The 115,343-nt window shown below is 71.9% G+C and carries 95 protein-coding genes and 1 pseudogene (1 of these 96 only partly in view); 53 read left to right on the forward strand and 43 right to left on the reverse strand.

The genetic code is table 11. The annotated features are described in order from the left end of the window. Nucleotides 1–390: 390 nt before the first annotated feature. From AB0389_RS12300 to AB0389_RS12310, 3 genes are read right to left on the reverse strand one after another with little or no spacing between them, the layout of a single operon-like run. Nucleotides 391–1,158, reverse strand: a complete 768-nt coding sequence (locus AB0389_RS12300; protein ID WP_366395291.1) for a glycosyltransferase family A protein — start codon at nt 1,156–1,158, stop codon at nt 391–393. After that, a complete protein-coding gene (locus tag AB0389_RS12305; RefSeq protein WP_366395292.1) occupies nt 1,158–1,949 on the reverse strand; it encodes a glycosyltransferase in 792 nt (263 codons plus the stop codon). Before AB0389_RS12305 ends, AB0389_RS12300 begins: the two co-directional genes overlap by 1 nt. A gap of 25 nt (nt 1,950–1,974) precedes the next feature. After that, on the reverse strand, nt 1,975–3,105 hold the full coding sequence (locus tag AB0389_RS12310) for a glycosyltransferase (RefSeq protein WP_366395293.1): 1,131 nt from the start codon (nt 3,103–3,105) through the stop codon (nt 1,975–1,977). Nucleotides 3,106–3,386: 281 nt separating this feature from the next. Between AB0389_RS12310 and AB0389_RS12315 the strand changes: the two genes are divergently transcribed. The 6 genes from AB0389_RS12315 to solA all read left to right on the forward strand — a co-directional run bounded on the left by AB0389_RS12315 (nt 3,387) and on the right by solA (nt 12,297). Then, nucleotides 3,387–4,550 carry a glycosyltransferase gene (locus tag AB0389_RS12315; RefSeq protein WP_366395294.1) on the forward strand — a complete coding sequence of 388 codons (1,164 nt, stop codon included), beginning with the start codon at nt 3,387–3,389 and terminating at the stop codon, nt 4,548–4,550. 200 nt (nt 4,551–4,750) lie between these two features. After that, nucleotides 4,751–5,278, forward strand: coding sequence for a hypothetical protein (locus tag AB0389_RS12320; RefSeq protein ID WP_366395295.1), 528 nt, complete (start codon nt 4,751–4,753; stop codon nt 5,276–5,278). 152 nt (nt 5,279–5,430) lie between these two features. After that, complete coding sequence (locus AB0389_RS12325) at nt 5,431–6,768, forward strand: aromatic ring-hydroxylating dioxygenase subunit alpha (protein ID WP_366395296.1); 1,338 nt, start codon at nt 5,431–5,433, stop codon at nt 6,766–6,768. After that, entirely contained in the window at nt 6,755–8,275 is a 1,521-nt protein-coding gene (locus AB0389_RS12330) for a glutamine synthetase family protein (RefSeq protein ID WP_366395297.1), read from the forward strand. Before AB0389_RS12325 ends, AB0389_RS12330 begins: the two co-directional genes overlap by 14 nt. 81 nt (nt 8,276–8,356) lie before the next feature. Further along, complete coding sequence (locus AB0389_RS12335; protein ID WP_366395298.1) at nt 8,357–9,808, forward strand: aldehyde dehydrogenase family protein; 1,452 nt, start codon at nt 8,357–8,359, stop codon at nt 9,806–9,808. Next, entirely contained in the window at nt 9,805–12,297 is a 2,493-nt protein-coding gene (gene solA / locus AB0389_RS12340) for an N-methyl-L-tryptophan oxidase (RefSeq protein WP_366395299.1), read from the forward strand. The genes AB0389_RS12335 and solA overlap by 4 nt, the downstream gene beginning before the upstream one ends. A gap of 29 nt (nt 12,298–12,326) precedes the next feature. On the opposite strand, the gene AB0389_RS12345 is transcribed toward solA, so the two are convergent. Continuing rightward, nucleotides 12,327–13,049 (reverse strand): GntR family transcriptional regulator, encoded by a 723-nt coding sequence (locus tag AB0389_RS12345; protein WP_366395300.1) that lies wholly within the window; start codon nt 13,047–13,049, stop codon nt 12,327–12,329. Nucleotides 13,050–13,225: 176 nt separating this feature from the next. Here AB0389_RS12345 and AB0389_RS12350 point away from each other — a divergent pair, with 176 nt between their 5' ends. From AB0389_RS12350 to AB0389_RS12420, 15 genes are all read left to right on the forward strand, one after another. Next, nucleotides 13,226–15,169 carry a primary-amine oxidase gene (locus AB0389_RS12350; protein WP_366395301.1) on the forward strand — a complete coding sequence of 648 codons (1,944 nt, stop codon included), beginning with the start codon at nt 13,226–13,228 and terminating at the stop codon, nt 15,167–15,169. A 180-nt stretch (nt 15,170–15,349) separates the two neighbouring features. Then, on the forward strand, nt 15,350–17,017 hold the full coding sequence (locus tag AB0389_RS12355) for an ABC transporter substrate-binding protein (RefSeq protein WP_366395302.1): 1,668 nt from the start codon (nt 15,350–15,352) through the stop codon (nt 17,015–17,017). Beyond that, nucleotides 17,010–17,891 (forward strand): ABC transporter permease, encoded by an 882-nt coding sequence (locus AB0389_RS12360; protein ID WP_366395303.1) that lies wholly within the window; start codon nt 17,010–17,012, stop codon nt 17,889–17,891. The genes AB0389_RS12355 and AB0389_RS12360 overlap by 8 nt, the downstream gene beginning before the upstream one ends. Before the next feature lie 71 nt (nt 17,892–17,962). After that, a complete protein-coding gene (locus AB0389_RS12365) occupies nt 17,963–18,973 on the forward strand; it encodes an ABC transporter permease (RefSeq protein ID WP_366395304.1) in 1,011 nt (336 codons plus the stop codon). Nucleotides 18,974–18,978: 5 nt separating this feature from the next. Continuing rightward, nucleotides 18,979–19,668, forward strand: coding sequence for an alpha/beta hydrolase (locus AB0389_RS12370; protein WP_366395305.1), 690 nt, complete (start codon nt 18,979–18,981; stop codon nt 19,666–19,668). Then, nucleotides 19,665–20,744 carry an ABC transporter ATP-binding protein gene (locus AB0389_RS12375; protein WP_366395306.1) on the forward strand — a complete coding sequence of 360 codons (1,080 nt, stop codon included), beginning with the start codon at nt 19,665–19,667 and terminating at the stop codon, nt 20,742–20,744. Before AB0389_RS12370 ends, AB0389_RS12375 begins: the two co-directional genes overlap by 4 nt. Then, nucleotides 20,741–21,796: an oligopeptide/dipeptide ABC transporter ATP-binding protein gene (locus AB0389_RS12380; RefSeq protein WP_366395307.1), complete on the forward strand. Its 1,056-nt coding sequence runs from the start codon at nt 20,741–20,743 to the stop codon at nt 21,794–21,796. The genes AB0389_RS12375 and AB0389_RS12380 overlap by 4 nt, the downstream gene beginning before the upstream one ends. A gap of 6 nt (nt 21,797–21,802) precedes the next feature. Beyond that, nucleotides 21,803–22,567, forward strand: coding sequence for an amidohydrolase family protein (locus tag AB0389_RS12385; RefSeq protein ID WP_366395308.1), 765 nt, complete (start codon nt 21,803–21,805; stop codon nt 22,565–22,567). After that, nucleotides 22,564–23,067, forward strand: a complete 504-nt coding sequence (locus AB0389_RS12390) for a cytidine deaminase (protein ID WP_366395309.1) — start codon at nt 22,564–22,566, stop codon at nt 23,065–23,067. The genes AB0389_RS12385 and AB0389_RS12390 overlap by 4 nt, the downstream gene beginning before the upstream one ends. Nucleotides 23,068–23,096: 29 nt before the next feature. Further along, nucleotides 23,097–23,981, forward strand: coding sequence for a creatininase family protein (locus AB0389_RS12395; RefSeq protein WP_366395310.1), 885 nt, complete (start codon nt 23,097–23,099; stop codon nt 23,979–23,981). Beyond that, entirely contained in the window at nt 23,978–24,610 is a 633-nt protein-coding gene (locus AB0389_RS12400) for a cyclase family protein (RefSeq protein WP_366395311.1), read from the forward strand. The genes AB0389_RS12395 and AB0389_RS12400 overlap by 4 nt, the downstream gene beginning before the upstream one ends. Nucleotides 24,611–24,612: 2 nt before the next feature. Continuing rightward, complete coding sequence (locus AB0389_RS12405) at nt 24,613–26,115, forward strand: gamma-glutamyltransferase (RefSeq protein ID WP_366395312.1); 1,503 nt, start codon at nt 24,613–24,615, stop codon at nt 26,113–26,115. Nucleotides 26,116–26,619: 504 nt separating this feature from the next. After that, on the forward strand, nt 26,620–29,124 hold the full coding sequence (locus tag AB0389_RS12410) for a glycoside hydrolase family 2 TIM barrel-domain containing protein (RefSeq protein ID WP_366395313.1): 2,505 nt from the start codon (nt 26,620–26,622) through the stop codon (nt 29,122–29,124). A 41-nt stretch (nt 29,125–29,165) separates the two neighbouring features. Continuing rightward, nucleotides 29,166–30,680, forward strand: coding sequence for a family 43 glycosylhydrolase (locus AB0389_RS12415; RefSeq protein WP_366395314.1), 1,515 nt, complete (start codon nt 29,166–29,168; stop codon nt 30,678–30,680). Between the two features lie 95 nt (nt 30,681–30,775). Further along, nucleotides 30,776–33,187 (forward strand): glycoside hydrolase family 3 N-terminal domain-containing protein, encoded by a 2,412-nt coding sequence (locus tag AB0389_RS12420; RefSeq protein ID WP_366395315.1) that lies wholly within the window; start codon nt 30,776–30,778, stop codon nt 33,185–33,187. Nucleotides 33,188–33,242: 55 nt separating this feature from the next. Here the strand turns inward: AB0389_RS12420 and AB0389_RS12425 are convergent, their stop codons facing one another. After that, nucleotides 33,243–34,220, reverse strand: a complete 978-nt coding sequence (locus AB0389_RS12425; protein ID WP_366395316.1) for a LacI family DNA-binding transcriptional regulator — start codon at nt 34,218–34,220, stop codon at nt 33,243–33,245. A 122-nt stretch (nt 34,221–34,342) separates the two neighbouring features. Between AB0389_RS12425 and AB0389_RS12430 the strand changes: the two genes are divergently transcribed. Together AB0389_RS12430 and AB0389_RS12435 are read left to right on the forward strand one after the other, a co-directional pair. Then, nucleotides 34,343–34,906 carry a GNAT family N-acetyltransferase gene (locus tag AB0389_RS12430; RefSeq protein ID WP_366395317.1) on the forward strand — a complete coding sequence of 188 codons (564 nt, stop codon included), beginning with the start codon at nt 34,343–34,345 and terminating at the stop codon, nt 34,904–34,906. Nucleotides 34,907–35,034: 128 nt separating this feature from the next. Then, nucleotides 35,035–35,895 carry a methylenetetrahydrofolate reductase gene (locus AB0389_RS12435; RefSeq protein WP_366395318.1) on the forward strand — a complete coding sequence of 287 codons (861 nt, stop codon included), beginning with the start codon at nt 35,035–35,037 and terminating at the stop codon, nt 35,893–35,895. A gap of 7 nt (nt 35,896–35,902) precedes the next feature. Here the strand turns inward: AB0389_RS12435 and AB0389_RS12440 are convergent, their stop codons facing one another. Beyond that, on the reverse strand, nt 35,903–37,117 hold the full coding sequence (locus tag AB0389_RS12440) for a sensor histidine kinase (protein ID WP_366395319.1): 1,215 nt from the start codon (nt 37,115–37,117) through the stop codon (nt 35,903–35,905). A gap of 115 nt (nt 37,118–37,232) precedes the next feature. On the opposite strand from AB0389_RS12440, the gene AB0389_RS12445 reads away from it, so the two are divergent. After that, nucleotides 37,233–37,889: a TetR/AcrR family transcriptional regulator gene (locus AB0389_RS12445; protein ID WP_366395320.1), complete on the forward strand. Its 657-nt coding sequence runs from the start codon at nt 37,233–37,235 to the stop codon at nt 37,887–37,889. A gap of 11 nt (nt 37,890–37,900) precedes the next feature. Here AB0389_RS12445 and AB0389_RS12450 read toward each other — a convergent pair whose 3' ends face one another. Both AB0389_RS12450 and AB0389_RS12455 read right to left on the reverse strand, forming a co-directional pair. After that, nucleotides 37,901–39,064 carry a winged helix DNA-binding domain-containing protein gene (locus AB0389_RS12450; protein WP_366395321.1) on the reverse strand — a complete coding sequence of 388 codons (1,164 nt, stop codon included), beginning with the start codon at nt 39,062–39,064 and terminating at the stop codon, nt 37,901–37,903. A gap of 133 nt (nt 39,065–39,197) precedes the next feature. Next, nucleotides 39,198–39,776 (reverse strand): DinB family protein, encoded by a 579-nt coding sequence (locus AB0389_RS12455; RefSeq protein ID WP_366395322.1) that lies wholly within the window; start codon nt 39,774–39,776, stop codon nt 39,198–39,200. 128 nt (nt 39,777–39,904) lie between these two features. Between AB0389_RS12455 and AB0389_RS12460 the strand changes: the two genes are divergently transcribed. From AB0389_RS12460 to AB0389_RS12480, 5 genes are all read left to right on the forward strand, one after another. Further along, nucleotides 39,905–40,885 carry a WYL domain-containing protein gene (locus tag AB0389_RS12460; RefSeq protein WP_366395323.1) on the forward strand — a complete coding sequence of 327 codons (981 nt, stop codon included), beginning with the start codon at nt 39,905–39,907 and terminating at the stop codon, nt 40,883–40,885. Nucleotides 40,886–41,369: 484 nt separating this feature from the next. Continuing rightward, the gene (locus AB0389_RS12465) at nt 41,370–42,911 is read left to right on the forward strand and encodes a DUF4331 domain-containing protein (RefSeq protein ID WP_366395324.1); all 1,542 of its coding nucleotides are present in this window, start codon (nt 41,370–41,372) and stop codon (nt 42,909–42,911) included. A 226-nt stretch (nt 42,912–43,137) separates the two neighbouring features. Next, complete coding sequence (locus AB0389_RS12470) at nt 43,138–44,580, forward strand: tetratricopeptide repeat protein (RefSeq protein WP_366395325.1); 1,443 nt, start codon at nt 43,138–43,140, stop codon at nt 44,578–44,580. Further along, a complete protein-coding gene (locus AB0389_RS12475; RefSeq protein WP_366395326.1) occupies nt 44,577–46,334 on the forward strand; it encodes a nickel transporter in 1,758 nt (585 codons plus the stop codon). The genes AB0389_RS12470 and AB0389_RS12475 overlap by 4 nt, the downstream gene beginning before the upstream one ends. 75 nt (nt 46,335–46,409) lie before the next feature. Beyond that, a complete protein-coding gene (locus AB0389_RS12480) occupies nt 46,410–47,522 on the forward strand; it encodes a hypothetical protein (RefSeq protein ID WP_366395327.1) in 1,113 nt (370 codons plus the stop codon). Between the two features lie 11 nt (nt 47,523–47,533). On the opposite strand, the gene AB0389_RS12485 is transcribed toward AB0389_RS12480, so the two are convergent. The 8 genes from AB0389_RS12485 to AB0389_RS12520 all read right to left on the reverse strand — a co-directional run bounded on the left by AB0389_RS12485 (nt 47,534) and on the right by AB0389_RS12520 (nt 54,700). Next, on the reverse strand, nt 47,534–48,208 hold the full coding sequence (locus tag AB0389_RS12485; RefSeq protein WP_366395328.1) for a TetR/AcrR family transcriptional regulator: 675 nt from the start codon (nt 48,206–48,208) through the stop codon (nt 47,534–47,536). 71 nt (nt 48,209–48,279) lie between these two features. Next, nucleotides 48,280–49,656, reverse strand: a complete 1,377-nt coding sequence (locus AB0389_RS12490; RefSeq protein ID WP_366395329.1) for a nucleobase:cation symporter-2 family protein — start codon at nt 49,654–49,656, stop codon at nt 48,280–48,282. Nucleotides 49,657–49,702: 46 nt separating this feature from the next. After that, entirely contained in the window at nt 49,703–50,170 is a 468-nt protein-coding gene (locus AB0389_RS12495) for a MazG nucleotide pyrophosphohydrolase domain-containing protein (RefSeq protein WP_366395330.1), read from the reverse strand. Continuing rightward, nucleotides 50,167–50,448, reverse strand: coding sequence for a ferredoxin (locus AB0389_RS12500; protein WP_366395331.1), 282 nt, complete (start codon nt 50,446–50,448; stop codon nt 50,167–50,169). Before AB0389_RS12500 ends, AB0389_RS12495 begins: the two co-directional genes overlap by 4 nt. A gap of 7 nt (nt 50,449–50,455) precedes the next feature. After that, nucleotides 50,456–51,658, reverse strand: a complete 1,203-nt coding sequence (locus AB0389_RS12505) for a cytochrome P450 (RefSeq protein ID WP_366395332.1) — start codon at nt 51,656–51,658, stop codon at nt 50,456–50,458. A 20-nt stretch (nt 51,659–51,678) separates the two neighbouring features. Further along, nucleotides 51,679–52,425: a class I SAM-dependent methyltransferase gene (locus AB0389_RS12510; protein ID WP_366395333.1), complete on the reverse strand. Its 747-nt coding sequence runs from the start codon at nt 52,423–52,425 to the stop codon at nt 51,679–51,681. 23 nt (nt 52,426–52,448) lie between these two features. After that, nucleotides 52,449–53,654, reverse strand: a complete 1,206-nt coding sequence (locus AB0389_RS12515) for a YcaO-like family protein (protein WP_366395334.1) — start codon at nt 53,652–53,654, stop codon at nt 52,449–52,451. Further along, nucleotides 53,651–54,700 (reverse strand): HEXXH motif-containing putative peptide modification protein, encoded by a 1,050-nt coding sequence (locus AB0389_RS12520; protein WP_366395335.1) that lies wholly within the window; start codon nt 54,698–54,700, stop codon nt 53,651–53,653. Before AB0389_RS12520 ends, AB0389_RS12515 begins: the two co-directional genes overlap by 4 nt. Before the next feature lie 773 nt (nt 54,701–55,473). Here AB0389_RS12520 and AB0389_RS12525 point away from each other — a divergent pair. Next, a complete protein-coding gene (locus AB0389_RS12525; protein ID WP_366395336.1) occupies nt 55,474–56,505 on the forward strand; it encodes a LacI family DNA-binding transcriptional regulator in 1,032 nt (343 codons plus the stop codon). 1 nt (nt 56,506) lies between these two features. On the opposite strand, the gene AB0389_RS12530 is transcribed toward AB0389_RS12525, so the two are convergent. After that, the gene (locus AB0389_RS12530; protein WP_366395337.1) at nt 56,507–57,328 is read right to left on the reverse strand and encodes an alpha/beta hydrolase; all 822 of its coding nucleotides are present in this window, start codon (nt 57,326–57,328) and stop codon (nt 56,507–56,509) included. 331 nt (nt 57,329–57,659) lie between these two features. Between AB0389_RS12530 and AB0389_RS12535 the strand changes: the two genes are divergently transcribed. Both AB0389_RS12535 and AB0389_RS12540 read left to right on the forward strand, forming a co-directional pair. Beyond that, nucleotides 57,660–62,234: a Tat pathway signal protein gene (locus tag AB0389_RS12535; RefSeq protein WP_366395338.1), complete on the forward strand. Its 4,575-nt coding sequence runs from the start codon at nt 57,660–57,662 to the stop codon at nt 62,232–62,234. Between the two features lie 175 nt (nt 62,235–62,409). Beyond that, the gene (locus tag AB0389_RS12540; protein WP_366395339.1) at nt 62,410–64,128 is read left to right on the forward strand and encodes a rhamnogalacturonan lyase B N-terminal domain-containing protein; all 1,719 of its coding nucleotides are present in this window, start codon (nt 62,410–62,412) and stop codon (nt 64,126–64,128) included. A gap of 82 nt (nt 64,129–64,210) precedes the next feature. On the opposite strand, the gene AB0389_RS12545 is transcribed toward AB0389_RS12540, so the two are convergent. The 10 genes and pseudogenes from AB0389_RS12545 to AB0389_RS12590 all read right to left on the reverse strand — a co-directional run bounded on the left by AB0389_RS12545 (nt 64,211) and on the right by AB0389_RS12590 (nt 75,100). Further along, a complete protein-coding gene (locus AB0389_RS12545) occupies nt 64,211–65,044 on the reverse strand; it encodes a rhamnogalacturonan acetylesterase (protein WP_366395340.1) in 834 nt (277 codons plus the stop codon). Nucleotides 65,045–65,141: 97 nt separating this feature from the next. Continuing rightward, on the reverse strand, nt 65,142–66,500 hold the full coding sequence (locus AB0389_RS12550; protein ID WP_366395341.1) for a sugar ABC transporter substrate-binding protein: 1,359 nt from the start codon (nt 66,498–66,500) through the stop codon (nt 65,142–65,144). 58 nt (nt 66,501–66,558) lie between these two features. After that, nucleotides 66,559–67,515: pseudogene (locus AB0389_RS12555) on the reverse strand (pectinesterase family protein); the annotation flags it as partial. 234 nt (nt 67,516–67,749) lie between these two features. Beyond that, nucleotides 67,750–68,667: a PmoA family protein gene (locus tag AB0389_RS12560; RefSeq protein ID WP_366395342.1), complete on the reverse strand. Its 918-nt coding sequence runs from the start codon at nt 68,665–68,667 to the stop codon at nt 67,750–67,752. Next, entirely contained in the window at nt 68,664–69,842 is a 1,179-nt protein-coding gene (locus AB0389_RS12565) for a Gfo/Idh/MocA family oxidoreductase (protein WP_366395343.1), read from the reverse strand. Before AB0389_RS12565 ends, AB0389_RS12560 begins: the two co-directional genes overlap by 4 nt. Next, nucleotides 69,839–70,750: a carbohydrate ABC transporter permease gene (locus AB0389_RS12570; RefSeq protein ID WP_366395344.1), complete on the reverse strand. Its 912-nt coding sequence runs from the start codon at nt 70,748–70,750 to the stop codon at nt 69,839–69,841. Before AB0389_RS12570 ends, AB0389_RS12565 begins: the two co-directional genes overlap by 4 nt. After that, nucleotides 70,747–71,712 carry a sugar ABC transporter permease gene (locus tag AB0389_RS12575; RefSeq protein WP_366395345.1) on the reverse strand — a complete coding sequence of 322 codons (966 nt, stop codon included), beginning with the start codon at nt 71,710–71,712 and terminating at the stop codon, nt 70,747–70,749. The genes AB0389_RS12570 and AB0389_RS12575 overlap by 4 nt, the downstream gene beginning before the upstream one ends. A gap of 109 nt (nt 71,713–71,821) precedes the next feature. After that, nucleotides 71,822–73,552 carry an L-arabinonate dehydratase gene (gene araD, locus AB0389_RS12580; RefSeq protein ID WP_366395346.1) on the reverse strand — a complete coding sequence of 577 codons (1,731 nt, stop codon included), beginning with the start codon at nt 73,550–73,552 and terminating at the stop codon, nt 71,822–71,824. Beyond that, nucleotides 73,549–74,460 carry a dihydrodipicolinate synthase family protein gene (locus AB0389_RS12585; RefSeq protein ID WP_366395347.1) on the reverse strand — a complete coding sequence of 304 codons (912 nt, stop codon included), beginning with the start codon at nt 74,458–74,460 and terminating at the stop codon, nt 73,549–73,551. Before AB0389_RS12585 ends, araD begins: the two co-directional genes overlap by 4 nt. Further along, the gene (locus AB0389_RS12590; RefSeq protein WP_366395348.1) at nt 74,447–75,100 is read right to left on the reverse strand and encodes a GntR family transcriptional regulator; all 654 of its coding nucleotides are present in this window, start codon (nt 75,098–75,100) and stop codon (nt 74,447–74,449) included. The genes AB0389_RS12585 and AB0389_RS12590 overlap by 14 nt, the downstream gene beginning before the upstream one ends. Nucleotides 75,101–75,346: 246 nt before the next feature. On the opposite strand from AB0389_RS12590, the gene AB0389_RS12595 reads away from it, so the two are divergent. The 7 genes from AB0389_RS12595 to AB0389_RS12625 all read left to right on the forward strand — a co-directional run bounded on the left by AB0389_RS12595 (nt 75,347) and on the right by AB0389_RS12625 (nt 83,941). After that, nucleotides 75,347–76,630, forward strand: coding sequence for an extracellular solute-binding protein (locus AB0389_RS12595; RefSeq protein WP_366395349.1), 1,284 nt, complete (start codon nt 75,347–75,349; stop codon nt 76,628–76,630). After that, entirely contained in the window at nt 76,630–77,622 is a 993-nt protein-coding gene (locus AB0389_RS12600; protein ID WP_366395350.1) for a sugar ABC transporter permease, read from the forward strand. Before AB0389_RS12595 ends, AB0389_RS12600 begins: the two co-directional genes overlap by 1 nt. Nucleotides 77,623–77,642: 20 nt before the next feature. Then, nucleotides 77,643–78,524 carry a carbohydrate ABC transporter permease gene (locus AB0389_RS12605; protein WP_366395436.1) on the forward strand — a complete coding sequence of 294 codons (882 nt, stop codon included), beginning with the start codon at nt 77,643–77,645 and terminating at the stop codon, nt 78,522–78,524. A gap of 7 nt (nt 78,525–78,531) precedes the next feature. Next, complete coding sequence (locus AB0389_RS12610; RefSeq protein WP_366395351.1) at nt 78,532–79,170, forward strand: hypothetical protein; 639 nt, start codon at nt 78,532–78,534, stop codon at nt 79,168–79,170. Nucleotides 79,171–79,263: 93 nt separating this feature from the next. Continuing rightward, the gene (locus AB0389_RS12615; protein ID WP_366395352.1) at nt 79,264–82,011 is read left to right on the forward strand and encodes a Tat pathway signal sequence domain protein; all 2,748 of its coding nucleotides are present in this window, start codon (nt 79,264–79,266) and stop codon (nt 82,009–82,011) included. 26 nt (nt 82,012–82,037) lie between these two features. Further along, on the forward strand, nt 82,038–83,102 hold the full coding sequence (locus AB0389_RS12620; RefSeq protein WP_366395353.1) for a rhamnogalacturonan acetylesterase: 1,065 nt from the start codon (nt 82,038–82,040) through the stop codon (nt 83,100–83,102). A gap of 179 nt (nt 83,103–83,281) precedes the next feature. Next, nucleotides 83,282–83,941 carry a SnoaL-like polyketide cyclase gene (locus AB0389_RS12625; protein ID WP_366395354.1) on the forward strand — a complete coding sequence of 220 codons (660 nt, stop codon included), beginning with the start codon at nt 83,282–83,284 and terminating at the stop codon, nt 83,939–83,941. A gap of 89 nt (nt 83,942–84,030) precedes the next feature. Here AB0389_RS12625 and AB0389_RS12630 read toward each other — a convergent pair whose 3' ends face one another. The 3 genes from AB0389_RS12630 to AB0389_RS12640 all read right to left on the reverse strand — a co-directional run bounded on the left by AB0389_RS12630 (nt 84,031) and on the right by AB0389_RS12640 (nt 88,558). Continuing rightward, the gene (locus AB0389_RS12630) at nt 84,031–85,902 is read right to left on the reverse strand and encodes a rhamnogalacturonan lyase (RefSeq protein WP_366395355.1); all 1,872 of its coding nucleotides are present in this window, start codon (nt 85,900–85,902) and stop codon (nt 84,031–84,033) included. Between the two features lie 142 nt (nt 85,903–86,044). Then, nucleotides 86,045–87,463 (reverse strand): RICIN domain-containing protein, encoded by a 1,419-nt coding sequence (locus AB0389_RS12635; protein WP_366395356.1) that lies wholly within the window; start codon nt 87,461–87,463, stop codon nt 86,045–86,047. A 15-nt stretch (nt 87,464–87,478) separates the two neighbouring features. After that, a complete protein-coding gene (locus AB0389_RS12640) occupies nt 87,479–88,558 on the reverse strand; it encodes a glycoside hydrolase family 43 protein (RefSeq protein ID WP_366395357.1) in 1,080 nt (359 codons plus the stop codon). A gap of 273 nt (nt 88,559–88,831) precedes the next feature. Between AB0389_RS12640 and AB0389_RS12645 the strand changes: the two genes are divergently transcribed. Further along, nucleotides 88,832–89,980 (forward strand): substrate-binding domain-containing protein, encoded by a 1,149-nt coding sequence (locus tag AB0389_RS12645; RefSeq protein ID WP_366395358.1) that lies wholly within the window; start codon nt 88,832–88,834, stop codon nt 89,978–89,980. 119 nt (nt 89,981–90,099) lie between these two features. Next, entirely contained in the window at nt 90,100–92,025 is a 1,926-nt protein-coding gene (locus AB0389_RS12650; protein WP_366395359.1) for a DUF2264 domain-containing protein, read from the forward strand. Here the strand turns inward: AB0389_RS12650 and AB0389_RS12655 are convergent. Next, complete coding sequence (locus tag AB0389_RS12655) at nt 92,004–92,618, reverse strand: N-acetylmuramoyl-L-alanine amidase (protein WP_366395360.1); 615 nt, start codon at nt 92,616–92,618, stop codon at nt 92,004–92,006. The two genes, AB0389_RS12650 and AB0389_RS12655, sit on opposite strands and share 22 nt — an antisense overlap. Before the next feature lie 97 nt (nt 92,619–92,715). Between AB0389_RS12655 and AB0389_RS12660 the strand changes: the two genes are divergently transcribed. The 3 genes from AB0389_RS12660 to AB0389_RS12670 all read left to right on the forward strand — a co-directional run bounded on the left by AB0389_RS12660 (nt 92,716) and on the right by AB0389_RS12670 (nt 95,307). Then, nucleotides 92,716–93,345, forward strand: a complete 630-nt coding sequence (locus AB0389_RS12660; protein WP_366395361.1) for a winged helix-turn-helix domain-containing protein — start codon at nt 92,716–92,718, stop codon at nt 93,343–93,345. 62 nt (nt 93,346–93,407) lie between these two features. Next, nucleotides 93,408–94,697, forward strand: a complete 1,290-nt coding sequence (locus AB0389_RS12665; protein ID WP_366395437.1) for an MFS transporter — start codon at nt 93,408–93,410, stop codon at nt 94,695–94,697. A gap of 31 nt (nt 94,698–94,728) precedes the next feature. After that, nucleotides 94,729–95,307 (forward strand): GNAT family N-acetyltransferase, encoded by a 579-nt coding sequence (locus AB0389_RS12670; RefSeq protein ID WP_366395362.1) that lies wholly within the window; start codon nt 94,729–94,731, stop codon nt 95,305–95,307. A 12-nt stretch (nt 95,308–95,319) separates the two neighbouring features. On the opposite strand, the gene AB0389_RS12675 is transcribed toward AB0389_RS12670, so the two are convergent. Further along, nucleotides 95,320–96,255: a DUF3152 domain-containing protein gene (locus tag AB0389_RS12675; protein WP_366395363.1), complete on the reverse strand. Its 936-nt coding sequence runs from the start codon at nt 96,253–96,255 to the stop codon at nt 95,320–95,322. A 173-nt stretch (nt 96,256–96,428) separates the two neighbouring features. Here AB0389_RS12675 and AB0389_RS12680 point away from each other — a divergent pair, with 173 nt between their 5' ends. Genes AB0389_RS12680 through AB0389_RS12690 form a run of 3 tightly spaced genes read left to right on the forward strand, consistent with a single transcriptional unit; the run spans nt 96,429 to nt 99,348 of the window. Continuing rightward, nucleotides 96,429–97,112, forward strand: a complete 684-nt coding sequence (locus AB0389_RS12680; RefSeq protein ID WP_366395364.1) for a response regulator transcription factor — start codon at nt 96,429–96,431, stop codon at nt 97,110–97,112. After that, nucleotides 97,109–98,623 (forward strand): ATP-binding protein, encoded by a 1,515-nt coding sequence (locus tag AB0389_RS12685; RefSeq protein WP_366395365.1) that lies wholly within the window; start codon nt 97,109–97,111, stop codon nt 98,621–98,623. The genes AB0389_RS12680 and AB0389_RS12685 overlap by 4 nt, the downstream gene beginning before the upstream one ends. Beyond that, nucleotides 98,620–99,348: a hypothetical protein gene (locus AB0389_RS12690; protein WP_366395366.1), complete on the forward strand. Its 729-nt coding sequence runs from the start codon at nt 98,620–98,622 to the stop codon at nt 99,346–99,348. The genes AB0389_RS12685 and AB0389_RS12690 overlap by 4 nt, the downstream gene beginning before the upstream one ends. A gap of 10 nt (nt 99,349–99,358) precedes the next feature. Here the strand turns inward: AB0389_RS12690 and AB0389_RS12695 are convergent, their stop codons facing one another. From AB0389_RS12695 to AB0389_RS12710, 4 genes are all read right to left on the reverse strand, one after another. After that, complete coding sequence (locus tag AB0389_RS12695) at nt 99,359–100,009, reverse strand: DUF305 domain-containing protein (RefSeq protein ID WP_366395367.1); 651 nt, start codon at nt 100,007–100,009, stop codon at nt 99,359–99,361. Between the two features lie 110 nt (nt 100,010–100,119). Next, nucleotides 100,120–100,536, reverse strand: coding sequence for a DUF6153 family protein (locus tag AB0389_RS12700; protein WP_366395368.1), 417 nt, complete (start codon nt 100,534–100,536; stop codon nt 100,120–100,122). A gap of 106 nt (nt 100,537–100,642) precedes the next feature. Beyond that, nucleotides 100,643–101,698, reverse strand: coding sequence for an iron chelate uptake ABC transporter family permease subunit (locus AB0389_RS12705; protein ID WP_366395369.1), 1,056 nt, complete (start codon nt 101,696–101,698; stop codon nt 100,643–100,645). Further along, nucleotides 101,695–102,735, reverse strand: coding sequence for an iron chelate uptake ABC transporter family permease subunit (locus AB0389_RS12710; protein ID WP_366395370.1), 1,041 nt, complete (start codon nt 102,733–102,735; stop codon nt 101,695–101,697). Before AB0389_RS12710 ends, AB0389_RS12705 begins: the two co-directional genes overlap by 4 nt. A gap of 55 nt (nt 102,736–102,790) precedes the next feature. Here AB0389_RS12710 and AB0389_RS12715 point away from each other — a divergent pair, with 55 nt between their 5' ends. Then, nucleotides 102,791–103,858: an iron-siderophore ABC transporter substrate-binding protein gene (locus AB0389_RS12715; RefSeq protein ID WP_366395371.1), complete on the forward strand. Its 1,068-nt coding sequence runs from the start codon at nt 102,791–102,793 to the stop codon at nt 103,856–103,858. Between the two features lie 85 nt (nt 103,859–103,943). On the opposite strand, the gene AB0389_RS12720 is transcribed toward AB0389_RS12715, so the two are convergent. Further along, a complete protein-coding gene (locus AB0389_RS12720) occupies nt 103,944–104,537 on the reverse strand; it encodes a TMEM165/GDT1 family protein (RefSeq protein ID WP_366395372.1) in 594 nt (197 codons plus the stop codon). A 390-nt stretch (nt 104,538–104,927) separates the two neighbouring features. Here AB0389_RS12720 and AB0389_RS12725 point away from each other — a divergent pair, with 390 nt between their 5' ends. Further along, nucleotides 104,928–105,572, forward strand: a complete 645-nt coding sequence (locus tag AB0389_RS12725) for a hypothetical protein (protein WP_366395373.1) — start codon at nt 104,928–104,930, stop codon at nt 105,570–105,572. 122 nt (nt 105,573–105,694) lie between these two features. On the opposite strand, the gene AB0389_RS12730 is transcribed toward AB0389_RS12725, so the two are convergent. Continuing rightward, on the reverse strand, nt 105,695–106,561 hold the full coding sequence (locus tag AB0389_RS12730; RefSeq protein WP_366395374.1) for a PRC and DUF2382 domain-containing protein: 867 nt from the start codon (nt 106,559–106,561) through the stop codon (nt 105,695–105,697). 342 nt (nt 106,562–106,903) lie between these two features. Between AB0389_RS12730 and AB0389_RS12735 the strand changes: the two genes are divergently transcribed. After that, complete coding sequence (locus AB0389_RS12735; protein ID WP_366395375.1) at nt 106,904–107,584, forward strand: winged helix-turn-helix domain-containing protein; 681 nt, start codon at nt 106,904–106,906, stop codon at nt 107,582–107,584. Further along, nucleotides 107,581–108,318 (forward strand): SRPBCC domain-containing protein, encoded by a 738-nt coding sequence (locus tag AB0389_RS12740; RefSeq protein WP_366395376.1) that lies wholly within the window; start codon nt 107,581–107,583, stop codon nt 108,316–108,318. The genes AB0389_RS12735 and AB0389_RS12740 overlap by 4 nt, the downstream gene beginning before the upstream one ends. Nucleotides 108,319–108,339: 21 nt before the next feature. On the opposite strand, the gene AB0389_RS12745 is transcribed toward AB0389_RS12740, so the two are convergent. The 3 genes from AB0389_RS12745 to AB0389_RS12755 form a co-directional block, all read right to left on the reverse strand. Next, nucleotides 108,340–109,404 (reverse strand): PHP domain-containing protein, encoded by a 1,065-nt coding sequence (locus AB0389_RS12745; RefSeq protein ID WP_366395377.1) that lies wholly within the window; start codon nt 109,402–109,404, stop codon nt 108,340–108,342. 242 nt (nt 109,405–109,646) lie between these two features. Further along, the gene (locus AB0389_RS12750) at nt 109,647–110,342 is read right to left on the reverse strand and encodes an LAETG motif-containing sortase-dependent surface protein (RefSeq protein ID WP_366395378.1); all 696 of its coding nucleotides are present in this window, start codon (nt 110,340–110,342) and stop codon (nt 109,647–109,649) included. Nucleotides 110,343–110,773: 431 nt separating this feature from the next. Further along, nucleotides 110,774–112,000 carry an aromatic acid exporter family protein gene (locus AB0389_RS12755; RefSeq protein ID WP_366395379.1) on the reverse strand — a complete coding sequence of 409 codons (1,227 nt, stop codon included), beginning with the start codon at nt 111,998–112,000 and terminating at the stop codon, nt 110,774–110,776. A gap of 201 nt (nt 112,001–112,201) precedes the next feature. On the opposite strand from AB0389_RS12755, the gene AB0389_RS12760 reads away from it, so the two are divergent. Further along, nucleotides 112,202–112,420: a hypothetical protein gene (locus AB0389_RS12760; protein ID WP_366395380.1), complete on the forward strand. Its 219-nt coding sequence runs from the start codon at nt 112,202–112,204 to the stop codon at nt 112,418–112,420. Here AB0389_RS12760 and AB0389_RS12765 read toward each other — a convergent pair. Beyond that, nucleotides 112,401–112,937 (reverse strand): GNAT family N-acetyltransferase, encoded by a 537-nt coding sequence (locus AB0389_RS12765; protein WP_366395438.1) that lies wholly within the window; start codon nt 112,935–112,937, stop codon nt 112,401–112,403. The genes AB0389_RS12760 and AB0389_RS12765 overlap by 20 nt on opposite strands. A gap of 213 nt (nt 112,938–113,150) precedes the next feature. On the opposite strand from AB0389_RS12765, the gene AB0389_RS12770 reads away from it, so the two are divergent. After that, nucleotides 113,151–113,912 (forward strand): DUF4118 domain-containing protein, encoded by a 762-nt coding sequence (locus AB0389_RS12770; RefSeq protein WP_366395381.1) that lies wholly within the window; start codon nt 113,151–113,153, stop codon nt 113,910–113,912. A 154-nt stretch (nt 113,913–114,066) separates the two neighbouring features. Here AB0389_RS12770 and AB0389_RS12775 read toward each other — a convergent pair whose 3' ends face one another. After that, nucleotides 114,067–115,343: the 3' portion of a DUF2252 domain-containing protein gene (locus AB0389_RS12775; protein WP_366395382.1), read on the reverse strand. 52 nt of this gene lie beyond the right edge of the window; 1,277 of the gene's 1,329 nt are visible here — the last part of the coding sequence; its start codon lies beyond the right edge, outside the window; its stop codon occupies nt 114,067–114,069.

Here is a 115,343-nt window from a genome sequence, read left to right on the forward strand (position 1 = left end):
CGGCTCGCGGCTCGCGGCTCGCGGCTCGCGGCTCGCGGCTCGCGGCTCGCGGCTCGCGGCTCGCGGCTCGCGGCTCGCGGCTCGCGGCTCGCGGCCAGGATTTCCCTATCGTGATTCAAGCCGCGCTGCAACCATTCCGTGTAGAGAGTGCTCACTGGACGGATACACCGTACCGGGCGACGCCGCCGGCGGTCCTTCTCGGCGGTCGTCGTGTGCCGACGGTCGGACCAGAGTCTCAGCCGAGCGGAAGGGATGTCTTGCGGGTGCTTCTGCCAAACCCCCCTCCGCCATCATCCTGCCGCTCCAGCATGCCTCCGTGCCGGCTGGCGATCCGGCCCGAGGAGGTTTTCTGTCACCCGGTGAGCAGACGCGACCCGCGGTGCGACGCCGTCAGACCTCCACCCACTGGGTGAAGTTGAGAAGGACCTTGGTGGGCATGCGGTCGTGGTTCACCGTGAGCCGCCCGGAGCGCAGATTCTCCTCGGCCCGGCGGATGTTCTGCTGCCACATGTCGTACCAGCTCAGCGGACTTCCGGTGTGCTGGACCTTGTCGGCCTGCGGATTACGAATGGCGAACGGGGCCTGCTGGGGTGCTCGGACGACGCGCATTCCGCGGGCCTTGGCCCGGCCCATCAGGTCGAGGTCCTGGCAGCCCATCGGAAGCAGCCGCTCGTCGTACCCGCCGAGCGCGTCGAAGCGCGCGCGGGGCAGTCCGATGCGGCCGTACGACCCGTTGCCCCAGTCCGTTCTGCCGTCCGGGTTGGGACTCAGGCCCCAGATCAGCAGGTCGGGTTCTGCTGTCCAGTGGGTGCGCCAGGTGGGGATGGTGTCGCCGATGTAGTTGTCGGCGTCGAGGTTGATGAGGTGGTTGCCGGTGGCGGCGAGGTGGGCGAGGTTTTTTGCTTTGGAGGCGTGGAAGTGGGGTTGGGTTCGTTGGTGGAGGTAGCGGAGTGTGCCGTTGTCGATGTGGTGCTGGAACTGGCGTATCCAGGTGTCGAGTTCGTCGTCGGAGTGGTAGTTGACGAGGACGATTTCGCTGTTTCCGTCTTCGGTGACGCGCCGGAGGTTGTCGGGGAGTGTGTCGCGGAGTTGCCAGAGGCGGTTCTTGCATGTCGTGCAGTAGGAGATCCTCCCCGGTGGGGACGGTGTGACCGGCATCAGAACGCGGCCTCCTCGCTGAAGTTCAGCAGCACCTTCACCGGCGACCGGCCGGGGTTGGCGACGAGTCTGCCGAGGCGGAGGTTTTCCTCCGATCGCTGTTTGTTCAGGTTCCTCGCGTCCCACCACTCCAGGGCGATCCCCGAGTACCGCATGGTCTCCACGTGACTGTTGCGGATCGCGGCGTTCCCGGACTGCGGGCGGCGAACGGCGGGCAGCCCGGCGGCTGCGGCCCGGTCGATCAGGTCCTGGTCCTCGTGTGCCGACGGCAGGAGCTGCTCGTCGTACCCGCCGAGCGCGAGGAACCGGGCTCGCGGCAGTCCGATCCGTCCGTACGTCCCGTTGCCGCTGTCGGGGCGCAGCCGCGCCGTCTCTTCGGCGGAGCGTTGCGGGCGGTCCCTGCTGGGGCTGAAACCGTGGATCAGCAGGTCGGGTTCTGCTGTCCAGTGGGTGCGCCAGGTGGGGATGGTGTCGCCGATGTAGTTGTCGGCGTCGAGGTTGATGAGGTGGTTGCCGGTGGCGGCGAGGTGGGCGAGGTTTTTTGCTTTGGAGGCGTGGAAGTGGGGTTGGGTTCGTTGGTGGAGGTAGCGGAGTGTGCCGTTGTCGATGTGGTGCTGGAACTGGCGTATCCAGGTGTCGAGTTCGTCGTCGGAGTGGTAGTTGACGAGGACGATTTCGCTGTTTCCGTCTTCGGTGACGCGCCGGAGGTTGTCGGGGAGTATGTCGCGGAGTTGCCAGAGGCGGTTCTTGCACGTCGTGCAGTAGGAGAACCTTCCCGTGGATTCCGGCATCGTGTCTCCTTACGCGTCCCGCGGCTCAGCGGTACATGAACTGTTCGGCCAGGCCCCGGGGAACGGCCCCGTCCTGGTGGGCCAGCTGCGCCAGGCGCTCTCCCACCCGGTCGAGCGAGTCGGTCCAGGGGCGCGTCGCCCGGTCCGGAACCGGGCCGGCCTTGAGCGTCCGGCCGATCTGCTCCGCCAGGTCCCCCGGTGCGGTGCTGTGCACCAGTTCGCAGGCGTGGTGGGCTGCGAACTGCTCGATCCGGGCCCGCTGATCGTCGAAGTTCCGCTGTGCGGGATGGGCGAGAACCCTGGCGCCTCCCGCCGTGGCCTCGTGCAACGAGCCGTAGCCACCGCGGCAGATCACCAGGTCCGCCGCGGACAGGATGTCCGGCAGGTTCCGCGCTCCGCGCAGCACGGTGAGGCGATGCGGGAATCCCACGGGGATCTTCACCCAGGGGCGGAACATCGGGCCGAGCACCAGCATGACCGACAGCCCTGCTTCGGCCACCTGTGACAGCGCGGCCAGACTGTGGTCGAAGTGCTCGCGCGCCTCGTTCCCGTTGCCGCGTCCCCCGCCGGACATCACCACCACCATCCGCTCCTCGGAGGTGACGCCCAGCTTCTCCCGGGTCTCCGCCGGATCGGCCGCCGCGGTCCGGAAGACGGGTCCCGTCCAGACCGCGGGGATTCCGGCCGCTTCGAGCCGCTCGCTGAACTCCGGGTGCGCGGCCGGGGTGTCGGGAACGAAGACGAGGTCCATCCGCGGCAGCGGGCAGTCCGGCAGGGCCAGGTAGTCGGCGAGGTCCCGGCGCGGCCTCAGGCAGATCGCCTGGCGGGCGCCGAGCAGCGCCGCCGCCCGTTCGACCGTCGGCCACACCAGCGTGTCGTGAACGACCACCCTGGGGCGCAGGCCCACCAGCGCCGCGTGGGTCATCGCCGTGATGGCGGTCAGCATGTCGGGGTGGGCGGGTTCGGCGCGGTACCGTCCTGCCCGTCCCATCGACGGCACCTCGATCACCGGCACTTCGCCGCAGACCTCGTCCACGGCGGAGCCGGAACCGAGGATGACCGGGTCCAGCGCGGGTTGCCCCGCCCGCAGATGGCGGGCCAGCGCGGTCTGCCGGGCCAGGTGACCGGCTCCGACGCCGTTGATGGCGTGCAGCACGATACGGGCTGCCGCTCGCGGTTCCCGTGGCGCGGAAACACCGTCCGCTTCCGGCCCGGGCGAAGATGAGATGCCGACCATGGCCGCCAGCATGGCAGAAAGTCCGGCAGCCGGACCATAACTCTCAGTCGTTGTACGGATACTGGCCGTTCCATGGGGAGGATTCGGCCATACGGGCAGACGATGCGTTGAACCCGCCCGAGAACGGGCAGCGTTGACGCGGAGTATGGCAACTGATCACGGTCGGCGTCTTCACGGCCGGGGCGCCGGAGGGCCGTTCTGTGTCATCGCTCGTACCGTACCTCCTGGCCGGCGTGCCGTTCGTCGTCTTCTCCTGCTTCGTGCGGGCCGTGAACATGGTTCACCGGCGGGTGGGCCGGCGCTACCGGCCTGTCACGGCCTCCTGCCACCGGTCGCTCGCCGTCGTCTCACCCGTCTACCGCGAGGACCCGCTGCTCTTCCGGCGGGCGCTGGAATCGTGGCTGGCCGACGATGTGTCCGAAGTCGTCTGTGTCATCCACGAGGACGACCTCGCCTGCCTCGACGTGGCACGCGACCTTCCCGTCCGCGTCCTGACCACCGACCGGGCGGACAAGCGTGAGGCGCTGCGGCAGGGGTGGTGCGTCGTCTCCGCCGATCTGGTCGCACTGGTCGATTCCGACGTCGTCTGGGCGCCCGGTGTGGCCGCCGCGGTCCGTGCCCCGTTCGCCGACCCCGAGGTGGGCGGTGTGGCGACCGCCCAGAGCGCCCTCGACCCGCACACTCTCTGGGAGTTCGCGGGGGACCGCTTCAGGGGGGAGGGCCGGCTCCCCGCGTTCACGGCCGCGGGCCGGGCCCAGATGTGCCTCATCGGGCGCACCGCGGTCTACCGGCGATCCGTGCTCGTGGAGGCGGCCGACGCCTTCGTGAACGAGACCTTCCTCGGCCGCCGGTGCGTCGTCGGGGACGACACGCGGCTCACCGAGCTGACGCTGCGCGCCGGCTACCGCACCGTCTTCCAGAGCAACGCCAGGGTGTGGTCACGGTATCCGGGAACCGGCCGGGAGTTCCTCGGCCAGCGGCTGCGGAACGCCCGCAACTTCTGGCGGGTGAGGCTCACGGCCCTGGTCACGGGCTGGGTCTGGCGGCATCCCTACCTGGCCTTCGGCACGCTCGCCGATGTCGTCGCCCGCAGCGGGTTCTGGCTGTGCGAGATCTACCTCGTCGTGCTGGTCGCCAACGGGCACGTGCTCGTGCCGGCGGTCGCGGCCGGGTGGTGCGTCCAGCGCCGCGCCCGTATGGCCCGCGGGTTCGTTCGCCGGCGGGCCCTTCCGCGCTGGTACGTGCCTGCCCAGCTCGCCGTCGACCTCGGTCTGAAGAACCTCGACCTTGCCGGCCTGCTCACCATGCGACGCCAGACGTGGCTCACCCGCCGGGCGCCTGTGGGCGGCCGTCCCCCTCAGTGAGGAGGAAGCACCGCAGGCGCCCGTGCCTGTCCATCGGCCGCAGCCGTTACCGATGGGCAACAGACACCGGTTCGCGCTGAAACATGTAACACGCAGCTTTGTCCGTGTCCGTGGGGCGTCGTCCCGCGCGAGTGACATCAGGAGGGTTGTGAGTACGTCGTGCGACGCCGTCCTTTCCCCGACCGCCCGGTGCCGGCGCCGTGCATGACGCGTTGTGGGTGACCGGGCTGGCGGGCGGAGTGCTGTGCCTCGCCGGTCACGCGGCCTCTCCCGTACGGCAGTGGGTGCCGCACGCCGTCGCGCTGGTGGCCATGCTGGCCATGGCTCCCGGAGTGGGGAGCCGGCGCGCGCTGCTGGCGGGGGCCGGTGCGCTCGGCGTCGCCCTTCTTTGGCAGACGCGCGCGGGGTGCGGGTTCCGCGGGCCCGCGGAGTCGGTGAACCTGGCGGCGATGGCGGTGCTGACGGCGGTCGCCGCGGGCATGGAGGGGAGCCACCACGGTACGGACGGCCCCGAGGGCGCCGCGCCGGCCGCGCTGACGCCGTGGGCGGTGTTGTTTCTCGTCGTGTGCTGGGGAGTGGCACGCGCCGGCGCGATGCTCGTCCGGCAGGCGTGGCCGCCCCGGTTCCCCGAACGCGGGCCACGTCCGGGGCGGCGCGCGCTGCTGCTGGGGGAGACGGGCAGCGTGCTCATGGTGACCACCATGGCGGCCATGACCGGTCTGCCATGACCGGTCTGCCGTGACCGGTCCGCGGTGACGGAGTCCTGAGCGCGGCCGGAGAGGCCGCGGAGGGGCGGCCGGGAAACAGCCCCTGTTGCTTTGGATCTCGATATGTAAGTATTGGATCCAATCACTCATTGATCGTATGCATGGGGAGAGCGATGCTCAGACGCGAGGACAACGAGCGCGTGACGCGCACGGGCCCCGGCACACCCCTCGGGCAGCTCATGCGCGCCTACTGGCAGCCGGTCGCCCTCGTCTCGGAGATGTCCGGGGAGCGGCCGGTCAAGGCGATCCGGATCATGAGTGAGGACCTCGTCCTCTTCCGGCGCGACGACGCCCCCGACGAGTGGGCCCTGGTCGGCCGGTACTGCGCGCACCGGGGCGTCGACCTCTCCTACGGACGCCGCGAGAACGGCGGACTGCGCTGCCTCTACCACGGGTGGCTGTACGGGCCCGACGGCCAGTGCCTGGAGCAGCCCGCCGAACCCGAGCACAGCAACTTCGCCGCCAAGGTGCGCATCCCGAGCTACCCCTGCGAGGAACGCAACGGCATCGTCTTCGCCTACCTCGGCACCGGCGACCCGCCGCCCTTCCCGGCGTACGACTGCTTCCGCGCTCCCGAGGCGTACACCTTCGCCTTCAAGGGCCGGTGGGAGTGCAACTGGCTCCAGGGGGTGGAAGGCGGGATCGACCCGAGCCATGTCTCCTTCCTGCACCGCTTCGTCGGCGAGGATCCGCGCGAGGTGTACGGGCAGCAGTTCAGCGAGGAGGTCGAGGGCACCGGGAAGAGGCTCTCGGAGCTGGTCGGGGCCGGCTTCCGGCCGGACATCGAGGTGGAGAGCGCCGAGCACGGCCTGCGGGTCTTCGCGCTGCGCGAACTCACCGACGACGTCCGGCACGTACGCGTCACCAACCTGGTGTTCCCCAACGCCTTCGTGGTGCCCTTCGGCAACGGCAAGGCCTTCTGCCAGTGGCACGTCCCGGTCGATGACGAGAACCACTACTGGTTCATGATCCTCTACGACTTCGAGGAGGTCACCGACACGGAGACGCTGCTGGCCCAGCGCCTGGGCGAGGTCTCGCTGCCCGACTACCGGCCGCTGCGCAACCGTACGAACGACTGGGGCTTCGACCCCAAGGAACAGCGCGAACTCACGTACACCGGCATGGGACTGGACATCAATGTCCACGACCAGTGGGCCGTGGAGAGCATGGGACCGGTTCAGGACCGGACCGTCGAGCGGCTCGGCGTCTCCGACCGGGCCGTCACCGCCAACCGCAGACTGCTGCTGAAGGCGATCACCTCCTTCGAGAACGGCAATCCCGTCCCCGGCCTGCCGCTCGACGCGCGGTCGGCAGGGGAACTGACCGGCCCCCTCGCCATCGACACCATCACCCCGGCGGACGGCTGGGAAGCGGCCTGGCGGCAGCGGGAGTCCGAGCGGCGCGCGCGGTCCCCGTGGGCCGGGCGGGAGGTGCGGCGTGCGCAGCGCTGACGCGCGGCCCCGGGCCGAGGGCGGCGACGGGCCGAGCGCCCGCCCGCTGACCTCCGCAGAATCGGGCGGCTTCGTCGAACGGCACGGCCTCTGGGACGAGCGGCAGTACGTCGCCGCCGGCCATGCCCGCCGTGTGATCGACGAACTCGGCCTGGACCGGGTGCGGTTCTCCTTCGCCGACCAGCACGGGGTGCTGCGCGGCAAGACACTGACCCGGGAGGCGGTGCCCGGCGCGCTGCGCTCCGGGGTCACCGCACCCTCCTCGCTGCTGCTGAAGGACACCTCGGGGCAGACCGTCCTGCCCGTCTTCTCGGGCGGCGACCCGCTGGTCCCCGGGCGTTTCGCCGGCGCGGGCGACATCGTCCTGGTGCCGGACATGACGACGTTCCGGGTCCTGCCGTGGGCCGAGCGGACCGGCTGGATCCTGTGCGACGTCTACCACCCGGACGGCACACCGGCGGCGTTCTGCCCGCGCGGTCTGCTCCGCCGCAGGCTGGACGCGCTGGCGCGGACGGGGTACGAGCTCACCGTCGGTGTGGAGCTGGAGTTCCACGTGTACCGCCCGGCGGCCCCGGGGCCCGCGCCGGCGGGCGTGGGACGGCCGGGCGCACCCGCCCCGGCGCCCGAGGTGGAGCCGGTGAGCAGCGGTGCGCAACTGCTGCACGAAGAAGGACTCGACCGGCTCGAAGAGCTGGTCGCTCTGCTCCACAGCGGGCTCACCGGGCTCGATCTGCCGCTGCGCTCCCTGGAGCTGGAGTTCGGGCCCAGCCAGCTGGAGCTGACCCTGGACGCGCGGGACGCGGCGCGGGCCGCCGACGACGCGCTCCTCGTACGGGCCGCGGTACGGCAGATCTGCCGCAGGAACGGCTACCACGCGACGTTCATGTCCCGTCCTGCCGGTGCGGAGACCGCGTCGACCGGATGGCATCTGCACCAGTCGCTGCGCTCCCGGACGACCGGTGAGGCCGTCTTCGACCCGGCGGACGGCGAGGCGCTGTCCCCGGTGGGCCGGCACTACCTCGCCGGGCTCCTGGCACACGCGCCCGCCGCCACCGTCTTCACCACGCCCACCGTCAACGGCTACAAGCGGTACCTGCCGATGTCCCTGGCCCCCGACCGGGTGGTGTGGGGCATCGACAACAAGGGCGCCATGGTGCGGGTCGTCGGCGCCCAGGGCGGGGGCGGCACCCGGCTGGAGAACAGATCCGGCGAGCCCGCGGCCAATCCGTACCTCTACATCGCCTCGCAGGTGGTCAGCGGCATGGACGGGATGGCCAGGCGGCTCGACCCCGGCCCGCCGGTCACCGACCCGTACGCCGCCGAGGCCCCCCGACTGCCCGGCTCGCTCGGCGCGGCGCTGGACGCGCTCGACGCGGACCCGGTCTTCGCCGAGGCCCTCGGCCGGGACGTCGTCTCCTGGCTCACCACGATCAAACGCGCGGAGTTCGCCCGCTATCTGGCGTACGTCTCGGACTGGGAGCAGCGCGAGTACTTCGACCTCGTCTGACGGCGCTCAGGCCGGCCCGCCCCGGCCGGCCGACGACCGCACCCCGGCCCCCGCGGCCGGCCGACACCTACGGAAGACGCCATGACCACGTTCAACGCCCAGCCCTCGGCACGGGAACCCTTTCTCGTCGACGGCCGGTGGATCGCCCCCGGCGACCGCACCATCTTCCCGGTCCTCGACCCCTCCTCGGGAACCGTCCTGACCCGGGTCGCGCAGGCCACGCCCGAGGACGTGGACACCGCCGTCGCCGCGGCCGTACGGGCGCACGAGGACGGCCGCTGGCGCGGCCTGCCGCCCGCCGAGCGGAGCCGGGTGCTGCACCGGATCGCGGAGCTGATCGAGGAGCACGCCGAGGAGCTGGCGGTGCTGGAGACCCGCGACAACGGCAAGCCGATCGAACGCTCGCGCGCCGACACGGCGATGAGCGCCCGGACCTTCCGTCACTTCGCGGGCGCTCCCACCCGGCTGACCGGCACGGTCGTCCCCCTCGACGCGGGCCACCACGTCTACACGGTGCCCGAGCCGGCCGGTGTGGCCGCGCTGATCCTGCCCTGGAACTTCCCCATCATGACGGGCTGCTTCAAACTCGCCCCCGCGCTCGCCGCGGGCTGCACCGTCGTCGTCAAACCCGCCGAGCAGACCCCGCTGACCATGCTGCGCGTCGCCGCCCTGTGCGCGGAGGCCGGCCTGCCCGCGGGCGTGCTCAACGTGCTCACCGGCGACGGCGAGGTGGGCGCCGCGCTCACCACGCACCCGGATGTCGCCAAGGTGTCCTTCACCGGCTCCACCGAGGTCGGCCGGCTGGTGATGAGCGCCGCCGCCCCCACCGTCAAGCGCCTCACCCTGGAACTCGGCGGCAAGAGCCCGCACATCGTCTTCGCGGACGCCGACCTGGACGCCGCCGTCACCACCGCGATCCGCGCCGCCTTCGGCCACTCCGGGCAGATGTGTACGGCCGGCAGCCGGCTGCTGGTCCAGCGCTCCGTGCTCGCCGAGATGGAGGAACGTCTCGCCGAGGCGGTGCGCAAGGTCCCCGTCGGCAACGGCCTGGACGGCGGGATCACCGTCGGCCCACTGGTCTCGGAGGAGCAGCGCACCCAGGTCCTGTCGTACATCGAGGCCGGTGTCGCCGACGGCGCGACGCTCGTGACCGGCGGCCAAGTCCCGGACCGTCCTGGCTACTTCGTCGAGCCCGCGCTCTTCACGAACGTCACCAACAGCATGCGGATCGCCCGGGAGGAGATCTTCGGCCCGGTCCTGGGTGTGATCCCCTTCGAGGACGAGGAGGAGGCCGTCGCCATCGGCAACGACACCTCCTACGGGCTCGCCGCCGGAGTGTGGACCCGAGACCTGTCCCGCGCCCATCGCACGGCCGCGCGGCTGCGCGCCGGAACGGTGTGGATCAACACGTACAACATCTTCGACCCGGCGCTGCCCTTCGGCGGGTTCGGGGACTCGGGACTGGGCCGGGACCTGGGCGACGACGCCCTGTTCTCCTACTGCGAGCGCAAGGCGGTGGTCGTCGCACTATGAGTACCCACACCGCGGTTCCCCTCCCCGCGCCACCGCACCGGACGGCCGCCCTCGACGTGGCCGCACTGCGCGCCGCCACCCCCGGCACGCTCCACGCCCACCACATGAACGCCGCCGGCGCGGCACTGCCCAGCCGGGCGACGCTGGCCGCCGTCACCGAACACCTGCGGATCGAGTCGCTGCTCGGCGGCTACGAGGCGGCCGAGGCGCTGACCGGGCGCACCGAGCGGGTCTACCGCTCGGCGGCCCGGCTGCTCGGCGCGGCTCCGGAGGACATCGCCCTGGTGGAGAGCGCCTCCACCGCGTGGCAGCGGGCGATGGGCGCGCTGCGGCTCAGGGCGGGGGACCGGGTCCTGGCCTCGTCCTCCACGTACGTCAGCTCGGCCCTGCACCTGCTGGAGCTGCGGGAGTCGCACGGCATCGTGCTGGAGGTGCTGCCCGCCGACGGAAACGGGCAGCTCGACCTCGGCGCGCTGGAGAGGGCGCTGCGCGAACCGGCGGCCCTCGTCACCCTCGCCCATGTGCCCACCTCCTCCGGACTGGTGGAACCGGTCGCCGAGGCCGGCGCGCTGGCAGCCCGGGCGGGGGTGCCGCTGCTGCTGGACGCGACACAGTCGCTCGGGCACCTCCCGGTCGATGTCCGGGAGACGCGCTGCGGCATCGTCGTCGCCACCGGCCGGAAGTTCCTGCGCGGGCCGCGCGGCACGGGACTGCTGTACGTCGCCCCCGAGGTGCGGGAGCGGGCCAGACCGGACGCTCCCGACGTACGGGGCGCCCAGTGGTCGGCGGCCTACCGCTACGAGGTGGTGCCGGGCGCGCGGCGCTACGAGACCTGGGAGGCGTCCCACGCGCTGCGGCTGGGCCTCGGCACGGCCCTGGACGAGGCGCTCGACCTCGGTGTCGAACGGATCCGGGACCATGTGGCCGCGCTGGCCGGACGGCTGCGGGCCGCGCTGCCCGCCGTACCGGGCATCCGGCTCACCGATCCGCCGGCGGCGGCCTCGGGCATCGTCACCTTCCTGCGCGAGGGCGAGGACCCGCGCGAGACGGTACGGGACCTGCGCGTCAGCGGATTCCGGCTGTCGACGGTGCCCGCCTCGCACGGCCAGTGGGACCTGGGCAGGCGCGGTCTGGAGCGGGTCGCCCGGGCCTCCCTGCACGTCTACAACACCGAGGACGACGTGGACGCGCTCATCGCCGCCCTGACCGCACGGGAACGGCGCCGAAGGCCGGAGACAGCGGCCCCGGCCGCCGCTCGCGAGGCCGTACCGGCGCCCGTATCCGCACCAGTACCCGCGCCCGTATCCGTAGCGCCGCCCACACCCGCGCCCGAGCCCACCCGCGCCCCCGAGGGCAACGCGCGGGACCGGGCCGACGTGATCGTGATCGGGGCCGGGATCCACGGCTCCTCCGCCGCCTGGCACCTGGCGGCGCGCGGCGCGCGCGTGATTCACCTCGACCGGTTCCCCGCCGGCCACACCCGCGGCTCTTCGCACGGCCGGACGCGGATGATCCGGCGCGCCTACCCGGCCCAGGTCTGGGACGGCCTCGTCGACACCGCGTACGGAGCCTGGGAGGAACTCGAACGGGCCGCCGGGCAGCGGCTGGTGACGACCACCGGGGGCCTGTACGCCCGCGCCGCCGGTGCCCCCGGCACGCTGCGCGGTCCCGGCTGCGAGAACGTGGACCACGTCCGTGCCGGGGAACTCTTTCCCGGGCTGAGCCTGTGCGAGGGATTCACCGCGGTCCACGACCCGGCCGCCGGTGTCATCGACGCCGAGGGCGCGCTGACCGCGCTGACCGCGCTGGGCCGCGCGCACGGTGTGGACCGGCGCGACGGTTGCGCGGTGCTCGGCTGGCGCCGCGACGGCGACGGCGTGCGCGTCGAGACGGAGCGCGGCGTCCTGCGCGCGGACCGGCTGGTCGTCTGCGCGGGCCCGTGGACCGGGGAGCTGCTGCCCGCCTTCGCCGCGCCACTGCGGGTGGTGCGGATCGTCAACGTGCACCTCGGCTCCTCCCGGCGGCATCTGCTGGAACCGCCGCTGCTGGGCGCGTTCTCCGTCGAGGTCCCGGACATCGGCCTGCTGTACGGCATCCCCGCCCTCGGCGGCGCCGGAGTCAAGATCGGCCTGGACGACGGGCCGCCGGAGGATCCCTCGGCGCCCGCCGGGCCCGTCACCGAGGCCGAGCGCGACCGGCTGCTCGGGCTGGCCGCCCGGTTCCTCCCGGCGGCCGACGGGCCGGTCGAGGAGACGGTCACCTGCCGCTACACGATGGCGCCCGGCAACCGGTTCGCCGTCGGCCTGCTGCCGGGTGAGGACAGGGTGTCCGTGGCGGCGGCCTGCTCCGGTCACGGCTTCAAGTTCGGGCCCGCGCTGGGGGCCGCGCTCGCGGACCTGGCCGAGGGCAAGCAGCGGCCGGACCTGGACTTCCTGTCCCCGGCCGCGATGGGCATCGCCGACGGGCCGGGACCGGGAGCCGGGGCATGAGCCCCGGGTCCCGGCGGGACAGCGGCTTCTCAGCCCCGGAAGACGGTGGCCGACCGCTGCTCGTACCAGCGGGCCAACTGCTCGCCCGCGCTGGTCACATGGGCCTTCATCTCACTGCGCGCCCGCTCGGCGTCCTCCGCGGCGAGCGCCTCGACGATGCGCTCGTGCTCGCGGATGTTGTCCTCGCGGTGGCGCGGGTTGTCGTGCAGGACGAGGGCGGAGACATTGCGCGGGAACGCCTCGTTGACGTCCTTGATGGCGCGGGCGAGGCGCTGGTTGCCGGCGACGGTGTGGATCAGGGTGTGGAAGCAGTCGTTCGCGGCGGTGGACGGCGAGGTGCTCTCGCCCGGCGGGGTGCCGCCGCTGACCGTGCGCACCGTCTCGTTGGCCTCGCGCAGCTCCCGCAGGATGTCAGAGGTGATCGCGCGGACCGCCCGTACGCAGGCGAGCCCTTCGAGTTCGGCGCGGACCTCGTAGGCCTCACGGACCTCCCAGGGGGAGGGGACGCGGACCACGGCGCCGCGGTTGGGCAGCACCTCGATCAGACCGCCCGCCTGGAGCTGGCGCAGGGCCTCCCGTACGGGGGTGCGGCTCACGCCGAGCGTGCCGGCGAGTTCGGCCTGGCGCAGCTGGGCCCCGATGGGGATCTCGCCGGAAAGGATCCGCGCGCGGATCGCGGCGGCGGTGTCGTCGACGAGCGCCTTGCCCTTTCCTGCGGTGGAGTCCGCATCGGGGGTCGGGGCGGTGTCCATGAGGTCTCCGTGTGGTCGGGAGGGCGAAGGCCGGCGGTGGCCGGGGCGGGGCGGTCGCGGAGCGGATGCCCGGGACGGACCACGTACAGCTTTATGTATCCATTCTATAGCAATCAGGATCCAAAAATTCAGATCTGTGCATGTGGCCGGATCTGTGCATGTGAGCGGAGCGCACCATGAAGAACTCCCCCGGAAGTGTCAGCACCCGTGTCCCCGCCCGGCGGGAACGTACCCATCCCCTCGACCCGCTGTCTCCCGCGGAGATCGACGCGGCGGTCGCCGTGGCGCGGGCCGACGGACGGCTCGGCGAGCGCACCAGGTTCTGGGGCGCGGTGCTGGACGAGACCTTCGCCCGGGAGGTCATGGCCGGCCGGCAGGACGCGGGCGAGGTGGTGGTCGGACTGGTCGCGATGGACCACGACCTGCCCGGCGCCTGGGAGATCGACGTACGGCTCGGCGCCGAGCCGCGCGCTCTCGCGTGGCGGCCGGTGGACATCCGGCGGCCCGGCATCACCTCGACGGAGGCGCGCGCCGCCGCGCGCGCCTGCCGGGAGAGCCCGCTCTTCCGCGAGGCGCTGGCCCGGCGGGGCATCCACGACGTGTCGCTGACGGTGATCGACGCGGAGTCCATCGGCGGCTTCGTACCGGAGAAGTACAAGGACCGCAGGATCACCTGGGGTTCGGTCTGGCACCGCGTCCAGGAGGACGACAACGCCTATGTGCGCCCGGTGCAGGGCGTCATCCCCCTCATCGACATGGCGACCATGGAGGTGCTGGAGGTCGAGGACCACGGCGTCGTCCCGGTCTCCGAGGAGCCGGGGCCGCTGTCGGCCGGCGGCTTCGGCCCGGACCGGGAGGGGCTCAAGCCGCTGGAGGTGGTGCAGCCCGAGGGACCGAGCTTCACCGTCGACGGGCACCGGGTCAGCTGGCAGGGCTGGGAGCTGCGCGTGGGCTTCACCCACCGCGAGGGACTGGTCCTGTACGACCTGAACTTCCTGGGGCGCTCGGTGCTCAAGCGGGCCGCCTGCAACGAGATGTACGTCCCCTACCTCGACCCGAGCTCCACGCAGTTCCGCAAGAACTTCTTCGACTGGGGCGAGTACGGCGCCGGCCCGCTCACCAACTCGCTGGCCCTCGGCTGCGACTGCCTGGGCGTCATCCACTACTTCGACGCGGCCTATCTGGGGGGTGACGGCGACGCCCAGGAGATCGGCCAGGCGATCTGTATGCACGAGGAGGACGACGGCATCCTCTGGAAGCACAACGACCTGCGCCGGGGGGTGAGCGAGGTGCGCCGCTCCCGGCGGCTGATCATCTCCAGCTTCCAGACGGTGGCCAACTACGACTACGGGTTCTACTGGTCGCTCTACCAGGACGGCCGTATCGAGCTGGAGATCAAGCTGACCGGCATGCTGTCGGCCTCCGGTATCGAGGAGGGCGCGGAGGTGCGGCACGGCCGGGTCGTCTCGCGCAACGTCCAGACCCCCACGCACCAGCACTACTTCGGTCTGCGGCTGGACGCCGCCGTGGACGGCCCGCTCAACCGGCTGGTGGAGGAGAACGCGGAGGCGGAGGACGACCCCCGCCACGACCCGTACGGCAACGCGGTCCGCATGGTGCGCACCCCGCTGCTGTCGGAGGCGCGGGCCGCCCGCCGGACGAACCCGGCGACGTCCCGGCACTGGCGGGTGGAGAGCGCGGACAAGGAGAACCGCTACGGCGAGCCGACCGCGTACCGGCTGCTGCTGCCCAACACCACCCGGCCCTTCGCGCGGCCCGACTCGGTGATGGCCCGCCGGGCGCCCTTCGTCCACCAGCATCTGTGGGCGACGGTCTCCGACTCCGCCGAGCAGTACGTCGGCGGGCAGTACCCCAACCAGGCGGAGCCGGGCGAGGACGGTGTGCAGGTCTGGCAGCGCCGGGACCGCTCGCTGGACGGGGCGGAGCTGGTGCTCTGGCCGGTCGTGGGCACCCACCACTTCCCCCGGCCCGAGCAGTGGCCCGTCATGCCGGTCGACCGGGTACGGCTGGTCTTCGAGCCCGACGGCTTCTTCGACCGCAACCCGGCCATGGACATCCCCGACCCGTCGGCCGGCGCCGCCGACAGCTGCTGCGGCTGACGAAGCATCACAAGCGGTAGGTGTCAAGATATCGCGCCGGAAAACATACAAGATCCCCATTTCATACGCTCGTAACGTTCGGGACATGGCGCGGAAGCGCGGGCCGGACAGCATGTCTTTGGATCCAATTGCAGCAACATTAGATCCATTCCTGAGGAACGGTGCCCCAAGGAGGCCCTCATGCCGGATCAGTCGCAGGGATCGCCCGCACTCCGCCCGGCCGGCGCGGAGATGTCCCGCCGCTCCATGCTGCGTGGCGCGGGTGTCCTCGGTGTCGGAGTGGGCTTCGGGCTGACCCCGCTGCTCACCGCCTGCGGTGTGGCCGACGACGGGGCCGGGAAGTCCGGTGGTGGATCCGGCAAGGGCGGCACCCTGACCCTCGCGATCGACTCCACCAGCGCGGTCAACGACCCCGCCTTCTACACGACTCTGGGGGACTGGATGGCGGTGGACTGCGTCTGCCGCGGTCTCACCTTCATCTCCTTCGAGTCCAACGAGCCCGCGCCGGACCTGGCCAAGAGCTGGAAGATCTCCGACGACCAGCTCACCTACACGTTCACCCTCCGCGAGGGCGTGAAGTTCCACGACGGTACGACGCTGTCGTCCGCCGATGTGCTGGCCACCCTCGACCGGCAGTTCGACCCGGAGAACAAGACCCTGCCGAAGGGCGCGTCCAGACCCCTCGCCTCCCTCGGCGGGAACGTCGCCTCACTGACCGCCGAGGACGACCTCACCGTCAAGCTGGTGCTCAAGGCACCCGACCGCACCGTCCTCGCCCAGCTCTCCGACATCGGCGGGCGCATCATCTCCAAGGCCGCCCTCGACAAGTACGGGGCCGACATCGGCAAGCACCTCGTCGGCACCGGGCCCTTCCAGTTCTCCTCGGCCACCTCAGGACAGTCCATCACCCTCAAGGCCTTCGACGGGTTCCGGCTCGGCCGGCCGCCGATCGACCGCCTGGTCCTGCGTCAGGTGCAGGACCCCTCGGCGATCGTCAGCTCCCTGCTCAGCGGCGATGTGTCCGCCACCCAGTTCACCCCCTACTCCGCCGTCGAGCAGCTCAAGTCCGACCCGTCGGTGACCGTCCACGAGACCCCGGAGGGCTTCGACGCCATCCTGATGATCGACGCCCGGCGCGTCCCCGAGCTGAAGGTGCGCAAGGCCATCAACCTGGCCATCGACCGCAGGACGATCGTCCAGCAGGCATTCTTCGGCGTCGCCAGCGAACCCGAGGGCTATGCGATACCGCCGGCCCAGAACGGCTACGACACCGGCCTCGCCGACCTGAGCACGAAGAACCTCGCACAGGCCAGGAAGCTGCTGAAGGAGGCGGGCGCGGTGGGCCGCGAGCTGGGTCTGATGGCGGCCAGCGACTCCTGGCACCCCAAGGCCGCCCAGATCGTCAAGCAGAACCTGGAGGACGCCGGCTTCAAGGTGCGGACCACCTCCGTCGACCCGGCCTCGTACTTCAGCCGGCTCAGCGACGGCGAGGACGACTACCACGACCTGATGATCTGGGAGCGCAACTCCTACGTCCCCGACCCCAACAACATGGTCGGCTCCATGGCCAACCCCGCCGGTCTCTACGGCGCCACCATCACCGGCCTGGACACGCTGGACGGCGCCGCCACCATGGCCGCGGAACTGGTGGCCGCCAAGAACCTGCCGGACGGCAAGAAGCGCACCGCCGCCTACTCCAGGATCCAGCGGCGCTGGGCGGAGGAGTACATGGTGATCGCCATGCTGGCCTGCTCCACCAACCTGGTGGTCAGCGGCTCCGGGGTGAAGGGGATCAACGCGGCGGCGCTGGGCAACCACCGCTGCTTCATGGAGAAAGCCAGTGTCTGAACCCGCGGGTGCCGTCACCGTGAGCCGCGTCCGGAGCCTGCGGGCGGCGCTGCGGCTGCGCGGCATCGGTACGTCCTGGCCGGCCCGGGTCTCCTGGGTGTTCCTGATCGCGATCGTCCTGGCCGTCCTCGTCGGGCCCTGGCTGATCGCGGCCGACCCGGTCCGGCAGACCTCCTCGGCGCTGCTGCCCTTCGGCTCGCCAGGTCATCCGCTCGGCACCGACGACCTGGGCCGGGACGAGCTGGCCCGGCTGGTGCACGGGGGACGGCCGCTGCTGCTCGTGGCGTTCGCCTCGACCGCGCTGGCGGCCGTGCTCGGCACCGGCGCCGGACTGCTCGCCGGCTACGCGGGCGGGGCCGTGGAACAGGTGCTGATGCGCACCGTCGACCTGGCCCTCGCCTTCCCCTCCATCCTCCTGGTCATCCTGCTGGTCGCCGCGGCGGGCCCGGGCACCACGAGCCTCGTCGTGGGCGTCGGGGTGTCCCTCGCCCCGGGCCTGGCGCGGCTGGCCCGGGCGCTCACGGCCCGGGAGACGGCCCGGGACTACGTCGTCGCCGCCCGGCTGGGCGGCACCCGTACCCCGCGCGTCCTGGTGCAGGAGATCCTGCCCAACATCGCCGGACCAATGGTGGCCCAGGTCGTCATGACCCTGTCGGTCGCGGCCGGCTTCGCCGCCGGTCTGTCGTACCTGGGCCTCGGCATCCAGCCGCCCACCCCGGACTGGGGCTACATGGTCCAGGCCGGCCAGGAGTTCCTCTACTCGGCGCCCCGGCTGGTGGTACTGCCCGCGGTCCTGACCCTGCTGTCCGTCGTGGCCTGCAACTTCGTGGGCGACGACCTGCGGGACGCGTTCGACCCGAAGGGCACCGCATGAGCGCCCTCCCGCTGCCGCGCGTACGGCGACCCCGCCGTCCACGGTCAGAACGGACCGCCACCCTGGCGGCGATGGCCCGCAGGCTCCTCGGCATCCCGGTCGTGATGTTCGCGCTGGCCACCCTGGTCTTCGTCGCCATGCGGCTGCTGCCCGGATCGCCCACCGCCGCGCTCGCGGGCGGCGGCACGAACCTCACGGCCGAGGAGATAGCGCGCAACGAGGCCAGGGCCGGCGAGGCCCTCGGCCTCGACCAGCCGCTCCTCACCCAGTACGTCACCTACCTCGACGACCTGGTGCACCTGCGGTTCGGCTCGTCGTTCTTCGGTTCCAACAGCGTCCTGCACATGCTGGGCGACGCCCTGCCGGGCACCATCGAACTGACCCTGGCCGCGATGACCATCGCCGTACTCCTGGGCGTGGTCTGTGGTGTCGTCGCCGCGCTGCGCAAGGGCACCTGGATCGACACCGCGACCCGGGCCGTGGCGACCGTCAGCTTCTCCCTGCCGTGGTTCGCGCTCGGGGTGATCGCCATCGTCGTCTTCGGTGTCTGGCTGCGCTGGCTGCCCGTCCTGGGGCGGCTGTCCAGCTCCCTCGACTACCGGCCCACGACCAACTTCGTCCTGCTCGACGCGGTGCTGCAGAACCGCCCCGAACTGATCGGCCCCTGGCTCCAGCACCTGGTCCTGCCCGCCACCACCCTGGCGCTGTCGATGGCCGGATACATCACCCGCATCGTGCGCGCCTCCGTCCTGGACGTCCTCGGCGACGACTTCGTCAGGACCGCCCGGATGAAGGGGCTCACGGAAGGCGTTGTCGTCCGGCGGCATGTGCTGCGCAACTCCTGGCTCCCGATCGTCACGGTCCTCGGCCTGCAGTTCGGGTCCCTGCTGGGCGGCTCCGTGATCACCGAGACCGTCTTCTCCTACGGAGGCGTCGGCCGGCTGCTGGTGCAGGGCGTGCTCCAGCGCGACTACCCCGTGGTGCAGGGCGCCGCGCTCGCCATCGCCCTGCTCTTCGTCCTCGTCAACTACGCGGTGGACGTGCTCTACATGATCCTCGATCCACGTATACGGAAGGGCTGAGCCGCATGAACATCGTGCTGGTCCACGGAGCGGGCGGACGCCCCACCACCTGGACGGAGGTCGAGCCGCTGCTCGTCGCCCGGGGACACCGGACCGTCGCCGTCACCAACCCCCTGACCTCCCTGGCGGAGGACCTGGCGCACACCACCGCCGCCATCGAGGAGATGGAGGGACCGGTGCTGCTCGTCGGCCATTCCTACGGGGGCGCGGTCATCACCAACGCCGGCCTGCACCGCGCCGTCCGGGGCCTGGTCTTCATCGCGGCCTTCGGGCCCGACGAGGGCGAGACCGTCAACGGCATCGTCGAACGGTACGAGCCCGCCGAGATCTCGGCCTTCATGCGGCGCGGCCCGAACGGGGAGTGGAAGTCGGAGCCGGGCGAGGAGTTCTGGGCCGCGATCGGCCCCGACCTGTCGGCCGGGCACCGGGCCGTCGTCGAGGCCGAGGGACGGCAGGCGGACAACCGCATCTTCACCCAGCCGACCGGGAAGCCGGCCTGGCGCACCCTGCCCAGCTGGTACCTGGTCGCCGACGACGACCGCACGCTGCGCCCGGACGCGCAGCGGGACATGGCCGCCCGGATGGGGGCCGTCACCGAGCACGTACCGGGCAGCCACTACACGACGCTCGTGCACCCGGGGCGGGTGGCCGACCTCATCCACACCGCGGCCACGGCCGTGGGCGGCACACCGTGACCGCGCCCACCGCCCCCGCGCGGGAGAGCCCGGCCGCGGGACCGCCGCCCGCGGTCCTCGAAATCCGCGGTCTGCGGGTCGCGTTCGACGTGCCCGCCGGGCGGCTGCCGGCGGTCGACGGAGTGGATCTGACCCTGCGTCAGGGGGAGATCCTGGCGCTGGTCGGCGAGTCCGGCTCGGGGAAGTCCGCGCTGTCCATGAGCCTGGTCGGCCTCAACCGAGGCCCGCGTACGCACATCAGCGGCGAGGTGGACTTCGGCGGACGCAACCTGGCCGAGGCGTCCGAGAGCGAACTGCGCTCCGTCCGGGGCAAGGACATCGCCGTCGTCTTCCAGGACTCCCTGGCGGCGCTCAACCCGCTGCACCGGGTCGGGGCCCAGGTCGTGGAGATGATGCGCGCCCACCGCAGGATGCCGCGTGAGCGGGCCATGGACCGGGCGGTGGAACTGTTCGGCGAGGTCGGCATCGCCAACCCCCGCGACAACGCCCGCGCGCTGCCCCACCAGATGTCGGGCGGTATGCGCCAGCGCGTGATGATCGCCATGGGACTGGCCAACGACCCCGCCGTACTGATCGCGGACGAACCCACCACGGCGCTGGACGTCACCATCCAGGCGCAGGTCCTCTCCGTACTGGAGCGGGCGCGCGCCGACCACGGCACCGCGATCCTCCTGATCACCCACGATCTGGGGGTGGTCGCCGAGGTCGCCGACCGGGTCGCCGTGATGTACGCGGGCCGCATCGTGGAGCAGGGCTCGCGCGACGAGGTGCTGTTCGACCCCCAGCACCCGTACACCATCGGCCTGCTGGGCTCGGTGCCGCCGATCGACGGCCCCGTCACCGACCGGCTGCCCGCCATCCCCGGCAACCCGCTGACCGGCGTGGACCGCCCGAAGGGCTGCGCGTTCGCCGCGCGCTGCGCCTTCGTCCGGGACGCGTGCGAGGAGCCGCCCGAGCTGCTCCGCCGGGACGGCGGCCCCGGCCACCTGGACGCCTGCGTCCTGCCCGGCTCCGTACGGGAGGCGGCGCGCGGGGCGGGCCGGGACCCGGTACCGAACGAAAGGGGGCGCTCATGACCTCGCCGCCCACTCCGTCCGCCCCCTCCGGCGCCTCGGCCGCCCCGGCCGCCCCGGCCGCCGAGACCGTCCCGCCGGCACGGCCAGGGACGCCGCTCATCCGGGCGGAGAAGCTGCGCGTCGAGTACCGAGGACGCTCGGGCGGCCGGGTCCGGGCGCTGCGCGACATCGACCTGGAGATCGTCGAGGGCGAGACACTGGGCCTGGTCGGTGAGTCCGGCTGCGGCAAATCCACCCTGGGCCGGGCCCTGCTGCGGGTGATCGAGCCCGTGTCGGGCACCATCGACTTCCTCGGTCTGAACATCACCGGGCTCAGCGGACCCCGGCTGCGGCGCACCAGGGCCGACCTCCAGATGGTGTTCCAGGACCCCTTCGGCTCGCTGAACCCCCGGCGCAGGATCGCGGACATCGTCGCCGAACCGCTGCTGCGGGCCCGCGGCGCGAGCCGCGCCGAGGCCGGGCCGGTCGTACGGGAGCTGCTGGAGCGGGTGGGCCTCGGCGCGGAGGCGGGCCGGCGCAAGCCGCACGAGTTCTCCGGCGGACAGCGCCAGCGCATCGGCATCGCCCGCGCGCTCGCCTCCTCGCCCAAGTTCGTCGTGGCGGACGAGGCGGTCTCCGCGCTGGACGTCTCCATCCAGGCGCAGGTGCTGAACCTGCTGAGGGACATGGTCCGCGAGCGCGGCCTGACCATGCTGTTCATCTCCCACGACCTGGGCGTCGTACGGCACATCGCCGACCGGGTGGCCGTCATGTACCTGGGGCAGATCATCGAGATCGCGTCCCGCGACGACTTCTTCTCGGGCCCCGCCCACCCCTACTCCGACGCGCTGCTGTCCTCCGTCCCGTCGCTCCGTGCCGGCGGGAGGCGCGAACGACGCGTGCTGGAGGGCGAGTTGCCCGATCCGGCCAACCCGCCGGACGGCTGTCTGTTCCGCACCCGCTGCCCCTTCGCCCAGGACGAGTGCCGCACCCGTATGCCGGAGCTGCGGGAGATCGCGCCCGGCCGCACCGTGCGCTGCCACCTGCCCCTGGTGCCCCGAGAGAAAGGCTGATCCCGCGTGATCATCGACGCGTACAACACGACCCAGGACGTCCGGGGACGGTCGGACTACCTCACCGGCGTCCGCAAGGGGGAGGCGCCGCCGCCGTACACACCGTTCGAACCGCGCCGCATCCTGGACCGGATGGACGCCGCCGGCGTCGACATGGCCATGATCTGCTCGCTCGCCCAGCGCATCGAGAACGACTTCATCAGCTCCCTGGTCGCCGCCCACCCGGACCGCTTCTTCGGCTTCGGGCAGGTCCTGCCGCAGGCCGACGACGCCGTCGAGGAGATCGACCGCATGGCCGACGCCGGGCTGGTGGGACTCAAGCTCCACCCCAGCATGCACGGCTACCACGTCGCCGACCACGGCCTGCTCGACCCGCTGTTCGAGGCCTGCGCCAGGCGCGGGCTGATGGTGCTGATCAACGCCCTGGACGACGCCTTCTGCGCCCCGCTGGCCATCGAGGAGATAGCCCGCGACCACCCGGAAGTACCGACGGTCATCGCCCATATGGGCGCCGTGTGGAACGTACCCGAAGCGATCATCGTCGCCGAGCGGCAGCCCCATGTGTACCTGGAGACCTCGGCGACGCTGATGAGCGACGTGAAGCGGGCCTACGCGCGGCTCGGTGCCGAGAAGATCCTGATGGGCAGTGAGTGGCCCGGCTCCGACTTCGACCTGGAGCGCATGAAGATCGCGAAGGCGGTACCCGACGAGAAGGACCGCGCGCTCGTCGAGGGCGGCAACATGGCCCGCCTGCTCGGGATCACCGCGTGAGCGCCGCACCCGCCGGTGCGGCCCCCGGTGCGGCCCCCGGTGCGGCGCCGGCCGGTGTCACGTCCGTCGCCGTACCCGCTTCCATGAGCGCCGACGATGCCGAACTGCTCACCCTGGCACAGGAGTTGCTCGCCCGCGTCTGGCGCGACGGCCGGCACGAGGTCGCCTCGGCGGTACGTACGGCCGATGGCGCCGTACACACCGGGGTCCATCTGGAGGGCTCCTGCCGGCGCAGCTCCATCTGCGCCGAGGGCGTCGCCCTGGGCGCGGCGCGCGGCGCGTATCCCGGGGGCAGGCCGCTGGAGGTCACCTCGGTCGTCTCCGTCCAGATCAAACCCGCCGGGCAGTTCCGGGTGATCGCGCCGTGCGGCGTGTGCCGGGAACTGATCAGCGACTACAGCCCGGACGCGACCGTCTGGATCACCACGGTGGAGGAGAACGAGGTCGTCCCCGTCCGGGCCCTCGACCTGCTGCCGGACAAGAGCCGGCGCGCATGGTGAGCACCGGCCGCGAAAGAGAAGGAAGCAGCATGCCCCCAGCCGTCCCCGCCCCCACCACCCCGGACGCTCCCACCGCCCTGGACGTTCCCACCGCCCTGGACGTCCCCACCGCCCTCGACATCCCCGCGCTCGCCGCCGAACTGGGCGGCTCCGGAGCCCCCGTACGGTGGGAGGAGCTGACCTGGCAGGAGGCGGAGACCACCGCCGCCGGCCGGAACGCCGTGATCATCCCCGTCGGCGCCACCGAACAGCACGGCCCGCACCTGCCGCTCGCCGTCGACACCCTCATCTGCCGCGCGGTCGCCCTCGGAGTCTCCGCGCTCACCGGCGTACCGGTGGTGCCGCCGCTGAGCTTCGGCGTCTCCGCCTCCCACGGCGACTTCGGCGGCACGGTGGCCCTGCGCCCGGAGACGATGATCGCCGTCGTCGAGGACGTGATCGAGTCCCTGTACGCCTCCGGAGTGCGGCAGTTCATCCTCCTCAACGGACACATCTGGAACAACGGCTCGCTCGACGTGTCCGCCGAGAAGCTCCGGGTACGCCACCGCGACGCCCGCATCCGGGCGCTGGGTTACGTGACGATGTACCCGGGACCCGAGGTCGACGGACACGTTCAGTACGGCCGGGGGCTGATGCACGCCAACTTCTTCGAGACCTCGGTCATGCTCCACCTCCACCCCGAGCTGGTACGGATGGACCGGGCCACCTCGCACATCGACGTGGACTCCTTCTGGGACTACCGGATGGACCAGGTCAGCGAGACCGGCGTGTGGGGCCGCGACGTGGCCGACGCCAACGTGAAGCACGGCGGCGAGGAGTTCGACCGCTGCCTGCTCACCACCGCCCGCGCCGTGGCCGCCGCCGTCGGCGAGCCCTGGCCCGACCCGGCCCACCGTCCTGGAGAGAGCGCGTGAAGATCTACGACATCACCCTGCCCATCCACCCCGAGATGCTGCACTGGGGACGCAAGCCCGAGGTCGAGATCGTCGAGTCCCTCGCCCAGGGGGACGCCTCCAATGTCACCCGCTGGCGGCTCGGCGCCCACACCGGCACCCATGTCGACGCCCCCGCGCACTTCCGCGACGGAGCCACACCCATCGACGAGGTGTCCCTGCACGCGCTGGTCGGCCCCGCCCTGGTCATCGACCTCACCCACGTCGAGGGCGATGTCGAACCGCACCACCTGGAGGAGGGCGGAGCCGCCGGACACGTACGCGTCCTGCTCAAGACCTCCAACTCCGCGGGCCCGCTCAAGGAGACCGAGCGCGCCCCCCGGTGGGTGGGCCTGTCCCCGAAGGCCGCCGACTGGCTGATCGCGCACGAGGTCCAACTCGTCGGCATCGACTACCTCACCATCGAGAGCCACCACCGCACCGACACCTGGGACGTCCACCACTCCCTGCTCGGCGCCGGTGTGCTCATCCTCGAGAACGCCGACCTCGACCACGTCCCCGCCGGCACCTACGAGCTGACCTGCCTGCCCACCAAACTGGTCGGCGCCGACGGCTCCTTCGCCCGCGCCATTCTCACCACCCGGGACTGACCATGGCCACGATCGCGATCGCCGCACCCCACTCCGCCGGGATCGAGGCGGCCCGTCGGGTGGCCGCCGAGGGCGGCGGCGTGGTCGATGCCGCACTCGCCGCCGCCGCCGCGCTCACGGTGGCCTACCCCCACCAGTGCTCCGTCGGCGGCGATCTCGTCGCCCTGGTCCGCGACGGCGCGCGCGGCACCGTGCGCGCCGTGGTGTCGGCGGGCGCCGCCGCCGCGGCCACCGACCCCGCGCCTCTGCGGGCGGCCGGCGACCGGATGCCCGCCGGTGGCCCGCACACGGTGACGGTGCCCGGAGTCGTCGCCGGCTGGGCGGAGATCGCCCGCCTCGGCGCGCGCCTGCCGCTCGCCGGGGCTCTCGCACCGGCCAGGGCGCTGGCCGAGGACGGCGTCGCCGTCAGCGAGGGCCTGGCGCGGGCGATCCTTAACCGTATCGACGTGGTACGGGCCGACCCCGGACTCTCCGCGCTGCTGCTGGACAGGGCGGGCGAGCCGCTGCGCGCCGGGGCGACGCTGCGCCAGCCGGCGCTCGCCGCGACCCTGGCGGAACTCTCCGAGGACTGGCGCCACTTCTACACCGGGCCGACCGCCCGGCGTCTGGTGGCGGGCCTGCGCGCCCGCGGCAGCCTGCTCGACACGGCGGACTTCGCCGCCCACCGGGCGGAGAACACCGCTCCGTTGAGCACGACCCGTGACGGCGTCACCTGGTGGGTGGCCCCGCCGCCCAGCCAGGGCGCGGCGCTGCTGGCCGTATTCGGGCGGGGGAGCGACCCGCTGACCGCCGCCCGGCAGGCGGAGCTGAGCCGGGACGCGCTCCTGGGCGACCCCCGGTCGGGCGCCGTGGACCTCGACGGCCTGCTGCTGCGAGCGGAGCGCGACACCGCCGCCCTGCCCTCCGGGCCCAAGCCGGCCGGGGACACGGTGGCCGTCACCGCTGTCGACGACGAGGGCAACGCGGTCACCCTCATCCAGAGTGTGTTCCAGAGCTTCGGGTCCGGCATCGCCGACCCGGCCACCGGCGTGGTGCTGCACAACCGGGGCTCGGCCTTCAGCCTGGACCCGGCGCACCCCGGAGCGCTGCGTCCCGGAGCCCGGCCGCCGCACACCCTCTGCCCGGCGCTCGCCACCGGTCCTGGACGCGTCGTGGCGCTCGGCTGCCAGGGTGGCAGGGCCCAGGCGTGGATCCTGGCGCAGGTGGCCGACGCGCTCCTCGACGCCCCCGACCCGGCGGCGCTGCTGGCCCGTCCCCGCTGGGTCATCGGCTCCCGGGACCTGAACCGTCCCCGGCCCACCCTCGTCCTGGAGCCCGGCACCCCGGACGCGGACGGCCTGGCCACCGTCGCGGACCGGCTGGGCCTGGCGGTGGCCGAGGTGCCGGGACCGCACGACGAGGCGGGCCACGTACAGACGGCACGGCTGCGCGCGGGCGTGCTCGACGCGGCGAGCGACCCGAGGGCGGACGGGACGGCCGCGGTCCTCACCGGCGCCACACCCTGACCGGCGGGCGGAGGCCGGCGGCGGAGGACGCCGCCGGCCGGTCGCATGTTACCTGAACGTTACGAACTCATGGCTTGTCGCTGCCACGTCGGCGGACCTAGCGTACTGACGCGCGTCACTAACGCGCATCAGTAGGCTTCGCTCGTTCCGCGGTGCAGGAAAGGCGGCCATGGCCGACAGCAAGACCGCTCCACGACCCACGGGAGAACCGGCCCGTTTCGGTGTGCGCCACACGCTCGTACTGATGGCGGCAACGCGCAGGCCGAGATCGCGATCCACTTCCGCACCACGCAGCTCACCGGGTTCTGGATGGTGGCCGGCTGCTGCGCGGCCGGGACGCTGCTGGTGCTGCTGACCTCGAAGGCCAGAAGACTCGACGAGGTCGAAGCGGGCCCGGTCCCTGTCCGACGGCCGCACGAGCCCGTTGTCCGGGGGAGCCGGCGCCGCCTCGGCGGAGCCGGCCGGTCCGGCGGTGAAGAATCCCGAAAAAGTAAGGAAGTTCCCTTGATCCGCGTTTCCTTCAACGACGGCTGGCAGGCCAGGCCGAAGGTCAACCCCTTCGCCGAGATGAGTGGTCACTCGGTCCCTTACCGGCCGGTGACCGTGCCCCACGACGCGATGCTCGGTCAGGAGCGCGTCGCGCCCGGCGGCGACGGCGGCTCGGAGAGCGGCGCGGGTGCCTACTTCCCCGGCGGGACCTTCGAGTACCGCAAGACCTTCCATGTGCCCGAGGAGTACCGGGGCCGGCGGATCGTCCTGGAGTTCGAGGGCGTTTACCGTGACGCCACCGTCCACATCAATGGCGACTACGCCGGCCAACGCCCCTTCGGGTACTCGCAGTTCCTCATCGACGCCGATCGCTTCCTGCGGTTCGGCGAGGACAACGAGATCCGTGTCGAGGCCCGCAGCCACCGGGACTCCCGCTGGTACACCGGAGCGGGGATCTACCGCGACACCTGGCTGCTCGTCGGCGGCCCGGTCCGGATCTCTCCCGACGGCGTCCGGGTCACCACTCCCGCCATCGAGCCGGAGCTGGCGGTGGCCGAGGTCGCGACCAGGGTCGAGAACGACTCGCTCGCGATCCGGACCGTCGACGTACACACCGAGATCCGTGACGGCGCCGGGGCGTTGGTCGCGAGCGACGTATCGAGGATCACCGTGCTGCCCGGTGAGCCCGCGCTCTGCCGCCAGCGCCTCTACCTCGACGACCCGGACCTGTGGAGCACGGACTCACCCGCCCTGTACGGCTGCGGCGTACGGCTGACGGACGACGAAGGCGACGTGGACACCGAGACCGTCGGCTTCGGCATCCGCTCGCTGAGCCTCGACCCGCGCCGCGGCCTCCGTATCAACGGCGAGACCGTGAAGCTGCGCGGCGCGTGCGTTCATCACGACAACGGGGTCCTGGGCGCGGCGACCTTCGCCCGCGCCGAGGAACGCCGTGTCGAGATCCTCAAGGACGCCGGCTTCAACGCGATCCGCATGTCCCACAACCCCATGAGCAGGGCGATGCTGGACGCCTGCGACCGGCTCGGCATGCTGGTCGTGGACGAGGCGTTCGACGTGTGGACCTCCGGCAAGAGCGAGTTCGACTACAGCCTGAGCTTCCCCGAGTGGTGGGAGCGCGACATCGAGGCGATGGTCGCCAAGGACTTCAACCACCCCAGCGTCATCCTCTACTCGATCGGCAACGAGATCCCCGAGACCGGCTCGGCCGTCGGCGCCGCGCAGGGTCGCGCCCTCGCCGAGAAGGTGCGCTCGCTGGACCGCACCCGCTACGTCACCAACGCGGTCAACGGGATGCTGGCCGTCATGGCCGAGCTGTCCAAGATGCGGCAGCCGGCGGAGGAGAGCACCGAGGAGACGGCCGGTCAGCAGGCCGACGAGGGCGCCGGCATCAACACCCTCATGGCCGATCCCGGGGAGATGATGAACGCGATCAGCTCCTCCGAACTGGTCTCGCAGCGCACCGCCGAGTCCTTCGCCCTGCTGGACGTCGCCGGCATGAACTACGCCGAGAGCCGTTACGCCCTGGACAAGGACCTCTTCCCCAACCGGATCATCCTGGGTACGGAGACCTTCCCGACCCGCATCGACGGCAACTGGCGGCTGGTCGAGCAGTACGGCCATGTCATCGGCGACTTCACCTGGACCGGCTGGGACTACCTGGGCGAGGTCGGCATCGGCCGGCCGCAGTACCTCAACCCCGACACCCCCCGGCCCGCCTTCGTCGCCCCGTATCCGTATCTGGTGGCGGGCTGCGGCGACATCGACATCACCGGGCACCGGCGCCCCGCCTCCTACTACCGCGAGATCGTCTTCGGCCGGCGCGCCGAACCGTATCTGGCCGTCCGGCGTCCGGAGCGTTACGGACAGACCGTCGCCTCGACGCCCTGGGCCTGGAGCGACACCGTCGCCGGCTGGACCTGGCCCGGCTTCGAGAACGAACCGGTCACCGTCGAGGTCTACAGCGACGCCGACGAAGTGGAGCTGCTCCTCAACGGCCGCTCCCTCGGGCGCCGGCCGACCGGCCCGGACCACCGCTTCCGTACCGCGTTCGACACCGTCCACGAGCCCGGCGAACTCCTCGCCATCGCCTACCGGGACGGCGCCGAGACCGGTCGAACCGCTCTGCGCTCCGCCACGGGCCCGGTGGTGCTGCGCGCCGAGGCCGACCGGCCGGTGATCACGGCCGGGGGCGGTGATCTCGCGTACGTCACCCTCAGCCTGACCGACACCACCGGCACCCTCCACACGGCCGCCGACCGGCCGGTGAGCGTCGAGGTCACCGGCGACGGCGTTCTCGTCGGCTTCGGGAGCGCGGATCCCTCGACCGAGGAACGGTTCGACGCGAAGGAACGCCACACCTACCAGGGCCGCGTCCTCGCCGTCGTCCGCCCGACCGGACCGGGCGGGATCCGTCTCACCGCCGCCGCCGCGGGGTGCGAACCGGCCGAAGTCATGGTCACGGTCACCGACGCCGCCACCGTCGATGCCGACGTCGAGTAGACCGCCGGACGACAACGCGCCCCCGTAGTGAAGGTGACGTCATGAGCAACACTCCCATCATCTCCGGATTCCATCCCGACCCCTCCATCTGCCGTGCGGGCGAGGACTTCTACCTCGTCACCTCGTCGTTCGAGTACCTCCCCGGTGTGCCGGTGTTCCACAGCCGGGACCTGCTGCGCTGGGAGCAGATCGGGAACGTGCTCGACCGCGAGGACCAGCTCGACCTTTCCTCGGGGCAGGGCAGCGGGGGCGTCTTCGCGCCGACCCTGCGCCACCACGGCGGACGGTTCTGGATGGTCACGACGAACATCGCGGATGTCCGCGGAGGACATCTCATCGTGAGCGCCGAGGACCCCGCCGGGCCCTGGAGCACCCCCGTGCGCACCCCCGGCGCGGTGGGCATCGATCCGGACCTCGCCTGGGATCTCGACGGCACCTGTTATCTCACCTGGGCGTCCGGGCGGCCCGGGAGCCCGATCCTTCAGGTGGCGATCGATCCGGGCACCGGTGTGCCGCTGTCCGAACCCGTGGCGCTGTGGAGCGGCACCGGCATGGCCCACCCGGAAGCCCCCCATCTCTACCACCGCGGTGGCTGGTGGTATCTGCTCATCGCCGAGGGCGGCACCGAGCGGGGGCATTCGGTGTCGGTGGCACGTTCCCGGTCCATCACCGGCCCCTTCGCGGGCAATCCGGCCAACCCGGTTCTCACTCACCGGAGTTCGGGCCATCCGGTGCAGAACACCGGACACGCGGACCTCGTCGAACTCCCCTCGGGGGAGTGGGCCGCGGTCCATCTCGGCGTACGGCCGCGTGGCGCCACTCCCGGGTTCCACGTCAACGGAAGGGAGACGTTCCTCGCCGCCGTCCGCTGGGAGGACGACTGGCCGGTGTTCGACGAGGAGCACCACAAGGTGCCGGAATCCGGCAGTGGTTTCCGGGACGGCTTCACCGCTCCGGCCCTGCACCCGCGCTGGATCTCGCCGGGCATCCACCCCGCGCGGTTCGCGGTCCCCGCGGAGGGCGGCGGTGTGAGCCTCGCACCTGCCCCGCCGGGGTCCGGCGCCCGGCATCTGCTGGGAGTGCGTACCAAGGACGCGGAGTGGGAGGCGAGCGCCGTCGTGGGCGGCGGCGACGTACGCCTGGTGCTGCGCATCGACGACACCCACTGGGCCGCCGTCGAGAAGCGCGGCGCCTCCCTCGTCGCCCGCGTGGTCATCGGCGGACTCGACCACGTACTCGCTGACGTGCCGCGGCCCGGACACAGCGCGGTGACGCTCTGCGTCCGCGCCGTCGAACCGAAGCCAGGGTCCCCGTACGCGGGTGGCCCCGACCTGATCGAGCTCGGCCACCTGGACGAAGGGGAGTTCCGGCGGCTGGCCCAGGTCGACGGGCGCTACTTCTCGACCGAGGTCGCCGGCGGCTTCACGGGCCGCGTCGTCGGCGTCGAGCCCCTGGCCGGTACGCGGGTGGTACGGAGCTTCCGCTACCGCCCGGGACGCGACGAGGGAGTGCCGGGCGGCGACGGCCGGCACGAGAGCCCCACCGTACGGCCCTGACCTCGGCGGCCCCGGCAACTCCGGCGCCCGGGACGCACGGATCCCGGGCGCCGGTCGAAGTCATCGTCACCCTCGCCCTCACACAGGAGAGCCTCATGTCCATGTCCACCCCGTCCTGGGGCCCCGAAGCCATCTCGGAACTCGTCGCCAAGCTGACGCTGGAACAGAAGATCGCGCAGCTGACCGGCTTCGGCGTGGCGGAGATCTTCGTCCGGGGGGCCGATGACGCCGCGGCCCCCACCCCCGATCCGGGGCTCGTTCCCGTGCTGCGTCCGCACGGTGTGGGGCATCTGTCGATGGCGTGGTTCCTCGGGTACGACGCGGAGAGCCTGCGCGAGGACCTCGCGAACATCCAGGAAGCCGTCCGGGAGACCTCGCCGTTCGGCATCGGGGCCCTGGTCCACAACGAGGGCATCAACGGGTTCCTGCATGTGTCGGGCTCGCAGTTCCCCACCGCCTGGGCGCAGGCCGCGACCTGGGATCCCGCTCTGGTCGAGCGGGCCGCGTCGGTGACGTCGGCGCACATGCGCCACTCCGGCGTCCAGCTGCTGTTCTCACCGGTCATGGACATCAACCGCGACCCCCGGTGGGGCCGGGTGCACGAGACCTACGGCGAGGACCCGGAGCTGGCGGCCCGGTTCTCGGTGTCGTTCGTCCGCGGTGTTCAGGGCGCGGACCAGGAGAACGGTGTCCTGGCGACCGGCAAACACTTCCTGGGCTACGGCGCCTCGGAAGCCGGCCTCAACACCGCGATCACCCAACTCGGCAGGCGGGCGCTGACCGACGAGTACGCCGAGCCGTTCCGCCGGGCGATCGCCGAGGCCGGGCTAGAGGTCGTCATGAACTCCTACAACGAGATCGACGGCGTCCCGGCCGCCGCCGACAGCTGGCTGCTGACCGAACTCCTGCGCGGCGCGCTCGGCTTCGACGGCCTGGTCGTCAGCGACTACGACGCCGTGAATCTGCTGCGTGTCGCCTACCGCACCGCCGTCACCGAGGGCGACGCCGCCCGGCAGGCGATCACGGCGGGCCTGGACGTCGAACTGCCCGGCGCCGTGAACTTCCCGGCGCTCGTCGACGAGGTGGCGAGCGGACGGCTCGACGAGCGCGTCATCGACACCGCCGTCGCCAGGGTCCTGACGACCAAGGCCCGGGTCGGGCTGATCCCCGCCTTCACCCCGGCCCCGCGCCCCACGTCGCCCGCTGCCGCGCTCCCGGACCCCGGGGAGGCCGCCGGGATCCGGCGGTCGATCGCGGAGCGCGGCATGGTGCTGCTCGCGAACGACGGCGTCCTGCCACTGACGCCCGGCGCGCGGCGTATCGTCGTCGTCGGTCCGGCGGCCGACGAGCTGCGGATCCACTTCGCCGCCTACACCTCGGTGGCCGCACGCGAGATGCCGATCGGGATGCGCGCCGTCCAGGAAGGCAAGGTCGCCGGTGTGGATCCGAAGACCTTCGTCTTCACCGACATCTTCCAGACCAGGATCCCCGGCCTCGATCCCGTCTTCGAGGACCGGACCAGGCAGGTGCACCCCGACGCGCTCACCGTCCTCGACGCGCTGCGCCGGCTCGACCCGGCGGTCGCGTACGCGCCGCTGGGCCGGTTCGCCGCAGACTCCGGCGACGCCCTGGACCCGGCGGTGCTGCACCGCGCCGTCGAGGACGCGGACCTGGTCGTCGCCGTCGTCGGCGAACGTACGGGATGGGTGGGCGCCAACACCGCCGGGGAGGGCCAGTCAACGGCCGCGCCGGTACTGCCCGGAGACCAGGAGGAGCTCCTCGCACGGCTCGCCGCGACCGGAAAGCCGCTGGTGACCGTGGTCGTGTCCGGCCGCCCCCTGCTCCTTGAGCCCGTGGCCCGCGCCTCCAACGCCGTCCTGCTCGCACCGCTGCTGGGCGAGGAGGCGGGCCCGGCCATCGCCTCGGCGCTCTTCGGCGAGGTCAATCCGAGCGGCAAGCTGCCGAGCACGTTCCCCCGGCATCTCGGGCAGCTGCCCCTCTACCACGGTCACCACCACGGCAGCGGATACGGCCACCCGACCGGGACCCGCCACGGCTACGGGGACCTCGAACAGCAGGGCCCGCTCTACGCGTTCGGCCACGGCCTGTCCTACACGTCCTTCACCCTCGACCTCGACCCCGACGGAGACGGCCAGGAGGGGCCGGCCGTGGAAGTGGCCGACGGTACGGTACGGGCCCGCGTCCGTGTGACCAACACCGGCCGGACCGACGGCGAGACGGTGGTCCAGCTGTACGCGCGCGACGAGGCCGCGTCCGTCGTCCGCCCGGTCCGGCAGCTGATCCAGTTCCGGCGGATCGCCCTGGTCGCGGGCGAGAGCCGCCGGATCGTCCTGGAGGCTCCGGTCGAACGGCTCCACTACACACTGCCCGACGGCCGCCGCGGCATCGAGGCGGGCGAGGTCACCCTGCTCGCCGGGTTCGCCGGCGACGACATCCGGTGCGAAGCGACGGTCACGGTCGACGACGGCGTCGCCTCCGCCCGGTAGCCGACCGGCGTACGAAAGGCACCCGGAAGGCACCCGGAAGGCACACGAAAGGCGCTCAGGCGGACGCGCGCTCCACGAGCCGCGGGCCGACGTCCTCGGAGGGGATCCGGGGCGCGCTGCCCGTCAGCCCGGCCACGATCGTGGCCGCCTGGCGCTTGCTCAGTTCGGCCAGGGCGAACGAGAAGGTCGTGAGCGGAGGGACCGTCAGGCGGGCGGTGGGGATGTCGTCCATCCCGATGACGGCGAGGTCGTCGGGGGCGGCGAGACCGTGCGTCCGCATGCCCGCCAGGACCGCGATCGCCGTCTCGTCGTTGAAGGCGCACACCCCGGTGACGGACCGCGCCGTCCACTCGGTCACCGCCCGGGCCGCGGTCGCGGTCTCCAGGTCCGTACTCGCGACGACGGGCGGGTCGATCCCGGCCTCGGCGCACGCTTCGGTCGCGCCGTACAGACGGTCCTCGGCCATCGCGTGCAGCCCCCGGTTGAGGGGCATCGCGTAGCCGATGCGCCGGTGTCCCCGGCCGATCAGGTACTCCGCCTGGAGACGGCCGACCGAACGCATCGCGGGCGCGTCGTCCGTCCGGAACGGGAACACGAACGCGGCGCCCGCGCTGTGGAGGGCCCGTGTGGTGTCGCGGTCGAACGGCTCGAACCCGATCACCGCCGAGGCGTTGACGGTCGCGCACACGGCCGGCAACGGCCGTGCCTGCGCTCCCGACAGATGCGTGACCAGCGTCAGTCCGTGCTCCGCCAGCGCGGTCGCGAGCTCCTCGATGAACCTGCTGATGCCCGCGCCGATGGGCATCGCGGGGAGGGAGAGCAGGACGATGTCGCTACGGCCGGCGGCGAGGGCGCGCGCGGAGGAGTGCGGCTGGTATTCGAGGCTCCGGGCGGCTTCGAGGACCCGGCGCCTGGTCTCCTCGGGGATCGTCTGGCCGGGCTTGTCGTTGAGGACGAAGCTCACGGTGGTTCGGGAGACACCGGCGACGCGGGCGACATCAGCGCTGGTGGCGCGCTTGGCGGGTCGGTCCATGGCCCTCTCGCAGCAGGGGGGACGCGGGTCTTGCTGACGGTCGCACCATGGTAACGGCTGCCCTTGACGCGCCGCGGCCCCGGGTGAGAGAGGATCGGCCGAACCGTTCGGGGAGGATCTTGATGAACATCACCTTGAAAGTGGCCGCGGAGCCGTCCGCCGCCGCACTGCTGCTGCGGCCTTGGCACGACGGCGACATCGAAGCGCTGATCGAGGCGTATCTCGATCCCGTACTGCGTCGCTGGACAAGGCTCCCGGTGGAGAGTGTCGAGGACGCGAGGGAGTGGCTGGAACTTCAGAGGCGCGGCTGGGAGACCGGAGAACGGCTGGGCTTCGCCGTGCACGAGGACGGGTCGGGTACCGGTGAAGGCCGGTTGGCCGGCAACGTGGCCATGAAGCGGACCGGTGCGGGCCGGGAGTCCGCGGAGGTCGGCTACTGGACGGCCGCCCATGCCAGGGGCCGGGGAGTGGCGCCCCGCGCGCTGCGTGCCCTCACCGGCTGGGCCTTCGACACCTTCGCGGGTGAGGGTCTTGAGCGTCTCGACCTGCTTCACCAGGTGGACAATCCCGCCTCGTGCCGCGTCGCGGAGAAGACCGGATACGTGTTCCACCGGGTCCTTCCCGCCCAGCCGCCCTTCCCCAGGGACGGCCATCTGCATGTACGAAGGGCCGGCGCGCGGGTCTGAGGCGGTGCGCGTCAGGAGGCCCGCCTTCGTACGGCCGGGCGGGGATCCGGTCGTGCGGGCGCCGCCGCGTATCTTCGTTCCGGTGGCACTCCGTGCCCCAGGGAGAACGACATGGAACGAGGAGCACGATGGATCCCCTCCCCACGGCCGCCGCCCCGGCCGTCGTCCCGCTGCTGGAGGACTTCTCCCTGGAGATGACGGGCAAGGACACCCCGGCGCTCGAAGAGGCCCGCGCGTTCATTCCGGCCGGCACCCGGATCAATGTCACCTTCCTCGGCAACGAGGACCCGGGCCTGCGGCTGGCCGCCGCCCGGGCCGCCCTGCGGTACGGGTACACCCCCGTCCCGCATCTGTCGGCCCGCCGGCTGCGCTCCCGGGCGGAGCTGGAGGGGATCCTCGCGGCACTGCGCTCCGACGGCACGGCCGACAACGTCTTCGTCGTCGGCGGCGACCCCACCACACCCCACGGCCCCTACGACGACTCCCTCGCGCTCATCCGCTCCGGGCTCCTGCGGACGTACGGCGTACGGCACGTCGGCATCAGCGGCTACCCCGAGGGGCACCCGGCCATCGCCGGCCCGGCGCTCTGGTCGGCGATGACCGAGAAGACGGCGGCCCTCGCGGAACAGGGGCTCTCCGGCGATGTGATCACCCAGTTCGGCTTCGCCGCGGCACCGGTCCTGACCTGGGTCGAGGCCGTACGCGCCCGAGGCATCGACGCACCGGTGCGCATCGGGGTGCCCGGCCCGGCAGGCGTCAAGCGGCTGATGGCGTACGCGGCACGCTTCGGCGTCGGCACCAGCACGTCCATCGCGAGGAAATACGGATTCTCGCTCACCAACCTGATGGGCACCGCCGGCCCCGACCGCTTCCTCCACGACCTGGCGAGCGGCTACGACACACGCCGCCACGGCGTACTCAAGCTGCACTTCTACACCTTCGGCGGACTCCGGGCCACCTCGCGGTGGATCGCCGACTTCCGCGCGTGACACTCACTCAGGTGGCTCCCGCCTCGCCCGACTCCTGGCGGGGGCGCAGTGGCAGTGTGCAGGTCACCTCGAAACCGCCTCCCGCGCGGGGGCCGGCGTGCAGGGTCCCACCGGCCGACTGGGCGCGCTCCCGCATGCCGATGAGGCCGAAACCACGTCCCGGGGCGGGTGTGTTCGCGGTGCCGCCGCCCTCGTTGGTGACCGTCAGGGTCAACCGGTCGGAGTGGTAGGCGAGACGGACGCGGGCGGCCCGGGTGGCGGAGTGTTTCGTGACATTGGTCAGCGCCTCCTGCACGATCCGGTACGCGTTCAGGTCCACACCGGTGGGCAGCGGCCGGGGACCGCCCTCGACGGCGGTGGTGACGGAGAGGCCCGCGGCGGTGAACGCCGCGACCAGGTCGTCGAGTTGACCGAGTCCGGGCGCCGGCCCCAGCGGTGGGTCCGCCTCGTTGTCCTGACGCAGCAGCCCGACGGTGGCCTTCATCTCGACCAGCGCCGACGCGGTGGTCTCCGCCAGGCTTTCCAGCATGCCGCGTGCCTGGTCAGGACGGGTCGCCAGGAGGTGTACGGCCGTGCCGGCCTGGGCGTTGGCCAGGGCCAGGTGGTGGGCGACGACGTCATGCAGTTCGCGGGCGATGCGCATCCGCTCCTGCGCCACCCGGTGGCGCGCCTCCTCCTCGCGGGTCCGCTCGGCGTGCTCGGCGCGGGCACGCAGCGCCGCGAGGTACGCCCGTCGCAGCTGGACGGCGCTGCCCAGGACCGCGGGCAGGAACACCCAGGCGATGGGGTTGACGGTCGTGAGCAGCAGGTTGTGGCTGATCGGATCGGCGAACAGAGCCGTGACGATCAGCGCCGCGAGGGTCACGAGGGCGCAGACGCGGGTGGTCCTGCGGTCGGTGCGCAGACCGACCGAGTAGAGCGCCACGATGAGCGGAGTCTGGGACAGGGGAGTGAGGAGATACCCCAGCGAGCCCTCGACCACGGCGCAGAGCGCGGCGACCACCACGACGGCGAGCGGATGAGCGCGACGCCGGAGCAGGGCGGCACAGGGGACGGCGGAGAGCAGCACCGCGGGCAGGACCGGAAGGTGCCTGCCGAAGACAGAGCCCGTGAGCGTACTGCCGGCGACCGAGACCATGAACAGCACCACGACCATCGTGATGTCCGTACCGCGGGGATGCGACGCCGCGAGGCGCTGCCAGGGGGTGCTCATCTCGCTCATTCCGTCCACCCGGCCGACGATAACGGAGGGTGATCATCCCACGGCTTCGTGATAGCCTCTCACGAGAGTAAGAATATATTGTCGATGGCGCGCGGATCACGGAAGGCGGCAGGTCATGGCGGATTCTGGCACGGAGACCCCTCGCGAGCGCTACCGCGCCCAGGTACGCGGGGAGGTCAAGGAACGCGCGTGGGAGCAGATCGCCACGGCGGGAGCGTCCGCGCTCTCCCTCAACGCGATCGCCAAGCGGATGGGCATGAGCGGGCCCGCGCTCTACCGGTACTTCGCGGGCCGCGACGAGCTGATCACCGAGCTGATCAGGGACGCGTACCGAAGCCTCGCGGACACCTTCCGGGTGGCCGCCGAGCCCGGCGCCGACGTGGCCGTGCTGGCCCACGCCCTGCGCGGCTGGGCGCTGGCGGACCCGCACCGCTACTTCCTCATCTACGGCACCCCCGTCCCCGGCTACCACGCGCCCGCCGATATCACCGCGATCGCCTCCGAGATCATGGCGACCCTGCTCGACGCCTGCGCCGCGCTCACCCCGGACGCTTCCGCGACGCCGTTCGACTCCCACCTCGACACCCACCGGAAGTGGGCGGACGGGAGCCCCGCACCCACCCCGGCCGTCCACCGGGCCCTGACCTTCTGGACCCGGCTGCACGGCGTCCTGTCCCTCGAACTCGCGGGCCATTTCAACGGGATGGGCTTCGACCCAGGGCTGCTCTTCGCCGCCGAGCTGGACGATCTGATCGCCGCGGGCGCGGGGTGAGACGCGCCGGTTCAACGGGGGGACGCGTCGATCCGTACGTGATCGCTCCCGCCGTCGGAGAGGAACGACGCCAGCTCGCTTGCCTGTTCGGCGACTTCGGCGCGGTCGGCGGGGGAGAGCCGGCGCAGCGGGGTGACGATCACGGTGCCGTCCCTGACGGTCCAGGTCGCGGCGGCCCTGCCGTCGACCAGGACGACACGCGCGCCGGTGACCGACAGGCCCCGGTGGGCGTCGTCGATGATCCGCCCGCGGTCGTGGTAGCCGAGGATCGCGTTGTCGAACGCCGGCAGGAACCGTACCGGGGCGGGCGTGTCAGGGTCGGGGCGCGGCCCGTCGGGCAGGTCGAGCAGCAGGCGGCCCCGCTCGTCGCGGAAAGCGACCAGTTCGTCGCGGACCGCGGCCACCGCGGCCGGCAGCCCGGCCAGACCGCACCAGGCGCGCAGATCGGCCGTGGCGGCCGGGCCGTACGCGGCCAGATAGCGCCGTACCAGCGCCTGGCCCACCGGATCGGCGCCGTCGGGGGAGAGCGGGGCGATCTCGCGGCCCAGCCAGGACGAGAGCATGACGTTGCGCACGCCCGCCCTCGTCCGCCAGAGCCCGCGCGGGGGCAGCTGCACCATCGGGACCAGGGCGGCGACCAGCATTTCCCCCAGCGCCCGCGCTCCCGGGACCGGCTCCTGCGCCTGCCCCGGCCCCTGTGTCCGCCCCCGCTCCGGTCCCGGGACCGGCCCCCTCGCGCCGAGTGCCCGCGTCAGCTCGGTCATCGAGCGGGGTTGGCCGTCGGCCATGACCGCCCGGCCCGCCGCGGCGAGCGCGTCGAGATCCGTCCCGGCGAGCTCGCCGCGGTAGGTGCCGAGCACCCGCTGCCGCAGCATGGCGTCGTGGCGGGCCCGCCAGGCCAGCGCGTCCTCGGCGGTGACGAGGTGGACGGTGCGCCGCATGAGATGCGTCCGCACCACGCGCCGCCCGACGAGCAGCCCGGAGAGCACCGCCGGGTCGAACGCCCGCAGCCGCGACCAGAGCCCGACGAACGGCTCCTGCGGTTCCTGCGCCTGCAGACCGCCGAGGTGAGCGACCGCGTCGAGGACCGGAAGGCCGACGCGGTCGAGCAGCAACTGCCGCGCTAGCGTGGCCCGGTTGAGCGCCCGGGTACCGAGAACGGTCGTCCGGCTCATGCCGTGGCCCGGCCCGGCTCGCGTGTCTTCACGGTGATGCGATTCCCTTCGGCCTCGGGTCTGCGGCCTTTGGTCGGCGGTCGGCGGGCTGCGGTCTGGGGCTGGGTCTGCGGGATGGTGAGGGCCGCTCGGGTCAGGTCGACTTCTGGCCGTCGAGCGTCTCGCGCAGGATCTCCGCGTGCCCGGTGTGCTGGGCGGTCTCGGCGATGACATGGATCAGTACCCGGCGCACGCTGTACTCCGCTCCCGGCTCGTTCCAGGGCGCCTCCGGCAGCGGATGCGTCGCCGACAGGTCCGGTACGGAGGCGATGATCTCCTCGCTCCGGGCGGCGACCCGCTCGTACCGCGCGAGGATCCCGGCCAGCGTCTCGCCGGGAGCCATGCGGAAGTCGCTCTCGCGGTCGATCGCCCACTGCGGGAACTCGCGTGCGGTGCCGGCCATGAAGTCGGCCCAGGTGACGCCCTCGGGCAGGTCGAAGCTCATCGCCGACGGGCCGTCGACCGCGAAGCGCAGCCATGCCTCCTCGACGGACGCGACATGCTTGATCAGCCCGCCCAGGCACAGCGCGCTGACCGTCGGGCGCTCGCCCATCTGCTCGTCGCCGAGTCCACGGACGGTGGCGGTCAGGGTGGCCCGCGCGGTCGCGAGCTCGTTGAGCAGGTCGGTCCGCTCGGCGTCGAGCGCGGCGGGGGGAGTAGTCGTGCTGGTCATGGTGATCGGCCTTCCGGTCGTTGTGCTTCTCCGGTGCGGATTCCCCCGGTACGGGTTCCTCCGCTACGGACAACAGTCACAGCGGTAGCGGCCAGGATGTGGCCGCTACTCGGCGCGACAATGGATCCATGCCGAAGACCTCAGCACGACTGCTCTCCCTGCTCTCGCTGCTCCAGGCGCGCCGGGACTGGCCCGGGGCGCTCCTGGCGGAGCGGCTGGACATCAGCCCGCGCACCGTACGCCGCGATGTCGACCGGCTGCGCGAACTCGGCTATCCCGTCGTGGCCTTCAAGGGGCCCGACGGCGGATACCGGCTCGACGCCGGCGCCGACCTGCCGCCGCTGCTGTTCGACGACGAGCAGGCCGTCGCCCTGGCCGTCGCACTCCAGATCGCCACCACCACCGGTGCCGGTATCGAGGAGGCCGCCGTGCGCGCCCTGACCACCGTCCGGCAGGTCATGCCCGCACGGCTGCGCCACCGGATCGACACCTTCCGCGTCACCGCCGTGGACGGGCCCGGGGACCGTACGCGCCCGCAGGCCGACAGCGGCGTACTCATGGCACTCGGTGCCGCCGTACACGCCCGCGAGGAGCTGCGCTTCGACTACGCCTCCGTGAACCCACCGGGCGCGGACGACGACAACGTGCGGACCGGGCCGCGCCGGACACAGCCGCACCACCTCGTCACCTGGGGAGCACGCTGGTACCTCGTTGCCTGGGACCTCGACCGGGACGACTGGCGCGTCTTCCGCGCCGACCGCGTCACCCCGCGTATCCCCACCGGGCCCCGCTTCACTCCGCGCGAACTGCCGGGAGGGGACGTGGCGGCCTTCGTGACCAGCAGATTCCAGGGATCCACTGGCTGGCCCTGCCGTGGCGAGGTGATCCTCGACCTGCCCGCAGCCGTCGTGTCCCGCTACGCCCGCGACGGGCTCGTCGAGGAGCTGGGCCCCGACCGCTGCCGCCTCGTCCTCGGTTCGTGGTCATGGCCCGGTCTGGCCGCCGCCATCGGCAGGTACGACGCCGACATCGAGGTCGTCGGACCCGTCGAACTCAAGGACGCTTTCGCACACTTGGCCCGCCGCTACGCCAACGCCGCGTCCGGGTGACCCGTACGCCCGCCGTGGTCGCCCGCCGCGGTCGGGCACCGTCCGGCGTGGCTCCGATGACGGCGGCGGTGTGGTCATGGGTTCGCCAAATTTTCCGTCGCGCGGCGGACACTCCGTCATGGCGGCCCGCGCGGTGAGGAATCCGTCCCGGTCGGCGAACCGTCGTGGACAGCGCGCTCCCTCCCGGCCGTACCGGTGTTTCAGCAGGTCGGAGCCGGTGCGACGGCCGGTGTGACAGGGGTGCGACATCGGTGCGCGGCGGCCGGGACGGGGTCCTGACCGGCCGTTCCCGGCCCGTTCCCCGCCCGCTTCGGACGCGTCCGTCTCGTCACCGTCCGACGGTATTTGTGCGACGCCTCAGGGGCGGCCGGCGGAGCGGTCCGCGAAGCTTCTCGCGATCAACGCCGAACAAGACGGCCTCCGCGTACGTATGGGACGGGCAAGCAAGCAGGACGTGCGCGATGACGGATGAAGGACGGGCGAGATGACCACAGACACCAGAAGCGAGCGGGCATGGCGGGCACGGAAGAGCATCGCGATGCTCGCGTGCGGCGCGCTGGCCGCGGGAGGGCTCACAGCCGTCGGTGTGGCGGCACTGGCGCCGGGCACGGCGAACGCTTCCAGTCACCGTGAGGCGCCGCTGATCTCCGGGCAGCCGCAGCTCGACAACACGGACGTGTACGCGTTCGTCAGCCCCGACAGCCCCAACACCACCACGATCATCGCGAACTGGCTGCCCTTCCAGGAGCCGGCCGGGGGCCCGAACTTCTTCCCGTTCGCCAAGGACGCCCGTTACGACATCCACATCGACAACGACGGTGACGCCAAGGACGACCTGATCTACCGGTACACGTTCAACGACCACCGGAAGAACGAACACACCTTCCTGTACAACACCGGTGTGGTGAAGAGCCTGTACGACGACACCCTCAACTTCACCCAGACGTACAACATCGAGCTGATCCAGCTGAAGCACGGCAAGGAGGTCTCGACGTACCAGCTGGCGAAGAACGTGCCGGTCGCCCCCTCGAACGTCGGCAAGGCGTCCATGCCGCACTACCAGACCCTGCGCGACCAGGCGGTCAAGCACCTCAACGGCGGCGTCAAGACCTTCGCCGGCCAGGCCGACGACTCGTTCTTCCTCGACCTGCGCGTCTTCGACCTGCTCTACGGCGCCGACCTCTCGGAGGTCGGGAACGACACGCTCAAGGGCTACAACGTCAACACGATCGCCCTCCAGGTGCCGACCTCCCAGATCCGCCAGTCGAAGAAGCAGCCGATCGTCGGTATCTACTCGACCACCTCCCGCCAGAACGCCTACGGCGACTGGACCCAGGTGTCGCGCCTCGGTATGCCGCTGGTCAACGAGGTCGTCAACCCGCTCAAGGACAAGGACAAGTTCAACGCGTCCTCGCCCGAGAACGACGCGGACTTCCTGAAGAACGTCACCGAGCCCGAGCTGCCCAAGCTCATCGAGGGGATCTACAAGATCAAGGCCCCCGCCGAGCCGCGCAACGACCTCGTGTCGGTGTTCCTGACCGGTGTCAAGGACCTCAACCAGCCCCCGAACGTGACACCTTCGGAGATGCTGCGCCTCAACACCTCCATCAAGCCGGTCAAGAACCCCAAGCGGCTCGGTGTGCTCGACGGTGACAACGCGGGCTTCCCGAACGGACGCCGGCTCACCGACGACGTCATCGACATCGCCCTCCAGGTCGTCGAGGGCGCGCTCCTCGGCGAGAAGGTCGACCTGAGCGACGGCGTGGACGCCAACGACAAGGACTTCGAGAAGAAGTTCCCGTACGTGGCCCTGCCCCACTCCGGCTCGGACCCCCGCAGCGGTGGCGCCGAGACCAAGTCGTCCGGCCTCAGCGGCTCCATGACCTCGTTCGCCGCGTCGTGGAACAACGACACACTGATGATGGTCTCGGCGGCCTCCGGTGCCGCGGTGGCGCTGCTGGTCGGCGGCGGCATGGTCTGGCTGCGCTCGCGTCGCCGCGCCGGCAGCGGTTCCTGGATGAACTGACCACTTCCGTCAGGCAGTACAGCAGTACAGCAGTAGGGCAGTAGAGCAGTAGCGCAACACAGCAGTAAAGCAACACGGCAGTACGGCGAGACGGTGGTACGGCGGTACCTCCGCGCCCCGCCGGCCCGGCAGCGTTATCCGGTCCCCCCCCCACGACGCTGCCGGGCCGCCCCCTGAGAACACACCCCGAGAGCACACCGGGAACACACCGAGGAAGGCGAGACTGATGCTCGTACGGAAGCCGCGGCTCGCCCGCCGGACCGAGGGCGCACCAGGCCCGGAGCCACGGCCGGAGTCGCGCCCGGAGCGACGTCCTCGCCGGCGCGTCGCGGCGGTCGTGGCACTGGCCGTCGGGCTCACCGCCACCTCGGTGGTCATCGGCGCGGGCGGCGGACCGGACAGCTCCTCGACGGCCTCCTCCGCGCCGCTCGCGGCGGGCGCCCCCGTCGAGCGGCTGGGGACCGGGGACCTCGCACAGGGCATCGACAGCCTGCAGAAACACCTCAAGGCACAGCCCAAGGACGCCACCGGGTGGGCGACCCTGGGCGCCGCCTATGTGGAGCAGGCGCGCACCAGCGGCGACCCGACGCGCTATCCGCAGGCGGAGAAGGCGTTCACCCGCTCGCTGAAGCTGCGCCCCGCCGACGAGAACGACATCGCGCTCGCCGGCCGGGCGGCGCTGGCCGCCGCCCGCCATGACTTCACCACCGCGCTGAGCGCCTCGGACCAGGCGCTGCGCGTCAACCCGTACAGCGAACGCGCGCTCTCCAGCCGCGTCGACGCGCTCGTCGAACTCGGCCGCTACAAGGAGGCGGAGCGCGCGGTGCGCCTCGCCGACCAGCGCCGCCCCGGCATCCCCGTCTTCACCCGGTACGCGTACGTGGCGGAGCTGCGCGGCGACGTCGCGGGCGCGCGCCGCGTGCTGCTGCGGGCGGCGGACTCCGCGTACAGCACCGCGGATGTGGCGTACGTCGCCACCGCGCTCGGCCAACTGGCCTGGAGCCAGGGGCAGTACAGCAGGGCGCTGGGCCACTACGCGACCGCGCTGCGCGCCGACCCGGACTATCTGCCGGCGCTGGAGGGCCGCGGCCGTACCTACGCCGCGCAGGGCAGCGACAAGCGCGCGCTGCGCGACCTCGACGAGGTCGTACGGCGCTTCCCGCTGCCGGGACAGCTCGCCGCGCTCGGCGAACTGCGCGAGGCGGGCGGCGAGAAGGAGCAGGCGGCCGAGAACTACGACCTCGTCGCTACGTGGACCAGGCTGGCCCGCGCCAACGGCGTCGCCACCGACCTGGAGTCCGCCCTCATCGAGGCCGACCACGGAGACGCGGCCGAGGCCCTGAAGGCGGCGCGCGCCGAGTGGTCCCGGCGAGAGAGTGTGCACACGGCGGACGCGCTCGGCTGGGCGCTGTACGCGAGCGGCAAGCACCGCGAGGCGCTGACCTACGCGAAGAAGGCGACCGCCGCGTCCCCCGGCTACCGCAACGCGTCGTTCCTCTTCCACCGGGGCATGATCGAGCACGCCCTCGGCGACGAACGGGCCGCGCGCCGCGATCTGCGCGCCGCGCTCGCCCTGAACCCGGGCTTCTCGCCCACCGGCGCGCGCGACGCCAGGGCCGCGCTGGCCGAACTGTCCGGCGACACCGACAAGACCCGGGAGGAATCGTGAGAGCCCGCCGTACCGCCGCCTCCGCGTTCGCCGTGCTGGTGGCGGGGACCGCGCTGGCGCTGCTGCCCGCCCAGGCGGCGCAGGCGCACCCGCTCGGGAACTTCAGTGTCAACCAGTACGACGGTCTCGTGGTCGCGCCCGGCGAACTGCGCGTCGACCACGTGGAGGACCTGGCCGAGATCCCGGCGGCCCAGGAGCGCAAGCGCATCGACACCGACAAGGACGACCGGCTCTCGGCGGCCGAGCTGTCGGCCTGGGCCGGCGCGCGCTGCGCCACGGCGGCGAAGGACGCCCGGCTCACCGTGGACGGGGGCGCGGCCATCGCCGTCTCCGCAGACGGCGCGAAGGCGGAAGTCCGGCCGGGCCAGGCCGGGTTGGACACCCTGCGGGTGACCTGCGAGCTGACCGCGAAGCTGCCGGAGGCGGAGCGGCTGCGGCTCGCGTACCGCCCGGCGGGCATCGGCGCGGGCGAGGGATGGCGGGAGATCACCGCTCGCGGCGACCTCATGACGGTCGACGGCTCCGACGTGCCCGAGGAGTCCACCTCGCGGCGGCTGACCGCCTACCCGGACGATCTGCTCTCCTCGCCGCCCGCCCTCCGGTCGGCCGCCTTCGAGGCCCGGACCGGTGGTCCGGCGCTGACCACGGGGGAGAACGAACAGAGCGGCTCTCCGGTGGCCGGCGTACTGCCGCGCGGCGCGGACCGCTGGGCGCAGGCCCTGACCGGGCTGGTGGCCAGGCACGAACTGACCGTCGGCTTCGCGGCCCTCGCGCTCGGCGCGTCCGTCCTGCTGGGCGCGATGCACGCGCTGGCCCCCGGACACGGCAAGACCATGATGGCCGCCGCCGCCACGGCGGGCGGCCGCAACTCCCTGCGGGACGTACTGGCCCTCGGCGCCTCGGTGACGATGACGCACACGATGGGCGTCTTCGCCCTCGGCGCCCTGATCACCGCAGGTTCGGCGGCGGCGCCCACGGTGGTGTCCTGGCTGGGCATCGCGAGCGGCGCGCTGGTCATGATCGCGGGTGTGCTGCTGCTGCGGCGGGCGTGGCGGCAGCGCCACCACCCCCATGGACACAGCCACAGTCACGGCGACGGTCATGGGCACAGCCACGGGCACGGTCACGGTCACGAGCACGGGCATCAGCGCGACGAGGAGCGGGTGCCGGTTCTCGCCACCGCCACCGCCCACGAGCACGGTCATGCGCACGCCGAGGCTTCCGTGGCCACCCTGACGGCAGACCCCCGGCACGAGTCCGCGCCGGAACACACGCACCACACGCACGGCCCCGCCAAGAGCCACGGCCATGACCACGGCGACGACAGTGGGCACGGGCACGACCACGGGCACGACCACGGGCACGACCACGGCCACGGACACGACCATGGTCACGGCCACTCCCACCTCCCGCCCGCCCCCGGCCTGCGCGGCATCATCCTGCTCGGCTTCGCCGGTGGTCTCGTCCCCAGCCCCTCCGCCGTCGTCGTCCTCGTCGGCGCGGCGGCCCTCGGCCAGGCGTGGTTCGGGTTCCTGCTGGTCGTGGCGTACGGAGTCGGACTGGCGCTCACCCTCGCGGGCGCCGGCTTCGCGGTGGTACGGCTGCGCGACACCACGACCCGCAGGCTCGCCGCCAGGCCGCGCGGCCGGTTCGTGACGCTGGCCCAGCGGCTGGCCCCGCTCAGTACGGCGGCCGTGGTCCTCTTCCTCGGCTGCGGACTGCTGCTCCGGGGACTGGTCACCGCCGTGGGCTGACACATTGAAACGAAACGGGCCGATTCCCGTACTAGCTCGTGAAGTTCGCGGCTCGAAGACCGGAGGAACCGATCCATGCGCTCCAGGCAACGCCCCCGTCCGGTGAGGGCGCTGGCCTGCGTGCTCGCCTTGCTGTCGCTGTGTGTCTCGGCCTGCGCGGGGCCCGGCGGCGTCGCCGAGGCCGGCTCCCCCGGCACGGGCGGGGCGCGGAGCTGGCAGGAGGGCGGCTGGCGGGACTGGGATCCGTCGCAGTGGGTGCGTGAGGCCGCCGACTTCATCAACCCGGTGATCGACGGGCTCTGGAAGCCGGACCGCATGCGCCGGGGCATCAGCCAGGACCAGCCGGTGAACGGGGACATCGGCGAGCAGGGCGTGTCCGACCCCGAGCCGTCCCCGGTCTTCGCCGAACCGGTCTCCGCCCCGTACAGCGAGAACGCCCCGACGGTCGGCAAGCTCTTCTTCGACACCCCCGACGGCCCCTCGGTGTGCTCCGCGACCGTGGTGGCGGACCCGGCCAACCCCGGCGCCTCGAGTCTGGTCTGGACGGCGGGCCACTGCGTGCACTCCGGCGCGAGCGGCGGCTGGCTGCGCAACATCGTCTTCGTCCCCTCCTACAACGACCAGGCCCTGGCGAACACGGCCTTCCGCGGCCAGGCCGGGAACAACGACAACGTCGCGCCCTTCGGTATCTGGTGGGCCGACTGGGCGCAGACGTCGCCGCAGTGGATCGAGCGGGGCGGCCCGAGGGGCGGGAAGGGCGCGCCGTACGACTTCGCCGTACTGCACGTCAAGCCGCCGTCCGGGACCGACGCGACGGTCTCCCTGGAAGAGACCGTCGGCGGCGCCGCGGGGATCAAGTTCGACGCGCCCGCGGCCACCGGCATCTCCTCGATGGGCATTTGGGGCTATCCGGCGGAGACGCCCTTCGACGGTGAGCGCATGTTCACCTGCCAGGGCAACCCGGGACGGCTCTCCATCAGGTCGGACGAGCCCTCGCTCTACCGGATCGGCTGCACCATGACCGGCGGTGCCTCGGGCGGCGGCTGGTTCGTCCAGGACGCGAACGGTGTGCCCGTACTGGTCAGCAACACGTCCATCGGCCCGAGCGCGAAGACCTGGCTCGCGGGGCCCCGGTTCGGCTCGGTGGCGAAGGAGATCTACACGTCGATGAGTGACAAGTTCGCCTGACGGGGCGGTGGTCAGCCGCGGAGGGCCGGCAGGATCACCGCGTCGATGTAGTCGCAGAGGAAGCCGCGGTCGGCCGGCCGCCGCTCGATCAGCGGATGCGAGATGACCGCGCCGAGCATCAGGTGCGGGATATACGCCAATGCGGGCTTGTCCGCGGGGAATTCACCCCGATCGATGGCACGGGCCAGTAGTGTGTTCAGCCCGCTCAGCTCGGGATCGATGAACAGGTCCCGCAGCGCCCGGGAGAGATCGGGTGCGTCGTGGGCGGCCTGGAGCAGCCCCCGCATCAGCGCGGAGTCCCGCTCCATCCGCCCGTCGCCCATCCGCCCCACCAGCGCGTGGAAGTCCCCGCGCAGGGAGCCGGTGTCGATGTCGACGGCCGTGACCGGTGTGGTGTGCCGCAACGCCTTGACGACCAGGTCCGGTTTGGTGCCCCACTGGCGGTAGAGGGTGGCCTTGCTGGAGTGCGTACGGGCGGCCACGGCGTCCATGGTGAGCGCCCCGTAGCCGACCTCCCGCAGCAGGTCGAGGACCGCCTCGTACAGCTCCGCCTCGCGCTCCGGGGTGAGCCTGCTGCGCCGCGCCCGCGGTGGGGCCGGCACGTCCGGTGGGGCCGGAGCGTCGGGCGTGACCGGTGTGGCCGGTGGGGGAGCGTCCGGTGTCGCGCTCCGGGTCGCGGCTGCCATCGTCGGCCTCCCTCTCCGGCCCTGGGTACGGGCGTACTGGTTCCTCACCCAGAACCGTAACTCAGTAACGCTCAATGGGAAACCGTATCGGCGGTGGCTTGCGGCTCCGCCTTCTCCCGCGTGTCCGGTTCGGTGCCGCCGCCCCGTCGTCCGGTGTGGTGGAAGAGGAGATTCAGCAGGAAGGCGGTGAGGGTCGCGCTCGTGATCGCGCTGCCCGCGATGATCTGGAACCAGGAGGGGAAGGCGTGGTAGATCGTCGGGGCGGCGACGGGGACCATGCCGACGCCGATCGAGACCGCGACGATCAGCAGGTTGTTCGTGCCCTCGAAGCGCACCTTGCGCAGGGTGTTGACGCCCACGGCGGTGACGGTCGCGAACATGACCAGACCCGCGCCGCCGATCACGGGCCCCGGCAGGGACGCGACGATCTCGCCGAGCTTCGGGACCAGGCCGAGCAGGACCAGTACGCCACCGGCGACGGCGGCGACGTACCGGCTGCGTATCCCGGTGATCCCGACCAGCCCGACGTTCTGCGCGAAGACGGTGTCGGGGAAGCTGTTCATGACACCGCCGAGGATGCCGGACATCCCGTCGGCGGCCAGCCCCCGGGCCAGATCGCGCGAGGTGAGCGGCCGGCCGGTCATCTCGCCGACGGCGAGCATGTCGGCGGTGGACTCGGTGAAGATCACCAGCATCACGACGCACATGGAGATGACGGCCGCGGCGGGGAACTCGGGGGCGCCGAAGTGGAACGGCGAGGTCACCCCGAACCAGTCGGCGTGGCCCACCGAGGAGAAGTCGGTCAGCCCCATCGGAATCGCCACCAGCGTCCCGCCCACCAGGCCGAGCAGCACACCGAGTTGGGCGACCAGCCCCCGGGCGAAGCGGCTTATCAGCACGATCAGCAGAACGATCCCGCCGGCCAGGGCGAGATGGCTCGGGGTGGCGTAGTCCTTGGCGGCCGGGTCGGGGCCCGCGATGAGACCGGCGGCGACCCCGATCAGCGACAGCCCGATGACGGTGATCACCGAGCCGCTGACCAGCGGCGGGAAGAACCGTACGGCGCGGGCGAACGGCACCGCGACCAGCAGCCCGAAGACCCCGGCGGCGATCATGGAGCCGTACACCGCGGGCAGCCCGTACTCGCCGGCTATCAGGATCATCGGGGTCACCGACGCGAACGTGGCCCCGGCGACCACCGGCAGGCGGACGCCGAGGATCCGCCCGATGCCGAGCGCCTGGAGCAGTGTGATCAGCCCGGCCACCAGCAGATCGGCGTTGATCAGCAGCCCGATGGTGGCGGTGTCGAGCCCGACCGCTGCACCGAAGACCAGTGGCACGGTGACACAGCCGGTGTACATCACCAGCACATGCTGGATCCCGAGCAGCCCCAGCCGGGCGGGCGGCAGCAGCTGGTCGACGGGGTGCCGTTCGGGGGGCTGTGACACGGATGCCTCCGGGGTGGGGGAGAGACGTACGGCCCGGCGGGCCCGTTCAACTTTCTGTTGAATCTGTTTCCCGTGTGTTGCGACCGCCGTACGACGGGGTTGCGCTCTTCTGCCGCGGTGTTCCGGACCAGCCCTGCCGGGTCAGCACAGCGGCGATGTCGGGCGCCTCGTAGTGGGGCCCCTTGAGCACTTTGCCGTCCGCGCGGCGGACCGGCCGGCCGTCCGGCCCCAGCTTCGTCATATTGGCCCGGTGGATTTCGGCGATCACCGCGTCGAGATCGATCCCGTGGACGAGCGCGGTCCCGTACGCGACGTACACGACATCGGCGAGTTCGTGCGCGAGCCGGTCCAACGAGCCGGTGGCCGAGGCTTCGGCGACCTCGGCCACCTCCTCCGCCAGCAGCTCCTGGCGGTGGGCTGCGAGCGCCGGATCCACCTCGGCCGGCAGAGGGCGGACATCGAGTCCGCAGGCCCGGTGGAACTCACGTACACGGTCGGCGGGGGAAGCGCTCATTCCCGGGATCGTACCGGCGGCGCGTCCCGGTCCTGAGCGGCCCCCGGTACGAGGGAGATCGCCTCCACCGGGCAGAGCGCGACCGCGTCCGCGGCGCCGGCGTCGGGGGCGTCGGCGTCCGGCCGCAGGGCGGAGCGGTGGTCGGCGGCGAGGACGAAGTGGCGCGGCGCGGTCGCCGCGCACAGCCCCGCTCCGATGCAGCGGGCCCGGTCGACCACGAGGTGTGCGGCGCGGCCGTCGCCGCCGGTGTCATCCGTACGGTCGGGGCCCGGCGTCATCCGCCGCTCACCAGCCGACCGGCAGGGTCCGCGGCGCCCGGCTGGTCAGCCCGCGTTTCCAGGTCGCGGGCCCGGCCGCGTACAGCGTGGGGAACGTACGGGTCAGCCCGGCCAGCGCCTCCTGGAGCTGGACGCGGGCGACCTGCGCGCCCACGCAGAAGTGCGCACCGTGACCGAAGCTCAGATGCCCGTGCACCTCCCGGCCGAGGTCGAGCAGACCGGGATCCGGGAACGCGCGCTCGTCGTGGTTGGCGGATCCCACGACAGCCATGACGGCCTCACCGGCCCGGATGATCACCTCGCCCAGGGCCACCTCCTCCGTGGCCACCCGGAGATTGCCGCCCACGGTGCTCTGCGCGTACCGCAGCAACTCCTCGACAGCGCCCGGGATCAGCGCGGGCTCACGGCACAGCCGCGTGTAGCGCGCGGGCTCCGCCAGCAGCAGATGCACCGTTCCGGCGAGACGGTTGGCCGTCGTCCCGTAGCCGCCGGACAGCAACACCACACAGAAAGAGAGGAGTTCGGCCTCACTCAGCCGGTCGTCGTCGTCGCGCGCCGCGATCAGGACGCTGAGCATGTCGTCGTCGGGGTGGGCGCGTTTGGCGCGCACGAGGCCGGTCAGATAGCCGGTCATCTCGTCCACCGCGGCCAACACCCGCGCGTCCTCCATCGCGGTGACACTGCGCAGTGCGTCGCACCAGCCGTCGAGCAGCTCGCCGTCCGCCCGGGGAGTGCCGAGCAGATCGCAGATGACGGCGAGGGGAAGCGGCCGGGTGAAGTGGGAGACCAGATCGGCGGGGCGGGGGAGCGGGGCGAGCTTCGCCAGCAGTCCGCCGGTCAGCGCGCCGATGTCCCGGCGCATCGCCTCGGTTCGCCGCCCGGTGAGCGCGGGCGCGACGAGTCTGCGCAGCCGGGTGTGGTCGGGCGGGTCGGCGGCCAGGATGGAGTCCGGCAGTGTGGTCGTACGGTTGACCCGCGGCCCGTCCCCCCGGGTCGCGCGGGCCCGGCTGAACCGCGGATCGGACAGCACCCGGCGGACGTCCGCGTGCCGGGTGACGAGCCACGCCAGATCCCCGGAGGGCAGCCGGATCCGGGCGACGGGCTCATGGCGGCGCAGCTCCGCGAACTCCGGCATCGGGTCGAGCCCGTCCCGGTGCGGAAAGGGGAACGGCCGTATCTCACCGGTTCGTTGACGGCCGCGGTGCTCCATGGCTTCTCTCCCGTCCGGTGTCACGGCAGCTCGTACACGGAGATCTGCGCGGCGCTGTCCCGGGTGAAGGGGGCGCCGCTCCAGTCGGCCCAGCGCTCCTTGAGCCGCAGCCCCGCCTGACGTGCCATCAGATCCATTTCGCCCGGGCCCGTGTAGCGGAAGTCGACACGCAGATGGCGGGTGCGGCCGTCCTCGTGGATGACGTAGTGCGAGCGGTAGTGCTGCGTGGACGGGTCGAGCCGGCGGTAGCACAGGACCAGATGACCGTCGCCCTCGGAGACGATGTCGGGACCGGTGGCCGCCGCCAGCGCCTCGGGGACATGCGCGTCGAGGACGAACAGCCCACCCGGCTCCAGACACCGTGCCACCCGGTCGAAACAGCGCGACTGGCTCTCCTGGTCGCACAGTTCACCGAAGGTGCCGCCCGCGAGATAGACGAGCGAGAAGGTGCCGGTGACCGGGACATCGGCGAAGTTCCCGATGGTCACGGGGAGTTGTTCACCCGAGGGCTTGGCGCGCAACTGGCGGACCATGTCCTCGGAGCTGTCGACGCCGTGCACCGGCAGCCCGCGCTCGCTCAGCGGCAGGGCGATCCGGCCGGTGCCGACGCCGAGTTCCAGTACCCGCCCGCCGCCGGCCAGCGCGGCGAGCGACACCAGCGCCTCCACCGTCGCCCCGGTGGTTCTCGGCTTCCCGAACCAGCGGTCGTACTCGTCGGCGAACGCCGTGGCGTAACCGGCCCGGGGACGCTGCTGCGCGGGGCGCATGGGGCTCCTCACTGGGGAGATTCCTAACCGAACGGATGGGGGTGGCCGGGACCGGACCCGGATGGCAGCGGCAGTGTGCCGGGCGCGAGCACCCGCACCACCCGGACCCCGGCGTCGCGGGCGGGCTTCCCGGTCGTCTCGACCAGCAGCACCTGCCGGCCTGTGTGTTCCGCCAGAACGCCGAGCGGATCCGTACGGGCGCGGTGCCCGCCGTCGGCCCGGGCGCGGACATCGTCCCGTACGGCCGGATCCCGCCGTACGTCCCACAGCGCCAGGCTGTCCTGCCGGTGGTAGGTCCACAGCGCGTGCTGCACGGCGGTGGTCGGCGGGCCGGCGCCGCGCCACTGGTCCCAGGTGCGGCGCGCGACCGGGCTCTCCATGCTCCAGCGCACCATGACCGCCTCGTACGCCGCCTTCTCGATCAGCGCGCCGATGGCGTCGGACGGGCCGCAGCGGGCCCCGAACGCCTGCCCCGAACCGTCCGGCCGGTGCAGACACACGACGGCGCACGCGGTGCCGGGCGGCGCGGGCAGCAGGAACGCCGTGGTGGCCAGTCCCCGGGCGCGGACCGCGCCGGCCAGCGGAGCGGGCGCGTCGGCCTCGACCCACCGGGGCCGGCTGTCGGCCAGTCCGTACCAGCTGCGCCGTACGAGATCGCGCTCCAGCACCTCCCAGGCGGCGTGCCGGGCCGCCGCCACGCGGTGGGGGTGCGCGGCGATGCCGGTGGAGCCCGCCGACGGTTCGGGGGCGCAGCCGGTCGGTGGGCGGTGGTGCAGGAACACGGCGGCGGCCGGGACGTACCGCTCCTCGCCGCCGGTGGTCCGCGCCCGGATCCACAGCCGGCGGGCCCGCGGCCGGACGGACGGCCTGCGCACCGGCACGCCCCGGCGCAGCAGTTCGTCGTAGGTCGCGACGGTCCCGGCGGCGGCCTCGGCCTCCCGCCCGGCCAGCACATTGCCCATCCGCTCCAGCAGTTCGCCCCGGGCCCCGGTGGTCACCAGGTCCCGGTCGTGGCCGGCGGCGCTGCCGACGAGCACGGGCGCGCCGCCCGCGGCGCTCGTGCCCTCGAACACCGCCGACCGCGCGGCGACCCGGGCGAGCAGCAGCCCCGGCTGGTCCGGGTAGGGGGTGAAGACCTGAGGCGCCCACGCCGTCACCGGATTTCCCGGGGCGCGCGGTGTGGTTGAGGAGCGTGCGGCCGAGGAGCGCGGTGTGCCGGAAGCACTCATGGCCGTTCCCGTTCCCGCTCCGGTTCCCGCTCCCGCTCCCGCGACACGGCGGCGCACTCGTCGAGCAGCGCGCGCCCGGAGTCCGTGAGCGCTCCGGAGTGTGCGGTCAGTGTGTCCACCGCCTGCCGCGCGGACGCGGTCAGCCGGGCCTCCCGGGCCGCGACCGCCCCTTCCCGCGAGCCGGGTGTGCCGAGCGCGGCGATTCTGCGGTAGAGCAGCACGCACCGCGCCAGCACCACGGTCTGCTGGAAGAGCCCGCTCAGTGGGCGGGGGTCGGCCCGCAGGGGAGTGGCGACCAGCAGCGCGCCGGGAGCGGTCCCGCCGGTCCCGCCGCTTCCGCCGCTTCCGCCCGTTCCCTCATCGCCGCCCGACGGTTCCGGCAGCAGGAACGGCTTTGCCACCGCCGCGGCGTTGCACCGGTTGTGCGTACCCTCGTGGACGAGCGCCTCCGCGCAGCGCACCGGCCCCGGCAGCCCCGAGGCGCTGGTGGCGAGCCGGCTCCGGTGGACGAGGACCGCGCCGTGCACGGTGAAGTCGGTGAAACCGTCGATGGCGTTGCCGTCGAGCAGTGCCACCTCGGTCACGGTCTCCGTCAGTTCCCCCACCATCTCGGGCCAGGCATCCGTGAGCAGCCCCACCGCCCGCACCAGCACCTGTCGTTGGTCCGCGTCCCACGCGACGACACCGGCGGTGACCGGAGCACCGTCGTCGCCCCGGCGCGGTGGTACGGACCGCAGCGCGCGCGACACACTGCGCCGCAGGTGGTCCTGGGGTTCGACGGGGCCGAACGCCGGCGGTCCTTCGCCGGAGAGCCGGTCGAGTACGGCGGCCAGCTCCGCCCGGGACCGGGCGGCCGGCGCTCCCGAGCGCAGCGCGCGCTGTGCGGTGTGCACCGCCTCGATGGCGGCGGGCCGGCGCAGTATGTCGGCCGGCGCGTTCGATGCGCCCGACTCGGGGAACTCCATCCGGTCGAGCACCGCGCGCATCCGCTCCAGTACCTCCCGCCGGTCCTCGACGGCCCCGCGTACGTCAGCCTCGACATGCATCGTGCGTCAACTCCCCAACTCCCTCTCCGCCGTGGTGCGGCCCCGGCACGGGACGCGCGGCGGACCCGGAGACCCGCCGCGCGGTGCAACGGCGCGTGCTACTCCCCGTCGAAGTCGGGAATGTCGACCATGAGCGCCAGCTCGGGGAGTTCCGAGTCCTCGACCTGCGTGATCTCCTCGTTCATGACTGCTCCCTTCACCGCACCGGCCCCACCGTTCACGGCGGGAACTTCACCGGCAGCCGCCATCGTGGGGCAGCGTGGCCGTGTCCGCCAGCACGCCCCGGCCGGGGCCGGGCATATCCGGACCCGTGTGAAAAGTCCTGAACACGTCTTGTCCGTTGCGCCGGAAAGGTGTGTTCCGTATCGACACGCCGGTCCGGGCCGACGGCAGCTGCCGGAACACCGTCTTCCGGGCCTATCCGCACGGATCGGGCGGGCGGGCAAGGCGGGGGGTTCCGGCTTGACGGGCCGGGGCGGCCGGGCCGCGGTTGGCCCGGAACCGCCACCTTCGTCCGCACCGTTCCGCTCCTCGGGCCCAACCAGCGTACGCCGGTGAGTGGTTGTGTGTGATGCGTGCGCCCCCTGCCTCGCCCCCCGGCCGATGGAGAACGGTTTCCTGGAAGGCGTATACGTGCTGATGGTCGGGAGAGAGGTCACCCCGTCGTTCCGAGGTCTTCACGTGGTCAGTTGCTCGGTCGTAGGCTAGAAACCGATTGCTGAACCAGGGAATTGCCGCACCACGGAATTGCCGCACCACGGAGAGGGGAACCGATGACGCGGACCGGCGCCGCCGCGGGCCCGACGCTGGCGGTCGTCGCCCGGGAGGCCGGGGTCTCGGTGCCCACGGCCTCGAAGGTGGTGAACGGCCGGGAGGACGTCGCGCCCGAGACCCGTCGCCGGGTCGCCGAGGTGCTGGACCGGCTCGGCTATGTCCCCAGACCCCGGGGCGCCGCGCCCGCCTCCGGATCTCTGGTGGACGTGGTGGTGCACGCGCTGGACAGCTCCCTGTCGGCTGCGGTGCTGCACGGCGTCGAGGCGGCGGCCGAGGAGGCGGGGCTGGAGATCGTGGTCTCTGCGGGGCTCGCCCGGTCGCGCGGATGCGGGCCCCAACGGGGCCGTCTGCACCGGCTGGCCGCGCGCGGCTCGGCGGGGGTGCTCTTCCATCTGGCGGAGCTGACCCCGTCCCAGTACGCGTGGCTGGAGCAGCGCCGGATCCCCTACGTCATGATCGATCCGGTGTCCGCGCCGCCGCCCGGGGTGGTCTCGGTCGGCGCGGACAACGTGCGCGGCGCCGCGCAGGCCACCGGGCATCTGCTCGCGCTCGGCCACCGCCGTATCGCCTTCATCGGCGGCCACCGGCACGCGCTGTGCGCCCGGGAGCGGCTGGAGGGACACCGCGCCGCGCTCGCGGCGGCGGGGGTGTCCCGCCGTCAGGAGTACGAGACGTACGCCCGGTTCTCCGCCCCGGAGGCCCGCCACCGGGCCCTGGAGCTGCTCGCCCTTCCCGAGCCGCCCACCGCCGTCTTCGCCTGCTCCGACGCGATGGCGCTCGGGGTGTACGAGGCGGCGGCCACGCGCGGACTGCGGATTCCGGGCGACCTCAGCGTGGTCGGCTTCGACGATCTGCCCGAGGCGCGCTGGGCCGCGCCCGCCCTGACCACCGTCCGTCAGCCGCTCTCCGACATGTCCGCGACGGCGCTGCGTCTCCTGGTCGGCCTCATGGCCGGAGACCGGCCGGCCGCCGACCGTACCGATCTCCCCACCCGGCTGACGCTCCGCGGCAGTGCCGTCCCGCCGCCGTAGGTCAGGACGGTGGAGCCGCGGTGCCGAGCCCGGCCGTCCAGTCGTCGACCAGCGCGACCAGCCGGCCGGGGTGTTCCTCGTGGAGGTAGTGGCCGCACTCCTCCCAGAGTTCGGTGCGCGAGCCCGCCGGGGCGGCCGTGCCGCGTTCCCAGTCCGCGCCGGCCGCGTGGGAGTACACACCGAGCACCGGTTGGCGGCGGCGCGCCAGATACGCGCGGGCCGCCGGGCGGAGACCGAACGCGTCGGGGGCGAGATACATGCCGTCGCGGCTGCGCAGCAGGACGGCCGGGTCCATGGCGGCCATCAGCCGCTCGTGCCGGGCGCGCAACCCGGCGTACGTACCCGGGCGGAACGCCCCGCCGGCGAAGCGCACGGCCCACGGTGTGCCCTCGGTACGCAGCGCCTCCTGCTCGCCGGGCAACCGCGCGCCCTCCGCCTCGGCCGCGCCGTACGCCGGGTCGAGCACGACCAGCGCCCGTACGAGGTGCGGGTGTTCCACCGCGAGCGCGGTCACGACCTGGCCGCCCATCGAGTGTCCCACCGCGATGACGGGACCGGTGCCGAGCGCGTCGAGCAGTCCGGCCAGATCGGCGGCGAAGTCGCGGGGGCCGTAGCCGTCGGGCGGTGCGGCGGAGGCGCCGTGGCCGCGCAGATCCGGGACGAGGACCCGGCGGCGGCCCGCCCACGCGCGGCGGTGCGGCTCCCACTCGGCGCCGTCACCGCCCCAGCCGTGCACCAGGAGCAGCGGCGGGCCGCTGTCCGCGTGGGGCGCGGGCAGGTCGGTGTAGTGGAGGTCGACGCCGTTCACCATGATCCGGGGCATGCCGGTCATGGTGCCCGAAGGGGCCGTCCGCGTCACGCCGGTTCCGCGGTACGGGCGGCACGGGCCGGAGCGTGCGGCGGGCACGGCCTCCGGGCCTGATTGGGCAACCGGTCTCTAGGAGACGCCGGTCATCCCCTTCATCCGTCATCGGCCCGAAATCCCGCACATGTCCATGTAACTCGCGGGTGACGGAAGTTTTTCCGGTACGACATCTTGCTCATCGTTGTCACCCGAGCCTACTTTCCGTAGAGACCGATTTCTAAGACCGGCCGACCCCATGACGCCGCCCCCCGTGTGACGGCCGGTCCGAGCCAGAAGGGAAGACTCCGCCATGCCGAGCGCAGAACTCAGCCGCCGGAACTTCGTTCAGATAGCCGGTGCCGGCACCGCCGCCGTGACCGCGAGCGGCTGGCTCTGGCAGTCGGCGCCCGCCGCCTACGCCGCCGGGCCGGCCACCGCCACGGGCGCGACGGCGCCGAAGCCGGGTCCTGTCGACCGGCTCGTCCTCGGCGACACCGCCTCCGAGGCCGCCCACGGACTCACCACCGACGGCAGCGAGATCGTCACCGGCGGAAACGGCGTCAAGGCCCGGGTCGCCACCCCGCTCGACCCGGTCGCGGCGCGCGGCGGCGAGCTGCGCTTCACCATGCGCACCGACCCGCAGGCGCAGAACTACCTCACCCTGAAGCTGTGGGGCGACGACGGTTCCGCCTACACCACCCTCGCCTACATCAACGGCGAGCAGATCGGCTACCGCCGCAACCACGACACCCCGGCCATCAGCTTCGGCTTCTCCGGCCAGGTGCCCGGCCGCTTCCACTACTCCACGGTGCTGCTGCCCCTGGAGATGACCCGCGGCCGGACCCGGGCCGAGATCACACTCCGTACGTACGAGGGCAGCTTCTCCGGCAAGGTCACCCAGAAGTCCCGCCCCTACTACGGCGTTTACACCCACACCGACGCGCGGCTCGACCTCTCCGGCGAGAACCTCACCACCTACTCGCCCCCGACCGCGCTCGCGGACGACATCCCGGACGCCGAGAAGCAGAAGCTGGTCGACGGCTTCCGCACCACCCAGATCGCGCTCTTCGACCGGCTCTCGGCCCAGGTCGACGCCGACAACACCGGCAGGATGTCCATCGTCCGTTATGTGGACGAACTCCGTTACTACGCCCAGGCGCTGACCACCGAGTGGTCCCCGGCGGCCACCGGCGCGGCGCGGAAGGCAGCCCTGCTGCGGATCTTCAAGAGCATCGACAACCACGTCAAGGACTACTACGGCAACACCCGGCTCGTCCTGCGCGGCGGCCACCAGGGCGACTGGGGCGGCTACTACGGCGCGCTCGGCGAGGCCCTCTACCTCGTCGAGAACGTGATCGCCGACCCGGAGGTGTACGGCGCCGACGCCTTCACGGCCTTCCTCGACGACGAGTTCACCACCGGCACCCAGGACGGTGAGGACTCCCTCGAAGGGGTCGACTTCGACGGCGGGAAGCTGAGCAGGCGCGCCGCCTGGGGACGCTGCCTCAAGGCCAACTTCGACTTCGCGCGCTCCCGGCTCTCGTACATCTACAACCAGATGTTCTACACCTACGAGGGCGCCTGGAAGGCCCACGAGGGGCTGCGCGTCATCGGCTCGGCCTTCTACGAGGGCCGCGCGCGCAGCCACGCCATCCTCGGCGAGTCGCTCGGCCTCGTACCGTTCCTCGGGGAAGAGGTCCTGGTCGGGCCCCGGGGCGAGGAACTCGACCTGTTCCACTCGCTCTTCTACCACGACGGCACCGCGCGCTTCACCGACGCGTACGTCAAGACCGTCGCCAAGGGCCTCGCGAAGAGCAAGCTCGACCGCGCCGGCCGGGTGGTGCGACGGCTGCCCTACGGCAAGCACTACACCGGCATCACCGCCGCCGGACTCACCCGCGAGAACACCTACGTCGGCAACTACGGCGAGGCGTCCCGCTACATCGGCGAGTACTTCTTCAAGACCTGGGGCCACAAGGGCGACGAGGAGCTCAACGACCGCATCCTCAAGCTCGCGCTGCGCAACGTCCACGCCCGCGGCTACACACGCTACGCGTCCGTCGACGACAAGGGCCGGCGCGTGATGCGGATCATCGGCTCCATCGACGAACGCAACTGGTACTGGCCGGGCATCCCCGCCTACGGCCCGCGCGTCAACGAGGGCCAGTCACTGTTCACTTCGGGCTTCGAACTCCATATGGCACGGCACGCCGACCGCTACCGCGGCGCGGAGTGGGCGCCCTACTGGGAGTACGCCCGCGAGGCCGTCGGCTTCGCCCAGCAACAGCTCGCGGACCGCCAGTACTTCAACGGGTTCGCCCAGGTCACCGCCAACCCCAAGGCCGATCTGCGGCTGCCCGACACCTACGCCCATATCACCGGCGGACGCGCGGAGTTCGCCCGGCTGGGGGCCGCCGAGGCGAAGAAGGTCATGCCACAGACCGACTTCCGCGCCTACACCGGCGCCGAACTCGCCGCGCTCGGCGTGCGGGACGCGGACTACCAGCGGTTCGCCTGGATCGACGTCGACAACATGTTCGTCTCGCTGCGCGACGGGGACACCCGGATCTTCGGCTCGCTCTTCCAGAGCAACCGGGGCGTCGCGGGGAACGGCCGGCTGCACGTCATCACACCGACCCATGAACACGTCGTGCAGGTGCAGACCAACGGACTCTTCCAGTACCGGGACTACTACGCCCGGATGGACGCCATCGACGCCGACTTCATGGAGGACATCAACACCGGCGACGACTGGGCCCCGCAGGCGCTCGCCGGGGAGATCTGCCCCATCGCCTACCAGCCCGGCATCGGTACGGTCCGCCGCGAGAACTTCGAGGCGGACACCCCCTTCTCCGGCTACACCGACTTCCTCACCGCCCGCTACGGCAGCTACCTCTTCGGCGTCAACACCACCCGCGCCGAGTACGGCAACAAGCAGTCCTACCGGCTCGCCGTGCCCGCGAACCACCGGGGATCCACCGTCCTCGACCTCGTCTCCGGCAAGAGCCTCCGGATCACCGGCGGACACATCACCGTCGAGCCGTTCACCGCGGTCGTCCTGAAACTGTCCGACACCGCCACGACCGCGCCACTGCCGTCCGTCGTGCGGTACGTGACCGCGCTGCCGGCCGACACCTCGATCACCGTCGCGTGGACCCCCACCGCCGGGGCCGCCACCTACACCGTCAAGCGGGCGCCCCGCGCCGAGGGCCCGTACACCACCGTCGCCACCGGCCTCACCGCACTGGCCTGGCGCGACACCAAGGTCCAGCAGGGCCGCGGATACTTCTACACCGTCACCGCCGTCAACGCCGCCGGCACCGGCTGGTCGTCCTGGCGCGCCGCCGTCACCCTCGACACCCCCGTCTCCCCCCGGCTGACCGGCACCGGCTGGCGCGACGACCGGCTCGGCTCCCAGCGGCGCGGCACCACCTCCGCCCACCACACCACCGCCGCCAACGGCGCCACCGTCGCCCTCACCGGCGGCGACGGCACCGGACTCGGCAAGGGCGACGACTACATGGTCGCCACCCGCGACATCGAGGACTCCCTGCTCCTCGTCAGCCGCGTCCTGTCCGGCAGCGGTACGGTCACGGCCCGCGTCGACGACCACAAGGGCGCCCTCACCGGGCTGATGCTGCGCGACCGTATCCACACCAACACCCGCTACCTCTACTTCGGCGCCGACGCCACCGGAAAACTCGTCCTCGCCAACCGCACCCGCGACAGCCGCCACGACTGGCAGGACGACGTACGCTCCCCGCTGGACGCGGGCGTCTCCGGCTTCACCGCCGCCGACCACCCGTATCTCCGGCTGGTCAGGGACTACGAGACCCACCAGGTGATCGCCCAGGCCTCCGCCGACGGCACCACCTGGACCTACGTGGGCGCGCTCTTCACCCCCTTCCCGTACGCGGTGCACGCGGGCGTCGCGGGCAGCGGCAGCGCGGTGTTCTCCGCCGTCAAAGTGACCGGCACGGCCGGCGGCGCGCTCCGGCCGTACGTGGCCGGACACACCGCCGACCGCTTCACCCTCGCCTGGAACAAGCCCGAGGACGCCGTCGGCTTCACCCTCTACCGCACCGCCGACGCGAAGACCGCCGCCACCGACCCCCGCACCCGGCCGGCCGGCTGGGAGAAGGCCGTCACCGACACCCGCGAACGCGCGTACACCGAGAAGGAACTGCGCCACGGCAGGCGCTGGTTCAAGGTGGTGGCGACACTCGCCGACGGCGGCACCCGGGTCTCCGAGGACAGCGCCGTCGCGGTCGCCGAGACCCTGGCCGAGGTCATCGCACGGGCCAGGAAGGCCGACCCGTCGCAGTGGACGAAGAAGAGCTACGCCGCGTTCACCGCCGAGATCGACCGGATAGAGCAGGCGGGCGGCGACCAGGAGGCGCGGATCGACCCGGTCTACACCGCCTACGCCCTGCTGGTCTCCACGGAGACCCTGCTGCGCCGGTTCACGGTCACCCGGGAGATGGCCGAGGCGTCCACCGTCGAGTGGCCCGGCACCGGCACGAAGGCGTCGAACGGCTGGAAGCTCTTCGACGGCGATCCCGCCACCTACACCGACACACTCGCGGCCGAGAGCTGGGTCGATGTCGACGCCGGCGCGGCGGGACCGGTCACCATCGACAAGATCCGCTTCCATCCGCGCGCCGACCAGCTGAGCCGCGCCAACGGCACGGTCTTCCGCGGCTCCGACGACGGCGTGACCTGGACGGACCTGCACACCATCAGCGGTGTGAGCGCCGCCCGGTGGTACGAGGCCGCGCTCGGCCGGACGGCCTCGTACCGGAAGATCCGGATCTACGACAACCACGACGGGCGGGTCAACCTGGCGGAGGTGGAGTTCTGGTACTACCTGCCCGACGAGGCGTGACACCGCCGCCGTACCGCCTCCGTCCCCGCCCGCTCAGCAGCCTCGGGAAAAACTTCCGAACCCGCGGCAACCAAGGCGCGGGCGGCGGCGACCAGGGAACGCGGAGGGAGGTGCGTACCCACCCTCCCTCCGCGTTCTCACCTCCCCCGCACCCGCCTACCGTTGGAGTCCCCCCATGACGACCGACCCCCCGGCCACGGAGCCGGCGATCACGGAGCCGACGACCACCGCCCGCCGGTACCCCTCGCGCCGCGGCGTCCTCGGCGCCACCGCCGCCGGAGTCGTCGCGGCGGGAGCCGCCGTCACCGGACTCACCGCCACCCCCGCGCTGGCCGCGGCCTTCGGATACAGCGACGACGGCACGAACTACGTCATCAGCACCGGCGCCAACCTGGTCTTCAAGGTCTCCAAGAGCAGCGGTGACCTGACCTCACTGGTCTACGGAACCACCGAGTACGAGGGGTACGGCGGCAAGCACTCCCACGTCGAGTCCGGCCTCGGCGCCTCCACCGTCACCATCGCGCAGTCCGGCACCACCATCCTCGTCTCCGTCGTCCACGGCACCCTGCGCCACTACTACGCGGCACGCAGCGGCGAGAACAACGTGTACCTCTGGACCAACAAGGCCGACACCTCGTTCACCGCCACCCGCTACATCGTCCGGCTCAAGCCCGGCATCTTCCCCAACACCGCCCCCGACGGCTGGGTCGAGGCGTCCGACGCCGTCATCGAGGCGTCCGACGTCTACCGGCAGTCCAGCGGCCAGACCCGCTCCAAGCACTACTCCGGTGTGCGGGTGATGGACTACGACTACATCGGCTACACCACCGGCTCGGTCGGCCTCTGGATGGTCCGCAGCAACCACGAGAAGGCGTCCGGCGGCCCCTTCTACCGCTCGCTGCTGCGCCACTCCAACGAGGGCGGCGTCGGGCTCTACGAGATCCTGCACTACAACCAGGCCCAGACCGAGGCCGAACGCTTCGGCCTCCAGGGCCCGTACGTCCTGAGCTTCACCAACGGCGGCGCGCCCGCCTCCTCCCTCTACGCCGCGAATCTGGACACCTCGTGGGTGGACGGCCTCGGTATCTCCGGCTGGGTGGGCAGGAGCGGTCGGGGCCGGGTCGCGGGCGTGGGCATCGCGGGCCGCGACACCGCCTACCCGTACACGGTGGGCTTCGCCAACGCGAGCGCCCAGTACTGGGCCACGGCCGCCGCGTCCAACGGCGCGTACTCCTGCCCCAACATGCTGCCCGGCACCTACACGCTGACCGTCTACAAGGGCGAACTCGCCGTGTACACCACCTCGGTGACGGTCACGGCGGGCAACGCCACGGCGCTCAACACCCTCACGGTCACCAACGACCCGAGCAGCGCCCCGGCGATCTGGCGCATCAACAACTGGAGCGGCACACCGGCCGGCTTCAAGAACGCCCAGCTGATGACGTACGCCCACCCCTCGGACGTACGGGCCGCCGCCTGGACCGGGAACGTGGTGATCGGCAGCGGCGAGACGGCGTCCTTCCCCTGCTACATCTGGTCGGGCGTCAACGACGGTGTGCTGGTCTACTTCCGGCTGACCGCCGCCCAGGCCGCCGCCGCGCACACCCTGCGGATCGGGGTCACCACCGCGTACATCAACGCCCGCCCCCGGATCACCGTCAACGACTGGGTGTCGTCGATCCCTTCGCCGCCCACCCAGCCCTCCACCCGCTCGCTGACCACCGGGTCCTACCGGGGCAACAACTACACCTTCAGCTACAGCGTGCCCGCCTCCGCCTGGCAGACGGACACCGGTCAGTACAACGTGCTGAAGGTGAACGTGGTCAGCGGTTCCACCGGCTCCGGCTTCCTGAGCCCCGGCACCTCGTTCGACTGCCTGGACCTTCTCACCTGACCCGACCTGACGTGACCCGGCCCGATGTGACGCGCGCCGTCCGGAGAGGCAACTCCCCGGACGGCGCGGCCTGAAGGAAGGTCTACGGGACCGGGCTGTCCAGCCACCTCAGCCAGGACACCGGGATCTCCTTCTCCAGCCGGCGCACCTCGCCGGCCGCGAGCACCCGCTCGTCCCGCAGCGCGCGGGCCACCAGCCGCGCGACCGCGACGGCGCCCGTCGGGCTGGAGTGTGTGTTGTCGGAGACACCGTCGGGATAGTTCGGCGACTCGCCCGGCGGGAGCCAGTTGAAGTACGTCTTCGTCGCCTCGGGCCCCAGCTCCTGCCACAGCGCCAGCGACGACGCCTGGACATCCAGCAGCGGCACCCGCTCCTCGGCTGCCAGCGCGCGTACCGCCGCCGGATACTCGCCGTGGGTGGCCACCGCGCCGCCCGCCGCGTCGAACTTCCGGCGCTCCACCGAGGTGAGCAGCACCGGCCCGGCCCCGGCGTCGCGGGCCCCCTTCAGATACTGCCGCAGACAGTCCTGGTACGTGGACCACGGCTCGGTGTAGCGGGTGGGATCGGCGGACTTCTCGTCGTTGTGGCCGAACTGGACGAGCAGCAGATCGCCGGGGCGCACCCCGCCGAGGAGCGTAGCGAGCCGCCCCTCGTCGATGAAACTCTTCGAACTGCGGCCGTTCACCGCGTGGTTGGCGACCGCGATGCCGTTCCCGAGGAGGAAGGGGAGCGCCATGCCCCAGCCGGTCTCGGGCGCGGCGCTCGCGTACTTGCCGGCGGCCGTGGAGTCCCCGGCGATATGCACGGTCCTGCGGGGACGGGCGGGGGCGCTCGCCGCCCCGGTCCCGGTCCCGGTGATAACGGCGGGCGGCAGCGCGGAGAGCGCCGCGGATGCCTGTCGTCGGGAGATGGACACGTCGGTGTGCCTCACTTTCCTGGGACGAGGGGAGAAGGCGTGCCGGGCCGGCGGGGTACGGGGGCCGCGCACACCCCCGTACCCCACCGGCCGGAGGTCAGCCCTTCTGCTGTTCCTTCCACTCCGCCTGGGCCGCGTTGAGTTCCTTGGCGAGCTTGTCCGCGAAGTCCTTCGCGGACATGTCACCGAGCAGCACCTTCTGGAAGTTGGGCTCGTTGCCGGACTTGCTGATGGTGTTCCAGTCCGGCAGGTAGTACGGCAGGTTGACGATCTTCGTGCTGCCGTCGCTGAGCGCCTTCATCGCGGCGGCGGTCGGCTCGGCCTCCTGGATCCAGGCGTCGGCGGCGGCGTCGGTGTTGGCCGGGATGGAGCCCGCCGACGCGTTCCACGCGCTGTTGGACTTGTGCGAGGCCGCGAACTCGATCAGCTTCCAGGCCGCGGCCTTGTTCTTGCTGTTCTTGAACAGGCCCAGTCCGTCGACCGGGTTGGAGACCTGGACGCGCGAACCGTCCTCCTGCGTCGGGTAGGGCAGCCCCTTGAACTTCTCCTTGCCGAGCGCCTCCACATGGTTCTGGTACGAGGCGAGGTTGTGGGTCAGCATGCCGATCGTGCCGTTGTCCCACTGCGCGACCATCTTGATGAAGTCGTTGTTGACGTCGGCGGACGGCGTCACCTTCTTGTACAGGGCGACGTACTTCTCCAGCGCCGCGACGTTCTTCGGGTCGTTGACCGTGGTCTTGTCGCCGTCCCAGAACTCCGAGATGCCGGACTGCCCGTACATCGCGTCCATCGCGGGCGCGATGGAGCCGGCGCCACCGCGGATGGTGTAGCCGAACTTGTTCTTCCCCGCCGCGGTGAGCTTCTCGGCCGCCGCGTAGAACGACGACCACGACGTCGGCGCCTCCAGCCCGGCCGCGTCGAACAGGTCCGTGCGGTACCAGAGTGTGCCGTTGTTGCTGGAGGTCGGCACGGAGTACATCTTGTCACCCCGGCCGCCCGCCGCCTTCACCCCGTCCACCATCGTCGGGACGAGCTTCCCCTTGAGGCCGCCGCTGGCGTCGATCCGGTCGCCCACCGGCTCCAGGACGTCCCGTACCACCAGGTTGGAGAGGTACGCGGTGGTCACACCGCCGACGTCCGGCAGCCCGCCGCCGTCGATCGCCGTGTCGTACTTCGCCTGGACCTGGTCGATCGGGATCCCCACGTACTTGACGTGGATGTCCGGGTTCTCCTTCTCGAAGTCCTTGATGATCTGCGCCCAGATGTCCCGGCGCTCACCGGTGTTGTTGTCCCAGAGGGTGATCTCGCCCTTGCCGGATCCCTCGCTGCCGCCCCCGCCGCTCCCGTCGTCGCCGCACGCGGTGGCGGTCAGGGCGAGGACGGCGCTCAGCGAGACGGCCGCGGCCGTCCGGCTTCTGGGGGACAGGGCTCTGCTGGATGTCCTTCGGATACTCATGGCCGGCTCTTCTCTCTCGGAATCATCGGAATCATCGGAATCAGCGATGTGGGGGATGTCAGTGGTGTGCGTGGTGGGTGCCATGGGCACGTACGGACTTCTGCGGCGCCCAGCCGTCCGGGCCCGCCAGATAGTCGGCGACCTCGTGGCCGGCCGCCTCGGCGTCCGTCAGCTGCGGCCTGTCGGGCGTGACGCCCGCCCCCGGGCCGTAGTTGCGGTACTCGGCGAACCGGGCGTCCTTCCAGGAGAAGCCGCTCATGTCCGTCCACGGCTCGGACTTGACGGCGGCCGGCAGTTCGGTGTCACGGAAGAGCACCTGCGCGATCGCGTCCGGCTGTCCGCCCGGATGCCAGGGCCGGCCGAGGTGGAAGGTCCCCGCGGGCGCGTCGCTGATCACCCGGCTGCGGGTGATCAGGAACCCGTACGGGTTCTCCTTCCACGTCGAAGCGGCCGTCAGATAGCCGTTGTTGGTGTCCGAGCCCCGGCTGAGCGCCTTGATCACGGAGCGCTCGATGACCGTGGTGGCCCGCCCGTAGATGAAGTCGACATCGCCCTCGATGTACGAGTCGCGGACATAGACGCGGCTGAGCCGGGTCAGCGCCGGGCTGTCCGTCATCAGGGTGTCCTGGTTGCCCTTGAAGGCGGTGTTCTCGAAGACGATCCGGTCACCGGTGGTCTTCATCGCCAGCGCCTGCTCGTTGGCCAGGTCGTGCGCCGCCTCGTCGAAGTCGTTGACGAAGGTGAGATCGCGGGCGGTGACATCGCTCGCGGCGATCAGCACGGTCGCGCTGCCGCTGGAACCGCCGTACTCGTTGGGCGTGTCGAAGACGATCACCGTACGCGACCGGTCCCGCGCCGTGCCCTTGAGCAGCAGATGCGGCTTGGTCACCGGGATCCGGACCTGCTCCCGGTACGTACCCGGGGCGATGGCGATGGTCACCGGCTCGGTGTTCCCCGCCGGTACGGCGTCCACGGCGGTCTGGACGGTGGGGTAGTCGGCGGGTACGTGCAGGACGGCCGGGGCGGGCCGCTCCGTGGCGTGTGCCGCCGGGGGCGCGGTGACGAAGGGGGCGAGCAGCGCGGTGAGCGCGGTCAGGCCGACGGCCGCGGCGCGCGGGGAGAAGCGGTGGGAGCGGGTGTCGGTGTCAGTGCCAGTGCCAGTGGCAGCGTGAGTGTCGGTGTGCGGGTGCGAGTGCGTCATTGCGGCTCTCTCCTCACAGGATTCGGGTACGGCGCGGCGGAACGGCGCTCAGGCGGTCACCGCCCTGCGGGCCAGGGCCGCCGCGGCCGGCCGGTCGAGCCGGCCGTCGGCCACGACGGTGACCACACGCCGGGCGGTGGTCCCGCCCGCGGGCAGCGGCAGCCGCCGCTCCCACGCCAGCGAGGAGCCCACCCCCGGATACTCGGTGGTGCGTACGAACCACGGGTCCGCGCGGGTCTCGGTGTTCCCGCCGCAGAACAGCAGCGACCAGTCCCGCCCCGCGAGCACCAGCCAGTCGGCGCTGCGCCCGTGCACCGCCTCCTCGCCCGCCGCGGCCCCGGTGAACACGTCCGGCGCCGGCTCGTCGGGGCCCGGCCGGGGTGCCCGCCAGAAGAAGCCGCCGTAACCGGCCCCGGGACGCCCGTTGGTCGCCGGGCTGCCCACCGACAGGTCCTCACCCGACACATTGGTCAGCGCCGATGTGAAGTCGAGGGCCCACGCCCGGTCCGTGAGCGCCAGCGCGCTGATCGTCCGCCGCTCCCGGAGCAGCTCCCGGCCCCGGCGCGACCAGGACAGCTCCTGCACACACCCGTCGGGATCGCGCAGCAGCCAGCCCGTGTGTTCCTGCGTGCCGTGGTTGTCCAGCTCCACGGGCCCCAGGTCACGCACATAGGTGCGCCCGCCCCAGAAGTTGACGCCGGGGAAGGTCGTGCCGGCGACGTCCGGCACCGCCATCGACACCCCCAGATGGTGCGGATGGTCGGAGGGCCGCAGCTCCGTGACCGTGACCCCGCCGAGCGTCCGTACGGGATGCAGGTACGGACGCGCCGCCCCTGTCACCGACGCCACCGGCATCGCCGCCCGGTCGGGCCGGTCCGTACGGTGGGTATAGGTGGCCACGGCGAGATCGTCACAGTGCAGCACCGTCGCCCCGGCGACCGGGGAAACGCGTGGCAGGCTTCTCATGAGTGCACCTCCGCAGGGGGCGCGGCCCAGCCCGCGCCCAGCTCGGAAAAGGTGGCGAGGGACTCCGCGCTCTCCGCCACCAGCTTGTCCACGCCCCGGACGACCCGGCGCGGCCCCTGCCCGCCCGGCGCGCCGTACCAGGCGTCCGGCGGCAGCCGTACGGGCAGCGGCGCCGTCCGTACGGACTCGACGACCCGGGTGAAGGCGCCGGTCCGCTCCGGCGGTACGAGCAGCGCGTCGCCCGCGGTCACATGCGCGACGAGGTTCTCCAGCAGATCGGTCCGCGCGTACACGGTCTGCTCGGGCCCCCGGTTCACCCGCTGCACCAGCACCCGGTCCTCCTTGTACCAGAAGGTGATCCGGCCGCTGGTCCCGTGGACCACGACGTACGGCTCCCCGGGCTCCTCCGCGCAGAGCGTGACCGCCACCGTGATCCGGGTGGAGCGGGCCGTGCGCAGCCGCAGACAGGTGGTGTCGTCGGCCTCTATGTCATTGGCCCGGAACTGCTCCAGCTCCACCCCGGCCAGATCGCCGGCCCCGTCGGAGCCGTCGATGCGCAGCGCCGTGGCCAGCGCGTGGGCCAGCGGATTGGTCAGCACACCGTCCACGACGTCCCGCCCGTCCAGGGTGCGGTGCCCGGCCCAGGGCGCGCGGGTGTAGTACGCCTCGTCCCGCGCCCACGCCCCGGCGGCGCCGATCCCGCGCACCGCCCCGATCGCACCGTCCGCGATCAGCTCCCTGATCGCCGGCACGGCGTGCGAGCCCAGCGACTGGAAGCCGATCTGACAGGCCGTACCGTGTGTGGCGAGCCCGGCCAGCAGCCGTTCGTACGAGGCGAACGACGGCGCGGTGGGTTTCTCCAGCAGGGTGTGCACACCCCGTGCCGCGGCGGTGAGGGTCAGCTCCGTGTGCGTGTGGATCGGTGTGCAGATCACGGCGAGCCGGGCGCCCGTACGGTCCAGCAGCTCACCGAGGTCGGCGGACTGCTCGGGATCGCCGAAGCCGGCCAGCTCCTCGGCGCTCAGCGGGCGCAGCTCGCAGATCCCCACGAGCCGTACCAGCCCGGCCTCCTCCAGCCGGCGGATGTTGACGAGATGCGAGTGGCCGTGGCCGCGCGCCCCGGCGAGTACGACGGGCAGGATCGCCCCTTCACGGATCGTCCCTTCACGGCTCATCCCTTCACCGCCCCCGCGCTGAATCCGCTGATCAGCCACTTCTGGATGAAGGCGAACACGATCACCACCGGCACCGCCGAGATCACACCGCCCGCGGCCAGCGCCCCGAAGTCCACACTGTCCGCCCCGATCAGTGTCGACAGACCGACCGGGATCGTCTGCTTGTCCTGGTCCATCAGGAACATCAGCGCGAAGAGGAAGTGGTTCCAGCTGTGCACGAAGGCGAACGAGCCGACGGCGATCAGACCGGGCCGCAGCATCGGCAGGACGACGATACGGAACGCCTGGAGCCGGGAGCAGCCGTCGACCCAGGCCGCCTCCTCCAGGGAGTACGGCACATTCCTGATGAAGCCGCTGATCAGGATGATCGACAGGGGCAGCTGGAACACCGTCTCCGCGATCACCACGCTCAGCGGGGAGTTGATCAGCTGGAGGTTCTTGAAGATCTGGAAGAGCGGGACCAGCATCAGCGCGCCCGGGATGAACTGGGAGCACAGCAGCGCCAGCATGAAGCCCTGCTTGATACGGAAGTCGAAGCGCGCCAGCGCGTAGCCGCCGGCCAGCGCCACGCCCGTCGTACAGATCAGGGTGCCCACCCCGATCAGCGCGCTGTTCTGGAAGAAGACGGAGAACGCCCGCTCGTTCCACACCTTCGCGAAGTGGTCGAAGGTCATCGGCCACGGCACGAGCGAGTCGGAGCCCGCGGGACGCAGCGAGAAGAGCAGCATCCAGTAGAAGGGCACCAGGGTGAAGAGGAGATAGAGGCCGAGCGGCAGATAGATCTGCCACCGCGGCACCTCGTCGAAGGCGCGCTCGCGCCGCCCGCGGCGGCTCCGTACGGGAGGATGCTGTGAGGTGCCGGGGGCCGGCGCGGCGGGCGCGCCCTTCTCGGCGATGGCGGCGGTCACTTGCGGTCGCCTCCGAACTTGCTCAGGCGCAGATAGAGGATGGAGCAGAAGAGAAGGATTCCGAAGGCGACGGTGGTCAGCGCCGTCGCATAGCCGAAGTCGTGTGCCTCGAAGCCGGTGACGGCGACGTACAGCGGCAGTGTGGTGGTGACCCCGGCCGGTCCGCCCTTGGTGAGGGTGAGCAGCAGATCGACGTTGTTGAACTCCCACACCGCGCGGAGCAGCGTGGACAGGATGATCGCGTCCCGCAGATGGGGCAGGGTGATGTGGAAGAACTGCTGGAACCGGTTGGCGCCGTCCACCGACGCCGCCTCGTAGAGATCGCCGGGGATGGACTGGAGATCGGCGAGGATCAGGATCGCGAAGAACGGTACGCCGCGCCAGAGTTCGGCCAGCACGGCCGCCCAGAACACGGTGCCGGTGTCGGAGAGCACGGAGGACCCGTACGTTCCGATGCCCGCGTCGGCCAGGTAACGGCCCACCCCCGTCGAGGGGTTGTAGAGCAGCAGCCAGATCGTCGTCGTCAGCACACCGGAGACCGCCCACGGCGAGAACACCAGGGAGCGGGCGACGGCCCGGCCCACGAAGGTCTGGTTGACGAGCAGTGCCAGGATCAGCCCGAAGGCCAGCTGGAGGGAGACCTCGGCGGCGACCCACTTGGCGCTGAAGGCGAGACTGTCCCAGAACAGCGGATCGTCGGTGAAGATCCGCCGGAAGTTGTCGAGTCCCGCGAAGCCGTTCCGCCAGGGCTTGGTGGGGTTGTAGTTCTGGAGGCTGTAGTAGAAAACACTGAGCATCGGATAGGCGATGAAGCCCAGCATCAGCAGCCCGGCGGGGGCGATGAGCAGATACGGGAGACGGCGGTCCGAGACTCCCGTACGGCGCGCCGGCTTCTTGGCCGCCGGAGGGACGGGTGCCCGGGGCGGCGCCCCTGATTGGTCCTGCGCCACAGCTGAGGCCATGACTTGCATCTCCGTTCCGTGGGTGAAGCGCTTTCGCAGACGGTGTGTGAGGTCGCGGACGAGGAGGGGGTGGCGGGGTGGTGCGGAGAGGCGGGGGCCGGGGACCGGCTCAGCCCACGTACGGGTCGGGCACGTCGCCCTGCCCGGCCAGGAAGGCGAAGTCGCAGCCGGTGTCGGCCTGGGTGATCTGCTCGTTGTAGAGGGCTCCGTAGCCGCGCCCGAACCGCTCGGGCGGCGCGGTCCACTCGGCCGCGCGCCGCTCCCACTCCTCGTCCGTGATGTGCAGATGGAGGCTGCGCGCCTGGACGTCGAGGGTGATCGCGTCCCCGGTGCGTACGAGGGCGAGCGGGCCGCCGACGTACGACTCGGGCGCGATGTGCAGCACACACGCCCCGTAACTCGTGCCGCTCATCCGGGCGTCGGAGATCCGCACCATGTCCCGCACCCCCTGCTTGAGCAGATAGTCGGGGATCGGCAGCATGCCGTACTCCGGCATCCCGGGCCCGCCCTTGGGGCCCGCGTTGCGCAGTACCAGCACATGGTCGGCGGTGATCGCCAGGGCCGGGTCGTTGATGGTGCGCTGCATCGTCCGGTAGTCGTCGAAGACCACCGCGGGCCCGGTGTGTTTGAGGAGCCGCTGGTCGGCGGCGATGTGTTTGATGACCGCGCCGTCCGGACAGAGATTGCCGCGCAGCACCGCCACCCCGCCCTCCGGCGCGAGCGCCTCGTCCCGCTCGCGGATGACATCCGGATTGTGTACGAGCGCGCCGTCGAGCTGATCCCGCAGGGTGGTGTGCGCGACCGTCGGCCGGTCCAGGTGCAGTACGTCCGTCAGCCGGGTCAGAAAGGCCGGCAGCCCGCCCGCGAAGTGGAAGTCCTCCATCAGATACCGCCCGCCGGGACGGAGGTTGGCCAGCACCGGTACGGTCCGCGCGATGCGGTCGAAGTCGTCCAGGGTGAGCCGGATGCCGGAGCGTCCCGCCATCGCGATCAGATGGATCACCGCGTTGGTCGAGCCGCCCAGCGCCAGCACGGTGGCGACGGCGTCCTCGTAAGCCTCCCTGGTCAGCAGCTTGGACAGCCGCAGATCCGACCACACCAGGCCGACGGCGCGGCTCCCGGACGCGGCGGCCATCCGCTCGTGTCCCGAGTCCACGGCCGGGATGGACGACGCGCCGGGCATGCTCACCCCGAGCGCCTCGGCCGCGGCGGTGAGGGTGGACGCGGTGCCCATGGTCATACAGGTGCCGGGGGAGCGCGCCAGGCCGTTCTCCAGCTCGGCCAGCTCACTCTCCCCGATGAGCCCGGCCCGCATCTCGTCCCAGTACTTCCACATGTCCGTGCCCGAGCCGAGCACTTCGTCGCGCCAGTGCCCCGGCAGCATCGGCCCCGCCGGTACGAACACCGTGGGCAGATCCACACTGGCCGCGCCCATCAGCAGCGCCGGTGTCGTCTTGTCGCAGCCGCCCAGCAGCACCGCGCCGTCCACCGGATAGGAGCGCAGCAGCTCCTCCGTCTCCATCGCCAGCATGTTGCGGTAGAGCATGGGCGTCGGCTTCTGGAACGTCTCGGAGAGTGTGGAGACGGGGAACTCCAGCGGGAACCCGCCCGCCTGCCACACCCCGCGCTTGACCGCCTGGGCGCGCTCGCGCAGATGCACATGGCAGGGGTTGATGTCGGACCAGGTGTTGAGGACCGCGATGACCGGCTTGCCCAGGTGCTCCTCGGGCAGATAGCCCAGCTGACGGGTGCGGGCCCGGTGGCTGAAGGACCGCAGGCCCGACGCGATTCCGCTCCCGTACCACTGGTGGCTGCGCAACTCCTCCGGCTTCACGGTCATATCGCCCACCCCGCGACGAGCGAGGCCACGGCCGCGCGCTGGTCCTCGGGCAGCTCGCGGCTCGGCGGGCGCAGATCGCGGCGGCAGAGTCCGAGGGCCGCGAGCGCCTCCTTGACCACCGTCACGTTGTCGGCGGACTGGCGCGCCGCCCGCAGCTCCTCGAAGGGCCTGATCTGCTCCCACACCTTCATGGCACCCGCGTAGTCCCCGGCCCGCAGCGCCTCCAGCATCCCCAGCGAGACGGCCGGCGCGACATTGACCAGACCGGAGGTGAAGCCGGTCGCCCCGCCCGCGAAGTACGAGGGCGCGTACAGCTCGGCGAGCCCCGCCACCCAGACGAACCGCTCCAGCCCCGCGTCCCGCGCGAAGGCCGCGAACCGCGCGGCGTCCGGCACGGCGTACTTCGCGCCGATGACATTGGGACACAGCTCGCCGAGGGCCGCGAGGGACTCCCCGGCGAGCTGCGCGTTACGGATGTACGGGACCACACCCAGCTCGGGAACGGCCTCCGCGATGGCGCGGTGGTAGTCGATCCAGCCGCCCTGCGACACATAGGGGTGTACGGGCTGATGGACCATCACCATCTGCGCGCCGGCGTCGCGGGCGTGGGTGGCGGCGGCGACGGCGGCCGGCACTTCGAGGCCGATGCCGACCAGGACCGCGGCGCGCCCGGCGGCCTCCTCGATGGTCAGCTCGGTGACGGCGCGGCGCTCGTCGGGGGCGAGCGCGTAGTACTCGCCGGTGTTGCCGTTCGGTGTGACGGTGCGGACACCGCCGTCGAGCAGCCGGCGCAGCAGCAGCCGGTGGGCGTCGGTGTCGAGGGTGTCGTCCGCGGTGAAGGGGGTCACCGGGATCGCCACCACATCGGCGAGCGCGTCCCGTGACTGCGTGAGATCAGGGCTGGTCATGCGTGGTCTCCTCGGGGAACGCCCGTTGTACGAAGGAGGCGATGTGATCGTGCAGGGCACGGGCGGCGCCGTCGGCGTCACCTGCGAGGGCGAGCCGCAGGATCTCGCGGTGTTCGGTGGCCTCCCGCTCCCAGGACGGCACGGCGGCCCAGGCGACGGTCGACACCAGGGCCGCCTGGTCGCGTACCTCGTCCAGCATCCGGGCCAGCAGCGGATTGCCGCAGGGCAGATACAGCGCCCGGTGGAACTCCCTGTTGGCCAGGGAGCGTTCGGCCCGGTCGGCCGCCCCGTCCGCTCTGACCAGCGCCTCTCGCGCGTCCTCGAGCGAGGCGTGGCGGGCGAGGGAGCGCCGCAGTGCCTCCGGTTCGAGCAGCATCCGTACGTCGTAGACCTCATGGGCCATGGCCGCGTCGACCGTGCGCACGGTGGCGCCCTTGAACTGGCTCATGACGACCAGGCCGGTGCCGGCCAGCGTCTTGAGCGCTTCGCGCACGGGTGTCTTCGACACACCGAAACCCGCGGCGAGTTCGGCCTCCACCAGTGGCTGTCCGGGGGTGAGCCCCCCGGTGAGGATGGAGTGTTTGATCGCTTCGAGGACGTACTGGGTGCGGGAGGGGATCGGACTCGGGGCGAAGGCCATCGGCGCTCTCACATCTCGTGTCTCATATATGACGTACGAAGTACGACGCCGATGAAGCTAAGGCGGCCGTGGTGTTTCGTCAATGCTTCGCGCAGAAGTAGTGGGGAGTCCGGGCGGGCCCGGAAGCCCGGGCGCCGAAGCGCTTCGACTGATGTTGTCCCAACCGTTGACGTAGGCCCCGCGGGTCCGTGACTATTCCGGCAAGCGCTTACCTAAAACGATTCAATGAGCGACTGGAGACGAACTGTGTCTACGACCGGGAGTGTTGACCGGCGCGGCCTGCTCAAGATCGCGGGCGGCTCACTGGCCGCTCTCGGCCTGACGGCGGCCGGCTGCGGATCCGGCAGCGGATCGGGCGACGGGAGTGTGACCATCCGCTACGCGTGGTGGGGCTCCGACGACCGGGCCAAGAGGATCAACCAGACCATCGCGCTCTTCGAGAAGAAGTACCCGAAGATCAAGGTCAAGACGGACTTCCAGCCCTACCTCGACTTCTGGAAGAAGTTCAACACCCAGGCCTCCGGCGGCAATCCGCCCGATGTCTTCCAGAACGCCATCGGCTTCCTGCGCAAGTACGACGCGAAGAACGTTCTGCTCGACCTGAACGCCCAGGTCAAGGCGGGCAACCTGAGCATGGACGGCTTCCGGGCCGGACTGGAGACCTTCGGCGAGGTCGACGGGAAGCTGCTCGGCGTCCCGGTCGGCAGCAACTCGATGGCCCTGGTCATCGACGAGAAGGTGTTCCGGAAGGCCGGCGTCAGCCCGAAGCCCGGCTGGACCTGGGACGACTTCGACGCGGCGCTGGCCAAGATCCGGGACACCACGGGCCGGGCCGGTGACAGCGGAGGCTACGGGGTCATGTACCTCTACGACCTCTATCTGCGCCAGCACGGCAAGGCGTTCTTCACCACGGACGCCCTCGGGTTCACCGAGGCCGACCTCAAGGAGTGGTGGACCAAGGGGTACGAGGGCGTCAAGTCGGGCCTCTACACGGACCCCAAGAAGGTCGCGCAGATCAAGCCCAAGTCCGCGCTGGCCGCCGAGATCGCCGGCTGCGAGTTCACCTGGGACAACTTCACCGTGCGCTACACCTCCGAGGGCAAGAGCGAGTACGGCCTCGCGCCCATCCCGACCACCGACGGCAAGAAGACCGGCCAGTATCTCGGCTCGCTGATGCTGAGCGGCTCCAAGCGCACCAAACACCCCAAGGAAGTCGCCCAGTTCATCGACTTCATGGTGCACGACCCCGAGGTCGCCAAGATCATGGGCTACGACCGCGGTGTCCCCACCACCACGGCGCAGTACGAGGCGTTCCAGCCCACCGACCAGGTCAACAAGGACATCGCCGCCTACGAGAAGCAGCTCGTCGACACCGGTGTGCTGGAGCCCATCACGCCGCATCCGGCGGGCGCCGACGTCGCCGAGTCGGCCTTCCTGCGCCTCGCCGAGGAACTGGCCCTGGGCTCGCGGTCCGTGGACGACGCGGTGAAGCAGTTCTTCACCGAGTCGAAGACGGCCATCGGCTTCTGATGGGATCCACCGTGGCGACGAGACGGCCCGCGGCGTCGGAGCACCTCCCCGAAGGCTCCCCGGCGGGCTCCGGCCCCGGTGGCCCCGCCGCACCGCGGCGCGGCCACCGGGACAACCTGGCCGGCTATCTCTTCATGTCCCCCTGGATCGCGGGGTTCCTGCTGCTCACGGCCGGCCCGATGGTCGCCTCGCTCTACTTCGCCTTCACCGACTACAACCTCTTCGACGCCCCGCAGTGGGTCGGGTTCGGCAACTTCACCGAGATGTTCGCCGACGCGCGCTGGCGCCACTCGGTCTCGGTGACACTCTGGTACGTGGTCATCGGCACCCCGCTCAAGCTGGCCGCCGCCCTCGGGGTGGCCCTGCTGCTCAGCCAGCAGCGCCGCGGCCAGGCGTTCTACCGCGCCGCGTTCTACGCGCCGTCGCTGATCGGCGCGAGCGTCTCCATCGCCATCGTCTGGAAGGCGATCTTCTCGGACGACGCCGTGGTGGACCGCGTCCAGCGCGGACTGTTCGGTGTGGACGTCGGCGGCTGGATCGGTGACCCCGACTGGATCATCTACAGCCTGGTGGCGCTCACGGTCTGGCAGTTCGGCGCGCCCATGGTGATCTTCCTGGCCGGACTGAAGCAGGTGCCGCGCTCGCTGTACGAGGCGGCCGAGGTCGACGGCGCCGGACCGCTGCGCCGGTTCTGGAACATCACCCTGCCGATGATCTCCCCGGTGCTGTTCTTCAACGTCCTGCTGGAGACCATCCACTCCTTCCAGATCTTCGGCTCGGCGTACATACTCGGCGGCGCGGGCGGCACCTGCGGTCCGGCCGACGCCACACTCGTCTACACCTGTTACCTCTACGTCCAGGGCTTCGAGAACAGCCGGATGGGGCTCGCCTCGGCCATGGCGTGGATGCTGCTGCTCGCGGTCGGACTGGTGACCGCGGTGCTGTTCTGGTCCCAGAAACGCTGGGTGCACTACGAGGAGGCGTCCCGGTGAGCAGTACCCCGACCACCCCGGTGGTGGAGAGCGAACCCGCCCTCCGGCGGGCGGCGACCGCGTTCCGCCGCGGCGGCGCCGGCTCGCTCGCCTGGCACCTGGGCTCCCTCGCGGTCCTGGCCGTGGTGCTCTACCCGGTGTTCTGGGTGATCGGCGGCTCGTTCAAGCCCAACGACGAGATCGTGGGCAGTCTGGAGCTGTTCCCCACGGCCCCGATCACCGAGAACTTCACCCGGCTCGCCGACGGGATCGCGGACATCCCGATCTCCACCTTCTTCGTCAACTCCACGGTGCTGGCGCTCGGTTCGGTGCTCGGTGTGCTGATCTCCTGCTCGCTGGCGGCCTACGCCTTCGCCCGGATCAGGTTCGCGGGGCGCAATGTGCTCTTCACCCTGATGATCGGCACCCTGCTGCTGCCGTACCACGTACTGCTGATCCCGCAGTACGTGCTGTTCCAGAAGCTCGACCTGATCAACACCTACACACCGCTGCTGCTCGGCAAGTACCTCGCCACGGACGCCTTCTTCGTCTTCCTGATGATGCAGTTCATGCGGAACCTGCCGAAGGAGCTGGACGAGGCGGCGCGGCTGGACGGCTGCGGGCACGCGCGGATCTACTGGTCGATCGTGCTGCCGCTGTGCAGGCCCGCGCTGATCACCAGCGCCATCTTCACCTTCATCAACGCGTGGAACGACTTCATGGGTCCGCTGATCTATCTCAACGACCCGGACAAGTACACCGTCTCGCTGGGGCTGAAGATGTTCGTGGACCAGGACGGCGTCGCCAACTACGGCGGGATGATCGCGATGTCGCTCATCGCGCTGCTGCCGGTCCTGCTCTTCTTCCTCGCCTTCCAGCGGTATCTGATCGACGGCATGGCCACCTCCGGACTGAAAGGCTGAGCCCGGCATGAGCGCGACCACCAGCAGCACGCGATCCACCCGCTCCAGGAGTGCGAAGCGTACGAAGGACCGCGCTCCCCGGCCCGAGTCCGCGTTCCAGCGCGCGTTCGCCGTCTTCGCCGAGTGTCTGCTCACCGGAGTGTGGATCGCGCTGGCCGCGCTGCCGCTGCTCACCCTGCCCGCCGCGCTCGCCGCCGGCGCGGCGCATCTGCGCCGGGTGCTGGCCCACGAGGCCGCGACCTGGCGGGAGTTCGCCGCCGATCTGCGCTCCGCCGCCCGGCACGGCTGGCTCGTCGGGCTGGCCGGCTGGGCGGCGCTCTGGCTGCTCTACGCCGATCTCGTCGTCGTACGGGCCGGGCTGCCCGGCGGTGCGTTCGCCGGTACGGTCGGGGTGCTGGCCTTCCTCGGCCTGCTCGCCGCCGGGCTGCGGGCCGCCGTGAGCTGGCGGCCCGGCGCGTCGTGGCGGGCGCTGCTGCCGGCCGCCGTCCGCCGTACCGTACGGGACCCGGCCGGCTCGCTGCTGCTGATCTGCGGGCTGGCCGTGGTGCCGGTGTCGGCCTGGTTCGCGGCACCGCTCGCCGCGCCCGTGCTCGGGGTCGTCGTGGCGGGCGCGCTGGCCGTCGAGCGGCGCCACGGGCACCACTGAACCCCCGTTCCGCCCGGGTTTCTCTTCCCCTTCCCCCCTTCCGTTCGTCGGCATTCATACGCCTGTATATGTCATGCGCATGAAAGGAATTTGATGTCTCCGATCCCTCGCAGGTCCCTGCTCAAGGCCGCCGCCGTCGCGGGCGCCGCCACCCAGGTCGGCTGGGTACTCGGCCAGGAGGACGCCCATGCGGCGGACGGCCGCGCCGCCGCCGGGCCCGGCGGCCCCGTCAGCGTCTCCTGGCTGGAGGACGGCGGCCTCGGCGCCGCGGCCGGCTCCACCTTCGGTGTGCCGTGGCGGCAGGGCGCGCACCCCGCCGGGACGGCCTTCGCGCTCGCCACCGAGGACGGCACGGCCGTACCCGTGCAGACCTGGCCCACCGCCTACTGGCCGGACGGCTCGCTCAAGTGGACGGCCCACGCGGTCGGCCCCACGGCCGCCGGCGCCGACCGCTTCACCCTCGCGCCCGGCACCCCCGCCACCGCCGCGAAGAAGGTCACCGTCAGCCGGAGCCAGCGGAGGATCACCGTCGACACCGGCGTCATCAAGGCCGTCATAGGCAAGGACGGCACCCGGCTCGTCGAGTCCGTCAGCCGGGGCGCCACCAAGATCGCCACCGACGGCCGTCTCGTCCTGCTGCGCCAGGGCGAACTCGACGACGGCGAACACGCCACCGCCAAGTGGGAGCGGTTCGACGGCGAGATCAGCGGCGCCACCGTCGAACAGGACGGCCCCGTAAGGGCAGTGGTCCGCATCGACGGCAAACACCGCAAGGGCAGCCGCCGTTGGCTCCCGTTCAGCGTCCGTCTCTACTTCTACGCCGGCTCCGAGTCGTTCCGGATGGTGCACACCATTACCTACGACGGCGAGCAGACCCCCGGCCGCACCAAGGGCGACTTCATCCGCGGCCTCGGTGTCCGCTTCACCGTCCCGATGCGCGACGCCGCGTACGACCGGCACATCCGTATCGCCGGCGAGGACAAGGGCTTTCTCACCGAAGCCGTCCAGGGCATCACCGGACTGCGCCGCGACCCCGGCGCCAACGTCCGCACCGCCCAGGTCAAGGGCGAGAGGCTGCCCGACCCCGCCACCTGGGACCAGCGTGTCACCACCCGGCTGAAGTACATCCCCACCTGGGGCGACTACACCCTCGCCCAGCTCTCCTCCGACGGCTTCACCCTGCGCAAGCGCACCAAGGCCGGCCACGGCTGGATCCCGGCGGGCGGCGGCAGCCGGGCCAACGGCTTCGGCTACGTCGGCGGGGTCAGCGGCGGACTCTCCTTCGGGCTGCGCGACTTCTGGCACAAGCACCCCGCCCAGCTCGACATCCGGGGCGCGGCCGGCGACGAGGCCGAGGTCACCCTCTGGCTCTGGTCGCCCGAGGCCCAGCCCATGGACCTGCGCTTCTACCACGACGGCCTGGGCCAGGACACCTTCCCGGAGCAGATCGAGGGCCTCAACATCACCTACGAGGACTACGAGCCCGGCTTCGGCACCCCGTACGGCATCGCCCGCACCAGCGAGCTGACGTTCTGGGCCAACGGAGCCACCCCCACCGCCGACGCACTCGTCGCCCAGTCCGCGGCCGTCCACACCCCGCCCCAGCTCGCCGCCTCCGCCGAAGCGCTCACCTCCGCAGGTGTGTTCGGCGGACTCTTCGCCCCCGTCGACCGCTCCGTCCCCGCCAAGGCCAAGATCGAGGAGCAGCTCGACTACCTCTTCACGTACTACAAGGACCAGGTCGAACAGCGGCGCTGGTACGGCTTCTGGGACTACGGCGACATCATGCACAGCTACGACGAGGACCGGCACCAGTGGCGGTACGACGTCGGCGGCTACGCGTGGGACAACTCCGAGCTCTCGCCCGACCTCTGGCTCTGGTTCGCGTATCTGCGCTCCGGCCGCGCCGACATCTTCCGCTTCGCCGAGGCCATGACCCGGCACACCGGCGAGGTCGACGTCTACCACCTCGGCAAGTGGGCGGGGCTCGGCACCCGGCACGGCGTACAGCACTACGCGGACAGCGCCAAGCAGCAGCGCATCTCCACCGCCGTCTACCGCCGCCCGTACTACTACCTCACGGCGGACGAACGCGTCGGCGACCTGATGCACTCGCTCGTGGACTCCGACGAGACCTTCCTCGTCCTCGACCCCATCCGCAAGATTCGCACCGAACCGTACGAGCCCGACCGCAACGCCCTGTCGGTCGGCTTCGGCACCGACTGGAGCGGTCTCGCCGCGGCCTGGCTCACCGAGTGGGAGCGCCGGGGCCCCAAGGCCGCCAAGGCCGAGGCCAGGCTCCGCTCCACCATGGAGACCATCGGCGCCCAGCCCAACGGATTCGTCCAGGGCTCCGCGCTCTACGACCTCGACACCGGGAAGTTCGCGGTCGAGAGCAAGCCCGTGGTGGGCGTCTCCCATCTCTCCTCGATGTTCGGCCTCGTCGAGATGTGCGCGGAGCTGATCCCGCTCATCGACGTGCCCTCGTTCAAGGCGGCCTGGCTCGACTACTGCCGCTACTTCAACGCGAGCAAGACCGAGCAGGCCGCCCGGTACGGCTCCAACTTCGGCTCCCTGCTGCTCTTCCAGGGCCACTCCCGCCAGGACGCCTACGCGGCGGCCCAGTTGGGCGACGCGGGGCTGGCCGCCCGCGCCTGGGAGAAGTTCTACTCCAGCGACGGCTACACGAAGGCCATGGTCTGGGACAAGACCCCGCTCAAGGGTCCCGACGTGCTCGAACCCGGCTACGAGAACCTGGAGATCAGCACCAACACCACGGCGCTCTTCGGGCTCGCCGCCATCCAGAACCTCGCCCTCGTGGGCGACAGCATCCCCAGGTGACCCGCGCCCGGCCGGGGAGTCCGGCCATGAGACGTACTTTCACCACTGCGCTGGCGGCGCTCACCGTGCTCGGAGGACTCGCCGCGGCCCCGGTCCAGGCACACGGCCCCGGCCACGGTCCCGGTCACGCCCGGCCCACCGCACTGGACCGGTGCACCGGAACCGCCCCCGTGGTCTGCCACTTCGACGTCCCACCCGGTACGTACGAGGTGGAGGCCCTGCTCGGCGGCGCGACGGCGGGCAGCACCGCCGTCGCGGCCGAGTCCCGCCGCACCATGCTCGCCGAGACGGCCACCGCCGCCGGGCGTACGGTACGCCGCGCCTTCACCATCGACGTACGCGACCCCGAGGGGGAGCCGACGGGACCGGCCGGCAGCCCGGGGCTCGACCTGCGCTTCGGCGGCGCGGCGCCGCTCCTCGCCGGTCTGCGGGTGACACCGGCGCCGCACAGTCCGCAGCTGCTGCTGATCGGCGACTCGACCGTCTGCGACCAGATTGGCGAGCCGTACACCGGTTGGGGGCAGCAGCTGCCGCAGTTCGTCAGGAGGGGTCTCTCGGTCGCCAATTACGCGGACTCGGGGGAGGGCACCGGCTCGTACCTCGCCACACCGGCGCTGTTTCCGACGGTCGAATCCCGGGTCCGGCAGGGCGATGTGGTGCTCATCCAGCTCGCCCACAACGACAAACAGACCCCGGCGGACGTCTACCGGGCCAATCTCACCACCATGATCGCACGGCTGGAGGCGCGCGGCGGCCGGCCGGTTCTCGTCACCCCGATCGTCCGCCGCTGGTTCAACGCCGACGGGACTCTCGACAACGCTCCCGCCCTCAACGTCAACGAGCTCGGGGTGGACCTGCCGGCCCAGCTGCGCGGGCTCGCCGCCGAGCGGGACATCCCGCTCATCGACCTCACCGCGCTGACCAAGCGGCTGGTCGAGGAGGCGGGGCCGGAGGGTTCCAAGGCGTTCTTCCTCTACAACGAGAAGCGCGACAACACGCACACCTCGGAGTACGGGGCCACCCGGTTCGCGACTCTGGTCCGCGATGAGCTGCGGGCCCAACAGCTGGTCCCGGCACGGGTGCTGCGCTGACCTCGACCGTACCGGACCGGTGTGACACACATCGGTCCGGTACGGTCGGCGGCTGATTAAAATCGAACGCGTGGCGGATAATCGCCTTGTGGATATGCGTTGTTTTCACCGAGGATCCTCGGGACCTCCACTGAATCATCAAAACCTTCAGTGCCGTTTAAGATGTAAGGAAGTACGACGTGCCGGACACCCCGACGACCGAGACACCGCTGTGGCTGCAGGGCCGTGATGCCGTGGTCGCCGCGACCGCTCCCGAGTCCTGGCGAAAAAAGGCGCCGGACTACCACCTGTCGGAGACGGTGATGCCCCAGCAGCGGGTGACCGAGCACGCGGCGGGTTCCCTGGAGGAGATCGTCGAGACGCTCGTGCAGGTCTTCGAGATGGAGGTCTCGCACAACAAGGACCCCAAGACCTGGGTCTCCATGGTCAGCGAGAAGTTCCGTACGAACTTCAACGGCAGCCCGTGGGCCGACGCCAAGGACCTGGTGGAGAAGGGCAGTTACAACGTCCTCATCGGTGACAGCATCTTCTACCCGGCCGGCGCCGAGAGCTTCGAGTCCTCGCACCACGTCTTCCTCGACGCGCTGTCGCAGGGGTTCTTCTGGGAGGTGCTGGAAGTCCTCAGCCCGCCGCCCACCATCGCCTTCAAGTGGCGCCACTGGGGCGTCTTCGACGGCGAGTACAAGGGCTTCAAGCCCACCGGTGAGCTCGTCGAGATGTTCGGCATGAGCGTCGCCACCGTCACCGACGACCTCAAGCTCCTCCAGGTCGAGCACTACTACGACCCCAACGCCTTCCTCGGGAAGCTCACCGGCGGCTGCCCGGTCGCCCGCGACTGACGGCGTTCCCCGCTCGCGCGCGTCCTCCCGCCCTCCCGGCCGCGGCGGCGGCCGGGAGGGCGGGCGCGGCGCCCGTCGGACGGGTCACGTCACGGAGTGGTGAGGGCCGGCCGCGGCGGGGTGGGCATGTTGTCACCGATGAAGAAGCCCGGGTGCGGCGGCTGGTTGTAGGCGGTGTTCTGCCAGGCGAGCGCCGTCCGGTACTGCCGGTCGTGCAGCAGTGTGGTGATCTTCCGGTCGGTCTCGTACGGCGTGGAGTAGATCCGCAGCGCCGTGTTGTCGGTGGTGGGCCAGATGACCTCCTCGCGCCAGTCGCCGAGGATGTCACCGGAGAGCGAGGGCGTCGCCTTGGTGCCGTTGTTGGAGTGCACCCCCGACGCGGTCAGCAGCCGGGTGTCGGCCGAAGGGCCGTACTTGTCGATACGGGTGCCGTCGAGCAGCTCGCGCACCGGATCCCCGTCCCACCAGGCCAGGAAGTTGACCGAGGACGGCTTGCTGCCGATCGCCGCGCCGGTGGTGGAGCGGAGCGAGTCGTCGCGCGCCGACCACATCTCGGCGCCCGGGCTGCCGGCCCAGATGTCGCCCGCCACCCCGCGTCCGTTGTCACCGTTCGCCGGGGTCGACCAGAGCACCTGACCCGTCCTGGCGTCCGCGAAGTACGACGAGGGCTTGGTGGATTCCTCGTCCACCTTGAAGTACTCGAGACCCGGCCGCGACGGATCGAGATCGCCGAGATGGGCCGCGTCACCGTGGCCGTTCTTCGTCGTCCACAGCCCGGCGCCGTTGTCGTCGACCGCCATCGAGCCGTAGACGATCTCGTCCTTGCCGTCGCCGTCCACATCGCCGATCGCCAGCGCGTGGTTGCCCTGGCCGTCGTAGCCCTTGCCGGTGTTGGTCGAGCTGTTGGTGTCGAACGTCCAGCGCCGGGTCAGCTGCCCGTTCCTGAAGTCCCAGGCGGCGATCACCGTACGGGTGTAGTAGCCCCGCGCGCTGATCAGCGAGGGCCTGGTGCCGTCCAGATACGCGGTCCCGGCGAGGAACCGGTCCACCCGGTTGCCGTACGAGTCGCCCCACGAGGAGACCGTGCCGCGCGGCACCACGTAGTCGACCGTGCTGAGTGCCGCGCCCGTCTGCCCGCTGAACACCGTCAGGAACTCCGGTCCGTCCAGCACGTACCCGGCCGAATTCCGGTAGTCCGCCGAGGCGTTGCCGATGACCCTGCCCGTGCCGTCGACCGTGCCGTCCGCCGTCTTCATGGCGATCTCGGCCTTGCCGTCACCGTCGTAGTCGTACACCTGGAACTGGGTGTAGTGCGCGCCGGAGCGGATGTTGCGGCCGAGATCGATCCGCCACAGCCGCTGCCCCTGGAGGGTGTAGCCGTCGATGATGGTGTTGCCCGTGACGCCGGACTGCGAGTTGTCCTTGGCGTTGGTGGGCTGCCACTTCAGGACGATGTCGAGATCGCCGTCGCCGTCGAGGTCGCCGACGGAGGCGTCGTTCGCCTCGTACGTGTAGTCCGCGCCGGCCGGCGGCACCTGGATCGGTACGTCGAGATAGCCGGGCCGGAACTGGATCGCGCTGGGGGATGCGGCCTGTTCCGTACCGTTCACGATCGCGCGCACCGTGTAGTCGGCCGAGTTCGGCGCGTCCTTGTGCAGATAGTTCGTCGTGGTGATCGGCTGGGTGTTGACCTTGACGGAGCCGCGGTAGAGGTTGAACGTGACGTTGTCCGCGTCGGTGCCCAGCCAGCGCCAGCTGACCAGATTGTCATTGCCGGTGTGCACACTGACCAGTCCGCGGTCGAGCCGCTCCAGCTGCGCCGCCGCGGCCAGCGGCGCGGCCGGCACGTCCGCGTCCGGCAGCGGGGCGACCATACCGGTGAGGAGGGCGCAGGCCGGTGCCAGGACGGCCAGCGCCGTCCAGCGCCGGGCGGTCGGGGACGAGCCGAATCTGAACCGCACGGATGCCTCCGGAGGGGGTGGGGGGAGAGGGCGGGGATATGGATCGGTCCCTCTGCCTCCCGGTCGCCGCCCACGCGGAAAAGGTTGCCGCGTGGGCGGCCCCGGACTCCGGCCCGGGGCCGCCCCGCTACGGCTCACCGTGTCAGGAGGCCCTGCTCCACTGCTGGTTGGTCGCGCCGTTGCAGGTGTACGTGATGATCCTGGCCGAGTTGTCGGCGGACGCGCCGCTGACATCGAGGCACTTGCCGCTCGCCCGGGCCGCCAGCGCGGCATACCCGGCGCTGTTGGTGGTCACCCGCCACTGCTGATCCGTTCCGGTGCCGCACGCCCGCTGCTGCACATCGGACCCCACCTCGGTCAGGCACAGGGAACTCTGCCGGCCCATCAGCTGCACATGGCCGTCACCGGTGTCCCGGAACCAGAACCGCTGGTTGCCACCGCCGTTGCAGGTGTACTGGGTGATCGCGACGTTCTCGATGATCGACTGGTTGGGGACGTCCGCGCACTTGCCGCTGTGCCGGGCGGTCAGCGACTCGTACGGGCCCCCCGAGCCGGTCACCGTACCGGCGGCGGTGTCGATGGTGATCTCCGGATACCAGGCCATGGTCATCGAGGTGCTGGTCGGGAAGGCCAGCGGCAGCCAGACGTAGCGCGAGTCGTTGACCGTGCGGCCGAAGGAGTTGCCCCACCGGTCGCCCATGTACAGGTACGAGGTGGCCGAGGTGCCCTGGACGGGGAGGACGTACGCGGTCTGGGAGTTGTACGTCGTCGAGTCGCCCACGTTCTGCATCGCGCTCCACGGGCCGGCGAGCGAGGTGGCCGTCGCGTACTGCTGCTGGTTGGCGCTCCACCCGGTCGCGCCCGAGGTGAGCATGAAGTACACACTGCCGCGCTTGAAGAGCGCGGGCGCCTCGCGGTGGCCGCCCGGCCAGGGGTTGGCGACCAGCGAGGCGATACCGGTGTAGTCGGCGGTCAGCCGGTAGATCTGGAGGTCGTAGTTCTCCCGGGCGGCCGACACCATGTAGCCCGCGCCGTCCGTGTCGGTGAACAGTGTGATGTCACGCGACATATGGGTGTCGAGCGGCCGGAAGCTGCCCTTCCAGGTGTAGTTGCCGTCGACCGTGGCCGAGGTGGCCACGGCGGCGCGCGCCTGGCCGTAGTCCGTGGCGGTCTCCTTGTGCATCCACATCACGAACTGCCCGGTCGCGGTGTTGTAGATGACCTTCGGCCGCTCGATGTTGGCGCTGGCCAGCTCCGGGTCGGTCGCCTGGGTCAGCACATGGTTGCGGAACTCCCAGGTCTTGAGGTCGGCGGAGCGGTACGCGGAGACGTACCGGAAGGTGTTGTCCGCGTTGCGGTTCTCGCCGAACCAGTAGTACCAGGCACCGACCTTGATGACCCCGCCGCCATGGGCGTGCACCAGCGCCCCGGAGGTGTCGGTGAACTGGGTGCCGCTGAGGACGGTCACCGGACCGGCGGCCTGAGCCGTGCCGGCCGGCAGGAAGACGGCCGCGGCCCCGACGCAGAGCGCGAGCAGCAGTGTGCGCAGGCGGTTTCTCATCTCGGACACCCTCCTTTACCGCGTCGCCGCGGTGACGCCGCCGGCCGGTCCGTCCGCCACCGGTACCCCGAAGTCCGGGGTACCGTCCCGCCGCCAGCCCAGCCGCTGGACGCGGGTGTGCCGGTTGGGGTCGTGCAGCGGGTCACCGGTGATCTCCTTGTACTGCCGGGCGTGGTAGACGAGCACATCGGTGCGCCCGTCCTCCGCGACCGTGAACGTGTTGTGCCCGGGCCCGTACTGCCCCGTGGCGTCGCTGCTCGCGAACACCGGAGTGGGGGACTTCGACCAGGACCCGGGATCGAGCAGATCGGCACGGGTGTCCGCGGTGAGCAGGCCCATGCAGTAGTGGTGATCGGTGGCGCTCGCCGAGTACGAGAGGAAGACCCGGCCGTTGCGCTGGATGACCGCGGGCCCCTCGTTGACCCGGTAGCCCACGCACTCCCAGTCGAACTCCGGTGTGGTGAGCCTGACCTGAGGGCCCGTCAGTGTCCAGGGGTTCGCCATCGCGGAGAGGAAGATCGCGGTGTTGTTGTCCATGCCGGGCTCGTACTGCGCCCAGGCGAGATAGCGGGTGCCGCGGTGGGCGAAGGTGGTGGCGTCGAGCGAGAAGGTGTCCCAGGCGGTGGTGATCCGGCCCTTCTCCCGCCAGGTCCCCGTGAACGGGTCGGCGCTGTCGTTCTCCAGCACCCAGATCCGTATCTTCCACACGTCGTCCGTGCGGCCCGCCGCGAAGTAGACGTACCACTTACCGTCGATGTGGTGCAGCTCCGGCGCCCAGATGTGCGCGCCCATGTCACCGCTCGTGTGCCTGCGCCAGATCACCGACTCCTCGGCGGTCGCCAGCCCCCGGATGGTGGGGGAGCGGCGCAGGACGATGCGGTCGTATTCGGGTGCGGTCGCCGTGAAGTAGTACTGGCCGTCGGTGTGGCGCTGGATGTGGGGATCGGCGCGCTGCTCGATCAGCGGGTTGCGGAACGCGGCCGCGGAAGTGGCGGCGGAGGCGGATGCGGCGACACCGGGCACCGCCGTCAGGGCACCGGCTGCCAGGGCTCCCTTCAGTACCAAGCGGCGGCTGGGGACGTCACTGCGGCTCATGCAGTCTCCCTTTCGGGCCTTCGGGGTGGAGGGACACAGCACGTCCGGCATGTCGAACATCATCTGTGATCCCGAACGCCGAAACCGTAAGGGCGTGTTACGGAGAGGTCAACGGCTCCGACGGGAAACGGGTACACGGGAATCCGTTTCCGGTGATCGCTATGCTGCGGCTCAAAGCGCTCATTCGAAGCATTCAAACGAACAAGCGCACGGTCAGACGGCACGGTACGACAGAGCGGTACGACACAGCGGTACGGCAGGGGGCCGAACAGTATGCGAGAGCCGGTCGAACTCAGGCGGCAGCGGATCCTCGCCGTGGTGGAGGCGCGCGGCGCCGTCAAGGTGAGCACACTCGCCGCCGAACTGGAGGTCTCGGTGGTCACGGTCCGCAGGGACGTGGAGGAGCTGGCCCAGGAGGGCAGACTGCGGCGCGGCCACGGCGTGGCGCGCCCGGTGGCCGCCGAGCACGAACCGGCCGTACCCGCCGCACGCGCCGGCTCCCCGTCCGGGGGCGGCGCGGTCGCGCTCGTGGTGCCCGAGCGCCACTCGTACCTGTACGAGACGCTGCACGGCGCCCGTACGGTGCTGGAGGAGGCCGGAATGCGTATCGCGCTGCACATCGCGCCGCAGGCCGCCGGCGCCGAACGGCACCTGGTGGACGCGGCGCTGGCGGGCGGCGCCCGGGGGCTGCTGATCGCGCCGAGGTGGCGCAGCGCCCCCGCGGAGGAGGCGGACTACGGCTGGCTGGCCGACGTCGGCGTGCCCACCGTGCTCATGGAGCGCCGGCCCCGTCCCGGCAGCGCCCTGCACGCCCTCGACTCGGTCTGCTCCGACCACTGGTACGGCACCCATCTCGCCGTCGGCCATCTGATCGCCCTCGGCCACCGCCGGATCGTACTGGCCGCCCGCGACGACAGCCCCACGGCCCGCTCCCTGCGCGCCGCCTTCGCCGACATCGCCGAGGGCCGGCCCGAGGTGGAGGACTGGTCGGTGGTCCTCAGCTCCCCGGCCGCCGCGCCGGGCCCCGCAGGCGCGGCCGGCCGTACCCCTCCCGATCTCGCCGCGCTGCTCCGCGAGCGCGGCGCCACCTGCGCCGTCCTGCACGGTGACGTGGACGCCCTGATGCTGGTGCAGCGGCTCGCCGAGGACGGCGTACGGGTCCCGGAGGACTGCTCCGTGGTCGCGTACGACGACGTGGTCGCCGCGCTCGGCGGCACCCCGCTGACCGCCGTGGCCCCGCCGAAGGCCGAGATCGGACGGGCCGCGGCCGAACTGCTCCTGCACCGGCTGGCCGACGCCGCGTCCGGCACCCCCGCGGGCCCGGTGCGCCGGATCGAGCTGCTGCCGGGACTGAAGGTGCGGGGCTCCACACGTGCGCTGCAGTCACTGCCCCCGGCTCGGCCGATCGCCTCGAAAATCTGAGCGTTTGACCGCTTGAATTTTCTCCTGAGCGATCTATTGACCCGTACCGATCAGCCGATCAGGATCTCTTCTGTCCCGCACCGAGCCGCGGGAAGGAACGAAAGGCTGGCTTTTCTCGCATGACGACGCCCCCGTCCCTCGAACTCCCCGCCGAGGACCGCGCCCTCAGCCCGTACACCGGCTACACCCGGGCCCACTGGGAGGCCACCGCCGACGGACTGCTGCGCGCGGCCTGGCGCTGGGCCACCCCGGGCGGCGCCCTGCTCGACCTGCCGGGCCGGCCCTCCAGCTCGGGAGTGCGCTCGGACGGTCTGGAGGGGTACGCGCGTACGTTCCTGGCCGCCGCGTTCCGGGTCGCGGGCGCCGGCGGCGGGGACCCGTACGGCTGGCTCGACCGGTACGCGGACGGCCTCGCGGCCGGCACCCGTACCCCCGGCCGGGACGACGCCGAATCCTGGCCGCTGATCCTCGGTCACGACGTCCAGGGCCAGCCCATGGTCGAGTCCGCGTCCGTCGCCATCGGGCTGCGGCTCACCGCGCCCTGGCTCTGGGACCGTCTCGACTCCGGCGTCCAGGACCGCGCCGAGGAGTGGCTGCGCGGCGCGCTGCGGCACACCCCGGCCCCCAACAACTGGTACCTCTTCCCCTACGCGGTGGCCGGCTTCCTGGAGTCGGTGGGGCGCGGTGACGCCGAGACGGCCCGCGCCAGGGAGCGGGCGCTCGGCCTGCTGGAGGGCTGGTACCGGGGCGAGGGCTGGTACGCCGACGGCGACAGCCGCGCCTTCGACCACTACAACGGCTGGGCCCTGCACCTCTATCCGGTGCTCGACGCCCATCTGGCGGGCGACACCGAGCGGTTGGCCCACTACGGCGCCCGGCTCCACGAGCATCTGGCGGGCTTCTCCCTGCTGTTCGGCGCCGACGGCGCGCCGATCCACTTCGGCCGCTCGCTCTCCTACCGGTTCGCGGCCGGCGCGGCGGTCGGGCTCGGCGCCGTCACCGGACACACCCCGCTCGCGCCGGGAGCGTCACGGCGGCTGGTGAGCGGCGCGCTGCGCTACTTCCTGGACCGCGGCGCCACCGGCCCCGACGGGCTGCTCACCCTCGGCTGGCACGGGCCGCACGACGCGACGCTCCAGCACTACTCCGGGCCCGCGTCGCCGTACTGGGCCTCGAAGGCGTTCGTCGCGCTGCTCGCCCCCGAGGACGACCCGCTGTGGAAGGACCCCGAGGAGCCCGCGCCCAGCGAGGGGCCCGACCGGGTGCTCGCGCTCTCCGTACCGGGGCTGCTGGTGCACTCCACCCGCGCCGACGGGATCGTACGGCTGCACAACCACGGCAGTGACCACCTCCGCCCGCACGAGGGGGAGGCGGAGGTGGAGGACGACCCGCACTACAGCCGGGGGGCCTACTCCACCGCCACCGGGCCCACCGCCGCGGCGAACGTCGCGGACAACCATCTCGCCGTGGAGATCGCGGGCCGGCTCAGCGAGCGCCGCCGGATCCGGCCGCTGGGCGCCGGCGGCGGCGACGGCTGGGGCTGGGCCGCCTCCTGGCACCGGCCGGTCTTCCGCCCGGGGCCGCCCATGGCGCCGGGGCTGCGGGTGGAGAGCGTCACGGTGGCGCGGGGGAGGTACGAGCTGCGGGCGCACCGCGTGGTGGACGCACCGGCCGGGGCGCGGGTCCGGCAGACGGGCTGGGCGACCGGCCCCGACGACACCGTACGGTCCGCCCTGCACGGTCTGTACGGCTGGGAGTCGGCGGTACCGGACGGCCAACGGGCCCCGCAGGGAACGGCCTTCACTCCCTGGGCCGTGGTGCCCCGGCTGACGGCGGCGGCCGACGGGACCACGGTCCTCGTGGCCCTCGCCTCGCTCACCGGCGTGGCGGCCGGGGCCGACACCGACGCGGAGCCGCTGTCCGGCGCGGTGCGCGAGGTGAGCGTGGTGGGGGACACGGTCGAGGTGCGGTGGGCGGACGACGGGTCGGTGACCCGGATCGGCTTCGCACCCCTGACGGTGAGTCACCTCCGTACGGAGGGCTGAGCCTTGACCAGCCGGAGGTAGCGGTCCCAGTCCCAGAGCGGACCGGGATCGGTGTGGGTCGCGCCCGGGACCTCGCTGTGGCCGATGACACGGCCGCGGGTCCTGGGGATCCCGTACCGGTCGCAGACGGCCGCGGTGAGGGCGGCGGACGCGGCGTAGAGCGCGTCCGTGAAGTACTCGGGCCGGTCCACCCAGCCCTCGTGCTCGATGCCGATGGCGCGGGTGTTGTAGTCCCAGTTGCCCGCGTGCCAGGCGATGTCCTTCTCCCGGACGAACTGGCCGATGTAGCCGTCGGCCGAGGCGACCATGTAGTGCGCGGAGACCTTCTTGGCGGGGTTCTGGAAGATCTTCATCGCGTCCGGGAAGGTCTCCTGCGTCACATGGATGACCACGTGGTCGACCGGATGGGCGGTAGGGCGGCTGGACACCGTGTAGTTGGAGGTGGACGCCGGGATCCAGTGGGTGGGGGGATAGGGGGCGGCGGCCCGCGCGGGGGCGGGGGCGGCGGCGCCGAGACCGAGCGCGGCGGCGCCGAGATACCCCCCGGAGCGGAGCAGCGTACGGCGGGACGGGGTGGGGCGCGGTGCTGCCAAGGGGTTCTCCCGGTGCGGTGTGGGGGGCCGACTGAATGCAGAGCTTTCTCTGCAGAGGAACCTATGCAGAGAAAGCTCTGCATCGTAGGGTGGGGTTATGTCCGACACCCCGGAAGCCCCGCAGGAAGACGCCCCGGCGGGCGCCGCGCACCCCGGCCCGCCCACCCGCCGCCTCGACGCGCACAGCCTGCGCGGCCTGGCCCATCCGCTCCGGATGAGCATTTTCGAGCTGCTGCGGCTGGACGGTCCCGCCACCGCCACCCTGCTCGCCGAGCGCCTCGGGCAGAACACCGGCACGGTCAGCTGGCATCTGCGCCATCTCGCCGAACACGGCTTCATCGAGGAGGAGCCGGGGCGCGGTACCAAGCGTGAGCGCTGGTGGCGGGCGGCCGAGGCCAAGAACGTGCTGAACACCAGAGACTTCTCCGACGACCCGGCGGCCCGGGGTGCCGTCTCCGTCTTCACCCACGAACTGGTGGGCCAGTACTTCAACCGCGTCATGACCTACCTCAACGACGACTGGGACGAAAAGTGGCGCGGCGCCGGCACCATCGGTGACTGGAGCGAGCTGCGGCTGACCCCGGCTCAACTCGTCGCGCTCAATGACGAACTGGCGGCCGTGATCGCCCGCTACACCCCGGCCCCCGACGGGGAGCCGGACCCCGGCGCCCTTCCCGTTGTCGTCCAGCTCCAGTCGTTCCCGCGCCACAAGCGCGCCGGCTCGTGAGCCGGGACCGGAGCACGGGCGCGGGCGGGGGCGGCGGCGCGGGTTCGCGCGCGGGCGGCGGACTGCTGCGCCGGCACCGTGACTTCCGGCTGCTGTGGTGCGGTGAGACGGCCGGCCGGTTCGGCGCCTCGGTCACCAGCGTGACGATGCCGCTGATCGCGGTCTCCCGGCTGGACGCCGGGCCCTTCGAGGCCGGCCTGCTCATGGCCGCCGCCTGGCTGCCCTGGCTGGTCGTCGGACTCCCGGCCGGCGCCTGGGTGGACCGGATGCGCCGCCGGCCGGTCATGCTGGTCGCCGCCGCGCTCTCCCTCGTCTTCTACGCCGCCGTCCCGGTGGCCGACCGCGCGGGCCTGCTGAGCATCGGACTGCTGCTGACGGTCGCCCTTCTGGCGGGCACGGCGGCGGTCTTCTTCCAGACCGCCTACACCGCCTATCTCGCCATCCTGCTGACCCCCGAGGACCAGCCCGAGGGCAACGCGAAACTGCACGGCAGCGCGTCCGCCGCCGAGATCGCCGGGCTCGGTTCCGGCGGTCTGATGGCCCAGGTGGCGGGCGCGGTGAACGGGATGTTCGTCAACGCCGCCACCTTCCTCGTGTCCCTCCTCTGCCTGACCGGCATCCGCCACCGCGAACCCCGCCCCGCCCCGGCGCGCCGTCGGCCCGGCGCACTGGCCGCCGAGGTCGGCGAGGGGCTGCGGCTGGTCGCCGGGGATCCCTGGCTGCGCCCGCTGACGCTCTACGGCGCCGCCGCCAACCTGGCCCTGATGGGTTATCAGTCGATCCTCGTCGTCTTTCTGGTGCGGAGCGCGGGGCTGGCCGCCGGGCCGGTCGGCGCGCTCATCGCCGTGGCGGGCGCCGGGGGCGTGCTCGGCGCCTTTCTCGCGCGCCGGATCGCGGCCAGGACCGGCACGGCGCGGGCGCTGCTGTACTTCGCGCTGGGCCTGCCCGCCTGCGCGCTCCTCATACCGCTCACGTCCGGCGGCGCAGGGCTGCTGTTCTTCGTCGTCGGCGCCGGCTGCGTCTCCGCGGGCGTCGTCGCCGAGAACGTCATCAAGTCGACCTTCCAGCAGCGGTACTGCCCGCCCGAGCTGCTCGGCCGCCTCACCACGAGCGCCGCGTTCCTGAACTACGGCACGATCCCGCTCGGCGCCCTGCTCGCCGGCTCGCTCGGCACCCTGCTCGGTCTCCGGCCGGCGATGTGGATCATGACCGCCGGAGTGCCGCTCGCGGCGCTGATCCTGCTCTTCTCGCCGCTGAGGCACACCCGCGACCTGCCGGTCTCCCCACGGTCACAGGAGGCTCTGCGGCCCCGGAAGCCCCACGGGTTGCGGAGCACCCCCGAGGTCGGGTAATACTCGCCGAGTGAAATCGAGACTTACCGGAGTGGGCAGGGGTACGGGCACGGGCGGCGCGGGCACCGCTGGCGCCGCGGCCGTAACGGTCAGGCGCGCGACCGCACGGGACGCCAAGCGTCTCACCCGGCTCGTCCGTACCTCCCGTGCCTACGAGGGCCCCTACGCCCCGATGGTCGCCGGATACCGGGTGGGGCCCGACTACATCGAGACCCATCAGGTCTTCGTGGCCGTCGCCCCCGACGCGGGCCCCACCACCGGCGCGGCAGGCCCCGGCCGGGTCCTCGGCTTCTACGCGCTCGTCCTGGATCCGCCGGAGCTGGACCTCATGTTCGTCGCCGACGACGCGCAGGGGCTCGGCATCGGGCGCCTGCTCATCGGCCATATGCGGGACCGGGCCCGCGAGGCGGGCATTGGGGCGGTCCGGGTGATCTCGCATCCGCCCGCCGAGGGCTTCTACCGGAGCGTCGGCGCCCTGCGTACCGGTACCGAGCCGGCCAGGCCGCCGGCCGTGCTGTGGGACCGCCCCGACCTGGTCATTCCCGTAGTCCCCGGCGTTCCCGGCGTCCCCGGCGTTCCGCTCGTCCCCGGCATCCCCGCCGGGCCCTGACGCACGGCGCGCTCACGGCACCGCGGGCCCGGTGATGGCCTTCCCGTTCCCGTCGTAGGGCCAGGCGTTGATGACGCAGCCGCGCAGCCCCTTGATCTGCTGCATCATGGCCGGCGCCGGCATCCCCGCACCCGGGCAGGTCTGATGTCCGTGCCCGAGGTAGTGCCCCACCTCGTGGTTGATGATCAGCGCGCGGTACTGGGGGATGTCCTTGACGTAGAACTCGGTGGCCAGCAGCCACCGCTTGAGGTTCACCATCACCTGGTCGCCCACGTTGCAGTTGACCTCGCCGCCGGTGTCCAGTCCGTACTGGCCGCAGATCTTGTCCACGGTGCCCGGGGTCGCCACCTTGACGACGAAGTCCGTCGCCGCGCCGGCCGGCACGCGCTGGAACGCCGATGTGCCGTCGGCCGTCCAGCCCCGGGGGTCCGCGAGGATCTTCTCCACCTCCCGCGCCGTCGTGGCGGCGGAGAGCTGGAGACCGTCCTCGACGGATACCGCGTAGCGCAGCACCTTCGCCCCCTTCCCGGACAGCACGCCGCTGCCCGCGGCCGTGGTGAACGTACCGGGGCCCGACGCCGGGATGTCCTGCTCGTCGACGCTGTCGGAGGTGTCGGCGGAGTCGGACGGATCCGTGGAGGTACGGGGCGACGGCGGGGCGGCGCTCTTCGAGCGGTCCGGGTCCGCCGAGGGCGAGTCACCGGCCCCGGGGCTGTCCGGCGCCGACGCGTCCGCCGGCGCCGACTCCGAGCCGCCCCCGCCCTTCAGCGGCGCGGAGGCCGTGCCCGGTTTGGCCTCGCCCCGTGTCCCGTCCGCCGTCGCCACATATCCGGCGGCCGTGAGCGCGAGCACCGCGCACGAGCCCGCGAGGAGCAGGGTGCCCCGAGTGGGACCCCGCTTGGGCCCCCGGTGCGAGGGAGCGCTGGAGTGGCGACTGCGATGCTTCATGGGGGATGAGGCTGAAGCCGCCATGTGATCAAACTTGGACCGGAAGATAACGAAGAGGTCACGGAATGGTCCGCCGGTCGGATCCGGCCGATCAATATGATCGTCGCGTAACAGTTCCTTCCGAGGGGCCGCCCGGGTGAACCCGGCCCGTGGGAGCTGCGGATACTGTCCGCATGCCACGTGTCCTGCTCATCGAAGACGATCCCGCCGTACGCGAGGGTGTGCAGCTGGCCCTGCGCCGTCAGGGCCATGATGTCGCCGCCGTCGCGACGGGCGAGGAAGGGCTGAAGTGGCTGTGGTCCTTCCGGCCCGACGTCGTGGTCCTCGATCTGATGCTGCCGGGCATGAGCGGTCTCGATGTCTGCCGGCGGATCCGGACCGGCTCCCAGATACCGATCATCATGGCCACCGCCCGCGGCGACGACGTGGACGTCATCGTAGGACTGGAGGCGGGAGCGGACGACTACGTCGTCAAGCCCGTACAGGCCAGGGTCCTCGAAGCCCGGATCCGCGCGGTGCTCCGCAGGATCGGCACCCCCGACACCGGCACCCCGAGGATCGAGACACACGGCGAACTGACCATCGACCGGGCCGGCCTGGACATCACCCTGCGCGGTGAGCCCGTCTCGCTCGCCCTCTCCGAGATGCGCCTGCTGCTGACGCTCTCCGCCTCTCCCGGACAGGTCTTCAGCCGCCAGCAGCTCCTCGAAGCGGTCTGGGAGCACAGCTACCACGGGGACATCCGGCTGGTGGACGCCTGTGTGAAACGGCTGCGCCTGAAGATGTCCGAGCCGTCGGGCCGGCCGCTCTACATCCTCACCGTGCGCGGCTTCGGCTACCGGTTCAGGTCGGCATGAGAGTCCCCCGGGCGATCCGCGGCCTGGGCGGACTGCGGATGCGGCTGATCGTCGCGTTCACCCTGGTCGCGGTGGCGGGCACCCTGACCACCGGCGCGCTGACGTTCCGCGAGGCCCGCAACGGAGTGCTCCAGCAGAGCCAGGACACCGTCCTCACGCAGTTCCGCGACCATGTCAACACCCTCGCGCCCGCGTTCACCCTCCCGCCGAACCAGGCGACGCTGGACGGCTTCGCCGCCGACGCGGCGCGCGCGGGCCGCTCCCAGGGCTGGCGCGTACTCGCCACGTACGGGGACCTGCGCGCGACCTCGGTCAAGGGGGACAGCTTCACCGAACTCACCCCGCGGCTCCGGCAGGCGGCGACCGACCGGCCCGTCACGGTCTTCCAGCGGGTCACCAACGGCAACCGCTCCGTGCTGGTCATGGGGGTGCCCATCACCTACGCCCCGCTGGCGGAGGGCGAACCGCGGCGGGCCTCCGGCCTCGTCGTCTTCCTGGCCGTCTCGCAGCGCAACGAACAGGCGTATGTCGACGCGCTGGTGACGGCCGTCCAGCGCGCCGTCGTGCCCGCCCTCGGCCTCGCCGTCGTCCTCGCGCTGCTGGCCGCGCGCGGGGTGCTGCGGCCCGTACGGGAACTGCGCCGTGCCGCCGGCAGCATGGCCGAGGGCCGGTTCGACACCCGGCTCACCGTCCACGGCTCCGACGAACTCGCCGATCTCTCCCAGACGTTCAACGAGACCGCGTCCGCGCTGGACCGTTCCGTCGCCGAACTGCGCCGCATGGAGGCCCGCGCCCGCGCCTTCGCCGCCGATGTCTCCCACGAGCTGCGCACGCCGCTGGCCGCCATGGCCGCGGTCACCGACGTCCTCGACGAGGACGCGCGCGGCCTGGACCCCGACACCGCGACCGCCGTCCGGCTGATCAGCCAGGAGACCGGCAAGCTCGCCCGGCTGGTCGACGACCTCATGGAGGTCTCCCGCTTCGACGCGGGCGCCGCCGAACTCCGGCCGGACGAGATCGATCTCGCCGAGTCGCTCCGCCGTACGCTCGCCTCCCGGGGCTGGACCGGCACCGTCGAGACGGAGCTGCCGCCCCCCGGCGAGCTGCGCGTCCTCGCCGATCCGCGCCGCCTCGACGTTGTGGTCGCCAACCTCGTCGCCAACGCGCTCCGGCACGGCGCCCCGCCCGTACGGGTACGGCTGTACGCGGCGCCGGAGCGGGCCGGGGGCCCGCCCGCGCGGGCCGTGGTCGAGGTGTCCGACCACGGCCCGGGCATCCCCGAGGAGGTGCTGCCCCATGTCTTCGAGCGCTTCTACAAGTCCGACTCCGCGCGCACCCGCACCGAGGGCAGCGGTCTCGGGCTGGCCATCGCCATGGAGAACGTCCGGCTGCACGGCGGCACCCTCACGGCGGCGAACCGCCCCGGGGGCGGCGCGGTGTTCACCATGGACATCCCGCTCGGCCCGCTGGACACGGCCACCGGCGCCCCCGTCGAGGAGGACCTCGTATGACCCCCCGGACGGACCCCGGACGCGCCGCGCGGGCGGCGGCGCTGCTGATCGCCGGGCTGGCCCTGACCACCGGCTGCCGGATCCCCGAGACCGGGGTCGTACAGGCCGGTGAACCGGCGACGGGGGTACGGGCCGAGGCCTTCGTCTATCTCGTACTGAACGGACGGCCGGTCCCGGTGTTCCGGCCCGCCGAGGCCGCCCCCGTGGACGAGGCCGGGGCCGTCGCGCTGGTGTTCCGGGAGCTGACGGCGGGCGAGCGGCAGGCGGGCCTGACGACCCGGCTGCCGCCGCTTCCGGAAGGCGGAAAGGCGCCGCGCACCGAGGTGAGCGGCGACGGGATCTCCGTCGAGCTGCCGTTTGCGAAGCCCCTCGACGGTCTGGCCGCCGTCCAGCTCGCCTGCACCGTGGCCGACGCCCACACCGTGGCGAACCCCGACGAGGACGAGGACGCGGCCCCGCTCACCGTCACTCTCGTCACCGGGACGACCCGGTCCCTGCTGCGGCCCGGCCTGGAGCTGTGCGCCGAAGGGCCCGGCGCCCCGGAGGCCGTAGTGACGGCGCCCGCGGAACCGGAGCGCGCCCGGCCGGCGCCCGCGACCGCGGAACCGGCGTCCCCGACCGCCGGGGCGGAGCTCCCGACCGCCGGGGCGGAACGACCGACCGACGGCCCGGAGCGTCCGACCGCCGGGCCGGAACTCGGGAGCGCCGAGCCGGCGGCCGGGTAGATCCGTCGGCCTACTTGTTCAGCAGCGCCTTCATCCGGGTGATCTCGGCGGCCTGGGAGGTGATGATGGCGTCCGCCATCTCCTTGGCGGCCTGGTTGGCGCCGTCGCTGCGTTCGGTCTTGGCCATCGCGAGCGCGCCCTCGTGGTGCTCGACCATCAGCTTGAGGAACGCGCTGTCGAACTCCTTGCCGGACGAGCCTTCCAGCGTGGCCATCTCGTCACCGCCCACCGCCTCCGGCATCGCCTCGGGCATCGAGCCGTTGGAGTGGCCCGCCGCGCCGTGGCCGGCCGAGTCCCTCGCCGGGGCGGGCTTGCCCCAGGCCGTCAGCCAGCCGGAGAGCGTCCTGATCTCGGGGGACTGGGCCCTCTTGATCTCGGACGCGAGCGACTTCACCTCCGCCGAGGACGCCCGGGAGACGGCGACGGCGGCCATCTTCACCGCCTGGCGGTGGTGCGGGATCATGCCCTGCGCGAAGGACACGTCCGCCGCGTTGTGGGTGACCGTGTCGGCCGACGCGGACGCGGTGGCGGCGGCCCGGTCGGCGGACCCGCCGCTCTCGCCGCCACAGGCGGTGAGGACGAGCGCGGCGGCGGCCGTCGCGGCGGCGAGGGCGGCCCGGCGGACCGGGAAACGGTACGGGGTCATGGGGTACGAGGTCATGACGGAGTGACTCCTGTTGCGTGAGGGAAAGTGGAGAGGAAGTACGGCGGCGGACATGCCGAAGGAGGCCGCCCGGTGAAGTGCCGCCGGGGCCGGTCGTGGGGGTGCGCCTATATGCGCAGCAGCTGGAGTTGGCTCAGTGAAGGAGACGCCCGGTCGCCCTGCGCGGCGCCGGGGAACCGGAGGGACGCGACCGCCCGGCCCGCGGTGTCGTCGGTACGGTCAGGGGCGGGCGCGGCGTACGGCGCGGGCCCGCCGGCGGTGCCGGCCGCCGCACAGGCGGCATCGGCGTGCTCCGAGTGGCCGCCGTCGTGGTGCTCGGGCCGCTCGCACCGGGGTGCGTCGTCGACCACTGGGGCGTGGCCGGCCGCCATCGGGGCCATCGGGGCCATGGCGGCCGGCGGGTGCGCCGCCGCGGCGGGCGCCGGTGCCAGACCGTGCATCGCGAGCAGCCCGGCCAGCACCGCCAGCACCAGCAGGACCCGCGCCCCGAGGGGCCGGCTCCGGTGGTGCGGCGGACGCGTCATGGGGGCATCCTAGACACCGTCGCGCCCGGATCGGCGGAGGAGGCCGACGGCCCGCCCACCGCGCGTCGCGTACGGGCACGGTCCGGTGACGCCCCGTCACGCACCCCTACCCCGTCGTCTTCCGCTCCCTCGACAGCAGCCACAGCAGATACAGCCCGCCCAGCGCGCCCGTCACCAGCCCCACCGGGATCTGGAACGGGGCGAGGAGACGTTGCGCCAGCAGATCGGCCGTCGCCAGGAGCAGCGCCCCCGTGACCATCGCCGAGCCGACCGGGGCGCCGGGGGAGCGGGTCAGCCGGCGGGCGAGCTGAGGGGCCGCCAGGGCGAGGAAGCCGATGGGGCCCGCGACGGCGATGGCCGTTCCGGCCAGGCCGACACCGAGCAGCAGGGCCGCCGCCCGTACGCGTCCGATGTTCACGCCGAGCGCGCCCGCCGTGTCGTCGCCCATCTCCATCAGCCGCAGCGGCCTGCCCACGGCCAGCGTCGCGGCGACGAGCAGCGGCAGGGCGAGCGCCAGCGGGGTGATCTGCGGCCAGGAGACGGCGTTGAGGCTGCCGAAGGTCCACGCCTTGGCGTTCTCGGCGGACTCCAGATCGGCCCGGGTCAGCAGGTAGTCGTTGACGGAGGCGAGCATGGCGCCGACGGCGATGCCCGCGAGGACCAGCCGGTTGCCGGTGACCCCGCGCGACGCCGTGACCCCGTACACCACCACCGCGGTGACCAGCCCGCCGATCACCGCGCCCGTACCGACGCCCACACCGGCCGCCGGGCCGCCGGCCAGGATGACGACGAGCGCGCCGCTGGTGGAGCCGGTGGTGAACCCGATGACGTCGGGGCTGCCCAGCGGATTGCGCGACAGGCTCTGGAACAGCGCGCCGGACAGCCCGAGGGCCGCGCCCACGAGCAGCGCGCCGCAGACCCGCGGCAGCCGCTGATCGAGCACGATGAACCGGTCGGTCGCGGACCCGCCCCCGCCGAACAGCACATCGGCGATGCCCGCCGCGTCGATCCGGTACGTACCGGTGAACAGCGTGAGCGTCCACACCGCCGCGCAGCCCAGCAGCAGAAGGACCGTCACCGCGGCCGTCCGGCCCGAGTAGCGCAGGGTGACACCGCCGGGCAGCCGCGCCACCCGCGTCCCGTGATGTGCGGCGCGGCTCATGCCGTGGCCTCCCGTCGTCCGACGACCAGCCAGAGCAGCACGGGCGCCCCGACGAACGCCGTGACGATGCCGACCTCCATCTCGCCCGGCCGGGCGATCACCCGGCCCGCGATATCGCTGAGCAGCACCAGGATCGCCCCGCCGGGTACCGCGAAGACCAGCAGCCGCCGCAGGTCGGGACCGAGCAGCAGCCGCAGTACGTGCGGAACGACCAGGCCCACGAAGGCGATCGGCCCGGCGGCGGCCGTCGAGGCGCCGCACAGCAGCATGATGGCGAGGAACCCGGCCGCGCGCACCCACGGCACCCTCAGCCCGAGCGCCGCGCCCGTCTCGTCCCCCAGCGCCAGCGCGTTGAGCGCGGGACCGAGCGCCAGCGCGATCACCGCGCCGGCGGCGATGAACGGCAGGGCCGCGGTGAGCGCCTCGGAGCCGCGGTTCTCCAGCGATCCCACCACCCAGAATCGGTACGAGTCGAAGGCCGTGGTGTCGAACATCGTGACGATGCCGGTGCCCGCCCCCAGACTCGCCGACAGCGCCGCCCCCGCCAGTACGAGCCGGGTGCGGTGACTTCCCCGGGTGGCGCCGGCGGTCAGCGAGTGGACGAGCAGCGCGGCCAGCACGGCCCCCGCGAAGGCGAACCAGATGTACCCCGACACGCTGGTGACACGGAACGCGGCGATCGCGAGGACCACCGCGAACGAGGCACCGGAGTTGACCCCGATGATCCCCGGCTCGGCCAGCGGGTTACGGGTGATGGCCTGCATCACGACACCGGCGAGAGCCAGCGCGGCACCGATCGCGACGGCGAGGACGGTCCGTGGCATCCGCAGCCGCCACACGATGATGGCCTCAGGGCTCCCGTCGTCGTGCCACAGCACCCGCCACACCGTCTCCAGCGGAACGCTCCGCGCGCCGACGGCCAGACTCACCAGGACCAGCAGGAAGACCAGGGCAAGAGCGCCCAGCAGCGCGGCGCCGCGCACCCCGTGACCGGCGATCCGCTTTCTGGAATCGCCCCCTCCGGTTGTGTGATCCATCCCATGATCCGCATACCTACTCATCAACACTTAGGAGAGCCTAAGCTAAGCGATCGTGTACCGCTTCAGTGACCTCCCCTTCCCCCGCCTCGCCAGTGGCCTCGCCGTCGTCGGCGCCCTGCTGCTCACCGGCTGTTCGGCCGGCTCGTCCGGCACCGCCGCCGATCCGTCGGCCTCCGCGACCGCCTCCGCCGGCACCGCGACGCCGGTCACCCACACCGCGCCCCGCACTGTGCCCAAGGGCATGGGCAGCGGCAAACCGGACGGCGAATTCCCGCGTACGGTCAGCCACTTCGAAGGCAAGACGGTCATGAAGGCCGCGCCCGAGAAGGTCGTGGTGATCTCCACAGGCCAGGCCGACGCGCTGCTCACCCTCGGTACGGTCCCGGCCGGCTCGACCCGCGGCGACGGCGCCGACCTCGTCCCGCGGTATCTGAAGGACGATTACCCGAAGGACGCGGCGAAGCTGGACAAGGTCGCCGACGTGGGCTCCCGGGTGGCCCCGGACATCGAGGCCATCGCCAACATCAAGCCCGACCTCATCCTGATGAACATCGCGGGCAAGGACGCCAAGAAGCTCTACACCGCGCTCAGCGCCGTCGCGCCCACCGTCGCCACCCAGGGCACCGGCCTCTACTGGAAGCAGGACTTCCTGCTCGTCGCCGACGCCCTGGGGAAGACCGAACAGGCCCAGAAGATCCTCGACGACTTCCACACCGACGCCGCTCAGTGGGGGGCGAAGCTCGACAAGCCCGTCACCGTCTCCTTCCTGCGGCTCAACGCCGACCGGCTGCGCGTCTTCGGTGTGCCCTCGTTCACCGGCAGCATCGCCGAGGACGCCGGACTCGGCCGGCCCAAGAGCCAGCAGTTCGACGACACTTCCGAGGACATCAGCAACGAGCAGCTGGACCGGGCCGACGCCGACTGGATCTTCTACGGGGTGCAGGGCGCCGACACCAAGGTCACGGCCCTCACCAAGGCGCCGCTGTGGCCCACGCTCTCGGCCGTCGCGGGCAAGACCGCGATCCCGGTCGACGACGACGTCTTCTACCTCAACACCGGGCCGACGGCCGCCCGTGACGTCCTCGCCGTACTCAAGAAGCACCTGACCCCGAACAGCTGACCCCGCCCCCGCCGGAGAGCGCGGCGTACGCGCGTGGCCCCCGTACCGCACCGGTACGGGGGCCACGCGCGTACAGCCGCCCGGGTCAGCCCACGAAGATCTCCACGACCGACCAGACGGCAAGACCGAGCATGCAGAGCCCGCCGACGCGCTGGACGGTCTTGAGCGGGACACGGGTCGCGATGAACCGGCCCGCGAGCAGCGCCAGCGCCGAGACGGACATCAGCGCCGCCGCCGAGCCGATGGCGGTGGACCAGGTGCCGTTGCTCGCGGCGAGATTGGCGGTGGTGATCTGGGTCAGATCGCCCCACTCGCTGATGAACACGGCCATGAACGCGGTCGAGTAGACGGGCCAGAACCCGGTCACGGTCCGGCTTCCCGCCGCGTCCTCCCCCTCCTCCTCGTTGCCCCCGCCGCCGCGCAGCAGCATGAAGGCGCCGAAGGCGAAGAGCAGCGCGGAGACGAGCTTGACGGACCAGCCGGGCAGCAGACCGATGAGGTGGCCCGCGCCGATGGCGATGGCGACATGGACGAGGAACGCGGTCGAGGTGCCGAACCAGACGTACAGCGGGCGCATACGCGTTCCCATGGCGAGGGACGCGAACATGGTCTTGTCCGGCAGCTCTGCCAGGAAGATCAGCCCGAAGGCGGTGAGGATCGCCAGGGGGTCGAGACTCATTACGGGTGGCTCTCTCTTCAGGGCCGGACCCGGATCTTCGCGAAGCACCGTCAGGAGCAAGGAGGACCACTCGGCCCGGCACGACGGCGCGCCCGCGGGAAGCGGGTACGTCAATGCCTGACCGAAGGTCTCGCCCGCCCGTCCGGCAGGACGGGCCCGGCCACCGGGAGCCCGGGGGCTCCAGTGTGTCGACGACCGGTTCGCGGGGCTACTCCCCTTCGCTGGGTACCACGCTACCTCACCCGTACGGAGCCCCCGGGCCCGGCCGCTTCCATCGGACGGCCCCCTCCGGTGGCCCCCCGGCGGCGGCTGTCCTCTAGTGAGTGCTGTGGCCGCGATCGGGCGGGCGCCGTGCTGCCCGTGGGGCGGCTCTGATCTGAGGAGTCATCAATGAGGATCACCACCAGGACCGTCTCCGCGCTGGCCGCGGCGGCACTGTGCGCGGCCGGTGCCGCCGGCTGCTCCGAGAGCGGGAGCGGGACGAAGGCCGAGGTGCCCGCCGACTACGCGGCGGCCTCCGCGACCGCCTCGATGCCCCCGTCCATGGGCATGTCGTCACCCGCGGCCAACCACGGGATGGTGTCGGCGAAGCCCGTCGGGGCGTACGGGGACGTTCTGGTCAACCACAAGGACCGGACGCTCTACCTCTTCGAGGCGGACAAGGCGGACAAGTCCAGCTGCACGGGATCCTGCGAGAAGACCTGGCGCCCGCTGATCGTCAAGAACAAGCCGGAGGCCGGCACCGGCGGGGTCAAGGCGAAGCTGCTCGGTACGACCACCCGCGCCAACGGCGCCAAGCAGGTCACCTACGACGGCCACCCCCTCTACACGTACCAGGGCGACCACCACCCCGGTGAGGCCCACGGCCAGGGCAAGAACGAGTTCGGCGGCAAGTGGTACGTCGTCGACGTCAAGGGCAAGGCGGTCACCACCCCGCCGCCCAGCCCCACCCACACGCCGAGCCACACCCCGAGCCACACGGCCAGCCCGGGCATGAGCGCCGGTGTCACGCCCAGCCCCAGCGCGAGCTACTGACCGCGAGCCGCTGACGGACCCACGTCGTCGCCGTCGTCCGCCCGAGCCGCCCGCCGGCACACACGCCCCCGCCCCCGCACACACGCGGTGTGCGGGGGCGGGGGCGTGTACGTCCGGGACGGTTACCGGCCGCCGCGCCTGCCGCGGTTGCCCTTGTCCTCCTGATCGGTGTCGTACTCGATCTGTTCCTTGCGGACCTCCGCGGAGACCTCGCGCTGCTCGGTCACGCGCTCCGTCTCCATACGGACGCGCTCGACCGGGATCGACTCCTTGCTGATGATCGGCTGATCGGCGTGGAGCGTCACCTCGGTCTGCGCCTCACCGATACGGGAGCCGCGGAGCCGGCCCCGCTCCTCGGGCGGAATCGCCTCGTGGACGACGCGCACCTCCTCGTGGCTGAGCGGAACCGTCGTGGTCACGTTCTCCGTCACGACGACCTTGCGCAGCCGGGCGTGGCCGACCTCGCGCTCCTCCGCGGTGACGTGCAGCTGCTCCTCGGACCTGATGAGTTCGTCGGTGTGCAGGTCCTTGCCCTCCTGCATGGAGCCGCGCACCCCGGCCATGGGCCGCCCCGTGGGTGCCGGGGTGGTGGCGCGTCCGGTGGACATGCCCGTGTCGGCCGCCATGCCGGTACGGGTCCCCGCGGCGGCCGTACCGATGCCGCCGGCCGCGGTCAGCCCGTAGTGCCGGTAGAGCTGCTTCTCCTGGCCCGGGTCGAGATGCTCGTCCGCGTCCAGGCGCGGTGCCTCCTTGACGGTCTCCTTGGCGTACGGGACGTGGATGTCCTCGCCGGCGCGGCGGGCGCCGGTGAGCGGCACGAGGCTCTCCTTCATGCCGAACAGGCCGGTCTTGACGGTGACCCACTCCGGGCGGCCACTGCGGTCGCCTACGTAGACCTGCCCGACGGTGCCGATCTTGTCGCCGTCCTGGTCGTACATGCTCCTGCCGTTCAGACTGCTGGGGTTGTCGAACACGCCTTCGGCTGACATCAGCGATCACTCCTCGCGTGGGGGAAGCGCGTCTGTGGGATCAGGCCCCTCACGGTCAGGCGCGCACGACTCCATCGCGCATCCGGACGACGGCCGCGGCAACCGGGAAAGTCCGCCCGTACCGCCGCGAGGGCGCCACGACGCCCGCTCCACCGGTGCTCGGGGCGGTTGCCGCCACCATGCGGCTATCCGCCATTCGAGTGAACGCGCGGCGCGCCGCCGACGCCACGCGCTCCTCCGCGCCGGGCGCGGTGGCCCCTCGGGATTTCCCTCGCGGTGGCCGACCTGGCCGGCGGCTAAAATCTCCTGGACAAAAATAGTTGTCGGTGGGAGGGTGGAGCCATGCTTGATGTGACAGTGATCGAGGACGCGGCGGCGGCGGCCGCCTCGCTGGACCCCGTACGGGCCCGGCTGCTGGCGGAGCTGGCCGGCGGGCCCGCTTCGGCGACCATGCTGGCCGGGCGGGTCGGACTGCCCCGGCAGAAGGTGAACTACCACCTCAAGGCGCTGGAGCGGCACGGCCTGGTCGAGCTGGACGGGGAGCGCCGGCGCGGCAATGTGAACGAGCGGATGATGCGGGCCACCGCGGCCTCGTACGTCATCTCGCCGCTCGCCCTCGCCGCCGTACAGCCGGACCCCGCCCGGTTCCGCGACCAGCTCTCCGCGCGCTGGCTGCTCGCGGTCGCGGCCCGGCTGGTACGGGACACGGGCTCCCTGATCACCGGCTCGACGAAGGCGCGCAAACGTCTGGCGACCTACGCGCTCGACGGCGAGGTGCGCTTCGCCTCCGCGGCCGACCGGGCCGCGTTCGTCGAGGAACTGACCCGTGGCGTCGGCGCGCTGATCGCGAAATATCACACGGCGGAGGCCGAGGATGGCCGGGACCACCGGATCGTCGTGGCCCTCCACCCCACCGTGAAACCCGAACACACCGAACACACCGAACACACCGAACACACCGAACACACCACAGCCACCGCACCCGCAGAGGTGGGCGCCGCCCCGGACAAGGAGCCGTCATGAGCAAGGAATTCGAGATCGTCCGCGAGTTCGAGGTCGACGCGAGCCCCGAGGAGGTCTGGGCCGCGATCACCACCGGTACCGGCGCCTGGCTCTGGCCCATGGAGTACGAGCCGCGCGAGGGCGGCGCGGCACCGTTCGGCGGCACCATCACCGCCTGGGACCCGGCCCACCGGCTGACCGCCCGGGTCGAGAGCCCCGACACGGGCGACGGGACCCCGCGGCAGACCCTCAACCAGCTCGACCATGTCATCGAGGCGCGCGAGGGCGGCGGCTCGTGGGTGCGGTACGTACACAGCGGCATCTTCGTCGACGACTGGGAGAACCAGTACGACGGCGCCGACCAGCACACCGACTTCTATCTGCACACCCTGCGCGAGTACCTGCGCCACTTCCCCGGCCGCACCCCGGTGTTCGCCGGTACGGACGGCCCCGAGGCATCCCGGGCCGCCACCGCGTTCGAGACCCTGACCCGGGGACTCGGACTGCCGGACGGAGCCGCCGAGGGCAGTACGGTACGGGTCGACCTGCCCGGCGTGGGCCCGGTCGACGCCGTCGTCGACTACCGCCGCCCGTACTTCGCCGGACTGCGCACCGGCACCGCGATGTACCGGCTCTTCGGCCGGAACCACTTCGGCGCCCCGGTCGGCGTCAGTGTGCACGACTTCACCCCCGGCGCCGATGCCCGGCTCACCGAGGCGGCGTGGCGCGACCGGCTCGACCGGATCTTCGCGTAACCCGCCCGGACCCGGCGCCCGCTATGCAGGTGGCCGCCGGGTCCGGGTCCACTCCAGCAGCTCCACGGCGCGCCACGTGTTGATGACACGGCCGGCCGGTACGCCGCACTCCTCGGCCCGCGCGCAGCCGATGATCTGCCAGTCGAGCTGGCCTGGCGCGTGGGCGTCCGTGTCGATCGCGAAGAACACCCCGGCGGCGACCGCCTCGCGCAGCAGCCGGCGCGGCGGATCGAGCCGCTCGGGCCTGCTGTTGATCTCCACGGCCGTACCGGACTCGGCGCAGGCGGCGAAGACCGCCGCCGCGTCGAACGCCGACTCGGGCCGCAGGCCGTCGCCCCCGCCGCGCCGCCGGCCGCGCCCCGGGTCCTGACGCGCCATCACCATCCGCCCGGTGCAGTGCCCGAGCACATCGGTGCGGGGATCGCGTACCGCGGCGACCATCCGCCGGGTCATCGGCGCCGCGTCCATCCGCAGCTTCGAGTGGACGGACGCCACCACCAGATCCAGCCGGTCAAGCAGCTCGGGATCCTGGTCCAGCGAGCCGTCCGGCAGGATGTCGCACTCGATGCCGGTCAGCAGCCGGAACGGCGCCCAACGCGCGTTGAGGGCGGCGATCACGTCGAGCTGTTCGCGCAGCCGCCCGGCCGTCAGACCGCGCGCCACCGTGAGCGTGGGGGAGTGGTCGGTGAGCACCGCCCACGCGTGGCCGACCGAGGCCGCCGCGCGTCCCATCGCCTCGATGGAGCTGCCGCCGTCCGACCAGTCCGAGTGCAGATGGCAGTCGCCGCGCAGCGCGGCGCGCAGGGCCTCTCCGCCCTCGGCGAGCGGCGCCGCGGCCTCCCGCTCCAGCCGCGCCAGATACTCCGGTACGTCGCCCGCGACGACCGCCTCCACCACCTGCGAGGTCTTCGGGCCGATACCGCGCACCCGGCCGAGGGTCCCGTCCCCGGCGCGCCGGACGACCTCGTCGGCGGGCAGGTCCGCCACCACCTCGGCGGCGGTACGGAACGCCCGTACCCGGTAGGTCTCGGCGCGCGAGCGCTCCAGCAGGAAGGCGATCCTGTCGAGCGCCTCCAGCGGATCCATGGACGCCCCCAGCACGGCTCGGCGGCTTGCGGACCCCCTCATTGTCCGTGCCCCCGGGACGCCGTGCATCTCGCCGGGGTACGGCCGCGGAGGGGTGAGGCCCCGCGGGCGGTCGCCGCGGGGCCTCACACTGCTCGAAGTGCCGCCTGCGACCGGATGCGTCACCGCGTGGGGTGCGGCGGTCCCGTCGTGGCGGCGGGTGGTGCGTCGAACGGATATCGCGTACCGCGTCGAACGGTCGGTCAGCCCTGGGCGGAGCGACGCTTGCGCGCGGCCCACATGATGCCCGCACCGGCGACGAGAACGACACCGGCGGCACCGGCGATCAGCGGCGTGGCGCTGGACGAACCGGTCTCGGCCAGGTCACCGCCACCGTTGGGGCTCGGGGCCGTCGACGGCTCGGCGGCCGGCGAGGTGCTCGCGTCGGCCGACGGGGTCGCCGACTCGGGGGCCTCGGTCGTGGGCTCCTCGGTGGGGGGCTCCTCCGAGGGAGTCGCCTCGCTGGGAGTCGCGCTCGGCTCCTTGCTCGGCTCCTCGGTGGGCGGGGTCTCCGACGGGCTCGGAGTCGGCTCCTCCTTTCCGGGGCAGACGGGCGCGGTCTTGGTCTCGTCCTTGTCGAACCGCTCGCCGTCGGCCGCGTCCACGACGAGGCGGACCGTCAGCTCGCTGCTGTGGTCGGGAAGGTCGAGCGTGTTCTTGAAGTTGTTCCTGAAGCTCTCGGCCGGCAGCAGATCCTTGCCGTCCACCGTGACGGTGACGGTGTTCTTGTCACTGTTGCCGTAGGCCGTCAGGCTCAGGCTGACCTGGTCGCAGGACACCTCCCAGGTGGGGGTGTGCGCGATAGCCGGGGCTGCCGTGAGACCGACGCCGAGCGCGCTCGCCGCCACGACCGTTATGAGCGCGCCGGGGCGCTGCCACGATCTTTTGAATAGAGTCACAAATTCCTCCGGGATAACCGCGCCGCCCAGGATTGACGGCGCGCGCGCACAGTACCGCCAACGGCGCGGGGCCCCTTCGGGCGCCCCACCCAACTCTCCCTTTTCGCACGCCTCCTGAGCCCGGGAGGGCTCCATTCGCCCCCTCCCGCACCGTGCGAAGGGGGCGAAAGCCGCACCATGATCACCTCAGGTCGGTGCCCCGCCCGCGCGATCGTCCCAGCTGACACCCCTCGGCGGGCCGCTTCCGGCGGGATGAGCGCTTGCTTCGCCGATTGTTCATGCGTTCCCCTCCCACATCAGGGGTAAAAATTCCGTCAATAATCGCCCACTGATGTCTTGTTGTCGATGAAAGCGGGCTTTCCGCATCGGCGCGGCGAAATATCCGGCAGCCCCTGCCGGCAATCCCTGCCGGCGGTCCCGGCCCGCGGCGCCTATCGGTGTCGCCGCAGCGACCGCCGGGCCCACCGCCGTACCGCCGCCGGCCGCTGATAGCGCTCGCGCTGCTCCCGCGCGGCACGGTCCAGCTCCTCCATCAGCCGCCGCGACCGGTGCTCCATGGCCAGCTCGTCGAGGATCCGGTCGATCTCCGTCAGCACCGCCCCGTGCAGCTGCCACTGCCGGGGATGGCGCCGTACGCCCGCCAGCAGCAGCGGTGCCAGCCGCTCCCTGCTCGTGCGCGCCGCCGCCAGATCGCCCGCGAGCCGCGCCTCCGCCGTCTCGGCGCTCGCGCTCGCCTCCGTCGTCACCAGGACGGCGAAGCTCACCACCGCGTCCGCGACCCGGGAGAGCAGATCCTCCAGCGCCGCCCCCACCTCGGGGGTGAACAGCGGCTCGTCGGTCCGTTCCTTCGCCAGATCGGTGAGTGTCCTGGCCAGCACCCGCAGCACCACCGTGCAGATCTCCAGTGTGTCGAGCCCCGTGCGCAGCACCACACGGTGCAACACCCCCTCCTTCACCCGCGGATTGAGCCGGACACTGTCCTCCGCCTGCCGCAGCGCCCCGTCCACCTCGCCGACGGCGTCGTCGAGCCGCCGGGCCTCGTGCAGCCGCAGCGCGGCGCGTTCGACCGGGACCGGAGCGGTCAGCCCCTCCCCGATCCGCAGCAGCAGCTGACGCATCCGCCGCGCGAGATCCTCGATCGACTCGCCCGCCGTCCTGACCCAGACGGGCGGCGCGAACAGGAAGTTGAACAGCAGCCCCACCACCGCGCCGATCAGCGTCTCCAGCACCCGGTCCCACGCCGTCGAGGCCACCCGGGTCACCCCGAGTACGAGCATGGCGCTGATCGCGACCTCGGGCACGAACTCGCCCGCCCGGACAAGCCGTCCGACCACCAGCGACGCCAGGATGATCAGCCCCAGACTCCACCAGGTCAGCCCCACCAGCACACTGAAGCCGCTGGCCACCAGCACCCCGGCGACCACCGCGTTCACCCGGCGGATCCCGGTGGTCAGGGTGGAGTAGAGCGTCACCTGGACCACCAGCAGCGCCGTCAGGGGAGCGGTGAGCGGCGCGGCCTCGCTGCTCAGGTAGCGGGCCGCCACGTAGGCGAGGGTCGCGGCGGCGGTCGACCGCAGCGCCTGCGCGACGCCGGGTTCCCGGCAGCGGCGCAGCAGCTCCGCCGCCGGCGCTCTCAGTGACTTCCGGGCATCGGACACGCCCTCACCCTTCCCGCCCGGAGCGGGAAAGGACCCGTCGGCCGCTCCGATGGAGCCGTGTGGCGGATCCGATGGGACGGCGCCCGGCGCCACGGCGCGGACCGGTGGTTGTGCGGTACGGGGAAGGATGAGGTAGACACCTTCCCAGCGGGTCGATCGGCATTGGGCCGCGCGACCGCTCGACTCACCGAACGGTTGTGCATGCCTTCTTCATCGTCCCGCCAGGATCCGCCGCGGGCAACGAGCACGACGGCCGCGCCCCCGGCGCGTCCGCAGCACCACGACATCTTCCTGGAGCCCCGCTACACCGTCGAACTGCCGCCGCTCCAGGACGGCGAGGAAGACGAGGAACCCACCATGGAGAGCCTCTTCGACCGGCCCCCGGCCCGCCGCCGTACGCCTATCCAGCGCCGGGGATAGTTCCGGCGCCCTCCTGAGCGCCGCCGTCGTCCCAGACGACGCTGTAGTACTTGAGCCGCTCGTCCTCCGCGACCAGCCGCATGCCCACCGCCGTCATCACCCGCTGTGAAGCGGTGTTGCCGTGGTCGGTGTCGCCCCGGACGCGGAGGACGCCGCGCTCGCGCGCGAAGCGCAGCAGCCGGCGCAGCGACTCGGAGGCGAACCCCCTGCCGTACGCCGACGGGACCAGGCCGTAGCCGATCGTCACGCTCAGGTCGTCGTCCGGGGCGCCGTGGAAGGCGACACCGCCGATCGCCAGGCCGTCCGAGCGGCGGCGGATCTCGTACGGGCCGAACGGCTGGGGGTCGCCGGTGATCGAACAGGTGGTCAGATAGCGTCCGGCCCCCACCATGTCGCCGTCGGTGGGATAGCCGGCCGCCCACCGGTCGCCGGGTGCCGGTTCCCCGGCGGCCACCCGCTCGGCTTCCAGGACGCTCAGCGGATGCAGTACGAGCCGTGCCGTCACCAGATCCTCCATGACACGCAGACGTATCACACCCGCCGTTCCCCGCCGCCACCGCGGTCACACGCGGCCGTCACCGTGCCGTCGGTACCGGCGGCCGTCAACATCGCGTCAAAGTCCGTCCGCCGCGCGGCAGAGCCGCGTCAAGACCCCGGCAGGACCGTCCCGGGGGAGCGCCGCGGGCGCACGCTGGAGACGCGGGGAGGCAGGGAAGAAGCGAGGCGCGCCATGGGAATTCCGCTACGGGGGCTCCTCGCGCGCGACCGTGCCGCGCTCGTCGTGGCGCCGCTCGCGCCGCTGGCCGTCGCCCTCCTGCTGGTGCCGCTGCGCACGGGCCTGGCCGGCGCCGACGCGGCGCTGGTCCTGGTCCTGGCCGTCGTGGCGGTCGCGGCGCTGGGCAACCGGGTCGCGGGCGCGCTCGCCGGACTCGCGGCGGCCCTCTGGTACGACCTCTTCCTGACCAGGCCGTACGGGCGGCTCACCATCACCGGCTCCCACGACCTCGTGACCGCCGTCCTGCTGCTGGTGGTCGGGCTCGCCGTGTCGCAACTGGCGGCCAGGGCCCGGCGGCTGCGCGTCATGACGGTCGTCGACGCCGGTCTGCTCGCCAGGATCCACGACACCGCCCGGCTCGCCAGGTCGCCCGGCGGCCCGGACGCCGTCGTCGACCGGGTCGGCCGCCATCTCGTCGAGATCCTGCGGCTGAGCGGCTGCCGCTTCGAGTACGGGACGCTGCTCGGGCACCCGGCCCGGCTCGAACAGGACGGCACGGTCGTCGTGGACCACCGGACCTGGGACCTCGAACGGCTCGGCTGGCCACCGGGCGAGATCGAACTGCGCGCCGCGAGCAACGGCCACTACCTCGGCCGGTTCATGCTCCGGCCCACCCCCGGCGTGGTCCCGTCCCGCCAGGCCCGGCAGGTCGCCGTGACCCTGGCCGACGACACCGGCGCGGCGCTCGACACGGCAGGCCCCGCCCTCGACCGCTGACCGGCCGGTCAGCGCGGGCCCGGTCAGCACGGGCCCGGTCCGAACGGGGTCCCGGCCCCGCTCGGTACGACGGAACCCGCGCTCCAGGCCAGGAGGCCGCCGCCCCGCTGCCGGCGGCGCACCGCCCAGCCGTCCCCCGGCAACCCCCCCGCTGTCAGGCGACGGGGACGCGGCCCGCCGCGACCGCGGCGACGAGAGCCGCGTGGTCGGCCGCGTTCCTGGCCGTGTAGCGCAGGGCGAAGTCGGCGACGGCACGGTCGAACACATCGGAGCCGCCGAGGTAGTGGGCGATGGCGATCCGGTCGCCGGAGCGGGCGTGCGCGCGGGCCAGCGCCGCGCCGCACAGCCGCGCGTAGTCGGGCAGAAGGGCCGGCGACAGGTCCTCCACCTCGGCGGCCCCCTTCCTGTCCCGCAGCTGCCGCCAGTAGAAGGTGCGCCCCTCGGGCGCCGTCACCCAGCCGAGGAAGATGTCCCCCGCCGCCTGGAGCAGCCGCTGCCCCGCCACCACCCGGTGGCCCTGGTGGGCGTACGTGCTCCGCTGGAGATGGGGTTCGAGCACGGACCGCCCGGCCTCCTTGAGCTGGAGGAACAGCGGATCACCGGCGCCGCGCCCCTCCAGCAGCACGACGAAGCAGCGGGTGCCGACACCGCCCACCCCCGCCGTCTCGCGGGCCGCGTCCACGAACCGGAACCGGTCGAGGAGCAGCCGCCGTTCCTCCGGAAGCGTGCTGCGGTACCCGATGAAGACACGGCGCAGCATCGCGTGATCGATCCGGCTCACCGGCTCCAGCAGCGGTGGGTCGGGGGTGATCCGGAGCCGGCCGCCGGGCGCGTCGGTCAGCCGGTCCAGCGCCCGCAGACCGGTCCGCGGCCGGTCGCCGCCGGGGGCGCCCTCGTCGCGCGGGCGCCGCTCGGCCCGTACGCGCGGCAGGATGCCGGCGGTGTCGATCCGCTCGTACCAGACGTCGAGTTCGCCGAGCGGCGCCAGCCGGCGCATCGACGTCCGGTACGCCTCGGCGCCCGCGCGTACGGCGCGCCGCGCGTGTGCCTCGGAGTGGCCGTTGCCGAGGGCGGCGACCGCGACGCTCGCGGCGAGCCGCTTCACATCCCATTCGAAGGGGCCGGGGAGCGTCTCGTCGAAGTCGGCGATGTCGAAGAGCAGGGCGCGCTCGGGCGTGGCGAACACACCGAAGTTCAGCAGATGCGCGTCCCCGCAGAGCTGGACGGTCAGTCCCGTACGCGGCTGGGTGGCCAGATCGCCGGCCATGACGGCGGCGGCTCCGCGCAGGAAGGCGAAGGGGGAGGCTGCCATGCGGCGGTAGCGCAGCGGCAGCAGCTCGGGGACCCGGCCGGCGGCCTGGCGCGCCAGGACGGTGAGCGGATCGGGCCGGTCGGCCCCCGGGATCCACAGTCCGTGCGAGGACCGGGTGG

This window comes from Streptomyces sp. NPDC093109 (assembly GCF_040701725.1).
GTDB lineage: Bacteria > Actinomycetota > Actinomycetes > Streptomycetales > Streptomycetaceae > Streptomyces.

Coding starts and splice junctions, on each gene's coding strand:
- AB0389_RS12635 (WP_366395356.1), bottom strand. CDS start 87,463: ATGAGAAACCGCCTGCGCACACTGCTGCTCGCGCTCTGCGTCGGGGCC.
- AB0389_RS12445 (WP_366395320.1), top strand. CDS start 37,233: ATGGCGGATTCTGGCACGGAGACCCCTCGCGAGCGCTACCGCGCCCAG.
- AB0389_RS12710 (WP_366395370.1), bottom strand. CDS start 102,735: ATGGATCACACAACCGGAGGGGGCGATTCCAGAAAGCGGATCGCCGGT.
- AB0389_RS12660 (WP_366395361.1), top strand. CDS start 92,716: ATGTCCGACACCCCGGAAGCCCCGCAGGAAGACGCCCCGGCGGGCGCC.
- AB0389_RS12560 (WP_366395342.1), bottom strand. CDS start 68,667: ATGAGAAGCCTGCCACGCGTTTCCCCGGTCGCCGGGGCGACGGTGCTG.
- AB0389_RS12615 (WP_366395352.1), top strand. CDS start 79,264: ATGTCTCCGATCCCTCGCAGGTCCCTGCTCAAGGCCGCCGCCGTCGCG.
- AB0389_RS12505 (WP_366395332.1), bottom strand. CDS start 51,658: ATGGAGCACCGCGGCCGTCAACGAACCGGTGAGATACGGCCGTTCCCC.
- AB0389_RS12585 (WP_366395347.1), bottom strand. CDS start 74,460: ATGACCAGCCCTGATCTCACGCAGTCACGGGACGCGCTCGCCGATGTG.
- AB0389_RS12705 (WP_366395369.1), bottom strand. CDS start 101,698: ATGAGCCGCGCCGCACATCACGGGACGCGGGTGGCGCGGCTGCCCGGC.
- AB0389_RS12370 (WP_366395305.1), top strand. CDS start 18,979: ATGAACATCGTGCTGGTCCACGGAGCGGGCGGACGCCCCACCACCTGG.
- AB0389_RS12735 (WP_366395375.1), top strand. CDS start 106,904: ATGCTTGATGTGACAGTGATCGAGGACGCGGCGGCGGCGGCCGCCTCG.
- AB0389_RS12430 (WP_366395317.1), top strand. CDS start 34,343: ATGAACATCACCTTGAAAGTGGCCGCGGAGCCGTCCGCCGCCGCACTG.
- AB0389_RS12465 (WP_366395324.1), top strand. CDS start 41,370: ATGACCACAGACACCAGAAGCGAGCGGGCATGGCGGGCACGGAAGAGC.
- AB0389_RS12425 (WP_366395316.1), bottom strand. CDS start 34,220: ATGGACCGACCCGCCAAGCGCGCCACCAGCGCTGATGTCGCCCGCGTC.
- AB0389_RS12725 (WP_366395373.1), top strand. CDS start 104,928: ATGAGGATCACCACCAGGACCGTCTCCGCGCTGGCCGCGGCGGCACTG.
- AB0389_RS12325 (WP_366395296.1), top strand. CDS start 5,431: ATGCTCAGACGCGAGGACAACGAGCGCGTGACGCGCACGGGCCCCGGC.
- AB0389_RS12530 (WP_366395337.1), bottom strand. CDS start 57,328: ATGCCCCGGATCATGGTGAACGGCGTCGACCTCCACTACACCGACCTG.
- AB0389_RS12455 (WP_366395322.1), bottom strand. CDS start 39,776: ATGACCAGCACGACTACTCCCCCCGCCGCGCTCGACGCCGAGCGGACC.
- AB0389_RS12760 (WP_366395380.1), top strand. CDS start 112,202: ATGCCTTCTTCATCGTCCCGCCAGGATCCGCCGCGGGCAACGAGCACG.
- AB0389_RS12485 (WP_366395328.1), bottom strand. CDS start 48,208: ATGGCAGCCGCGACCCGGAGCGCGACACCGGACGCTCCCCCACCGGCC.
- AB0389_RS12495 (WP_366395330.1), bottom strand. CDS start 50,170: ATGAGCGCTTCCCCCGCCGACCGTGTACGTGAGTTCCACCGGGCCTGC.
- AB0389_RS12690 (WP_366395366.1), top strand. CDS start 98,620: ATGACCCCCCGGACGGACCCCGGACGCGCCGCGCGGGCGGCGGCGCTG.
- AB0389_RS12510 (WP_366395333.1), bottom strand. CDS start 52,425: ATGCGCCCCGCGCAGCAGCGTCCCCGGGCCGGTTACGCCACGGCGTTC.
- AB0389_RS12380 (WP_366395307.1), top strand. CDS start 20,741: ATGACCTCGCCGCCCACTCCGTCCGCCCCCTCCGGCGCCTCGGCCGCC.
- AB0389_RS12640 (WP_366395357.1), bottom strand. CDS start 88,558: ATGAGCCGCAGTGACGTCCCCAGCCGCCGCTTGGTACTGAAGGGAGCC.
- AB0389_RS12675 (WP_366395363.1), bottom strand. CDS start 96,255: ATGAAGCATCGCAGTCGCCACTCCAGCGCTCCCTCGCACCGGGGGCCC.
- araD (WP_366395346.1), bottom strand. CDS start 73,552: ATGACCGTGAAGCCGGAGGAGTTGCGCAGCCACCAGTGGTACGGGAGC.
- AB0389_RS12365 (WP_366395304.1), top strand. CDS start 17,963: ATGGCCCGCAGGCTCCTCGGCATCCCGGTCGTGATGTTCGCGCTGGCC.
- AB0389_RS12435 (WP_366395318.1), top strand. CDS start 35,035: ATGGATCCCCTCCCCACGGCCGCCGCCCCGGCCGTCGTCCCGCTGCTG.
- AB0389_RS12405 (WP_366395312.1), top strand. CDS start 24,613: ATGGCCACGATCGCGATCGCCGCACCCCACTCCGCCGGGATCGAGGCG.
- AB0389_RS12720 (WP_366395372.1), bottom strand. CDS start 104,537: ATGAGTCTCGACCCCCTGGCGATCCTCACCGCCTTCGGGCTGATCTTC.
- AB0389_RS12300 (WP_366395291.1), bottom strand. CDS start 1,158: ATGCCGGTCACACCGTCCCCACCGGGGAGGATCTCCTACTGCACGACA.
- AB0389_RS12460 (WP_366395323.1), top strand. CDS start 39,905: ATGCCGAAGACCTCAGCACGACTGCTCTCCCTGCTCTCGCTGCTCCAG.
- AB0389_RS12680 (WP_366395364.1), top strand. CDS start 96,429: ATGCCACGTGTCCTGCTCATCGAAGACGATCCCGCCGTACGCGAGGGT.
- AB0389_RS12480 (WP_366395327.1), top strand. CDS start 46,410: ATGCGCTCCAGGCAACGCCCCCGTCCGGTGAGGGCGCTGGCCTGCGTG.
- AB0389_RS12520 (WP_366395335.1), bottom strand. CDS start 54,700: ATGCATGTCGAGGCTGACGTACGCGGGGCCGTCGAGGACCGGCGGGAG.
- AB0389_RS12440 (WP_366395319.1), bottom strand. CDS start 37,117: ATGAGCGAGATGAGCACCCCCTGGCAGCGCCTCGCGGCGTCGCATCCC.
- AB0389_RS12550 (WP_366395341.1), bottom strand. CDS start 66,500: ATGAGTATCCGAAGGACATCCAGCAGAGCCCTGTCCCCCAGAAGCCGG.
- AB0389_RS12345 (WP_366395300.1), bottom strand. CDS start 13,049: ATGGACACCGCCCCGACCCCCGATGCGGACTCCACCGCAGGAAAGGGC.
- AB0389_RS12765 (WP_366395438.1), bottom strand. CDS start 112,937: ATGGAGGATCTGGTGACGGCACGGCTCGTACTGCATCCGCTGAGCGTC.
- AB0389_RS12305 (WP_366395292.1), bottom strand. CDS start 1,949: ATGCCGGAATCCACGGGAAGGTTCTCCTACTGCACGACGTGCAAGAAC.
- AB0389_RS12770 (WP_366395381.1), top strand. CDS start 113,151: ATGGGAATTCCGCTACGGGGGCTCCTCGCGCGCGACCGTGCCGCGCTC.
- AB0389_RS12730 (WP_366395374.1), bottom strand. CDS start 106,561: ATGTCAGCCGAAGGCGTGTTCGACAACCCCAGCAGTCTGAACGGCAGG.
- AB0389_RS12695 (WP_366395367.1), bottom strand. CDS start 100,009: ATGACCTCGTACCCCATGACCCCGTACCGTTTCCCGGTCCGCCGGGCC.
- AB0389_RS12450 (WP_366395321.1), bottom strand. CDS start 39,064: ATGAGCCGGACGACCGTTCTCGGTACCCGGGCGCTCAACCGGGCCACG.
- AB0389_RS12650 (WP_366395359.1), top strand. CDS start 90,100: ATGACGACGCCCCCGTCCCTCGAACTCCCCGCCGAGGACCGCGCCCTC.
- AB0389_RS12740 (WP_366395376.1), top strand. CDS start 107,581: ATGAGCAAGGAATTCGAGATCGTCCGCGAGTTCGAGGTCGACGCGAGC.
- AB0389_RS12590 (WP_366395348.1), bottom strand. CDS start 75,100: ATGGCCTTCGCCCCGAGTCCGATCCCCTCCCGCACCCAGTACGTCCTC.
- AB0389_RS12420 (WP_366395315.1), top strand. CDS start 30,776: ATGTCCATGTCCACCCCGTCCTGGGGCCCCGAAGCCATCTCGGAACTC.
- AB0389_RS12610 (WP_366395351.1), top strand. CDS start 78,532: ATGAGCGCGACCACCAGCAGCACGCGATCCACCCGCTCCAGGAGTGCG.
- AB0389_RS12600 (WP_366395350.1), top strand. CDS start 76,630: ATGGGATCCACCGTGGCGACGAGACGGCCCGCGGCGTCGGAGCACCTC.
- AB0389_RS12355 (WP_366395302.1), top strand. CDS start 15,350: ATGCCGGATCAGTCGCAGGGATCGCCCGCACTCCGCCCGGCCGGCGCG.
- AB0389_RS12395 (WP_366395310.1), top strand. CDS start 23,097: ATGCCCCCAGCCGTCCCCGCCCCCACCACCCCGGACGCTCCCACCGCC.
- solA (WP_366395299.1), top strand. CDS start 9,805: ATGAGTACCCACACCGCGGTTCCCCTCCCCGCGCCACCGCACCGGACG.
- AB0389_RS12335 (WP_366395298.1), top strand. CDS start 8,357: ATGACCACGTTCAACGCCCAGCCCTCGGCACGGGAACCCTTTCTCGTC.
- AB0389_RS12745 (WP_366395377.1), bottom strand. CDS start 109,404: ATGGATCCGCTGGAGGCGCTCGACAGGATCGCCTTCCTGCTGGAGCGC.
- AB0389_RS12535 (WP_366395338.1), top strand. CDS start 57,660: ATGCCGAGCGCAGAACTCAGCCGCCGGAACTTCGTTCAGATAGCCGGT.
- AB0389_RS12575 (WP_366395345.1), bottom strand. CDS start 71,712: ATGGCCTCAGCTGTGGCGCAGGACCAATCAGGGGCGCCGCCCCGGGCA.
- AB0389_RS12500 (WP_366395331.1), bottom strand. CDS start 50,448: ATGACGCCGGGCCCCGACCGTACGGATGACACCGGCGGCGACGGCCGC.
- AB0389_RS12645 (WP_366395358.1), top strand. CDS start 88,832: ATGCGAGAGCCGGTCGAACTCAGGCGGCAGCGGATCCTCGCCGTGGTG.
- AB0389_RS12565 (WP_366395343.1), bottom strand. CDS start 69,842: ATGAGCCGTGAAGGGACGATCCGTGAAGGGGCGATCCTGCCCGTCGTA.
- AB0389_RS12415 (WP_366395314.1), top strand. CDS start 29,166: ATGAGCAACACTCCCATCATCTCCGGATTCCATCCCGACCCCTCCATC.
- AB0389_RS12350 (WP_366395301.1), top strand. CDS start 13,226: ATGAAGAACTCCCCCGGAAGTGTCAGCACCCGTGTCCCCGCCCGGCGG.
- AB0389_RS12620 (WP_366395353.1), top strand. CDS start 82,038: ATGAGACGTACTTTCACCACTGCGCTGGCGGCGCTCACCGTGCTCGGA.
- AB0389_RS12515 (WP_366395334.1), bottom strand. CDS start 53,654: ATGAGTGCTTCCGGCACACCGCGCTCCTCGGCCGCACGCTCCTCAACC.
- AB0389_RS12470 (WP_366395325.1), top strand. CDS start 43,138: ATGCTCGTACGGAAGCCGCGGCTCGCCCGCCGGACCGAGGGCGCACCA.
- AB0389_RS12700 (WP_366395368.1), bottom strand. CDS start 100,536: ATGACGCGTCCGCCGCACCACCGGAGCCGGCCCCTCGGGGCGCGGGTC.
- AB0389_RS12685 (WP_366395365.1), top strand. CDS start 97,109: ATGAGAGTCCCCCGGGCGATCCGCGGCCTGGGCGGACTGCGGATGCGG.
- AB0389_RS12540 (WP_366395339.1), top strand. CDS start 62,410: ATGACGACCGACCCCCCGGCCACGGAGCCGGCGATCACGGAGCCGACG.
- AB0389_RS12525 (WP_366395336.1), top strand. CDS start 55,474: ATGACGCGGACCGGCGCCGCCGCGGGCCCGACGCTGGCGGTCGTCGCC.